This is a genomic window from Pseudomonas sp. 05N432, from assembly GCF_056396945.1.
The window spans coordinates 1-112,268 of record NZ_JBFTMM010000005.1 but is presented as its reverse complement, the minus strand read 5'-3'; the positions used below and the strand labels follow the sequence as shown (position 1 = coordinate 112,268).

104 protein-coding genes and 1 pseudogene (1 of these 105 running past the window's edge) are annotated in these 112,268 nt (G+C 60.3%); 51 read left to right on the top strand and 54 right to left on the bottom strand.

Annotated elements, in window-relative coordinates; genetic code table 11:
* The 9 genes from AC1DHT_RS07340 to exaC form a co-directional block, all read right to left on the bottom strand.
* Nucleotides 1-406 carry the 5' portion of an XRE family transcriptional regulator gene (locus AC1DHT_RS07340; RefSeq protein WP_427541791.1) on the bottom strand. Its footprint begins 344 nt before the window's first position, so 406 of the gene's 750 nt are visible here — the first part of the coding sequence; the start codon lies at nt 404-406; its stop codon lies beyond the left edge, outside the window.
* A gap of 230 nt (nt 407-636) precedes the next feature.
* Complete coding sequence (gene ppa / locus AC1DHT_RS07335) at nt 637-1,164, bottom strand: inorganic diphosphatase (RefSeq protein ID WP_007933577.1); 528 nt, start codon at nt 1,162-1,164, stop codon at nt 637-639.
* A 111-nt stretch (nt 1,165-1,275) separates the two neighbouring features.
* Nucleotides 1,276-2,088, bottom strand: a complete 813-nt coding sequence (locus AC1DHT_RS07330; protein WP_427541794.1) for a M90 family metallopeptidase — start codon at nt 2,086-2,088, stop codon at nt 1,276-1,278.
* A 6-nt stretch (nt 2,089-2,094) separates the two neighbouring features.
* A complete protein-coding gene (locus tag AC1DHT_RS07325; RefSeq protein WP_427528589.1) occupies nt 2,095-2,751 on the bottom strand; it encodes a DedA family protein in 657 nt (218 codons plus the stop codon).
* A 284-nt stretch (nt 2,752-3,035) separates the two neighbouring features.
* On the bottom strand, nt 3,036-3,497 hold the full coding sequence (locus AC1DHT_RS07320; protein ID WP_427541797.1) for a GNAT family N-acetyltransferase: 462 nt from the start codon (nt 3,495-3,497) through the stop codon (nt 3,036-3,038).
* 129 nt (nt 3,498-3,626) lie between these two features.
* A complete protein-coding gene (eutC, locus tag AC1DHT_RS07315; protein WP_477761321.1) occupies nt 3,627-4,451 on the bottom strand; it encodes an ethanolamine ammonia-lyase subunit EutC in 825 nt (274 codons plus the stop codon).
* Nucleotides 4,452-4,462: 11 nt separating this feature from the next.
* Nucleotides 4,463-5,857, bottom strand: a complete 1,395-nt coding sequence (locus AC1DHT_RS07310; protein ID WP_054594224.1) for an ethanolamine ammonia-lyase subunit EutB — start codon at nt 5,855-5,857, stop codon at nt 4,463-4,465.
* 199 nt (nt 5,858-6,056) lie between these two features.
* A complete protein-coding gene (eat, locus tag AC1DHT_RS07305) occupies nt 6,057-7,427 on the bottom strand; it encodes an ethanolamine permease (RefSeq protein WP_427541800.1) in 1,371 nt (456 codons plus the stop codon).
* A gap of 295 nt (nt 7,428-7,722) precedes the next feature.
* A complete protein-coding gene (gene exaC, locus AC1DHT_RS07300; protein ID WP_071552073.1) occupies nt 7,723-9,243 on the bottom strand; it encodes an acetaldehyde dehydrogenase ExaC in 1,521 nt (506 codons plus the stop codon).
* A 320-nt stretch (nt 9,244-9,563) separates the two neighbouring features.
* Between exaC and AC1DHT_RS07295 the strand changes: the two genes are divergently transcribed.
* The 4 genes from AC1DHT_RS07295 (at nt 9,564) to AC1DHT_RS07280 (ending at nt 14,040) form a co-directional block, all read left to right on the top strand.
* Nucleotides 9,564-11,480 (top strand): sigma-54-dependent Fis family transcriptional regulator, encoded by a 1,917-nt coding sequence (locus AC1DHT_RS07295; RefSeq protein WP_427541804.1) that lies wholly within the window; start codon nt 9,564-9,566, stop codon nt 11,478-11,480.
* A gap of 304 nt (nt 11,481-11,784) precedes the next feature.
* The gene (mpl, locus tag AC1DHT_RS07290) at nt 11,785-13,134 is read left to right on the top strand and encodes a UDP-N-acetylmuramate:L-alanyl-gamma-D-glutamyl-meso-diaminopimelate ligase (RefSeq protein WP_427541807.1); all 1,350 of its coding nucleotides are present in this window, start codon (nt 11,785-11,787) and stop codon (nt 13,132-13,134) included.
* Nucleotides 13,131-13,763 (top strand): flavin prenyltransferase UbiX, encoded by a 633-nt coding sequence (ubiX, locus tag AC1DHT_RS07285; protein ID WP_019693823.1) that lies wholly within the window; start codon nt 13,131-13,133, stop codon nt 13,761-13,763. The genes mpl and ubiX overlap by 4 nt, the downstream gene beginning before the upstream one ends.
* Nucleotides 13,756-14,040 carry a YceK/YidQ family lipoprotein gene (locus AC1DHT_RS07280; protein WP_103317535.1) on the top strand — a complete coding sequence of 95 codons (285 nt, stop codon included), beginning with the start codon at nt 13,756-13,758 and terminating at the stop codon, nt 14,038-14,040. Before ubiX ends, AC1DHT_RS07280 begins: the two co-directional genes overlap by 8 nt.
* Nucleotides 14,041-14,158: 118 nt before the next feature.
* Here AC1DHT_RS07280 and AC1DHT_RS07275 read toward each other — a convergent pair whose 3' ends face one another.
* The 3 genes from AC1DHT_RS07275 to AC1DHT_RS07265 form a co-directional block, all read right to left on the bottom strand.
* On the bottom strand, nt 14,159-14,800 hold the full coding sequence (locus AC1DHT_RS07275; RefSeq protein WP_054594218.1) for an oxidoreductase: 642 nt from the start codon (nt 14,798-14,800) through the stop codon (nt 14,159-14,161).
* 28 nt (nt 14,801-14,828) lie between these two features.
* Nucleotides 14,829-16,547 (bottom strand): C13 family peptidase, encoded by a 1,719-nt coding sequence (locus AC1DHT_RS07270; RefSeq protein WP_427541810.1) that lies wholly within the window; start codon nt 16,545-16,547, stop codon nt 14,829-14,831.
* A gap of 103 nt (nt 16,548-16,650) precedes the next feature.
* Nucleotides 16,651-17,106, bottom strand: coding sequence for a MaoC family dehydratase (locus AC1DHT_RS07265; RefSeq protein ID WP_427541813.1), 456 nt, complete (start codon nt 17,104-17,106; stop codon nt 16,651-16,653).
* A gap of 194 nt (nt 17,107-17,300) precedes the next feature.
* Here AC1DHT_RS07265 and AC1DHT_RS07260 point away from each other — a divergent pair, with 194 nt between their 5' ends.
* The 3 genes from AC1DHT_RS07260 to AC1DHT_RS07250 are packed head-to-tail and all read left to right on the top strand — an operon-like array spanning nt 17,301 to nt 18,980.
* Entirely contained in the window at nt 17,301-17,663 is a 363-nt protein-coding gene (locus AC1DHT_RS07260) for a CidA/LrgA family protein (RefSeq protein ID WP_103317533.1), read from the top strand.
* Entirely contained in the window at nt 17,663-18,379 is a 717-nt protein-coding gene (locus tag AC1DHT_RS07255; protein ID WP_054594215.1) for an LrgB family protein, read from the top strand. The genes AC1DHT_RS07260 and AC1DHT_RS07255 overlap by 1 nt, the downstream gene beginning before the upstream one ends.
* Before the next feature lie 10 nt (nt 18,380-18,389).
* A complete protein-coding gene (locus tag AC1DHT_RS07250; RefSeq protein ID WP_123584512.1) occupies nt 18,390-18,980 on the top strand; it encodes an LON peptidase substrate-binding domain-containing protein in 591 nt (196 codons plus the stop codon).
* 6 nt (nt 18,981-18,986) lie between these two features.
* Here the strand turns inward: AC1DHT_RS07250 and AC1DHT_RS07245 are convergent, their stop codons facing one another.
* On the bottom strand, nt 18,987-20,303 hold the full coding sequence (locus tag AC1DHT_RS07245; RefSeq protein ID WP_427541817.1) for a bifunctional DedA family/phosphatase PAP2 family protein: 1,317 nt from the start codon (nt 20,301-20,303) through the stop codon (nt 18,987-18,989).
* Between the two features lie 153 nt (nt 20,304-20,456).
* Nucleotides 20,457-21,143 carry a DNA-3-methyladenine glycosylase gene (locus AC1DHT_RS07240; RefSeq protein WP_427541820.1) on the bottom strand — a complete coding sequence of 229 codons (687 nt, stop codon included), beginning with the start codon at nt 21,141-21,143 and terminating at the stop codon, nt 20,457-20,459.
* Between the two features lie 162 nt (nt 21,144-21,305).
* Between AC1DHT_RS07240 and AC1DHT_RS07235 the strand changes: the two genes are divergently transcribed.
* The 13 genes from AC1DHT_RS07235 to AC1DHT_RS07175 all read left to right on the top strand — a co-directional run bounded on the left by AC1DHT_RS07235 (nt 21,306) and on the right by AC1DHT_RS07175 (nt 33,900).
* Nucleotides 21,306-22,577 carry a glutamate-5-semialdehyde dehydrogenase gene (locus AC1DHT_RS07235; protein ID WP_427541823.1) on the top strand — a complete coding sequence of 424 codons (1,272 nt, stop codon included), beginning with the start codon at nt 21,306-21,308 and terminating at the stop codon, nt 22,575-22,577.
* On the top strand, nt 22,546-23,268 hold the full coding sequence (nadD, locus tag AC1DHT_RS07230; protein ID WP_429539713.1) for a nicotinate-nucleotide adenylyltransferase: 723 nt from the start codon (nt 22,546-22,548) through the stop codon (nt 23,266-23,268). The genes AC1DHT_RS07235 and nadD overlap by 32 nt, the downstream gene beginning before the upstream one ends.
* Before the next feature lie 71 nt (nt 23,269-23,339).
* Nucleotides 23,340-23,834: a ribosome silencing factor gene (rsfS, locus tag AC1DHT_RS07225; protein WP_427528615.1), complete on the top strand. Its 495-nt coding sequence runs from the start codon at nt 23,340-23,342 to the stop codon at nt 23,832-23,834.
* A 9-nt stretch (nt 23,835-23,843) separates the two neighbouring features.
* Nucleotides 23,844-24,311, top strand: coding sequence for a 23S rRNA (pseudouridine(1915)-N(3))-methyltransferase RlmH (rlmH, locus tag AC1DHT_RS07220; protein ID WP_003185785.1), 468 nt, complete (start codon nt 23,844-23,846; stop codon nt 24,309-24,311).
* A 12-nt stretch (nt 24,312-24,323) separates the two neighbouring features.
* Nucleotides 24,324-26,219, top strand: coding sequence for a penicillin-binding protein 2 (gene mrdA / locus AC1DHT_RS07215; RefSeq protein WP_427542402.1), 1,896 nt, complete (start codon nt 24,324-24,326; stop codon nt 26,217-26,219).
* Between the two features lie 31 nt (nt 26,220-26,250).
* Nucleotides 26,251-27,354, top strand: coding sequence for a rod shape-determining protein RodA (gene rodA, locus AC1DHT_RS07210; RefSeq protein WP_427542405.1), 1,104 nt, complete (start codon nt 26,251-26,253; stop codon nt 27,352-27,354).
* Nucleotides 27,355-27,371: 17 nt separating this feature from the next.
* On the top strand, nt 27,372-28,382 hold the full coding sequence (mltB, locus tag AC1DHT_RS07205; RefSeq protein ID WP_427528619.1) for a lytic murein transglycosylase B: 1,011 nt from the start codon (nt 27,372-27,374) through the stop codon (nt 28,380-28,382).
* Nucleotides 28,382-29,392 (top strand): septal ring lytic transglycosylase RlpA family protein, encoded by a 1,011-nt coding sequence (locus tag AC1DHT_RS07200; RefSeq protein ID WP_427542399.1) that lies wholly within the window; start codon nt 28,382-28,384, stop codon nt 29,390-29,392. The genes mltB and AC1DHT_RS07200 overlap by 1 nt, the downstream gene beginning before the upstream one ends.
* A gap of 196 nt (nt 29,393-29,588) precedes the next feature.
* Nucleotides 29,589-30,746 carry a D-alanyl-D-alanine carboxypeptidase family protein gene (locus AC1DHT_RS07195; protein ID WP_019693806.1) on the top strand — a complete coding sequence of 386 codons (1,158 nt, stop codon included), beginning with the start codon at nt 29,589-29,591 and terminating at the stop codon, nt 30,744-30,746.
* 80 nt (nt 30,747-30,826) lie between these two features.
* Nucleotides 30,827-31,102, top strand: a complete 276-nt coding sequence (locus tag AC1DHT_RS07190) for a DUF493 domain-containing protein (protein ID WP_017340995.1) — start codon at nt 30,827-30,829, stop codon at nt 31,100-31,102.
* Complete coding sequence (gene lipB, locus AC1DHT_RS07185; protein ID WP_427542395.1) at nt 31,102-31,749, top strand: lipoyl(octanoyl) transferase LipB; 648 nt, start codon at nt 31,102-31,104, stop codon at nt 31,747-31,749. The genes AC1DHT_RS07190 and lipB overlap by 1 nt, the downstream gene beginning before the upstream one ends.
* A 31-nt stretch (nt 31,750-31,780) precedes the next feature.
* Nucleotides 31,781-32,779, top strand: coding sequence for a lipoyl synthase (gene lipA, locus AC1DHT_RS07180; protein WP_162491279.1), 999 nt, complete (start codon nt 31,781-31,783; stop codon nt 32,777-32,779).
* A 170-nt stretch (nt 32,780-32,949) separates the two neighbouring features.
* On the top strand, nt 32,950-33,900 hold the full coding sequence (locus AC1DHT_RS07175) for a S66 peptidase family protein (RefSeq protein WP_427542392.1): 951 nt from the start codon (nt 32,950-32,952) through the stop codon (nt 33,898-33,900).
* A 129-nt stretch (nt 33,901-34,029) separates the two neighbouring features.
* Here the strand turns inward: AC1DHT_RS07175 and AC1DHT_RS07170 are convergent, their stop codons facing one another.
* The 5 genes from AC1DHT_RS07170 to leuS all read right to left on the bottom strand — a co-directional run bounded on the left by AC1DHT_RS07170 (nt 34,030) and on the right by leuS (nt 40,142).
* On the bottom strand, nt 34,030-35,352 hold the full coding sequence (locus AC1DHT_RS07170) for a lytic murein transglycosylase (protein WP_427542389.1): 1,323 nt from the start codon (nt 35,350-35,352) through the stop codon (nt 34,030-34,032).
* Nucleotides 35,353-35,424: 72 nt separating this feature from the next.
* Nucleotides 35,425-35,580 carry an alternative ribosome rescue factor ArfA gene (gene arfA / locus AC1DHT_RS07165; protein WP_019693801.1) on the bottom strand — a complete coding sequence of 52 codons (156 nt, stop codon included), beginning with the start codon at nt 35,578-35,580 and terminating at the stop codon, nt 35,425-35,427.
* Between the two features lie 183 nt (nt 35,581-35,763).
* Nucleotides 35,764-36,801: a DNA polymerase III subunit delta gene (holA, locus tag AC1DHT_RS07160; RefSeq protein ID WP_427542386.1), complete on the bottom strand. Its 1,038-nt coding sequence runs from the start codon at nt 36,799-36,801 to the stop codon at nt 35,764-35,766.
* A gap of 39 nt (nt 36,802-36,840) precedes the next feature.
* Nucleotides 36,841-37,446, bottom strand: coding sequence for an LPS-assembly lipoprotein LptE (locus AC1DHT_RS07155; protein WP_427542383.1), 606 nt, complete (start codon nt 37,444-37,446; stop codon nt 36,841-36,843).
* Between the two features lie 89 nt (nt 37,447-37,535).
* Nucleotides 37,536-40,142, bottom strand: coding sequence for a leucine--tRNA ligase (gene leuS / locus AC1DHT_RS07150; protein ID WP_427542380.1), 2,607 nt, complete (start codon nt 40,140-40,142; stop codon nt 37,536-37,538).
* A gap of 259 nt (nt 40,143-40,401) precedes the next feature.
* Between leuS and AC1DHT_RS07145 the strand changes: the two genes are divergently transcribed.
* Together AC1DHT_RS07145 and AC1DHT_RS07140 are read left to right on the top strand one after the other, a co-directional pair.
* Complete coding sequence (locus tag AC1DHT_RS07145; protein WP_427542377.1) at nt 40,402-40,725, top strand: hypothetical protein; 324 nt, start codon at nt 40,402-40,404, stop codon at nt 40,723-40,725.
* 136 nt (nt 40,726-40,861) lie between these two features.
* A complete protein-coding gene (locus AC1DHT_RS07140; protein ID WP_427542374.1) occupies nt 40,862-41,623 on the top strand; it encodes a YdcF family protein in 762 nt (253 codons plus the stop codon).
* A gap of 53 nt (nt 41,624-41,676) precedes the next feature.
* Here AC1DHT_RS07140 and lnt read toward each other — a convergent pair whose 3' ends face one another.
* The 5 genes from lnt to miaB form a co-directional block, all read right to left on the bottom strand.
* Nucleotides 41,677-43,200: an apolipoprotein N-acyltransferase gene (gene lnt / locus AC1DHT_RS07135; protein WP_427542371.1), complete on the bottom strand. Its 1,524-nt coding sequence runs from the start codon at nt 43,198-43,200 to the stop codon at nt 41,677-41,679.
* An 8-nt stretch (nt 43,201-43,208) separates the two neighbouring features.
* On the bottom strand, nt 43,209-44,048 hold the full coding sequence (locus AC1DHT_RS07130; RefSeq protein WP_019691823.1) for an HlyC/CorC family transporter: 840 nt from the start codon (nt 44,046-44,048) through the stop codon (nt 43,209-43,211).
* Between the two features lie 5 nt (nt 44,049-44,053).
* Nucleotides 44,054-44,548, bottom strand: coding sequence for an rRNA maturation RNase YbeY (gene ybeY, locus AC1DHT_RS07125; RefSeq protein WP_427542368.1), 495 nt, complete (start codon nt 44,546-44,548; stop codon nt 44,054-44,056).
* Nucleotides 44,541-45,560 (bottom strand): PhoH family protein, encoded by a 1,020-nt coding sequence (locus AC1DHT_RS07120; protein ID WP_427542365.1) that lies wholly within the window; start codon nt 45,558-45,560, stop codon nt 44,541-44,543. Before AC1DHT_RS07120 ends, ybeY begins: the two co-directional genes overlap by 8 nt.
* Before the next feature lie 142 nt (nt 45,561-45,702).
* Entirely contained in the window at nt 45,703-47,031 is a 1,329-nt protein-coding gene (gene miaB, locus AC1DHT_RS07115; protein WP_178098716.1) for a tRNA (N6-isopentenyl adenosine(37)-C2)-methylthiotransferase MiaB, read from the bottom strand.
* A 135-nt stretch (nt 47,032-47,166) separates the two neighbouring features.
* Here miaB and AC1DHT_RS07110 point away from each other — a divergent pair, with 135 nt between their 5' ends.
* Complete coding sequence (locus AC1DHT_RS07110; protein ID WP_008052403.1) at nt 47,167-47,496, top strand: DUF1820 family protein; 330 nt, start codon at nt 47,167-47,169, stop codon at nt 47,494-47,496.
* A gap of 122 nt (nt 47,497-47,618) precedes the next feature.
* Here AC1DHT_RS07110 and AC1DHT_RS07105 read toward each other — a convergent pair whose 3' ends face one another.
* From AC1DHT_RS07105 to AC1DHT_RS07090, 4 genes are all read right to left on the bottom strand, one after another.
* Nucleotides 47,619-48,173, bottom strand: coding sequence for a tetratricopeptide repeat protein (locus tag AC1DHT_RS07105; protein ID WP_427528646.1), 555 nt, complete (start codon nt 48,171-48,173; stop codon nt 47,619-47,621).
* Between the two features lie 224 nt (nt 48,174-48,397).
* Nucleotides 48,398-49,681 carry a glutamate-1-semialdehyde 2,1-aminomutase gene (gene hemL, locus AC1DHT_RS07100; protein ID WP_427528648.1) on the bottom strand — a complete coding sequence of 428 codons (1,284 nt, stop codon included), beginning with the start codon at nt 49,679-49,681 and terminating at the stop codon, nt 48,398-48,400.
* Nucleotides 49,682-49,713: 32 nt separating this feature from the next.
* A complete protein-coding gene (gene thiE / locus AC1DHT_RS07095; protein WP_427528650.1) occupies nt 49,714-50,337 on the bottom strand; it encodes a thiamine phosphate synthase in 624 nt (207 codons plus the stop codon).
* Nucleotides 50,338-50,355: 18 nt separating this feature from the next.
* Nucleotides 50,356-51,153, bottom strand: a complete 798-nt coding sequence (locus AC1DHT_RS07090) for a hydroxymethylpyrimidine/phosphomethylpyrimidine kinase (protein WP_019691830.1) — start codon at nt 51,151-51,153, stop codon at nt 50,356-50,358.
* A gap of 334 nt (nt 51,154-51,487) precedes the next feature.
* Between AC1DHT_RS07090 and AC1DHT_RS07085 the strand changes: the two genes are divergently transcribed.
* From AC1DHT_RS07085 to AC1DHT_RS07070, 4 genes are all read left to right on the top strand, one after another.
* Nucleotides 51,488-53,875: a 7TM diverse intracellular signaling domain-containing protein gene (locus AC1DHT_RS07085; protein ID WP_427542361.1), complete on the top strand. Its 2,388-nt coding sequence runs from the start codon at nt 51,488-51,490 to the stop codon at nt 53,873-53,875.
* A gap of 74 nt (nt 53,876-53,949) precedes the next feature.
* Nucleotides 53,950-55,599 carry an acyl-CoA dehydrogenase family protein gene (locus tag AC1DHT_RS07080; RefSeq protein WP_427542358.1) on the top strand — a complete coding sequence of 550 codons (1,650 nt, stop codon included), beginning with the start codon at nt 53,950-53,952 and terminating at the stop codon, nt 55,597-55,599.
* 191 nt (nt 55,600-55,790) lie between these two features.
* Complete coding sequence (gene amn / locus AC1DHT_RS07075) at nt 55,791-57,290, top strand: AMP nucleosidase (protein ID WP_427542355.1); 1,500 nt, start codon at nt 55,791-55,793, stop codon at nt 57,288-57,290.
* Nucleotides 57,291-57,361: 71 nt separating this feature from the next.
* Nucleotides 57,362-58,003: a pseudouridine synthase gene (locus AC1DHT_RS07070; RefSeq protein WP_427542352.1), complete on the top strand. Its 642-nt coding sequence runs from the start codon at nt 57,362-57,364 to the stop codon at nt 58,001-58,003.
* Here AC1DHT_RS07070 and AC1DHT_RS07065 read toward each other — a convergent pair.
* Both AC1DHT_RS07065 and AC1DHT_RS07060 read right to left on the bottom strand, forming a co-directional pair.
* Nucleotides 57,998-58,207 (bottom strand): DUF2788 domain-containing protein, encoded by a 210-nt coding sequence (locus AC1DHT_RS07065; RefSeq protein WP_003228500.1) that lies wholly within the window; start codon nt 58,205-58,207, stop codon nt 57,998-58,000. The genes AC1DHT_RS07070 and AC1DHT_RS07065 overlap by 6 nt on opposite strands.
* Nucleotides 58,208-58,423: 216 nt before the next feature.
* A complete protein-coding gene (locus AC1DHT_RS07060; protein WP_427542349.1) occupies nt 58,424-58,903 on the bottom strand; it encodes an Lrp/AsnC family transcriptional regulator in 480 nt (159 codons plus the stop codon).
* Between the two features lie 435 nt (nt 58,904-59,338).
* On the opposite strand from AC1DHT_RS07060, the gene AC1DHT_RS07055 reads away from it, so the two are divergent.
* On the top strand, nt 59,339-60,487 hold the full coding sequence (locus AC1DHT_RS07055; protein ID WP_427542346.1) for a DUF6515 family protein: 1,149 nt from the start codon (nt 59,339-59,341) through the stop codon (nt 60,485-60,487).
* On the opposite strand, the gene AC1DHT_RS07050 is transcribed toward AC1DHT_RS07055, so the two are convergent.
* Together AC1DHT_RS07050 and AC1DHT_RS07045 are read right to left on the bottom strand one after the other, a co-directional pair.
* Nucleotides 60,472-61,377, bottom strand: a complete 906-nt coding sequence (locus tag AC1DHT_RS07050; protein ID WP_427542343.1) for a cation diffusion facilitator family transporter — start codon at nt 61,375-61,377, stop codon at nt 60,472-60,474. The two genes, AC1DHT_RS07055 and AC1DHT_RS07050, sit on opposite strands and share 16 nt — an antisense overlap.
* A gap of 28 nt (nt 61,378-61,405) precedes the next feature.
* Nucleotides 61,406-61,825: a polyribonucleotide nucleotidyltransferase gene (locus AC1DHT_RS07045; protein ID WP_427542340.1), complete on the bottom strand. Its 420-nt coding sequence runs from the start codon at nt 61,823-61,825 to the stop codon at nt 61,406-61,408.
* A gap of 109 nt (nt 61,826-61,934) precedes the next feature.
* On the opposite strand from AC1DHT_RS07045, the gene hrpB reads away from it, so the two are divergent.
* Nucleotides 61,935-64,469 carry an ATP-dependent helicase HrpB gene (gene hrpB, locus AC1DHT_RS07040; RefSeq protein ID WP_477761314.1) on the top strand — a complete coding sequence of 845 codons (2,535 nt, stop codon included), beginning with the start codon at nt 61,935-61,937 and terminating at the stop codon, nt 64,467-64,469.
* A 147-nt stretch (nt 64,470-64,616) separates the two neighbouring features.
* Here hrpB and AC1DHT_RS07035 read toward each other — a convergent pair whose 3' ends face one another.
* A complete protein-coding gene (locus AC1DHT_RS07035) occupies nt 64,617-65,696 on the bottom strand; it encodes an endonuclease/exonuclease/phosphatase family protein (RefSeq protein ID WP_427542334.1) in 1,080 nt (359 codons plus the stop codon).
* A gap of 73 nt (nt 65,697-65,769) precedes the next feature.
* A complete protein-coding gene (locus AC1DHT_RS07030) occupies nt 65,770-66,444 on the bottom strand; it encodes a YciC family protein (protein WP_427542331.1) in 675 nt (224 codons plus the stop codon).
* Between the two features lie 177 nt (nt 66,445-66,621).
* Between AC1DHT_RS07030 and AC1DHT_RS07025 the strand changes: the two genes are divergently transcribed.
* From AC1DHT_RS07025 to AC1DHT_RS07005, 5 genes are all read left to right on the top strand, one after another.
* A complete protein-coding gene (locus AC1DHT_RS07025) occupies nt 66,622-67,383 on the top strand; it encodes a DUF2076 domain-containing protein (RefSeq protein ID WP_477761313.1) in 762 nt (253 codons plus the stop codon).
* Between the two features lie 138 nt (nt 67,384-67,521).
* Nucleotides 67,522-68,001 carry a LabA-like NYN domain-containing protein gene (locus AC1DHT_RS07020; protein ID WP_019691557.1) on the top strand — a complete coding sequence of 160 codons (480 nt, stop codon included), beginning with the start codon at nt 67,522-67,524 and terminating at the stop codon, nt 67,999-68,001.
* Between the two features lie 22 nt (nt 68,002-68,023).
* On the top strand, nt 68,024-68,635 hold the full coding sequence (locus AC1DHT_RS07015) for a 3'-5' exonuclease (protein WP_427542325.1): 612 nt from the start codon (nt 68,024-68,026) through the stop codon (nt 68,633-68,635).
* A 281-nt stretch (nt 68,636-68,916) separates the two neighbouring features.
* On the top strand, nt 68,917-69,843 hold the full coding sequence (yedA, locus tag AC1DHT_RS07010) for a drug/metabolite exporter YedA (RefSeq protein WP_427542322.1): 927 nt from the start codon (nt 68,917-68,919) through the stop codon (nt 69,841-69,843).
* 52 nt (nt 69,844-69,895) lie between these two features.
* Nucleotides 69,896-71,230 (top strand): RNA helicase RhlE1, encoded by a 1,335-nt coding sequence (locus tag AC1DHT_RS07005; RefSeq protein WP_427542319.1) that lies wholly within the window; start codon nt 69,896-69,898, stop codon nt 71,228-71,230.
* Nucleotides 71,231-71,351: 121 nt separating this feature from the next.
* On the opposite strand, the gene AC1DHT_RS07000 is transcribed toward AC1DHT_RS07005, so the two are convergent.
* On the bottom strand, nt 71,352-72,593 hold the full coding sequence (locus tag AC1DHT_RS07000; RefSeq protein WP_427542316.1) for a TIGR03862 family flavoprotein: 1,242 nt from the start codon (nt 72,591-72,593) through the stop codon (nt 71,352-71,354).
* A gap of 364 nt (nt 72,594-72,957) precedes the next feature.
* Nucleotides 72,958-73,878 carry a histone deacetylase family protein gene (locus tag AC1DHT_RS06995; protein ID WP_427542313.1) on the bottom strand — a complete coding sequence of 307 codons (921 nt, stop codon included), beginning with the start codon at nt 73,876-73,878 and terminating at the stop codon, nt 72,958-72,960.
* Between the two features lie 77 nt (nt 73,879-73,955).
* Here AC1DHT_RS06995 and AC1DHT_RS06990 point away from each other — a divergent pair, with 77 nt between their 5' ends.
* The 3 genes from AC1DHT_RS06990 to AC1DHT_RS06980 all read left to right on the top strand — a co-directional run bounded on the left by AC1DHT_RS06990 (nt 73,956) and on the right by AC1DHT_RS06980 (nt 76,091).
* A complete protein-coding gene (locus AC1DHT_RS06990; RefSeq protein ID WP_427542310.1) occupies nt 73,956-74,525 on the top strand; it encodes a GNAT family N-acetyltransferase in 570 nt (189 codons plus the stop codon).
* 106 nt (nt 74,526-74,631) lie between these two features.
* A complete protein-coding gene (tesB, locus tag AC1DHT_RS06985; RefSeq protein WP_054594173.1) occupies nt 74,632-75,501 on the top strand; it encodes an acyl-CoA thioesterase II in 870 nt (289 codons plus the stop codon).
* A complete protein-coding gene (locus AC1DHT_RS06980; RefSeq protein ID WP_427542307.1) occupies nt 75,498-76,091 on the top strand; it encodes an HAD family hydrolase in 594 nt (197 codons plus the stop codon). The genes tesB and AC1DHT_RS06980 overlap by 4 nt, the downstream gene beginning before the upstream one ends.
* 122 nt (nt 76,092-76,213) lie before the next feature.
* Here the strand turns inward: AC1DHT_RS06980 and AC1DHT_RS06975 are convergent, their stop codons facing one another.
* The 3 genes from AC1DHT_RS06975 to AC1DHT_RS06965 all read right to left on the bottom strand — a co-directional run bounded on the left by AC1DHT_RS06975 (nt 76,214) and on the right by AC1DHT_RS06965 (nt 80,019).
* The gene (locus tag AC1DHT_RS06975) at nt 76,214-77,179 is read right to left on the bottom strand and encodes an alpha/beta hydrolase (RefSeq protein ID WP_427542304.1); all 966 of its coding nucleotides are present in this window, start codon (nt 77,177-77,179) and stop codon (nt 76,214-76,216) included.
* Nucleotides 77,180-78,088, bottom strand: coding sequence for a KPN_02809 family neutral zinc metallopeptidase (gene ypfJ, locus AC1DHT_RS06970; protein WP_427542301.1), 909 nt, complete (start codon nt 78,086-78,088; stop codon nt 77,180-77,182). It abuts the gene before it with no gap.
* 152 nt (nt 78,089-78,240) lie between these two features.
* Complete coding sequence (locus tag AC1DHT_RS06965) at nt 78,241-80,019, bottom strand: FAD-dependent oxidoreductase (protein WP_427542298.1); 1,779 nt, start codon at nt 80,017-80,019, stop codon at nt 78,241-78,243.
* Nucleotides 80,020-80,209: 190 nt separating this feature from the next.
* On the opposite strand from AC1DHT_RS06965, the gene AC1DHT_RS06960 reads away from it, so the two are divergent.
* The 4 genes and pseudogenes from AC1DHT_RS06960 (at nt 80,210) to AC1DHT_RS06945 (ending at nt 83,335) form a co-directional block, all read left to right on the top strand.
* The gene (locus tag AC1DHT_RS06960; protein ID WP_427542295.1) at nt 80,210-80,986 is read left to right on the top strand and encodes an IclR family transcriptional regulator; all 777 of its coding nucleotides are present in this window, start codon (nt 80,210-80,212) and stop codon (nt 80,984-80,986) included.
* Nucleotides 80,987-81,244: 258 nt separating this feature from the next.
* A pseudogene (locus AC1DHT_RS06955) lies at nt 81,245-81,529 on the top strand (gfo/Idh/MocA family oxidoreductase); the annotation flags it as partial.
* Nucleotides 81,526-82,341 carry a sugar phosphate isomerase/epimerase family protein gene (locus tag AC1DHT_RS06950; protein ID WP_427542292.1) on the top strand — a complete coding sequence of 272 codons (816 nt, stop codon included), beginning with the start codon at nt 81,526-81,528 and terminating at the stop codon, nt 82,339-82,341. The pseudogene AC1DHT_RS06955 and the gene AC1DHT_RS06950, both read left to right, overlap by 4 nt.
* Before the next feature lie 112 nt (nt 82,342-82,453).
* A complete protein-coding gene (locus tag AC1DHT_RS06945; protein ID WP_054594166.1) occupies nt 82,454-83,335 on the top strand; it encodes a DMT family transporter in 882 nt (293 codons plus the stop codon).
* Nucleotides 83,336-83,341: 6 nt separating this feature from the next.
* Here AC1DHT_RS06945 and AC1DHT_RS06940 read toward each other — a convergent pair whose 3' ends face one another.
* Both AC1DHT_RS06940 and AC1DHT_RS06935 read right to left on the bottom strand, forming a co-directional pair.
* Nucleotides 83,342-84,964 (bottom strand): methyl-accepting chemotaxis protein, encoded by a 1,623-nt coding sequence (locus AC1DHT_RS06940; protein WP_427542288.1) that lies wholly within the window; start codon nt 84,962-84,964, stop codon nt 83,342-83,344.
* A gap of 96 nt (nt 84,965-85,060) precedes the next feature.
* Nucleotides 85,061-86,413 carry an MFS transporter gene (locus AC1DHT_RS06935; protein ID WP_427542285.1) on the bottom strand — a complete coding sequence of 451 codons (1,353 nt, stop codon included), beginning with the start codon at nt 86,411-86,413 and terminating at the stop codon, nt 85,061-85,063.
* A 600-nt stretch (nt 86,414-87,013) separates the two neighbouring features.
* Between AC1DHT_RS06935 and quiC the strand changes: the two genes are divergently transcribed.
* Entirely contained in the window at nt 87,014-88,915 is a 1,902-nt protein-coding gene (quiC, locus tag AC1DHT_RS06930; RefSeq protein WP_427542282.1) for a 3-dehydroshikimate dehydratase QuiC, read from the top strand.
* 102 nt (nt 88,916-89,017) lie between these two features.
* Nucleotides 89,018-89,695, top strand: a complete 678-nt coding sequence (locus tag AC1DHT_RS06925) for a TetR/AcrR family transcriptional regulator (protein ID WP_427542279.1) — start codon at nt 89,018-89,020, stop codon at nt 89,693-89,695.
* A 69-nt stretch (nt 89,696-89,764) separates the two neighbouring features.
* Here AC1DHT_RS06925 and AC1DHT_RS06920 read toward each other — a convergent pair whose 3' ends face one another.
* On the bottom strand, nt 89,765-90,619 hold the full coding sequence (locus AC1DHT_RS06920) for a shikimate dehydrogenase (protein WP_427542276.1): 855 nt from the start codon (nt 90,617-90,619) through the stop codon (nt 89,765-89,767).
* 5 nt (nt 90,620-90,624) lie between these two features.
* Nucleotides 90,625-91,065, bottom strand: coding sequence for a type II 3-dehydroquinate dehydratase (gene aroQ, locus AC1DHT_RS06915; RefSeq protein WP_427528707.1), 441 nt, complete (start codon nt 91,063-91,065; stop codon nt 90,625-90,627).
* A 344-nt stretch (nt 91,066-91,409) separates the two neighbouring features.
* Between aroQ and AC1DHT_RS06910 the strand changes: the two genes are divergently transcribed.
* Nucleotides 91,410-92,645, top strand: a complete 1,236-nt coding sequence (locus AC1DHT_RS06910; RefSeq protein WP_427542273.1) for an MFS transporter — start codon at nt 91,410-91,412, stop codon at nt 92,643-92,645.
* Here the strand turns inward: AC1DHT_RS06910 and cueR are convergent.
* The 3 genes from cueR to AC1DHT_RS06895 all read right to left on the bottom strand — a co-directional run bounded on the left by cueR (nt 92,599) and on the right by AC1DHT_RS06895 (nt 96,045).
* A complete protein-coding gene (gene cueR, locus AC1DHT_RS06905) occupies nt 92,599-93,012 on the bottom strand; it encodes a Cu(I)-responsive transcriptional regulator (RefSeq protein ID WP_427542270.1) in 414 nt (137 codons plus the stop codon). The two genes, AC1DHT_RS06910 and cueR, sit on opposite strands and share 47 nt — an antisense overlap.
* Nucleotides 93,009-95,405 carry a heavy metal translocating P-type ATPase gene (locus tag AC1DHT_RS06900; protein WP_442114731.1) on the bottom strand — a complete coding sequence of 799 codons (2,397 nt, stop codon included), beginning with the start codon at nt 95,403-95,405 and terminating at the stop codon, nt 93,009-93,011. Before AC1DHT_RS06900 ends, cueR begins: the two co-directional genes overlap by 4 nt.
* Nucleotides 95,406-95,667: 262 nt before the next feature.
* Complete coding sequence (locus tag AC1DHT_RS06895; RefSeq protein ID WP_054594155.1) at nt 95,668-96,045, bottom strand: hypothetical protein; 378 nt, start codon at nt 96,043-96,045, stop codon at nt 95,668-95,670.
* Between the two features lie 146 nt (nt 96,046-96,191).
* Between AC1DHT_RS06895 and AC1DHT_RS06890 the strand changes: the two genes are divergently transcribed.
* Entirely contained in the window at nt 96,192-96,389 is a 198-nt protein-coding gene (locus tag AC1DHT_RS06890; RefSeq protein ID WP_427542264.1) for a heavy-metal-associated domain-containing protein, read from the top strand.
* Between the two features lie 94 nt (nt 96,390-96,483).
* Complete coding sequence (locus AC1DHT_RS06885) at nt 96,484-97,677, top strand: multidrug effflux MFS transporter (protein WP_427542261.1); 1,194 nt, start codon at nt 96,484-96,486, stop codon at nt 97,675-97,677.
* Between the two features lies 1 nt (nt 97,678).
* On the opposite strand, the gene AC1DHT_RS06880 is transcribed toward AC1DHT_RS06885, so the two are convergent.
* Both AC1DHT_RS06880 and AC1DHT_RS06875 read right to left on the bottom strand, forming a co-directional pair.
* Complete coding sequence (locus AC1DHT_RS06880; RefSeq protein ID WP_177474787.1) at nt 97,679-97,849, bottom strand: hypothetical protein; 171 nt, start codon at nt 97,847-97,849, stop codon at nt 97,679-97,681.
* A gap of 148 nt (nt 97,850-97,997) precedes the next feature.
* Nucleotides 97,998-99,011, bottom strand: a complete 1,014-nt coding sequence (locus tag AC1DHT_RS06875) for a zinc-binding alcohol dehydrogenase family protein (protein ID WP_427542258.1) — start codon at nt 99,009-99,011, stop codon at nt 97,998-98,000.
* 115 nt (nt 99,012-99,126) lie between these two features.
* Here AC1DHT_RS06875 and AC1DHT_RS06870 point away from each other — a divergent pair, with 115 nt between their 5' ends.
* From AC1DHT_RS06870 to AC1DHT_RS06860, 3 genes are all read left to right on the top strand, one after another.
* The gene (locus AC1DHT_RS06870) at nt 99,127-100,056 is read left to right on the top strand and encodes a LysR family transcriptional regulator (protein ID WP_427542255.1); all 930 of its coding nucleotides are present in this window, start codon (nt 99,127-99,129) and stop codon (nt 100,054-100,056) included.
* A gap of 317 nt (nt 100,057-100,373) precedes the next feature.
* The gene (locus AC1DHT_RS06865) at nt 100,374-101,108 is read left to right on the top strand and encodes an ArsR/SmtB family transcription factor (protein WP_427542252.1); all 735 of its coding nucleotides are present in this window, start codon (nt 100,374-100,376) and stop codon (nt 101,106-101,108) included.
* A gap of 134 nt (nt 101,109-101,242) precedes the next feature.
* Nucleotides 101,243-102,625, top strand: coding sequence for an MFS transporter (locus AC1DHT_RS06860; RefSeq protein WP_427542249.1), 1,383 nt, complete (start codon nt 101,243-101,245; stop codon nt 102,623-102,625).
* A gap of 120 nt (nt 102,626-102,745) precedes the next feature.
* Here AC1DHT_RS06860 and AC1DHT_RS06855 read toward each other — a convergent pair whose 3' ends face one another.
* The 6 genes from AC1DHT_RS06855 to AC1DHT_RS06830 all read right to left on the bottom strand — a co-directional run bounded on the left by AC1DHT_RS06855 (nt 102,746) and on the right by AC1DHT_RS06830 (nt 108,982).
* On the bottom strand, nt 102,746-103,699 hold the full coding sequence (locus tag AC1DHT_RS06855) for an adenosine deaminase (RefSeq protein WP_427542246.1): 954 nt from the start codon (nt 103,697-103,699) through the stop codon (nt 102,746-102,748).
* A gap of 154 nt (nt 103,700-103,853) precedes the next feature.
* On the bottom strand, nt 103,854-105,212 hold the full coding sequence (locus tag AC1DHT_RS06850) for an 8-oxoguanine deaminase (RefSeq protein ID WP_427542243.1): 1,359 nt from the start codon (nt 105,210-105,212) through the stop codon (nt 103,854-103,856).
* Between the two features lie 254 nt (nt 105,213-105,466).
* Nucleotides 105,467-106,153: an SDR family oxidoreductase gene (locus AC1DHT_RS06845; RefSeq protein ID WP_427528729.1), complete on the bottom strand. Its 687-nt coding sequence runs from the start codon at nt 106,151-106,153 to the stop codon at nt 105,467-105,469.
* 555 nt (nt 106,154-106,708) lie between these two features.
* Nucleotides 106,709-107,290 (bottom strand): IMPACT family protein, encoded by a 582-nt coding sequence (locus AC1DHT_RS06840; protein WP_427542240.1) that lies wholly within the window; start codon nt 107,288-107,290, stop codon nt 106,709-106,711.
* Nucleotides 107,291-107,301: 11 nt separating this feature from the next.
* Nucleotides 107,302-107,952, bottom strand: a complete 651-nt coding sequence (locus AC1DHT_RS06835) for a TetR/AcrR family transcriptional regulator (RefSeq protein WP_427542237.1) — start codon at nt 107,950-107,952, stop codon at nt 107,302-107,304.
* Between the two features lie 109 nt (nt 107,953-108,061).
* Nucleotides 108,062-108,982, bottom strand: a complete 921-nt coding sequence (locus AC1DHT_RS06830; protein WP_427542234.1) for a LysR family transcriptional regulator — start codon at nt 108,980-108,982, stop codon at nt 108,062-108,064.
* 124 nt (nt 108,983-109,106) lie between these two features.
* Between AC1DHT_RS06830 and aptA the strand changes: the two genes are divergently transcribed.
* Complete coding sequence (aptA, locus tag AC1DHT_RS06825) at nt 109,107-110,456, top strand: omega-aminotransferase AptA (protein ID WP_145022535.1); 1,350 nt, start codon at nt 109,107-109,109, stop codon at nt 110,454-110,456.
* 75 nt (nt 110,457-110,531) lie between these two features.
* Complete coding sequence (locus AC1DHT_RS06820; RefSeq protein ID WP_427542230.1) at nt 110,532-112,025, top strand: CoA-acylating methylmalonate-semialdehyde dehydrogenase; 1,494 nt, start codon at nt 110,532-110,534, stop codon at nt 112,023-112,025.
* The last annotated feature ends 243 nt before the right edge of the window (nt 112,026-112,268 follow it).

The following is a 112,268-nucleotide window of genomic DNA, read 5'->3' as shown; positions in this document are numbered from 1 at the left end:
GGTAGTGTCGTGGCAGGCGGATGAATTCGCCGGGTATTTCGGCGACCTGGGTGTCGCTGGCACCGGGGGCTGTGGGGACTTCGTTATACAGCGGGATTTCTACATCGAGCGAATCGACGTTCACGGAGTACACGCCGCGGGTTTCTTGCGCGTCGTAAACGTTGCCGGTCTGATCCGTCAGTTGTCCCGGACCGGGATTTCTTGGGCCCTCGCCGTTGAGCAGCCACAGGCTGTTCACACTTAACAGACGGGCGATTTGTTCCATCCGCGGGTAGGGAACGCCGCGGGTGTACCAGTTATTCACGTGCTGGGGCTCGACGTTGCAGAAGGCCGCGAATTCCGTAGGGGTGATGTTCACCTCTTTCAGGAGCGCTTTGAAGCGTGGGCCGCATTTGTGCTTTTTCATGAATACGGAGTTTACGGGCCGGGGTGGCCGGATTAAATAAACAACCGGATCAATTTGCGCGGGAATATTCAGCTGAAGTGCAGGATATTGTTAGTTCATATTAAACATGTCTAAACGTTAGACTTTGTTTCATTAAACACCCTGTTTAACTTGATGTTTTAACGCGCATAAAAAAACCCCGGATAACCGGGGTTTCTTCAAGAGGTCAGTGGCGTTCAGCCAATGCCGTCTCAGCCTTTATAGGCAGCAACCGACTTGGTGATCGCGGCGCGAGCGGCATCGGCGCCGTCCCAGCCTTCGATCTTCACCCATTTGCCTTTTTCGAGATCTTTGTAGTTCGCAAAGAAGTGCTCGATCTGCTGAATCAGCAGCGCTGGCAGGTCGGTGTATTCCTTCACGTCAACGTACAGTTGGGACAGCTTGTCGTGTGGAACAGCGATAACTTTGGCATCGCCGCCGCCGTCGTCGGTCATGTTCAGGATGCCGACTGGACGCGCACGGATTACCGAACCTGGAGCAACCGGGTAAGGGGTCACGACCAGCACGTCGAGGGGATCACCGTCGTCTGCCAGGGTGTTCGGGATGTAACCGTAGTTGGCCGGGTAGAACATTGGGGTGGCCATGAAACGGTCAACGAACAGGCAATCGCTGTCTTTGTCGATTTCGTATTTGATCGGCGCGTGGTTGGCCGGAATCTCGATCGCGACGTAGATGTCGTTCGGCAGGTCTTTGCCAGCCGGAATCTTGCTGTAGCTCATTGGGCGGTGCCCCCGTAAGTGGCCAAATGACTTGGCCGGATTGACCAAAAAGTGGCGGCGATTATAGGCATATTCCGCCGCCTGTGCCATGTGCCAGAGGTCGTATAGACCCTAGTCGTGTGCCTGATAGCCCGGATGGGTGGCTTGCAGTTGCTCAAGCCTCGCCAGCGGGTCCTGGCGGTAAAACAGCTGCAGTTGCTGATAGACCTGTGGATACGTTGCGTGCAGCAGATCCGGGGCGCTGAAGAAGTATTCGCTGGTGACGGCGAAGAACTCGGCCGGATTTTCCGCCGCGTAAGGGTCGATCGGAGTGTCGAGGTGCGGATGGCGATCCAGTTGGCGATTGAGGTCGTCGTAGGCCTGTTGCATGACCTTCGCCCAGTCGCTGACGCGCATGTCGCTGTGCAGCGGCGGCAAGCCGTTGGCATTGCCGTTGAGCATGTCGAGTTTGTGCGCCAGTTCGTGGATCACCAGGTTGTAGCCTTCCCAGCCCCCGCTGGCCATCACGCCCGGCCAGGCCAGAATGATCGGCCCCTGTTGCCAGGCTTCGCCGCTGTGCTCGCCGTTCCATTCATGCTCGACGCCGCTGGCGTCGCGATGTCGTTGCGGGCTGAGGAAATCGTCGGGGTAGAGCACGATTTCGTGAAAACCCTGATACCAGTTCAAGTCGCCCAGGTGCAGCAGCGGCAATTGCGCCTGCGCGGCAAGCAGCAGGCGCTGCTCCTGGTGCAGTTCGACGCCGGGCAGGCAGGTCAGGTGTTTTTCTTGCAGAAAGAGCACGGCGGCTTCGCGCAGCCACCGGTCTTCGGCCTCGCTGAGACCGTAGAGGAAACTCAGGTGTTGGCGCACCCGCTGCCAGGTTTCATCGGCAACGGGGTGCTTGGCCAGCGTACGCCGGCGGCGCCAGGCGTTAAGGAACCACATGGACGCTCAGCGCGACGCGGCTTTGGAGCTCGCGTTGGCCAGGCGGTTACGGATCACGCCAATGATCATCGGCACCAGCGACAGCAGGATGATGCCCACTACCAGCAACGACAGGTTCTTCTTGATGAACGGCACGTTACCGAAGAAATAACCCAGGGTCACCAGGCCGCCGACCCAGAGGACGGTGCCGAATACGCTGAAGGCGAAGAAGCGCGGGTAAGGCATCTTGCCTACGCCGGCGACGAACGGTGCGAAGGTCCGGATGATCGGCAGGAAGCGCGCCAGGGTCACGGTCTTGCCGCCATGCTTGTCGTAGAAATCATGGGTTTGTTGCAGGTAATCGCGACGGAAGATCTTCGAATTCGGATTGCTGAACAACTTTTCGCCGGCCGTTCGCCCGACAAGGTAGTTGGTGCTATCACCGAGAATCGCCGCCAGCATCAACAAGCCGCCCAGTAGCACCGGGTCCATGCCGCCACCGGCCGCTACCGCGCCAGCGATGAACAACAACGAATCGCCCGGCAGGAAAGGCATCACCACCAGGCCGGTTTCGCAGAAAATCACCATGAACAGGATGGCGTAGATCCATGGCCCGTAGTTGGTCACCAGCAAGTCGAGGTAGACATCGAGATGCAGGATTAGGTCGATCGGGTTGAAATCCATGGTTGGCACCTGTGGTAACGACCCGACTCAGCAGGCCTGTGCGAATATTTTGGAAAATTGGGCTACAGGGCTGTGGAGTTTTTCTTACAGCCCGTAAGGTTCGTGATTATACGGACTGAAAGGTGAAAAGCGTGTCGAGTTTGTAGCGAGGGATTTCCAAGTCGGATCGGTGGTTCGGTACTGAACTCTGTGGGAGCGAGCCTGCTCGCGATAGCATCGCCTCGGTATGACTGACACACCGAGGCGTCTGAATCGCGAGCAGGCTCGCTCCCACAGAGTCTGGATCAGAGCTCTTCGCTGATCGGCAAAATGTAGTTCTTGAACTCGGTGTCTTCGCGAAACCCGATGGATTCGTAGGTTTTCTGCGCAATTTTGTTGTCGCTGCTGGTCGATACGCGCATGCGTACAGCCTGGGTTTCCTTGGCCATTTTCTTTGCGGTACGCATCAGGTTGTCGGCAACCAGTTGGCGGCGGGCGTCTTCGGCGACGTAGATGTCGTTGAGGATCCACACGCGCTTGAGCGACAGCGACGAGAAGCTTGGGTACAGCTGGCAAAAACCCAGCAGTTTATTGTCGTCATCATCGGGCAGGGCCAGATAGATCACCGACTCTTTGCGCCGCAGGCGCTTTTCCAGGAAGGCCCGGGACGAGTCTGGATAAGGCAGCGAGCCATAAAACTCGCGGTATTTGACGAACAGCGGCGTCAGAAGGTCCAGGTGCTCGAGGGTTGCTTGAGTAATCCGCATGCTAGGCCTCAACTTTCAAGTAGATAGGGCGGCAGTTTCCAGTGGATACGACGGCAATTGGTTCACTGCTCGGGCAGCCGTTCGTCGACTCTGCCTGAAAGCGGATCAAAAACGCAATTCGAATACGGGTCAGGCATTCGGCAGGCTCAGTAGGAAATTTCCTTTCATATCAGCGTCATTTTTCGACCCAATAGTCTGGACCTGGGMTTCGTCTTTCAGGTTAACCCCCGACAACTGCCGTCGACAGGCTTCGCGCATCAAGTACAGCAAACGGTGTGCCGCCATGCCATAGCTCAAACCTTCAAGGCGGACGTTGGAAATACAGTTGCGATAGGCGTCCGTCAGGCCGACCTTTGGATTATAGGTGAAATACAAGCCGAGACTGTCTGGCGAGCTGAGTCCAGGGCGTTCGCCGATCAGGATCACGACCATTTTTGCGCCCAGCAATTCGCCGATTTCGTCAGCCACGGCGACGCGACCCTGTTCCACCAGAATCACCGGCGACAATGACCAGCCTTCGGCGTGAGTCTGTTCTTCCATGCGTGTCAGAAACGGCAAGGTGTGCCGATGCACCGCCAGCGCCGAAAGGCCGTCGGCCACGACTATCGCCAGATCAACGCCGCCCGGGTTGGCCAGCGCGTGTTCGCGCAGCTTTTGCGCGGACCCATCACTCAACTTGCGCCCCAGGTCTGGCCGTTGCAGATAACTGTGGCGATCACTGGCGGCGCTGTGCAGCAGCAGGCTGTCGCGTCCACGCTCGGCCAGTTGCTGGCTGAGCCCGGCATGGTCGAAGGGCAGGTGCACGGCATCGCGGGCCTCGGCGTGGGCGTACTGGAAATCCAGTTGCGCGCTGGTCGGCATGCTGGTGCCGGTACGACCCAGGGCGATGCGTGCCGGAGTCAGGCGGCGCAGTCCCAGCCAGGGGTTTTGCGGATCGACGGTTGGTTTATCCATCAGCAGATTACTCATCCCAGTTGCGCCATGGCCTGGCGGAAAGCCGGCGGCAGGTTATTGCCAAAGTGCACCTTGCCGTCACCTTGGGTGAAGATGCCCATATGTGCCAGCCACCGCTCAAACTCAGGTGCCGGTTTCAGGCCCAGGGTCTGGCGCGCGTAGAGCGCGTCGTGGAACGAGGTGGTCTGGTAGTTGAGCATGATGTCGTCGGAGCCGGGGATGCCCATGATGAAGTTGATCCCGGCCACGCCGAGTAGCGTCAGCAGGGTGTCCATGTCGTCCTGATCGGCTTCGGCGTGGTTGGTGTAGCAGATGTCGCAGCCCATCGGCACACCGAGCAACTTGCCGCAGAAGTGGTCTTCGAGGCCGGCACGGATGATCTGTTTGCCGTTGTAGAGGTATTCCGGGCCAATGAAGCCGACCACAGTGTTTACCAGAAACGGCTTGAAGTGCCGGGCCACGGCGTAGGCGCGGGTTTCGCAGGTTTGCTGGTCGATGCCGTGATGGGCGTTGGCCGAGAGCGCGCTGCCCTGGCCGGTTTCGAAGTACATCAGGTTTTGCCCCAGGGTACCGCGATTGAGGCTCAAGCCTGCTTCATAACCTTCCTGCAGCACGCTCAGGCTGATGCCGAAACTGGCGTTGGCCGCTTCGGTGCCGGCGATCGACTGGAACACCAGGTCCAGCGGCACGCCACGGTTGATCGCCTCGATGGAGGTGGTGACGTGGGTCAGCACGCAGGCTTGGGTCGGAATTTCGTAGCGCTGGATGACCGCGTCGAGCATTTCCAGCATGGCGCAGATCGAGGCGATGCTGTCGGTGGCCGGGTTGATGCCGATCATTGCGTCGCCGTTGCCGTAGAGCAGGCCGTCGAGAATGCTCGCGGCAATCCCGGCGGGTTCGTCGGTAGGGTGGTTGGGTTGCAGGCGGGTCGACAGGCGCCCGCGCAGGCCCATGGTGCCGCGAAACCGAGTCACCACGCGGATTTTCTGCGCCACCAGCACCAGGTCCTGCACGCGCATGATCTTCGACACGGCAGCGGCCATTTCCGGGGTCAGGCCGGGGGCCAGCGCCCGCAGGCTCTGCTCGTCGGCTGCATCGCTGAGCAGCCAGTCGCGAAAACCGCCAACGGTCAGGTGGCTGACGGTCTCAAAGGCGCGGGCATCGTGGGTGTCGATGATCAGTCGGGTGACTTCATCGGATTCGTAAGGAATCAGCACTTCTTGCAGGAAATGCTTGAGCGGGATGTCAGCCAAGGTCATTTGCGCGGCGACCCGTTCGCCATCGTTCAGGGCGGCGACGCCGGCCAGAAAGTCTCCGGAACGTGCCGGGCTGGCCTTGGCCATGACTTCCTTGAGGCCGTCGAAACGGTAGGTCCGGGCGCCGACGGTATGGGCAAATGCAGCCATGAGCGGTGTCCTCTTGATTCTGTAAGTGACTCAAATACACCGCTAACCCCTTGTGGGAGCGAGCTTGCTCGCGATTCAGGCACCTCGGTGTGTCAGTCATACCTAGGCGATGCTATCGCGAGCAGGCTCGCTCCCACACTGGATCTCAGTGCACTTCAATAATGCAGGCGCCGGGTTATTCGCCCGACGCCGGTGCAACTCAGATACCCGTGAGCATCGCGTCCGCCGGGGCGTCGAGGCGCTGTTTGGCGGTCAATTGGAAGTAGATGAAGCCGGCGACCATGAAACCGAGGAAAATCATCCCGATCAAGGTATTGAACCAGGCCATCGCCACCAGGCAGACCACCGCCAGGAACAGCGCGATGCCCGGCACGATCGGATAGCCCGGCGCGCGGAAGGTACGTTCCAGCAACGGCTCGGTTTTACGCAGTTTGAACAGGCTGAGCATGCTGATGATGTACATCACGATGGCGCCGAACACCGACATGGTGATCATCGCGGCGGTCAGGGTCATGCCTTGCAGGTTGACCAGCCCATCGCTGTAGATCGCCGCGATGCCGATCACGCCACCCGCCAGAATTGCCCGATGCGGGGTCTGGAAGCGCGAGAGCTTGGCCAGGCCGCGAGGCAGGTAGCCGGCGCGAGCGAGGGCGAAGAACTGGCGCGAGTAGCCGAGGATGATCCCGTGGAAGCTCGCCACCAGACCGAACAGGCCGATCCACACCAGCATGTGCATCCAGCTGGAGTTGTTGCCAACCACGGCTTTCATGGCCTGAGGCAGCGGGTCGTTGATGTTCGCCAGTTGGCGCCAGTCGCCCACACCGCCGGCCATCACCATCACGCCGATCGCCAGGGACACCAGGGTCAGGATGCCGCTGACGTAGGCCCGTGGAATGGTGCGTTTCGGGTCCTTGGCTTCTTCGGCAGCCATGGCCGCACCTTCGATGGCGAGGAAGAACCAGATGGCGAAGGGAATCGCCGCAAAGATGCCGGGGATCGAAGCGACCGTGAACTCATTGGAGCCGGACCAGCCGTTGAGCACGAAGTTGCTGAAGCTGAAGCCCGGTGCAACCACGCCCATGAACACCAGCAGTTCGGCTACCGCCAGAACGGTCACCACCAGCTCGAAGGTCGCGGCGATGCTGACGCCGAGGATGTTCAGGCCCATGAACACGAAGTAGGCGCCGACTGCGGCGATTTTCGGGTCCAGATCCGGGTATTGCACGTTCAGGTAGGCGCCGATGGCCATCGCAATGGCCGGTGGCGCAAAGACGAATTCGATCAGCGTGGCGATCCCGGCGATCAAGCCGCCTTTTTCACCAAAGGCCCGTCGGCTGTAGGCAAAGGGCCCGCCAGCGTGGGGAATCGCGGTGGTGAGTTCGGTGAAACTGAAGATGAAACAGGTGTACATCGTCGCCACCATCAATGCGGTGACGAGGAACCCCAGGGTGCCTGCGGTGCCCCAGCCGTAACTCCAGCCGAAGTATTCGCCGGAAATCACCAGGCCGACGGCAATGCCCCATAGATGCAAGGTGCCGAGTGTGGGTTTGAGTGTTGTTGAAGAAGTCATAACTCCTCTCTGTTTTTCAGTGTTCGATCTGTTGGACTTTCGGGTGTGGCGGTTTGGGTGGATCGACGCTGTTCACGCAGCGGTTAATCTGTCGAGCGGGCAAGCAAAGGCCGTGCCAGGGCGGCAAGCGATGTTCGGTGTGTCAGTTAGGACGCCATCGCGAGCAAGTCCGCTCCCACAGTGGACTTGCGTCAGCCCACGCAGGTGGGTTCACCACAAAACCCCTGTGGGAGCGAGCTTGCTCGCGATAACCACTCGAAGGGCGACGCCGAAACATCAGCGTCGCCCTCGGCTCTTAGAAGAAGCCCAACGGATTGATGTCGTAGCTCACCAGCAGGTTTTTGGTTTGCTGGTAGTGGTCGAGCATCATTTTGTGGGTTTCACGGCCGACACCGGACTTCTTGTAACCGCCGAACGCGGCGTGAGCCGGGTACAGGTGGTAGCAGTTGGTCCAGACGCGACCGGCCTTGATCGCCCGGCCCATGCGGTAGGCGCGGTTGATGTCGCGGGTCCAGAGTCCGGCGCCAAGACCGAACTCGGTGTCGTTGGCAATCGCCAGGGCTTCGGCTTCGTCCTTGAAGGTGGTGATGCTCACCACCGGGCCAAAGATTTCTTCCTGGAACACACGCATTTTGTTGGTGCCCTTGAGCAGGGTCGGCTGGATGTAATACCCGGTCGCCAGGTTGCCCTCGAGTTTTTCCACCTTGCCGCCGGTCAGCAACTCGGCACCTTCGCCTTTGGCGATTTCCAGGTACGAGAGGATCTTGTCGAATTGCTGCTCGGACGCCTGGGCGCCGACCATGGTGTCGGTGTCCAGCGGGTCGCCACGTTTGATTTGCAGGACCTTCTTCATCACCACTTTCATGAAGTCGTCGTAGATCGACTCTTGCACCAGTGCGCGGGACGGGCAGGTGCAGACTTCGCCCTGGTTGAAGAACGCCAGCACCAGGCCTTCGGCAGCTTTCTCGATGAAGGTCGGTTCGGCTTGCATGATGTCGGCGAAGAAGATGTTCGGCGACTTGCCGCCCAGTTCCACGGTGGACGGAATGATGTTTTCGGCAGCGCATTTCATGATGTGCGAGCCGACCGGGGTCGAGCCGGTAAAGGCAATTTTGGCAATGCGTTTGCTGGTGGCCAGGGCTTCACCGGCTTCTTTGCCGAAACCTTGCACGACGTTCAGCACGCCGGGCGGCAGCAGGTCGCCGATCAGTTCCAGCAGCACGGTAATGCCCAGCGGGGTTTGCTCGGCGGGCTTGAGCACCACGCAGTTACCGGCAGCCAGCGCCGGGGCGAGTTTCCAGGCGGCCATCAGGATCGGGAAGTTCCACGGGATGATCTGCCCGACCACGCCCAGCGGTTCGTGAATGTGATAAGCCACGGTGTTGCCGTCGATTTCCGCGGCGCTGCCTTCCTGGGCTCGCAGGCAACCGGCGAAGTAGCGGAAGTGGTCAGCGGCCAGCGGGATGTCGGCGTTGAGGGTTTCACGCACGGCTTTGCCGTTGTCCCAGCTTTCGGTGATTGCCAGGACTTCGAGGTTTTGCTCGATGCGGTCGGCGATTTTCAGCAGCACCAGCGAGCGCGCCTGAGCAGACGTGCTGCCCCAGGCGTCGGCGGCTGCGTGGGCAGCGTCCAGGGCTTTTTCGATGTCTTCGGCCGTGGAGCGGGGGAATTCGGCAATCGGTTGGCCGTTGACCGGGGAGGTATTGGTGAAGTACTGACCTTTGACAGGCGCGACGAATTCGCCGCCGATGTAGTTGCCGTATTGACTCTTGAACGAAACGATAGCGCCTTCAGTACCTGGGTGAGCGTAACGCATGGTGAGTATCTCCTTGGCTTTTGTGCTTATTAAGGGAGTACGCGCAGTAAGCGCTTGAGAAGCGTAGAGCAAAGGTCGGGCCAGTGCTTTGCAGGTCAGGTAAATCAAGGGCTTACGGTTTTTTTGAGGCAGTGGTGGTACAGGACGTGTGACAGATGCGGTACGGCGCCTGTGACAGTTTGTACCGCTTGTGGCACAGCCTGTGACCGGGCGGTCTTGCCAGCATTGCAAAGCAATCGAGGCAGGAGGATGCTGGGCGCCACAAGGTGGTGACAGTCCTTCATTGGGCTCAGCACAGTGTTCGGAGAGAATAATAAAAAATGCACAGCAACCATTTGAGTCGCCATGCTCAGCAAGTCTTGACCGTGACCCAAGGCAAATCCCATTTGCACGGTCCGGGTAGCGATCCGTCCATTGCCCGTTCCTGGCTGCGTTGTCTTGAGGACTATCACCTCGACCCGGCCCTGAGCATGGCGCCGACGGTGCTTGAGCACGGTCGAGTGCTGGAGAGTCGCGAGCGCTTGCAGCAAGTGCTGCAGATTGCCGGTGGCGAAATGACCAGCCTGCATCAGCAACTTTCCGGTGCCGGCCACGCCGTGCTGTTGACCGACGCCCGCGGGGTGATCCTCAACTGTGTCACCGCGCCTGCCGAACGGAAGATTTTCGAGCGCGCCGGTCTTTGGCTCGGTGCCGACTGGAGCGAAGCCTGCGAAGGCACCAATGGCATCGGCACCTGCCTGGTGGAGCGGCAGTCGCTGACCATTCACCAGGATGAACATTTTCGGGGACGTCATACAGGGCTGACCTGTTCGGCGAGCCCGGTGTTCGACCCGCATGGCGAACTGCTGGCGGTGCTCGACGTTTCGTCGGCACGCCACGATGTCTCGCGTCAAAGCCAGTTCCACACCATGGCGCTGGTCAACCTCTCGGCGAAGATGATCGAGAGCTGCTATTTCCTGCGTTACTTCGACAATCAATGGCTGCTGCGCTTTCACTTGCAGGCCGAGTCGGTCGGGCTGTTCAGCGAAGGGCTGCTGGCATTCGACGGCGAAGGGCGGATCAGCGCGATCAATCAGAGCGCGTTGAACCTGCTGGGGCATATTCGTGGCGGGTTGCTGGGTCAACCGGTCGAGGCGTTTTTCGATTGCTCGCTGGACGAACTGCTGGGGCGCGCGAGCGTCAACGCCACCGCCAGTTGGCCATTGCGCACTCGCGATGGGCGGGTGTTGTTTGCGCTGTTGCGCGGCCAGCCGCGTAGCGTGCCGACCCCGATGCTGCAACCGCCGTTCATTGCCGAACGCCCGGTTCTTACGGGTATTTGTTTGGGAGACGAAGGGCTGCAGGCTGATTTTCGTAAAGCCTTGCGGGTCTTCGAGCGTGATGTGCCGCTGTTGATCAACGGTGAAACCGGCTCAGGTAAAGAAGCCTTCGCCAAGGCCGTGCACCAGGCCAGTCAGCGCGCCGACAAGGCCTTCGTCGCGCTCAACTGTGCGGCGATCCCGGAAAGCCTGATCGAGAGCGAACTGTTCGGCTATCGCGGCGGCAGTTTTACTGGCGCCCGCAAAGAAGGCATGCGCGGCAAGTTGCAGCAGGCCGATGGCGGCACACTGTTCCTCGACGAAATCGGTGACATGCCGCTGGCGCTGCAAACCCGGCTATTAAGGGTGCTGGAAGACCGGCAGGTGGTGCCGATCGGTGGCGAGCCGCTGCCGGTCAACGTGCGGATCATCAGCGCCACTCACCGGAATTTGCTCGAACGGGTGCAGGACAGCAGTTTCCGCGAAGATTTGTATTACCGCCTCAATGGCCTGGAAGTCGCCTTGCCGGCGTTGCGTGAACGCAGCGACAAGTCGCAGTTGCTGGACTTTTTGCTGGCTGAAGAGTCGGGCGGGGAGGCGGTGCTGATCGACGCTGCGGCGCGCCAGGCGCTGCTCGACTTCGCCTGGCCAGGTAACGTGCGGCAATTGCGCAATGTGCTGCGGACCCTGGCGGCATTGTGCGATGACGGGCGAATCGGGGTTGAGGATTTGCCGGTGATGATTCGCCAGGCCCGACCGGTTCCAGTGTTGGCGCAGGTGGAAGAGGTGTCTGAATATCCGCTGGACGATGCCGAACGCCTGGCGTTGCTCAATGCCCTGGAGCAGCAGCGTTGGCACATGACCCATACCGCTGAACAACTGGGAGTCAGCCGCAACACCCTCTATAGAAAGCTGCGCAAGCACGGGATTGCGCGGTAGCCAGTTAGATCCACCCCTCACCCCAGCCCTCTCCCCAAAGGGGAGAGGGGGAAAGGGGGCAGATCTATGTCGTTTTCAAACCTGAGTTCGACTCGGGATTTCAGGTCGCAGTATTCCAACCAATCACCTCGGTCAGTCCCCTCGCCCATTTGGGGCGGTCCGACGTTTCGGGAGGGTTAGGGTGAGGGGTGGATATTGAGCCAAATAGAAATGCCCAAGACCAACAATCCTCTGTCTCATCACCTAAAGAGTGCGATTTTCGGCCCTCTACGCTAACCTGCCTCGATGTTTTACGAGGTTGACTATGCACATTCATATTCTGGGTATTTGCGGCACTTTCATGGGTTCGATGGCGGTCCTGGCCAAAGAGCTGGGCCATCATGTGACGGGCTCCGATGCCAACGTCTACCCGCCGATGAGCACTCAGTTGCAGGCGCAGGGCATCGAGCTGACGCAAGGCTATGATCCTGCCCAACTCGATCCGGCCCCGGATCTGGTGGTGATCGGCAATGCGATGTCGCGCGGCAACCCGGCGGTCGAATACGTATTGAACAAAGGCCTGCCATACGTCTCCGGTCCGCAATGGCTGGCCGACCACGTGCTGCAAGGTCGCTGGGTGCTGGCGGTTGCCGGTACCCACGGTAAAACCACTACCAGCAGCATGCTTGCCTGGGTACTGGAACACGCCGGCATGAGCCCGGGTTTTTTGATTGGTGGCGTGCCGCAGAACTTCTCGGTATCGGCGCGTCTGGGTGACACACCGTTCTTCGTGATCGAAGCCGATGAATACGACAGCGCCTTCTTCGACAAGCGTTCGAAATTCGTTCACTACCGTCCGCGTACCGCGATCCTCAATAACCTTGAGTTCGATCACGCCGACATCTTCCCTGATCTGCCGGCCATCGAGCGACAGTTCCACCATTTGGTGCGGACCATCCCGAGTGAAGGCCTGGTGATCCACCCGACCACCGAACCTGCGTTGCAGCGCGTGATCGAAATGGGTTGCTGGACCCCGGTGCAAACCACTGGCGCAGGCGGGCAGTGGCAGGTCAAGTTGCTCAGCGAAGACGGCTCGAAGTTTGAAGTGATGTTCGAAGGCGTCGCCCAAGGCGTGGTCGAGTGGGACATGACCGGCCAGCACAACGTTGCCAACGCCTTGGCCACTCTGGCGGCCGCGCGGCATGTTGGCGTGGTTCCGAGTATGGGCATCGCCGCGTTGAGCGCGTTCAAGAGCGTCAAGCGCCGCATGGAAAAAGTCGCTGAAGTTCATGGTGTCACCATCTACGACGACTTCGCTCACCACCCGACCGCCATCGCAACCACCCTCGACGGTCTGCGCAAACGCATCGGCGACGCACCGTTGATCGCGATCATCGAACCGCGTTCCAACTCGATGAAGCTCGGCGCGCACCGTGACGGTTTGCCGGAAAGCGTGGTCGATGCCGATCAGGTGATCTGGTATGCACCGGCCAACCTCGGCTGGGACTTGCCCGCCGTTGCTGCGCTGTGCACCGTGCCGTCGATGGTTTGCGACTCGCTGGAGGGCATTATCGAGCAGGTGAAAAGCCAGGCCAAACCGGGCACTCACGTGGTGATCATGAGCAACGGCGGCTTCGGCGGCCTGCATGGTAAATTGGCCGAGGCGCTTAAATGAGTAACGGTCCGGATCGCATCACGCTGGCCATGACCGGCGCTTCCGGCGCCCAGTACGGTTTGCGCCTGCTCGATTGTCTGGTGCGCGAAGACCGCGAGGTGCACTTCCTGATCTCCAAGGCGGCGCAACTGGTGATGGCGACCGAGACCGACGTCACACTGCCGCCGAAACCGCAGATGATGCAGGCCTTCCTCACCGAATACACCGGCGCTGCTGCCGGGCAGATTCGGGTGTATGGCAAGGAAGACTGGATGTCGCCCGTGGCTTCGGGCTCCGGCTCGCCGGCCGCGATGGTGGTGGTGCCGTGCTCGACCGGGACCTTGTCGGCGATTGCCACAGGCGCCTGCAACAACCTGATCGAGCGCGCCGCCGACGTGACCTTGAAAGAGCGTCGGCAGTTGATTCTGGTGCCACGCGAGGCGCCATACTCAAGCATTCACCTGGAAAACATGCTCAAGCTGTCGAACATGGGGGTGACCATTCTGCCGGCCTCGCCGGGCTTCTATCACCAGCCGCAGACCATTGATGATCTGGTGGACTTTGTCGTGGCGCGGATTCTCAATTTGTTGAACATCCCCCAAGACATGCTGCCGCGTTGGGGCGAACACCATTTGAGCAGCGATGAATAAGCTATTGAGTCTGCTGCTCGCCCTGCAATTGGGCGGTTGTGCCACCGCGCGGACATTGGACGCGGCCAAGCCTGGCGCGCCAGTGGTGTACTCGGGGATGCGTCTTGACCTGTATGCGCTGGACGGTGGTTGCTGCGCCAAGGATCATTTTGGTGCCGAAGCACCGAGCTACCCCGGCCTCGACCTGCCGGCCAGCGCGCTGCTCGACACGCTGCTGTTGCCGCTGTCGGTGTTGACGGTGTTAGGGGTTGGGTTTCAAGCGACGGGCGGGTTGTAACAGAGCGCTGCCGCGCTCTATCGCGAGCAGGCTCGCTCCCACACTGGATCTGTGAGCGACATAAAATCAATGTGGGAGCGAGCCTGCTCGCGATGACGGACGATTCGTCACTGCCGATCTATTTGCCTAACTTGCGCAACTCATCCGACTCGACAATCCGCAAGCCATCCTGTTCTTCCAGCGCCAGGCGCCACATGGCGCGGGCCAGTTGGCAGGCTTCGATGCCGTGGTATTTGCCGGGAATCAGTTTGGACAGCGGGCCTGCCAGTTGTTCGGCGAGTCGCGGTTCAAGGCGATCACCCAGTAGCAGGGAAGGCCGGCAGATGGTCAGTTGCGGCCAGTTCTGTGCGCGCAATGCGTATTCCATCTCGCCCTTGACCCGGTTGTAGAAAACCGAGGATCTGCGATCGGCCCCCAGGGCGCTGATCACGATCAAGTGCCGTGCGCCCATTTCCCGTGCACGTTTGGCGAACGCTACCACCAGGTCCAGATCGACTGCGCGAAAGGCTTGTTCGGAGCCGGCCTGTTTGATCGTCGTGCCCAGGCAGCAGTAGGCAATGTCGACGCGGCCACTGAGTTGGGGGAGAAGCACTGCCGGATCGCCAACCGGATTTTCCAGATGAGGATGTTCAGCCAGTGGTCGGCGTGACGGTGCCAGTACGCGGCTGATGGTCGGTTCGTTCAGCAGCCGATCGAGTAAGTGTTCACCGACCAGGCCGGTGGCTCCAGCGAGCAATACATGCTGAGGCGTCAAGTACATAATGTTTCCCCCTTGATACTGTTTCAGCTTAGTTGCTCTTTGCTTCCTTGCTGGTTAAAGCGGCACTTTGCAGTGCCTTGCGTGCTTGCTGCTTGCGCAGTGATTGCCAATGCGCCAACACCCCTTTAGGCGCCCAGATCTGTGGTTCCGATGCCTCGAAGCTATCTGCCAGTTCGCGCTCGGCGACTGTGGCCTTGGCCAGTTTGAACGCCTGCTCCAGATCGTCGGTCTGGTTCAGTGCCTGAACGAACAACGCGTCGCCGAAGTACGTGAAGTCAGCTTCCTCCGAGCAGCCAAACGACACTCGATCGGCGCGCGAGGCGGTCATGATCAGTGTGCGTTCATCTTTGAGTGCCGGGATGAAACCGCCGGAGTAGCAGGCCGAAATCACGATGATCTTGTCGCGGTTTTTCAGCGGTGCGAGGACGGCGGCCAATTCGTCAGCCGGCAAATCGGCCAGCTCCATACGCGGTTGGTCGAGCACCAGTTCGTGTTCGTGGGTGCCGTGGCTGGTCAGGTAGATGAATATCAGATCTTCCGGCCCGCTGCGTTCGGCCAGGGTCAGGGCGGCGCGGCGCAGGTTCTCGCGGGTGGCCATCGGCCGGTCACCGAGGTGGTCGCGATGGTTGACCAGGCGGATCTGGCCATAGGCGCCGAAGCGGCTGGCGAGCATGTTGCTGACGTAATCGGACTCGCGCAGAAACACGCTCTGCTTGCCGTCGCCACCCACGGTCAGGGTGTACAGCTCGATCGCCGGGGTCGAGGCGGGCACATTGGCCAGCGCGTCTTCGAGCAGACGCCCTTGCGCCAGCAACCCCAGTTCGAGGGTGTCTGGCAGCAACTTGCCATTGGCATCGCGTACACGCTGGCCATTGATCCAGTCGCCGCTTTGCACGGTGCCATCCGTCAGCACCAGCGTGCCGTGCCCTTGATAGCTGTCGTTATCGAACTCGCCGATGTAGAAGCTGCCGTCCGCCAGGTTCAAACGGCCTTGACCGGTGAAACGCCAATCACTGAATTGGCCGATATAGTGGCTGTTGTCGGCGCCAATCAATTCGCCTTTTCCGTTCAGCGCGCCTTCCTTGAACTCGCCGACCCACACGTCACCGTCGGCATTCTCGTAGCGGCCTTTGCCGTTCAACTGATTTTGTTTGAAACCACCGACGTAGCTGTCGCCCTCGGCACTGCTGAAGGTGCCATTGCCTTCCAGTTGGCCGTCGACGAAATGACCGGTGAACTGGTTGCCGCTGGCATCGCCACGCTGGCCTTCACCGTTGGGTTTGCCGTTGGCGAACTGGCCCTGATACTGGCTGCCGTCTTCAAGTTCGAGACGGCCGAGGCCGGAATACTGATCGGCCTTGAACTCGCCACGGTAAGTCATGCCATCTTCTTTGAGAGTGCCTTCACCGTCGCGCCGCCCGAGTTTGAAGCCGCCGGTGTAGCTGCTGCCGTTGGTGGTCAGCGTGCCCTGGCCATGAAACAGTCCCTGCTGGAATTCCCCGCGATAAACCTCGCCGTTGCTGCCGTGCCATTCGCCCTGACCGTGCCACTGGCCCTTGTCGAACTGACCGGCGTACCAGCTGCCGTTCGGATAGTCGATCCGGCCCTGGCCTTGCAGCAACCCATTGACCAGATCACCCCGATAGCGGCCGCCATCGGGCAGGCGTGCGTCGGGCGGCAACAGCGATTCGCCGTCACCACACGCGGTGAGCAACAGGGTCAGGGCAAGGGGTGCAAGTGAGCGCATAGCGGGATCCGGGCAATTAGGCGAGGGAGTATGCCGCAGCTATGTGTCTGATATATAGAGACGCGGTGCGAAACAGCAGGAACTGCTTCGCATCCGGCAGGGGTTAAACGAACGCCAGCGACAACGGTTCAGCGATGTACGCCGGTTTTTCCTGGCCTTCGATTTCCAGCGTGGCGGTGGCCTTGAGCAGCCATTGGCCGGGTTTCTTTTCGGTGACGTCGCTCAGTTCGACCTTGAGCCGGACCCTGGAGTCGACCTTCACCGGTTGAATGAAACGCACACTGTCCAGGCCGTAATTGACGACCATCTTCAAGCCTTGCGGCAGGATCAGGATGTCTTCCATCAGTTTCGGGATCAGCGACAGCGACAGGAAACCGTGTGCGATCGTGCTGCCAAACGGGGTTTGTGCGGCTTTTACCGGGTCAACGTGGATGAACTGATAATCGCCTGTAGCTTCAGCGAACAGGTTGATGCGGTCCTGATCGATCGTGAGCCATTCGGAACGTCCGAGTTCCTTGCCGACATAGTCTTTGAGCTCTGCAACGGGAACATAGGGCATTGAGACTCTCCTTGGGTTCATCGGTTTTATAGTTTTTTCAGGTGGGGGGTTGGCCCCGGAACAACCACTTTAGATCATCATGGTGTTTAGGTCCGGTCAAGCTTCCATACCTTTGGCGAATACCCATGCATAGCGAGTGCCATGCTTATAATGTCCGGCCCGCTTGTGGGGACGAGTTTTGCTGGAGATGACGGATGTTGCTACGTGGCCTGACCTGGCTGGTGCTGTTTCAATTGCTCGGCACGGCCCTCAACCATTTGTTATTACCGGTGCTGCCAGGGCCGATTATCGGCCTGCTGTTGCTGCTGGGGTTCCTGGTCATCCGTGGCGAAGTGGCTGAGCCCCTGAGCCTGGCCGCTGGCAGCCTGCTGCGTTATTTGCCGTTGTTGCTGGTGCCGCCAGCGGTGGGCGTGATGGTGTATGCCGCCGATATCGCGGCGGACTTCTGGGCCATCGTTGGTGCACTGGTGTTGTCGTTGCTGCTGTCCATGGCGTTCGCCGGGGTCTTGATGCAACGGCTGATCAAGCGCCACGCTGTTCGTTCGGAGGAGTCGTGATGATCTTCGACTGGCAGGGTGCGCTGGCGGCAGTCATTCATCACCCGTTGTTCGGTATCGGCGTAACGTTGGGCGCCTATCAACTGGTGTTGGCGGCGTTCGAGAAAACCCGCTGGATCTTTCTGCAGCCCGTGCTGGTATCGATGCTGCTGGTGATCGGCGTGTTGCTCGCGTGTGGGCTGACGTATGCCGAATACCGCAAAAGCACCGAGATCCTCAGCATTCTGCTGGGGCCGGCGACCGTTGCACTGGCGGTGCCGCTCTACCTGAACCTGCGGCGGATTCGACAGCTGTTCTGGCCGATATTTACTACGCTGGTGATAGGTGGTGTGGTTGCCACCGGCATGGGCGTGCTGCTGGGTTGGTGGTTTGGTGCCGAGCACATGATCCTGATGACCATGGCGCCCAAATCGGTCACCTCGCCGATTGCCATGCTGGTGGCCGAGCAGATTGGCGGAGTGGCGGCGCTGGCGGCGGTGTTCGTGTTGATCACCGGGGTGATTGGCGCCATTTTCGGCCCGAGCCTGTTGAACCGGCTCGGTGTGCACAGCCCTGAAGCCCGCGGTATGGCCCTGGGTATGACCGCCCACGCGGTCGGGACTGCGGTGGCGATGCAGGAAAGTGAAGAGTGCGGCGCCTTCGCGGCGCTGGCGATGAGTCTGATGGGCGTGGCCACGGCGGTGTTCCTGCCGTTGGCGGTGTCGATGGTGGTGTAAGGAAATGTCTATGAGCTTGCCGCTTTTTCCGCTGAACACGGTGCTGTTTCCTGGCTGCATCCTCGACTTGCAGATTTTTGAAGCGCGCTACCTGGACATGATCAGCCGCTGCATGAAACAGGGCGGCGGCTTTGGTGTGGTGTGCATCCTCGACGGCGAAGAAGTCGGCATCGCCCCGGAGGGCTACGCGCTGGTGGGGTGCGAAGCGCTGATTACCGATTTCAAGCAGCAGGATAATGGTCTGCTGGGTATCCGGGTGCAGGGTGGGCGGCGTTTCCACGTGCTGCGCACCGAGACTCAGCGCGATCAGTTGACCGTCGCTGACGTCGAGTGGCTGGAAGATGAACCGGAGCAACCGCTACAGGACGAAGACGCCGACCTTGTCGCACTGCTCAAGGCCTTGGCCGAACACCCGATGGTCGAAGCATTGAACATGGGCACCGACGCGGCCGGGCAACAGTCATTGGCCAATCAATTGGCGTACCTGCTGCCATTTTCTGAAGTGGACAAGATCGAACTGCTGCAACTCGACAACCCGCAGCAGCGCCTGGATGCGATTCAGGCGCTGCTGGATGAGTTGCAGGGGGAATTGTTTGCCTGATACTTGTCAGTAGGCATACCGCTGCAATGTATGAGGCAAATGCCACAGCGCGAAGAACCCGAACAATGCCAGCATTACCGGCAACACTGACCACCAGACCTTGGCCGGCATAGGGCTCAAGGGTGTCTGGCGCTGGGTCACGGCCAGGCTGGCGGCGCACACGCAAGCCGCCAGCATCGCGCCGGCGGTTATATCGGTTGGCCAGTGTGCGCCGAGATAAACCCGCGACAGGGCGATAGCCGCTGCCGGCAAGCAACCGAGCAGCAACCAGGTCAGGCGCATGCGCGTTGGCTGGCCTCGGCCGGCCAGTACCGCCAGCGTCAGGAACAACGCAAACGAACCCGACGCGTGACCACTGGGCATGCTGTAGCTGGTCAGTGGGTCGGTCAGTACTTCCGGGCGCATCCGGGCGAACAGGTTCTTGGTTCCGGTGTTCAGCAGCGCGGTGATCAGCAGCGTGCAGCCGGCGAAGATCATGTGTCGCCATTGCCGCGTGACCAGCAGCAGGATCGTCAGCGCCGCGCTGATCACCAGCATGTTTTTGAATTCACCGACCAGGGTGAACATCACCGCGACTTCATCCAGCGCCGGGCTGCGGTGTTCTTGAATCAGCGTCATCAGGCCTTGGTCGAAGGCGCTCAGGTGCGGATAGCCTATGAACAGCCCGCCGAGTATCACCAGGCTGAGGCCGGCGATCAGCGCAGTAGCCTGGCGATGACCGCGCAAGCTGCTGTTGATGCTCAGGCCCATCAATACCGCGATGCTACCGACGACCAGCCCGGCTTGAGGCCAGAAACCTTCCGGCAGCGGCAGGCGTATCGCCGCGCCCGTGGCCCAGCCCGGCAGCAGGTAGGCCACCGACCAGCCGGCACCCGCCAGCAAGCTGACCGCAAAGAAGCGCGCGAAGGGCATGTCGAACATCCCGGCAACCATTGGCAGCATCGGGCGCAAGGGGCCGATAAAGCGTCCGACCAATAGGCTCACGATGCCATAGCGCTGGAAATAGTTTTCGGCGCCGTTGATCCATTCCGGATGGTGACGCAATCCCGGCAAACGCCGAATGTTCTGGTGAAAGTGCCTGCCCAGGAAATACGACAGCAGATCGCCGAACAGGCCGCCGAGAAAACCCAGCAGCAGCGTTTCGCCCAGCGACAGCGCGCCGCTGCCGGCCAGCACCGTGATGGCAAACAGCAACACGATGCCGGGCACAATCAGCCCGACAATTGCCAGGCACTCAACGCAGGCCACTATGAATACCGCCACCGCCAGCCATTGCGGATTTGCCGTCAACCAGACGGTCAGGCTATCGAGCCATGGGCCCATACATACAACTCCATCAAATCATTAGATGAACTGTGGGAGCGAGCCTGCTCGCGATGGCGGATTAACATTCAACATTGATGTTGGCCGTTACACCGCTATCGCGAGCAAGCTCGCTCCCACAGTCGGGTTTTTTGCTGCTAGTCGCAGCACCATTCAGGGAAGCAGGAAATAGTCGCGGTTTTCGACCTGGCCGCGTCGCAGGGGGTTCCGGGTGCAGTAGGGGGCATAAGCGCCGTCGACGAAGCGGTACATCAGGTGTTCGTCGCGGCCATGAGGAATCCCCAGGCGTGTGGTCTGGATGACATGCGGGGGAGGTGCGCCGACGTCTTCGACAAACAGCACTTCATGATCGAAGCGCTTGGCATCCCAGATCGGTACTTTCAGGCCCAGTGCCTTGCACAGCAAGGTCTGGCCGGCGCAGAGCTTTTGCGAGGGGCGCGGTCGGCCCTTGGCGTCGGGGTTGTTCAGCAGCATCTGCGCCAGGCTCGCCGGGCCGGAGATTTCATCGACCCACGGGTAAGCCGATTTGATCAGCACCGCATTGCCCGGCCCGTGAGCGCTGAAGTTCAGCGAATCGCCACCACGGGCGTAGTACATATAGATGTGGCCGCCATCCAGAAACAAAGCCTTACGCTTTTCTGTGTAGCCAAGCGAGGCGTGGCTGCCCTTTTCTTCGCAGTAATAGGCTTCGGTCTCGATAATCCGCGCCGAAAGCCACAGGTCACCGACCCGATGGCGGATCACTTTACCCAGCAATTCACAGGCAAGCAGCTGAGCATCGCGGTTGAAAAAGCTGTCGGGCAGGGCTTTTGGCAGTTTCTCTGTGGTCAAAATAGGCATGGCGACCGAAGTGATCAGGTAAATATGACGGAATGATAACAACTGCGGACTTAATCGAGGCTGAACACTGCCCATTTCGACCATCCGCCCGTCACTGCTGTTAGTAGGAGCGCGCGACAGCTATAATCTGCCGCTTTCCTCTTTGCCAAGACCACAGAGACCATGACTGAGTCCGTTCTTGACTACATGACCCGTTTGGGTCGCGCTGCCCGCGACGCTTCCCGCGTGATCGGCCGTGCCAGTACCGCGCAGAAAAACCGCGCTCTGCTGGCTGCCGCCGACGCTTTGGATAACGCTCGCGCCGAGTTGACCGCCGCCAATGAGCTGGATCTGGCCGCAGGCCGGGCCAATGGGCTTGAGCCGGCCATGCTCGAACGTCTGGCCCTGACCCCCGCACGCATCGACGGCATGATCGTCGGCTTGCGTCAGGTGGCGGCGCTGCCCGATCCGGTTGGCGCGATCCGCGACATGAGTTACCGGCCGTCGGGTATTCAGGTCGGCAAGATGCGCGTGCCCCTGGGTGTGGTCGGGATCATCTATGAGTCGCGGCCAAACGTGACCATCGATGCCGCGAGCCTGTGCCTGAAGTCGGGTAACGCAACCATCCTGCGCGGTGGTTCCGAGGCCATTCATTCCAATCGTGCGATTGCCGCCTGCATTCAGCGCGGTCTGGCGGAAGCCGGCTTGCCGGCGGCCGTGGTGCAAGTGGTCGAAACCACCGACCGTGCTGCCGTCGGTGCGTTGATCACCATGCCCGAGTACGTCGACGTGATCGTACCGCGCGGCGGCAAGGGCCTGATCGAACGGGTCAGTCGCGACGCTCGCGTGCCGGTGATCAAGCACCTGGACGGTATCTGCCATGTGTATGTCAGTGCCCACGCCGATTTGCCGAAAGCCCAGCGCATTGCGTTCAACGCCAAGACTTACCGTTACGGCATCTGCGGCGCGATGGAAACCCTGTTGGTCGATCAAGCGGTCGCCAAGCAATTCCTGCCAGCGATGGCTGAACAGTTCCGCGAAAAAGGCGTCGAACTGCGCGGTTGCGAACGCACCCGGGCGATCATCGACGTCGTGGCTGCGACTGAAGAAGACTGGAGCACCGAATACCTGGCGCCGATCCTGTCGATCCTGGTGGTCGATGGCCTGGACCAGGCGATCGAGCACATCAACCATTACGGCTCGCACCACACCGACTCGATCGTCAGCGAACACCAGGGCGAAGCCCGGCGTTTCGTGGCTGAAGTCGATTCGGCCTCGGTGATGATCAACACCCCGACGTGCTTTGCCGATGGCTTCGAATACGGATTGGGTGCCGAGATTGGCATTTCTACTGATAAGCTGCACGCCCGCGGCCCGGTGGGCCTCGAAGGTCTGACCTGCGAGAAGTACATCGTGGTCGGTGATGGCCAGTTGCGCGGCCAGGAGCCGGTCTGACTTGGGCGATCTTGGCCAGAGCGCCGCTGTGACCACCAGCGAAACCGGCCCCCGGCGCATTGGCGTCCTGGGCGGGACCTTCGATCCGGTGCACATCGGCCATTTGCGCAGCGCACTGGAAGTCGCTGAAGCGCTGGCCCTCGATGAGTTGCGCCTGACGCCCAGCGCCAGGCCGCCGCATCGGGATACGCCGCAGGTTTCGGCGCAGGACCGTCTGGCGATGGTCGAGCGCGCGGTGGCCGGTATGGCACCGTTGGTGGTGGATGACCGCGAACTCAAGCGCGACAAGCCGTCCTACACCATCGACACCCTGGAACTGATGCGCGCAGAACTCGCCGCTGATGACCAGTTGTTTCTACTTTTGGGCTGGGACGCATTTTGCGGCCTGCCCACTTGGCACCGCTGGGAAGAGTTGCTCCAGCATTGCCACATCCTGGTGCTGCAACGCCCGGATGCCGACAGCGAACCGCCGGATGCCTTGCGCAACCTGCTGGCAGCGCGCTCGGTGAGCGACCCGCTGGCCCTCAAAGGGTCGAGCGGACAGATTGCATTCGTCTGGCAGACGCCGCTCGCGGTATCCGCCACCCAGATCCGTCAACTGCTGGCCAGCGGTAAGTCGGTACGTTTCCTGGTGCCCGACGCGGTCCTGGCCTATATCGATGCGCACGGACTTTACCGTGCGTCGAACTGAAAAAGGCGCGCTTCAAGGCACGTGAACGCGTGTATCGAAGCGCCCGAACATACGAGCAAAACGAGTTTTATATGACTGACAAAGACGTAAACAAAGTAAAGCGCAAGGGCACATTCAAGAGCGCCCCGCTGCCAGTAGAAGCTCATACCGGTGTCGTACTTGCCGGTGAAGAGCTGGTCAAGGTTGCCGTCGCGGCCCTGGAAGACGTCAAGGCCCAGGACATTCAGGTGATCGACGTTCGTGACAAGCAGAGCATCACTGACTTCATGATCATCGCCACCGGTACTTCCAACCGTCAGATCGGCGCGATGCTGGATAAGGTCCGCGAGGCGGTCAAGGCCCAGGGCGTCAAGCCGCTGGGTGAAGAAGGCAAGGGCGACAGCGACTGGGTGCTGCTGGATATGGACGACGTCATCGTGCACATGATGACCGCCTCGGCTCGCCAGTTCTATGACCTGGAGCGCCTGTGGGCCGGTGCCGAGCAAAGCCGTTCGGCCAGCGCCGCGCATCACAGCCCGGAAAACCCTCATGAGCATTTCACCAAGCTCAACAAAGACCAGCAATAAGGGTTCGCTGTGCGACTGCGTCTGATCGCCGTCGGTTCACGCATGCCCAAGTGGGTGGAAGAAGGCTGGCATGAATATGCCAAGCGTCTTCCTTCCGAGCTGGCGCTGGAACTGGTGGAAATACCGCTCAACACCCGTGGCAAGAACGCTGACGTGGCGCGCTTCATTCGCCAGGAAGGCGAAGCCATGCTGGCCAAGGTCGGCCCGAACGAGCGCATCGTCACCCTCGAAGTTCACGGCAAGCCCTGGAGCACCGAGCAACTGGCGGTCGAACTGGACCGCTGGCGGCTGGACTCGCGTACGGTGAACTTCATGGTCGGCGGCCCCGAAGGGCTGGCGCCGGAAGTCTGCGCGCGGGCTGATCAGCGCTGGTCGCTGTCGCCCCTGACCTTGCCGCACCCACTGGTGCGGATTCTGATCGGTGAACAGTTGTATCGCGCCTGGACAGTGCTGTCCGGGCACCCTTACCACAAGTAGTTCAGCGCCCCCATGCCTCAGCCGATCCGCATCAAGGACCACGAGAAAGACGCCCGTCTGGTGCGCGGCCGGGTCGTGTTCGGGGCAATTGCGGTGGTCACGCTGATCGGCGTGCTGATTGCGCGGCTGTATTTCCTGCAAGTGATTCAGTACGAGTACCACTCGACGCTGTCGGAAAACAACCGCGTCCACGTTCAGCCGATTCCGCCGACTCGCGGGTTGATCTATGACCGTAATGGCGTGGTGGTGGCCGATAACCGGCCCAGCTTCAGCCTGAGCATGACCCGCGAACGTTCGGGTGACTGGAAGCAAGTGCTCGATGTCATCGTTGAGGTGCTGCAACTGACGCCTGAAGATCGGGCGGTCTTCGAAAAGCGCATGAAGCAGGGGCGCCGACCGTTCGAGCCGGTGCCGATCCTGTTCGAGCTGACAGAAGAGCAGATCGCCCGGATCGCGGTGAATCAGTTCCGCCTGCCGGGCGTCGAAGTGGTTGCGCAGTTGGTACGTCACTATCCGCAGGGTCCGCATTTTGCGCACTCGGTCGGGTATATGGGGCGGATCAACGAGAAAGAACTCAAGTCTCTGGATCCGGTGGCTTACAGCGGCACCCATCAAATTGGCAAAACCGGCATCGAGCGCTTCTACGAGCCGGAATTGCACGGTCAGGTCGGTTACGAAGAGGTCGAGACCAACGCCCGTGGCCGCGTACTGCGGGTGCTCAAGCGTACCGATCCGATCCCCGGCAAGGACATCGTCCTGAGCCTGGACATCAAGTTGCAGGAAGCCGCGGAAGCCGCATTGGGTGGGCGCCGTGGTGCCGTGGTGGCGCTGGACCCGAACACCGGCGAAGTGCTGGCAATGGTCAGCCAGCCGAGTTTTGACCCGAACCTGTTCGTGACCGGCATCAGCTTCAAGGCCTACGCCGAGTTGCGTGACTCGGTCGACCGGCCACTGTTCAACCGCGTGCTGCGCGGCCTGTACCCGCCGGGTTCGACCATCAAGCCGGCCGTGGCGATTGCCGGGCTGGACTCTGGCGTCGTGACGGCCTCGACCCGGGTATTCGACCCGGGTTACTACATGCTGCCCAATTACGATCACAAATACCGTAACTGGAACCGCACCGGCGACGGCTATGTGGATCTGGACACGGCGATCATGCGCTCCAACGACACCTACTTCTACGACCTGGCGCACAAGCTGGGGATCGATCGGTTGGCGGCCTATCTGGGCAAGTTCGGTATCGGCCAGAAGGTCTCGCTGGACATGTTCGAAGAGTCGCCGGGGCTGATGCCGTCCCGCGAATGGAAGCGCGCGACCCGACGCCAGGCGTGGTTCCCGGGTGAAACGCTGATTCTGGGGATCGGCCAGGGCTACATGCAGTCCACCCCGTTGCAGTTGGCCCAGGCCACGGCGCTGGTCGCCAACAAGGGCAAGTGGAACCGTCCGCACCTGGCGAAAACCATCGAAGGCCAGAAGCCGCAGGACCCGAACCCGATGCCGGACATCGTTCTGCGTGACTCGTCGGACTGGACCAAGGTCAACCATGGCATGCAGCAAGTGATGCACGGTGCCCGCGGCACCGCGCGTAAAGCGGCGATCGGCTCGCAATACCGGATTGCCGGCAAGTCGGGTACCGCCCAGGTGGTCGCGATCAAGCAGGGCGAGAAGTACGACCGCTCCAAGGTTCAGGAACGCCACCGCGACCACGCCCTGTTCGTCGGCTTTGCGCCGGCCGACAACCCGAAAATCACCGTGGCGGTGATGGTCGAGAACGGTGAGTCCGGTTCCGGTGTCGCGGCGCCAGTGGTGCGGCAAGTCATGGACGCCTGGCTCCTGGGCCCGGATGGCCGACTCAAACCCGAGTACGACAGCCCTATCAGCGCGGAGGCTACGGCCCGTGAAGAGTAATTTTGATCGCATCCTCTCCAGTGAGGATGTGATGCGTCGCCGCGCGACGCTGTTGCAACGCCTGCACATCGATGGCCCCTTGCTGATCCTGCTGCTGATCCTCGCGGCCGGCAGCCTGTTCGTGCTGTATTCGGCGAGTGGCAAGAGCTGGGACTTGCTGGCCAAACAAGCGACATCGTTCGGGATCGGCCTGGTGTCGATGATCGTCATCGCCCAGTTCGAACCGCGTTTCATGGCGCGTTGGGTGCCGCTGGGCTATGTGCTCGGGGTGATCTTGCTGGTGGTGGTGGACGTGATGGGCCACAACGCCATGGGCGCGACGCGCTGGATCAACATTCCCGGGGTGATCCGCTTCCAGCCCTCGGAATTCATGAAGATCCTGATGCCGGCAACCATTGCCTGGTACCTGTCCAAGCGCACGTTGCCACCGCAGCTCAAGCATGTCGGGGTCAGCCTGTTCCTGATCGGCTTGCCATTCATACTGATCGTGCGTCAGCCGGACCTTGGCACGTCGCTGCTGATCCTCGCGGGCGGGGCTTTCGTGCTGTTTATGGGTGGCTTGCGCTGGCGCTGGATCCTCAGCGTGGTCGCGGCGACCGTGCCGGTGGCCGTCGGCATGTGGTTCTTCATCATGCATGACTACCAGAAGCAGCGGATCCTGACCTTTCTCGACCCGGAGAGCGATCCGCTCGGCACTGGCTGGAACATCATTCAGTCCAAGGCCGCCATCGGCTCCGGCGGCGTGTTTGGCAAAGGCTGGCTGCTGGGCACCCAGTCGCACCTGGACTTTCTGCCAGAAAGCCACACCGACTTCATCATCGCAGTGATGGGCGAAGAGTTCGGTCTGGTGGGCATTTGCGCCTTGCTGCTGATTTACCTGCTGTTGATTGGCCGTGGGCTGGTGATTACCGCCCAGGCGCAGACATTGTTCGGCAAATTGCTGGCCGGCAGCCTGACCATGACGTTTTTTGTTTACGTTTTCGTCAACATCGGTATGGTCAGTGGCCTGTTGCCGGTGGTGGGGGTGCCTTTGCCGTTCATTAGCTACGGCGGAACTTCGCTGGTGACGCTGCTGTCAGCGTTTGGGGTTTTGATGTCGGTCCATACCCATCGTAAGTGGATCGCACAGGTTTGAATAAGGTGAAGATTTCAATGCAAGTAATGCGTGGCTGGGCGACTCGATACGCTCCGTGGGTCGGCCTGGTAAGCATCCTTGGTGCAGCGCAGGAAGCGCTGGCCGGCGATTATGAAGGCTCGCCCCAAGTGGCCGAATTCGTCGGTGAAATGACCCGCGACTATGGTTTTGCCGGTGAACAGCTGATGGGCGTGTTCCGCGAGGCCGAGCGCAAGCAATCGATTCTCGACGCAATCTCCCGGCCGGCCGAGCGGGTCAAGCAATGGAAGGAATATCGCCCGATGTTCCTGACCGACGCGCGGATCGCCCGGGGCGTGGATTTCTGGCGTCAGCACGAAGCGGCGCTGGCTCGCGCGGAGCAGGAATACGGCGTGCCGGCGCAAGTTATTGTTTCGATCATAGGTGTTGAAACCTTTTTCGGCCGAAATACCGGTAATTATCGGGTGATCGACGCGTTGTCGACCCTCAGTTTCGACTACCCTCCACGTGCAGAATTCTTTCGCAAGGAATTGCGCGAGTTCCTCCTGCTAGCGCGAGAAGAGCAGGTCGACCCGCTGACGCTTAAAGGTTCGTATGCTGGCGCCATGGGCTTGCCGCAGTTCATGCCGAGCAGCTTTCGCGCTTATGCGGTGGACTTCGACGGTGATGGTCACATTAATATCTGGACCGACCCGGACGACGCCATCGGCAGCGTAGCCAGCTATTTCAAGCGTCACGGCTGGGAAGCGGGCGAACCGGTGGTCAGCCGGGCCGATGTGCGTGGCGATCAGGTCGACGACGGCTTGACCACCGGCATCGAACCGACGAAAACCGTCGGGGAGTTGCGGGCGTTGGGCTGGTCGAGTCATGATGCGCTGCGCGATGATATGCCGGTCACGGCTTTCAGGCTGGAAGGTGACAATGGCCCTGAATACTGGATGGGCCTGAAGAATTTTTACGCGATTACGCGTTATAACCGCAGCGTGATGTACGCCATGGCTGTACATCAGTTGTCTGAAATGCTGGTCCAAGCACGGGGCGTCAAGTAATGCTGGCATCGCCAATCCGCAAACCCCTGAAGCTGGTGACTTTCGCCGCGTTGTCGTTGCTCGTGGTCAGTTGTTCGACCAGTCGTGCGCCGCAACAGAAATACTCGACCGCGGTACGCGCGACACCAGGCCTGGATATCAACCGTGCCCACAAAGACGGTGCGCCGTGGTGGGATGTGGACATTTCGCGCATTCCCGATGCCACGCCGACCCTGCACACCGGCCCGTACAAGGCCAACCCGTATACCGTATTGGGCAAGACCTACTTTCCGCTGGCCGAATCCAAGCGTTATGTCGCTTCGGGCACGGCGTCCTGGTACGGCACCAAGTTTCACGGGCAGAACACTGCCAACGGCGAAGTGTATGACCTGTACGGCATGAGCGCCGCGCACAAGACCCTGCCGTTGCCCAGCTACGTTCGGGTGACCAACCTGGACAACAACAAGAGCGTGATCCTGCGGGTCAACGACCGTGGGCCGTTCTATTCGGATCGCATCATCGACTTGTCCTACGCTGCGGCGAAGAAACTCGGGTATGCCGAGATTGGCACTGCGCGGGTCAAGGTTGAAGGCATCGACCCGCAAGAGTGGTGGGCGGCAAAAGGCCGACCCGCGCCGTTGATGCTCAATGAGCCGCAAGTCGCGCAAAATAGCGCACCAGTGATTACCGCGTCGGCTGGCACCGTCGAGCAATGGACGCCACCGCCGCAGCAACATGCCGCGGCCGTTGTGCCGGTGCAGATCGATGCAAAAAAAAACGCTTCTGTACCAGCCTCTGGCCAGTATCTGCAGGTGGGCGCGTTCGCCAACCCGGACGCTGCAGAACTCCTGAGATCGAAGCTGAGCGGGATGGTGAGCGCTCCGGTGTTCATCAGCTCGATCGTGCGCAACCAACAGACACTGCATCGGGTTCGCCTGGGGCCAATCGGCTCGCAGGGTGAAATCACGCAAGTGCAAAACAGCGTGCGCCTGGCCAATCTCGGTTCGCCGAGCCTGGTGACGGCTGAATAAGCAATTCCTGATTCAAGGTTCGCTTGCGGTTTGGGGGGTGAACCTGAGTTGTTGGCTCGTTGAACAATAAAAGCCCGGCAAGGGTTAGAGAGTGAACAACTGAACACGCGACAATTGTCAGGTTCCGATACTGAACCTGGGTTGTCTGATTAGTTTTGCCCATAGGGCAGTTTCCATTAGCGATTTCGAGAGACGGATGAACATCACCACCTTTGCCAAACGCCTGTGCCTGCTAGTCCCGCTGCTCCTCTCGCCCGCCGCTTTTGCGGTCGAGATGATGCCGTCGCCACCACAACTGGCGGCTAAATCCTATGTGCTCATGGATGCCAGCAGCGGTAACGTGCTGGTCGAGAACAACGGTGACCAGCGTCTGCCGCCAGCCAGCCTGACCAAGCTGATGACAGCGTACATTGCGACCCTGGAAATCCGTCGCGGCCAGATCGGCGAAAACGATCCGGTCACCGTCAGCGAAAACGCCTGGCGCACCGGCGGTTCGCGGATGTTCATCAAGGTCGGCTCGCAGGTCACGGTCAGCGATCTGCTGCACGGTATCATCATCCAGTCGGGCAACGACGCCAGCGTCGCGCTCTCCGAGCACATCGCCGGCAGCGAAGACGCGTTCGCCGACCTCATGAACAAGACCGTTGCCGATCTGGGCATGAGCAACAGTCACTTCATGAACCCGACCGGTCTGCCAAATCCTGAGCACTATTCCACCGCTCACGACATGGCCATCCTGGCACGTGCGATCATCCACGAAGACCCGGCTCACTACGCGATCTATTCGCAGAAAGAGTTCTTCTGGAACGGCATCAAGCAACCCAACCGCAACCTGCTGTTGTGGCGTGACAAGACCGTTGACGGTCTGAAAACCGGTCACACCGAAGAGGCTGGCTACTGCATGGTGTCCTCGGCGGTACGTGACGGCATGCGCCTGATCGCCGTGGTGTTCGGCACCAACAGCGAAAGCGCTCGCGCCGCTGAAACCCAGAAGCTGCTGACCTACGGTTTCCGTTTCTTCGAAACCCAGACCTTCTATCAGAAAGGCGCCGAGCTGGCTCAGGCTCCAGTCTGGAAGGGCACCACCAACCAGGTCAAAGCCGGCCTGGCTGAAGACCTGACCATGACCCTGCCAAAAGGCCAGCTGAAGAAGCTCGCTGCCAGCATGACCATGAACCCGCAACTGGTCGCGCCGATCGCCAAGGGCGACGTGATTGGTAAAGTCGAAGTGAAACTGGACGACAAGGTCGTGCACAGCGCTGATCTGATCGCGCTGGACGCAGTCGACCAAGGTGGTATCTTCCGCCGCATGTGGGATAGCATCCGTCTATTCTTCTACGGCTTGTTCAACTGAATTAGTGTGGACCTGCATGGCCCCGTTCCAATCCGGAGCGGGGCCATGTCCGTTGCCACGGCTTACGAGGCCGTTACGCCATGACAGACACCGAAGTAAATGCGCCAAAGATCGAATTCCCCTGCGCGGATTACCCGATCAAGGTAATCGGCGATACCGGTGTGGGCTTCAAGGACAAGATCATCGCGATCCTTGAGAAGCACGCTACCGTTGACCACAAGACCCTGGCCGAGCGCCAGAGTACCAATGGCAAGTACACGACCATCCAGTTGCACATCATCGCTACCGGTCAAGAACAGCTGTATGACATCAACAGCGAGTTGCGGGCTACCGGTTTCGTGCACATGGTGTTGTGATGTCCGAACCGCTGGGCTTTCGCGAGCTCGGCCAGCTGGCTTACGAGCCGGTCTGGCATGCCATGCAACGGTTTACCAACGAGCGTGGCAGTGACTGCGCCGATGAGATCTGGCTGGTCGAGCACCCGCCGGTTTTCACCCAGGGCCAGGCCGGCAAGGCTGAGCATCTGCTGCTTCCCGGCGATATTCCGGTGGTGCAGGTCGACCGTGGCGGTCAAGTGACTTACCACGGCCCGGGTCAGTTGGTGGCGTATTTGCTGCTGGATGTGCGCAAGCTGGGTTTCGGCGTGCGTGACCTGGTCAGCCGGATGGAACAGTGCCTGATCGAGCTGTTGGCCAGCTACGGCGTCACTGCCGTGGCCAAGGCCGATGCACCGGGCGTCTACGTCAACGGTGCAAAAATTGCTTCTCTGGGTCTGCGGATCCGCCACGGTTGCTCCTTTCATGGCCTGGCCCTGAACGTGGATATGGACCTGGAGCCGTTTCGCCGGATTAACCCCTGTGGATACGCCGGGCTGGCCATGACCCAGCTGCGCGATCACACCGGGCCCATTGAATTTGCCGAGGTAAGTGCCCGGCTGCGTGCGCAGCTCGTCAAACACCTCGACTATGCTGAGCAGACGACCCTAACGGGCGGAATCGACTGATATGACTACTGCGCAAGACGCTGTGCAAACCATGATCCCGACGCTGGATGTTACCGAGCGCCCGGCCCCGCGAGCCAAAGTGGAAGCTGGCGTAAAGCTGCGCGGCGCCGAAAAGGTTGCGCGCATTCCGGTGAAGATCATTCCGACCACTGAATTGCCGAAAAAGCCTGACTGGATTCGCGTACGCATCCCGGTTTCCCCGGAAGTCGACCGTATCAAGGCCCTGCTGCGCAAACACAAGTTGCACAGCGTCTGCGAAGAAGCTTCCTGCCCGAACCTCGGCGAGTGCTTCTCTGGTGGCACCGCAACCTTCATGATCATGGGCGACATCTGCACCCGTCGCTGCCCGTTCTGTGACGTTGGCCACGGTCGTCCGAAGCCGCTGGACGTCAACGAGCCGGAAAGCCTGGCCATCGCCATCGCCGACCTGAAACTGAAGTACGTGGTGATCACCTCGGTAGACCGCGATGACCTGCGTGACGGCGGTGCCCAGCACTTCGCCGACTGCATCCGCGAAATCCGCAAGCTGTCGCCGAACGTGCAGCTCGAGACCCTCGTTCCGGACTACCGTGGCCGGATGGATGTTGCGCTGGCCATCACCGCCGCCGAGCCGCCGGATGTGTTCAACCACAACCTGGAAACCGTGCCGCGCCTGTACAAGGCCGCGCGTCCGGGGTCGGACTATCAGTGGTCGCTGACCTTGCTGCAAAAATTCAAGCAGATGATGCCGCACATTCCGACCAAGTCCGGCCTGATGCTGGGTCTGGGCGAAACCGACGAAGAAGTCATCGAAGTCATGAAGCGCATGCGCGAACATGACATCGACATGCTGACCCTGGGCCAGTACCTGCAACCGTCCCGCAGTCACTTGCCGGTGCAGCGTTTCGTGCACCCGGACACCTTCGCCTGGTTCGCCGAGGAAGGTTACAAGATGGGCTTCAAGAACGTCGCCTCCGGCCCGCTGGTACGTTCCTCGTATCACGCCGACGAGCAGGCGAAACTGGTCAAGGCCGAATTGATGTCGTCCTGATCCACGATGCCCGCAAGGCCTGTGCCTTGCGGGCATTTTTATTCAAGGGTTGACTCGGTACCACGTCACACTCAGTTTTTTCCTGCACCCTGTGGGACGACTGAACCTCTTCTGTTTGTCCCCGTTCCTGACTACTGTGTGCTGAAGCATTCACACAGGGAGAATCACGGATGACCACTCGCTCGACCCACGTTATTTCTGAGCATGCTCCAGTCCCGGCGTTACCCGCTGAAGGGCTGATCGGCGTGATTGCGCCGGCGGGTCCGGCAGCTCTGGATACTGAAAGGGCCCTTCAATGGATGCGTACACGCGGGTATTCGCTGCGGATTTTTCCGGGCGTCCTGGAAAGTGACGGCTACCTGGCTGGCAGTGACGACGTTCGCCTGAAGGATCTGCATGAGGCGTTTGCCGACACCGCCATTGATGCGATTCTCTGCCTGCGCGGCGGCTATGGTAGCCCGCGTCTGCTGGACCGGATCGATTTCGAGTTGCTGCGGCGCAATGCCAAGCCGTTTGTCGGCTATAGCGACATTACAGCGCTGCACCTGGCCATCAGCCGTTATGCGGGGTTCGTGACCTTTCACGGGCCGATGCTCAACGCCGATCTGCTAGGGAACAAGCAACAACCTACCGAGTCTTCGCTGTTCAGCTTGCTTAGAGGCCAGGTGAGCGCGGGGAGCCAATTGGCGCACCCGGTGGCCTACCCGTTGAGCACGATTGAGCCAGGCATCGCTCGTGGGCGTTTGCTGGGCGGTAATCTGTCGATGATTGCCGCGACCCTGGGCACGCCTTTTGAGATCGATGCTGACGGAATCATTCTGTTCATCGAGGACGTCAACGAGCCGTTGTATCGCATCGACCGGCTGCTGACCCATCTGCGCCTGTCCGGCAAGCTGAGCACGCTGCGCGGAGTGCTGGTGGGGGATGTGGCAGGCGTGGACAGCGATGCCTTGGCGCAGCTGCTCAAGCAAACCTTCGAGCCATTGCGGATTCCGGTGCTTGCCGGTTGGCGCAGCGGCCATTGCGACCCGAACCTGACGCTGCCCATGGGCGCGTTGGTGAGGCTGGATGCGGGGAGCAAGGCGTTGTGGCTGGAGCAGGATGTGGTGATCAGGCGTTAGATTGCTGTCGCCAGATATTCAGTCATCGCGAGCAGGCTCGCTCCCACAGGTGATCGGGTTTCCTCATGGAAATACGGTCGAATGTGGGAGCGAGCCTGCTCGCGAAAGCGGCATCGGCCATACAGTTGACTAACGATTACGCAAACCCTCCAGCAACTTGTGCGTCGGGTAACCATCTGCCGGCCAGCCAAACGACTGCTGGGCGCTGCGGATGGCTTTGCGAGTGTTGGCACCGATGATGCCGTCGGCGTTCCCCGCATCGTAGTTACTGGCACTCAGCAAGCTCTGTAGTTCGATGCGCTCGGAACGACTCAGGGGCAGGTCATCCTTCGGCCATTCGCCGTTGATCAGGCCCGCCCCGTTGAAGCGTTCAGACAACAGGTTCACCGCTAATGCGTAGGACGACGAGTTGTTGTACTTGAGGACTGCGCGGAAATTGTCGAGGATCAGGAACGCCGGGCCGCGATAACCGGCTGGCAGCAGCAGGGCGGCTGACAGTTGTTCGGAACCGGGTGGGACGACGCTGCCGTTGGGTAGTTTGATGCCCATTTGCATCCACTCGGAGACGCTTTTGCGAATCGCACCGTCAGCCAGCGAATAGTCGAAACCGCTCGTCAGCTGCACTTCGAAACCCCAAGGCTGGCCTTTCTGCCAGCCGGAGCTTTGCAGGTAGTGGGCAGTGGAGGCCAGCGCATCGGTCGGGCTACCCCAGATATCGCGGTGACCGGTGCCGTCAAAATCGACCGCGTGGGTGAGGTAGGTGGTCGGGATGAACTGGGTCTGGCCCATGGCGCCAGCCCAGGAGCCGAGCATCTTCTCGGGCGTGATATCACCCTGCTGCAGAATCTGTAGAGCGGCCAGCAATTGGGCGTGAGCAAAGCCTGGGCGCCGGCCTTCATAGGCCAGGGTCGCCAGCGAGCGGATCACTGATTTGTCGCCCTGGAAGCTGCCGAAGTTACTTTCCATGCCCCAGACCGCCACGAGTGCCTGGCGGTCGACACCATAACGCTGCTCGATAGTGTTCAAGGTCTCGGCGTACTGGCTGAGTAAGGCCTGGCCTTTGCGCACGCGCGCGGCGGAGAGCGCGCCATCGAGGTATTCCCACACCGGGCGGGTGAACTCTGGTTGGCTGCGGTCGGCGCGGATCACGCTCATGTCCGGCGTGACACCGGCAAAGGCGCGGTCGAACACATCCGGGCGGATACCGGCGGCGAGGGCATCCTGGCGAAAGCCGGCTTCCCACTCCTCGAAGGTCTGGGTCGGCTGGATGTCGAGATTGTCGCCAGTCGGCACTACCGGAGGAATGATGGCCGGTGTGGTCGCAACAGGGGCGGTTTGAAGCGGTTGCGCGTCGGCAGCGGTGGGTTTTTCCGCGCAGGCGACAAGCAAAACGAGGCTGGAGGCAGCAATCAGTTGGCGCAGGTGCCAACGACGGGAAAGACAAAGGGGCATGCACAGGTCCAGATAATACAAATCAGGTGCAGACCTTATCATGCCGAGAGGGAGCGAGGTGATGTTGAAACTTCATGCCGCCAGAAAGTAAGAAGCCTCCCAGCTTTTAGACTGGAAGGCTTCGCGGCGGTAGCTGCCTTTGCCCTTGCCGGGTTGTTCCTGACGGCTGCGGAACAATGGCTGGGCGACAATGGATTTGGCCTTGTTGGGCCGCTTGTGTTTGCTCATGGGCGGATCTCTCGTTGAGTGGTTTATGCGGGGCAAATCATCGGCCGAAGTCGGGGTTCTGTCTAGTCCCTGCGATGTGTAGGACCTTTCAGCCGTCATCGCGAGCAAGCTCGCTCCCACAAAGTTGACGCTATTGTTGTGGGAGCGAGCCTGCTCGCGATGGCCGTTATGCGGTCGAAAGACTTACTCGGCTGGCAATGCCAAGCGCTGGCCGGCCATCAACAACGACAAGCGGCTCAGGCTCATCCACGGCGAACCGGCAGCCTGGCCTTTGATTTGTGCGTCGATCCGCTGGGCATCCAGCAGCAGTTGCGCCCAGCGCTGCGCCGAATGGCGTTGCAGGGCTTTGCTCATCAGGGGTTTGCGCTTGTCCCAGACGGGCGGTCGGGCCTGGCTGAAGGCCTTGTCCAGCGGCACACCCTGGCTGTATTGCAGCGACAGGTTGGCCAATAGCCGAAGCTCCCGGGCCAGCGCCCAAAGAATCACCGGTGGTTCGACACCTTCGCCGCGCAAGCCTTCAAGCATCCGTAACGCATGCGCCGCTTCGCCATTAAGAATGGCATCGGTCAACCCGAAAACATCGAAGCGCGCGCTGTCGGCGACTGCGGCTTGCACCGTTTCGACCGTGATCTGGCCACCTTCGGCCATCAGCTTGAGCTTTTCGATTTCCTGGGCCGCCGCCAGCAGGTTGCCTTCCACCCTTGCTGCGATCAGTTCGACAGCGTCCTGGCTGGCGGCAAGCCCGGCCTGGGACAGGCGTTGACGAATCCACTGCGGCAACTGGTTGGTATCCACCGGCCAGATCTGTACGAACTGGGTCTGCGGACCTTCGACCAGCGCCTTGCCCCACTTGGTTTTTTGCGCGCTGCCGTCGAGCTTTGGCAGGCTGATGAGCAGCAAGGTGTCTTCGGCCGGACGCGAACAGTACTCCATCAGTGCCGCTGCACCCTTGTCGCCCGGTTTGCCGGACGGCAAGCGCAACTCCAGCAGACGCTTTTCGGCGAATAGCGACATGCTGGCGCCCGCTTGCAGCAGCGTACCCCAGTCGAAACTGGCGTCTGCGCTGAATACCTGGCGTTCGTCAAAACCTTGCTGGCGGGCAGCAGAGCGGATGGCGTCGGCGGCTTCCTGACACAGCAGTGGGTCATCACCACTGATGATGTAAACGGGCGCAAGGGTGCCTTGCAGGTGTTTTCCGAGCTGGGCGGGGGCTAGTTTCATAAGGCGGAGCGAACGGGGCGCCGGAGCGCCCCGTACGACTTACTCGGCAGGCACTTGCATAGGTGACTGACGCGGAGTGTTCGCTTCAGCTTTACGGGCTGCTTCCAGCGCGTCGGCTTCAGCTTTGGCACGGGCATCGGCAGTCTGTTGCAACTGATCGAGCTGAGCCGGGGTGAGCTGTTGCAGGCGCAGCATCATGCGTTGCACCAGGTCGCGACGCATTTCCTTGCGCACTTCGGCGGCTTCCTGGTCGGAGCCAGTGATGTTGTTGCCATCGTGCATGAAGACCTTCTGCACTTGCAGTTTGTCGTCGAGCAGGGACAGCTTGTTGTGGCCCACGATTTGATAGTTCAGCACGTTGGTCAGCTCATACTCGGCCGAATGGCCGCCGCCGGAGTAGCTGAGGTTGCGCTGGCTTTCCTGTTCGTCAGTCAATACCAGCTTGTAAGGTGCGCCGGCGTAGACTTTGACGCCGCTGCTTTCAAGCACCTGGCGCATCAGCGTCACGGTTTCGCCATAGGCGTTGCGCGCGCTCAGGTCGAGCTCCTTGATCGCCAGTTCGGTAGTGCCGGTGCCACGCAGCTGGAAACCGCAGGCACTCAACAGTACAGCGAGGCCCATCACCAGCAAGTTGCGTTTGATCATCTTGTTGCTCCCCTTGAAACCATGTGGGCCGAGCGTGCGACCCGAAAGGTTCTGTTCGGCGCCAGGTATGGACCTTGCGCCTGATCCAATTAGCTAGCGACGATATTGACCAGTTTTCCGGGCACTACGATCACTTTACGAATAGTCAGCCCGTCGACAAAGCGCAGCACGTTTTCATTGGCCCGTGCGGCGGCTTCGACTTCTTCGCGGCTGGCACTGGCCGGCATTTCGATCTGGCCGCGCAGCTTGCCGTTGACCTGAATCACCAGTTGCAGGCTGTCTTGAACCAGAGCGCTGTCGTCCAGAACCGGCCAGCCGGCATCGATCACCGGATCGGCGTGACCCAGTCGATGCCACAGCTCGTGGCTGATGTGCGGGGTGATCGGGGCCAGCAGCAGGGTCACGGTTTCCAGGCCTTCGTGAATCAGCGCGCGGTCCTGTTCGGTGCCTTGCGCAGCTTTTTCCAGCACGTTCATCAGCGTCATCACCTGGGCGATGGCAGTGTTGAATTTGTGGTTCTGGCCCACGTCGTGGCTGGCCTGTTTGATCGCCTGGTGGATCGAACGGCGAATGGCTTTCTGCTCGTCGTTCAAGGTGGCGATGTCCAGTTTGCCTGGAAGGCCCTGGGTGACGTGCGCTTGAGCGAGACGCCAGACGCGCTTGAGGAAGCGGTGCGAACCTTCTACTCCGGAGTCGGACCATTCCGCGCTCATGTCGGGTGGCGAGGCAAACATCATGAACAGGCGGCAAGTGTCTGCGCCGAACTGATCGATCATCGACTGCGGATCGACGCCGTTGTTCTTCGACTTGGCCATCTTCTCGGTCCCGCCGATTTCCACCGGCAAGCCGTCAGCTTTCAATTTGGCGCTGATAACCTTGGCTTTGCTGTCACGCTCGAGCTCGACGTCCGCGGGGTTGAACCAGGTATAAGCGCCGTTGGCTTCGCGACGATAGTAAGTCTCGGCGATCACCATGCCCTGGGTCAGCAGGTTCTTGAACGGTTCGTTGGAGCTCACCAGGCCTTCGTCACGCATCAGCTTGTGGAAGAAGCGCGCGTAGAGCAGGTGCAGGATCGCGTGTTCGATACCGCCGATGTATTGATCCACCGGCAGCCAGTGGTCGGCCGCGGATTTTTCAACCAGGCCACCTTCATAGTGCGGCGAGGCGTAGCGGGCGTAGTACCACGAGGACTCGACGAAGGTGTCCATGGTGTCGGTTTCACGCTTGGCCGGTGCGCCGCATTTCGGGCACGTGCATTCGTAGAACTCGGGCATGCGCGCCAATGGTGAACCGGCGCCATCGGGTACGACGTCTTCCGGCAGCACGACAGGCAGTTGATCTTCCGGCACCGGCACGTCACCGCAGGTATCGCAGTGGATGATCGGGATCGGGCAGCCCCAGTAACGCTGACGGCTGATGCCCCAGTCGCGCAGGCGGAACTGGGTGCGCGAGGCACCGAGGTTTTTCTTGATCAGGGCTACTTCGATGGCGTCGAACGCGCCCGCGAAGTCCAGGCCGTCGAACTCGCCGGAATTGATCAGCGTGCCGTGTTCGCCGTAGGCGTCTTGCCACGGTGTCGGGTTGCTATCGCCGGAACTGGTACGCACGACTGATTTAACCGGCAGGTTGTACTTGTGGGCAAATTCGAAATCGCGCTCGTCGTGGGCCGGAACCGCCATTACCGCGCCGTCGCCGTAGTGCATCAGCACATAGTTGGCGACCCATACCGGCAATTTTTCGCCGGTCAGCGGGTGCTCGACGAACAGGCCGGTCGGCAGGCCTTTTTTCTCCTGGGTGGCAACATCGGCTTCGGCCACGCTGCCGCCTTTGCATTCTGCGATGAACGCTTGCAGCTCAGGGTTGTTCTGCGCAGCCAGGGTCGCCAGGTGATGTTCGGCAGCCACGGCAACGTAGGTCGCGCCCATCAGGGTGTCCGGACGGGTAGTGAAGACTTTCAGTGCGCCCGTTTCGCCGATCGAGTCGACGTTGTACGGGAACTGCACTTCCATGCCACGGGATTTGCCAATCCAGTTGCGCTGCATGGTTTTGACTTGCTCAGGCCAGCCCGGCAGGTCGTCGAGACCCTCCAGCAGTTCATCCGCATAAGCGGTGATCTTGAAGTAGTACATCGGGATTTCGCGTTTTTCGATCAGCGCGCCGGAGCGCCAGCCGCGACCGTCGATCACCTGTTCGTTGGCCAGAACGGTCTGGTCGACCGGGTCCCAGTTCACGGTGCCGTTTTTACGGTAGATCACGCCTTTTTCGAACAGGCGAGTGAACAGCCATTGTTCCCAACGGTAGTAATCCGGCTTGCAGGTGGTCACTTCGCGCGACCAGTCCACCGCCAGGCCCAGGCTGCGCAGCTGGGTTTTCATGTAGGCGATGTTTTCGTAGGTCCATTTGGCGGGCGCTACGTTGTTCTTCATTGCGGCGTTTTCCGCCGGCATGCCGAAAGCGTCCCAACCCATGGGTTGCAGGACATTTTTGCCTTGCATGCGCTGATAGCGGGAGATCACGTCGCCGATGGTGTAGTTGCGCACGTGCCCCATGTGTAGCTTGCCGCTGGGGTAAGGGAACATCGACAGGCAGTAGAACGTCTCCTTGCCTGGCTGTTCACTGACTTCAAAGGACTTTTGCTCGTCCCAGAACGACTGGGCAGCATTTTCGATTTCGCGGGGCTGATAGTGTTCGTGCATGGCTACTTTTGAACTGAATAGGGGTGGCCTAATCCTCTTCAATGCAACGCTGGACGCTGATGACGCCAAAAGTGGCGTTTTCGATGCCCAGCCGAGCTGGAAGTGGAGTTACAGGAAGCGCCGTAGCATACATGACCGCGCTCTACCGAGGGAAACCCTGATTACACACGTAGGGCCGTTGGTCGCGGCACCTGAACGGTTTGCCAAGCGAAGCTAAGCTCTAGATGGGGAGTGAGTCTTATCTTCAATGAGGTGAGGGATGGTTGAGTCACAACGAAAAGTAACTAAGCCGGAGTTGTACGAAAAGCTGATAGAGCGCCTGGGGCTGGCCCTGGATGCCGCAAGGACAGCTGGCCGGTTACGCGATGAGCGTCCGGTGGAGCTGGAACTTCGCGGGTTGAGCCGCGCAGAGTTCGAACTGATCATGGCTTATCTTGATCGTAGTGAGCGTGAGGGGCAAGGATGCTTGTCATCAGAAGCAGTGAAGTCTAAGGACGTCCCCCGTTCGGCGAAAATTATCTGGTTGCAAGACAAGCTCTCTCGCAGAGACGCGGTAAAGGTCCGGTCCCTGCTGGTCAAGTAAGTGATCAGGCAAATGTGTGTTGCCCCAAGCGGGCGCATGAAGTCGCCCATGATGGCTTTTTGATGAAAAGGCCTTCCATCTTAGTTGTCGCATTGCTTCAACCCACTTAGGCTTCGGGCATCTCTGGAGATGCCCGATGCCCTTTCGTTATTTCGTTAAACAACTGCTTCTGCCGCCCGGTATCTTTTTGCTGCTGCTGGCGCTTGCCTGGTGGTTGCGCCGCTCAAGACCACGCCTTGCAGGGTTGTGTTTTGTCGTGGGGGCCGGTGGGTTCTGGTTGATGAGCTTGCCGGTCGTAGTGCAGTGGAGCGCCAAGGCCCTTGAGCGTGAAGCACCGCTGGCCCGCAGCGAATGGACGACTCTGGCCGAGCGCGCGGATGTGATTGTGGTGCTGGGGGCGGGGCGCGAGCGCGGTGATCTTGCCTGGGGTTCCGATCAGCCGACCGGTGTGGCGCTGGAGCGCGAGCGTTATGCGGCGCGGCTGGCCAAGGCGTCGGGTTTGCCGGTATTGACCAGCGGTGGTTTGCATTACGGCACGCCGCCAACCGAAGCGAAGTTGATGGCCGATTCGTTACAGGATGATTTTGGGGTCACGGTTCGTTGGCAGGAAGGGCGCAGCCGCACCACCTGGGAAAACGCTCAATTCACTGCCGAACTGCTGGAGCCTTTGGGGTTGAAGCGGGTCGTGGTGGTGACGCAAGCCTGGCATATGCCGCGCAGCGTCTGGAGTTTCGAACAGGCGGGATTTACCGTGGTGCCGGCTCCGGTGGGCTTTTTGGGCACCGATAATGGCGAACCGCTGGGTGGCTGGATGCCGACRTTCAAATCGATCTGGCGATCCGGTCAGTTGTTGAATGAGGCCGTGGGGCAGATCGGGTATTCGATCTTTTACCGCTGATTTGATCGTTCCCACCTCTGTGGCGAGGGAGCAAGCTCCCTCGCCACAAGCACTTAAACCGTCTTGGCGATCCGGCTGGCCAGCAGTGCCCAGCCAAACAGCAGTGCACAAAGGATGAGCAGTGGCCATGAGCGCCATTGCAGGTAAGGCGTCAGGTTGTGCATCGGCACTACGTCACCGTAGAGAATGCCGCGTTCGAATTGCGGGATTTGTACGGTGATTTTGCCGAAGGGGTCGATCAATCCGGTGACACCGTTGTTGGTTGCGCGAATCATCCAGCGGCCAGCCTCAAGCGCCCGCATCTGCGCCATCTGCAGGTGTTGCAGCGGGCCGATGGAGGTGCCGAACCAGGTGTCGTTACTGATGGTCAGTAGCAAATCGCTGCGCGCCGAAAGGCTGGCGGCAAATTCCGGGTAGACCACTTCGTAGCAGATGAACGGTGCAATCTGATAACCCTTGGCTTGCAACAATGGCTGATCAGCCGGGCCGCGGGCGAAATCCGACATCGGCAGATCGAAGAACGCAATCAGGCCACGCAACAGCTCTTGCAGCGGTACGTATTCGCCAAACGGCACCAGTTTCTGCTTGAGGTAAGTGCCATCGCCTTGGCCAACCACGGTGATGCCATTGTAGAAGCGTTTCTCGTGGTGCACTTCCTCGCGGATCGGCACGCCGGTAATCAGTGCCGAATTACGTTCGGCGGCGAAGCTGCCCATCATGTTCAGGTAGCCCTCGGCAGACTCCTTGAGCACCGGGACCGCAGTTTCCGGCCAGATCAGCAGGTCGACACGTTTGGAACTGAAACTCATGTCGCGGTACAGCGCCAGTTGCGCGTTGAGCTGCGCCGGGTCCCACTTCATGCTTTGTTCGATGTTGCCCTGAATCGCCGCGACGCTCAGCGGATTGCCCGAAGGGCTGGTCCAGGCGTGGCCTTTGAGCGACAGGCCGATGACCCAAGGCGCAGCCAGCAACAGCAGGCCGGCGACGATAAAGCCTTTGTGTCCGGCCTTGATCAGGCGTGGCAGGTTGTACACAAGCGCGGCGGTCAGGGCCAGGCTGAAGGAAATCAGCCACATGCCACCCAATGGCGCCAACCCGGCAAGCGGGCCGTCGAGTTGGCTGTAACCGGAATAGAGCCATGGAAAACCGGTGAGGAACCAGCCACGAAACGCTTCCTGACCCACCCACAGCGCGGCAAATGCCAAGGCGTCGGCCAATGGCGCTTCGTTGCGGCGCAACCAGCGCGCCCAGAGCCAGGCGGGCAGGGCGAAGAACCAGGCAATCGCGGCGGTGAAAGCCAGCATCAGCAACCCGGCCAGCAGCATCGAAGCGCCGCCAAAGTTGTGAATGCTGTAGTAGATCCAGCTGGTGCCCGCGCCAAACAGGCCAAAACCGAAGCACCAACCGCGACCCAGTGCCTGACGAGGTGTCAGTTCACGAAGGCCGGCATAGAAAAAACCGACCGCCAGCAACGCCAGCGGCCAGATATCGAACGGCGCCAAGGCCAGGGTGGTGAGTGCACCGGCCGCCACGGCCAGCAGGTTACCGGGCCAGCCGGGGCGGGTGATCCAACGCATGTCAGTCCTTAACGGGCTATAGGGGTCAAGCGCAGCAAGTGAATGCGACGGCTGTCGGCGTTCAGGATGCGGAAGCGATAGGCGCCGATTTCAGTGATTTCGTTGCGTTTTGGCAAGTGCCCGAACGCGCTCATCACCAGGCCGCCAACGGTGTCGAATTCGTCGTCGGAGAATTCGCTGTCGAAGAACTCGTTGAAGTTCTCGATCGGCGTCAGGGCCTTGATCAGGAAGTCGCCGCTTGGCAGTGGCTTGATGTAGCTGTCTTCTTCAACGTCGTGCTCGTCTTCGATGTCGCCGACGATTTGCTCGAGCACGTCTTCGATGGTCACCAGGCCCGCCACACCGCCGTATTCGTCGATAACGATGGCCATGTGGTTATGGTTGGCGCGGAACTCGCGCAGCAACACGTTCAGGCGCTTGGACTCGGGCACGAAAGTGGCCGGACGCAGCAAATCCTTGATGTTGAAGCTGTCGCCGTTCTCCTTGAGGATCAGTGGCAGCAGATCCTTGGCCAGCAACACGCCCATCACGTCGTCGTGGCTCTCACCGATTACCGGGTAACGCGAGTGCGCAGACTCAACCACGGCCGGGAGGAATTCACGGGGTGTCTGGGTCGCCTTGATGCTGACCATCTGCGAGCGCGGGACCATGATGTCGCGTACTTGCAGGTCAGCGACCTGGATGGCGCCTTCGACGATGGCCAGCGCTTCGCTGTCCAGCAACTTGTTCTGATGGGCATCACGCAGAAGCTCCAGCAGCTCCTGACGGTTTTTCGGCTCGTGGGCAAAAGCCTGGGTGAGTTTACCCAGCCAGGACTTTTGCCCGTTGCTCGATCGATCTTCGCTCATAGCGATTACTCTGAATCCTTTGTCGTAACGATAGGGGATGTTTCGGTTTCGTCGTCCGCATACGGGTCAGGATGACCCAACTCTGCAAGCAACGTTCGTTCCAGTGCTTCCATTTCTTCGGCTTCGTCGTCATCTATATGGTCGTAACCAAGCAGATGCAAGCAGCCGTGAATGACCAGATGCGCCCAATGGGCCTTCAATTCCTTGCCTTGCTCGGCGGCCTCGCGCTCAACCACGGCCACGCAGATCACCAGATCGCCCAGCAACGGGATGTCCAGCAATTCATCGGGCACATCGGCAGGGAACGACAACACATTGGTTGCGTAATCCTTTTGACGCCAGGTGTAGTTCAGCTCGCGAGCTTCTTCCTCGTCGACCAGGCGAATGGTCAACTCGGAGTCAGCGGTGCGCTGACGCAGGGCCAGTTCGCACCATTGGCGGAACTCGGCTTCGCTTGGAGCAGACGCTTCGGTCGCCAGTTGCAGATCAAGCTCAAGCATCGTGGCGATTGCCCTTTTCGGCGGAAAGCGTTGCAGGTTCGTCAATCAGGCGATTTTCGAAGCGCTCATAGGCTTCGACAATGCGCTGCACTAACGGGTGGCGCACGACGTCTTTGGGTTTGAAGTGGGTAAAACTGATGCCCGGTACTTCCTTGAGCACGTCGATCACATGAATCAGCCCGGACTTGGTGCCTTTTGGCAGGTCGATCTGGGTGATGTCACCGGTGATGACTGCGGTCGAGCCAAAACCGATCCGTGTCAGGAACATCTTCATCTGTTCGACGGTGGTGTTCTGGCTTTCGTCGAGGATGATGAAGCTGTTGTTCAGCGTACGGCCACGCATGTAAGCCAGTGGCGCAACTTCGATCACCTGGCGCTCGATCAGCTTGGCGACGTGTTCAAAACCGAGCATTTCGTACAGTGCGTCATACAGCGGGCGCAGGTACGGGTCGATTTTTTGTGCCAGGTCGCCGGGCAGGAAGCCGAGTTTCTCGCCGGCCTCGACCGCTGGACGTACCAGCAGGATGCGGCGGATCTGCTCGCGCTCCAGCGCATCGACTGCGCAGGCAACGGCCAGATAGGTCTTGCCGGTACCGGCCGGGCCGATGCCGAAGTTGATGTCATTGCCCAGGATTTCCTTCACGTAGCGCAGCTGATTCAAGCCGCGAGGGCGAATCATGCCTTTTTTGGTACGCAGGGCGACGGAAGGCTCGGCGGGCGAATGGTTGTCCATTTCTTCCACGGCCGATTCCTGCAGGAACAGGTGAACCATGTCTGGCGACAGCTCGCTACTCTTGGTTTCACGGTAGAGGCGGCGCAGAAGGTTTTCCGCGGAGATGGCGTGCTTGGGCTCGCCGATCAATTCGAACTGATTGCCGCGATTGCGGATCACGATCGCCAGGCGCTGTTCGATCAAGCGCAAATGCTCGTCGAATTGCCCGCACAGATTGGCGAAGCGATGAGCCTCAAAGGGCTCGAGGATGAAACGATGTGGTTCTATGGGTGCGTTCAAGGTTGTTTTTAGCCGCCCTGGGGCAATGGAGATGAATCAAGGATAACGCCAGAGGCCTGGGTGCGAAAGCTCTTAAACAGACCAACATCAAACACCAACCCTGTGGGAGCGAGCCGGCTCGCTCCCACAGTGGAGTGTGGTGTTAGCGGATCAACGAACCACGCAGCGAGTGCGGCTGTGCGGCGTCGATGTGCACGTCTGCGAACTGGCCGATCAAGGTCGGATTGTCGCAGCGAAAGTTTACGATTCGATTATTCTCGGTCCGGCCTTGCAGTTCGCCCGGGTCTTTTTTCGAATAATCGGTCACCAGGATCCGTTGGGTCGAACCGACCATTTGTCGGCTGATCTCGAAACCTTGCTGGTTGAGGCGATGTTGCAGGGCGTTCAAACGCTCCTTTTTCAGCTCTTCCGGGGTTTCGTCGGCCAAGTCGGCAGCCGGGGTGCCCGGGCGCTGGCTGTAGACGAACGAGTAGGAGAAGTCGAAACCGACGTCTTCGATCAGCTTCATGGTCTGTTCGAAGTCTTTTTCGGTCTCGCCGGGGAAGCCGACGATAAAGTCCGAACTGATGCAGATACCCGGTACGGCGGCCCGCAGCTTGCGCAGCTTCGACTTGTATTCGAGCGCCGTGTGGTTGCGCTTCATGGCTGCAAGAATCCGGTCCGAACCCGACTGCACCGGCAAATGCAGGTGTTTGACCAGTTCCGGTACTTCGGCGTGGGCCTGGATCAGGCTGTCGGAGAACTCCAGCGGGTGCGACGTGGTATAGCGAATACGGTCGATGCCATCGACAGCCGCCACCACACGGATCAGCTCGGCCAGATCGGCCAGGCGCCCGTCGTGGGTCAGGCCACGGTAGCCGTTGACGTTCTGCCCCAGCAAGGTGACTTCACGCACGCCGTTCTCGGCCAGGTGAATGATTTCGGCGATCACGTCGTCGAACGGTCGGCTGACTTCTTCACCGCGGGTATAGGGCACTACGCAGAACGTGCAGTACTTGCTGCAACCTTCCATCACCGACACATAGGCGCTTGGGCCATCGATGCGCGGTTCCGGCAGGTGGTCGAATTTTTCGATTTCCGGGAACGAGACGTCGACTTGCGGCAATTTGGTCAGGCGCGCGGCGTCGATCATTTCCGGCAGGCGGTGCAGGGTCTGCGGGCCGAAGACCACGTCGACATAGGGCGCGCGGTCACGGATTGCCGCGCCTTCCTGGCTGGCCACGCAACCGCCGACGGCGATGACCATTTCCGGGTTGGCGAGCTTCAGTTCGCGCCAGCGGCCAAGCTGGGAATACACCCGGTCCTGGGCACGCTCGCGAATCGAGCAGGTGTTGAGCAGGATGACGTCTGCGTCTTCGGCGCGCGCCGTCACTTCCAGGGCCTGATGTTCGCCCAGCAGATCGACCATGCGCGAGCTGTCGTACTCGTTCATCTGGCAACCGTGGGTTTCGATATAAAGCTTCTTGGCCATGGACGGGTTCATCACGTGATTCAAAGAACCGCGCATTATAGGGAACAAGTCCCCAGGTTCCTACCGTCGTGCGTCCAGCGGCTATGCTATAGTTCGCGCCCTCATTTTTATCCCTCGATGTGTTGCTCGCCCACCATGACCAAACGTGAAGCTCCAATCTACAAGGTGATTTTCCTCAACCAGGGCCAGGTGTTCGAAATGTACGCCAAGCAGATCTATCAAAGTGATCTGTGGGGCTTTCTGGAAGTGGAAGAGTTCGTCTTTGGCGAGCGCACGCAAGTGGTCGTCGATCCGAGCGAAGAGAAGCTCAAGGCTCAGTTCGAGGGCGTGGTGCGCAGTTTTGTGCCGATGCATTCGATTGTGCGCATCGACGAAGTCGAGCGCATGGGCACCCCGAAAATCAGCGAAGCCCGTGGCGCGGTCGGCAATGTCATGCCGTTTCCGATGCCGATGCCTGAGAAGTAAGCCTCAGAATCGAGTCGCCCCCATCGCGAGCAGGCTCGCTCTCACAGTGGATTGTGTTGATGCACAAATCAAATGTGGGAGCGAGCCTGCTCGCGATGGGGCCAGTCAGGTCAGTGCAGGATTCAGGGCAGCGGCGAGAACGGCGTACGTCCGTCTGCGCTTTGCAGTTCCATCAGGTATTTACGGAAAATTTGCCCCAGCACCTGGGTGGCGACTTCCAGTTCATTGCGTTGCATGTGCTCGGCGACTTCGTCGGCGGTGTCCAGCGCATCTTCTGCGCCGTTGACCGCGGCCATTTTCAGCACGATATACGCCTGAACGTTATTGGCCGGCACGCCTTCGCCATGGAAGAACATGATGCCGAGTTTGAATTGCGCCTGAGCGTGGCCTTGCAGCGAAGCTTTTTCGAAGTAGCTCAGGGCTTGATTGAGGTCGCGCGGCACGCGTTTGCCTTCGTAGTAGAACTCGCCCAATTCGTATTGCGCTTCCGCATCCCCGGCGTCTGACGCTTTCTGGCAGGCGGCGAGCGCCTCCTTCAGGTCTTCAGGCTGGGTATTGAGGGTGCAACGACCCATCGCTGGGATCAACAACGAGTTGCCGCCTGCTTGTGCATGCGCGAGCAGGGGCTGAAGGAGCAACAGGCAGCCCAGTGCAAGGGCGCGGCCGGTGCGGTTCATGGGAATCGACTTACCTCTGAAGGGCGCGCGGACCCGTCGAGGGATCCAATAAGCGCGCATTATGAAATAAGCAGGACCCACCTTACAAAGTCTTTACTCGTTTTTCTGCCGCGCGGGGAATATATCTGCCGCTTTTGGGGGAATTATCAGTGTTGCGTAAGAAAATAAGGTAGGCATGTGGGATAAAGCTGACGCCGACAATCGTCGACGTCAGCGTCTATCGCTTACTTCAATGCCGCGAATGCACGTTCAGCGGCGTCCAGCGTCAGTTTCAGCTCGGCTTCGCCATGAGCGATCGAGGTGAAACCGGCTTCGAAGGCGCTTGGTGCCAGGTACACGCCACCTTCGAGCATCAGGTGGAAGAAGCGTTTGAACAGGTTGGCATCGCTGGCCATCACGTCATCGAAGGTCACGATGTCGTCGGCGCCGCTGAAGTACAGGCCAAACATGCCGCCGGCCTGGGTGGTCACGAACGGGATGCCAGCGGCGTCGGCGCGCTGTTGCAGGCCATCGAGCAGGCGACTGGTGTACTCGCTGAGTTCGGCGTGGAAGCCCGGGCGGCTGATCAGGCGCAGGGTGGTCAGGCCGGCGGCCATGGCCAACGGGTTACCCGACAGGGTGCCTGCCTGGTAAACCGGACCCAGCGGTGCGATGTGCGACATGATTTCGCGTTTGCCGCCAAAGCAGCCGACGGGCATGCCGCCACCGATGATCTTGCCGAAGGTGCTCAGGTCCGGGGTCACGCCGTAGTGTGCCTGGGCACCACCGAGGGCAACGCGGAAACCGGTCATCACTTCGTCGAAAATCAGTACCACGCCGTGTTTGTCACACAGGGTGCGCAGGCCTTCGAGGAAACCTGGCGCTGGCGGCACGCAGTTCATGTTGCCCGCCACGGGCTCGACGATGATGCACGCCACTTCCTGGCCAACTTCGGCGAGCATTTTTTCAACGGCGTCGATGTCGTTGAATGGCAGCGTCAGTGTGTGCTTGGCGAAGGCCGCAGGAACCCCGGCAGAGCTTGGCACGCCTTGGGTCAGCAGGCCGGAACCGGCTTTCACCAGCAGGCTGTCGGAGTGACCGTGGTAGCAGCCTTCGAACTTGATGATGCTGTCGCGGCCGGTGAAACCACGGGCCAGGCGAATGGCGCTCATGGTCGCCTCGGTGCCGGAGCTGACCATGCGCACCATTTCCATCGACGGCACGATCGAGCAGACCAGGTCGGCCATCTCGGTTTCCATCGCGGTCGGGGCGCCGTAGGACAAACCGTGCTCAAGCTGCTTGCGCACGGCGTCCAGCACATCCGGGTGGCTGTGGCCGAGAATCATCGGGCCCCAGGAGCCGACGTAATCGACATAACGCTTGTCGTCTTCGTCCGTCACGTAGGCGCCTTCGGCGTGCTTGAAGAACAGCGGCGTGCCGCCGACGCTCTTGAAGGCACGAACAGGCGAGTTCACGCCGCCGGGAATGTGTTTCTGGGCGTTGGCAAACAGGGTTTCGGAACGAGACATGATAGGGCTCTCAAAAGTCGGTAATTGAATACTTAAGCTTTGAACAAGTCGTTGAAGGCGCGAGCACGGCGCGTCACTTCTTGAGTGTCTTCGGCACCAAACAGCCCGTGAACCACGGCCAACAGATCAACCCCGTGGGCCACCAGCGGGGCGGCGTTGTCGAGGGTGATGCCGCCGATCGCGCAGATCGGCAGGTGCAGTTTGCTGCGGGCCTGATCGAGCAGTTCGAGACTGCATGCCGGCGCGCCGGGCTTGGTGTTGGAATTGAAGAAACGGCCGAAGGCGACGTAACTGGCGCCTTCCTTTGCCGCTTGTTCGGCGAGTTCGAGTTGCGCGTGGCAGGTCGAACCGATGATCGCCTGGCGGCCCAGCAGCGAGCGGGCCGGGGTCAGCGGCCCGTCGGTCTGTCCCAGGTGTACGCCGACGCCCAGGCGCGCGGCCAGTTCGGCATCGTCATTGATGATCAGCTGGGTCTTGTAGCGTCCGCACAGGTCATGCAGGGCCTCGGCTTCACGCAGTCGGCGGGCCTCGTCGGTGCTTTTGTCGCGGTACTGCAGCAGCGTGACGCCGCCGTCCAGCGCAGCCTCCACGTAAGGCAGGAACTTGCCGGCCAGCAGTTGGCTGTCGGTAATGGCGTACAGGCCACGTAGTTTCATCGTGCAGGCCTCATGGCGTTACGAGCAAAAATCCAGCGGCAGACGGCGTGGCACGAACTGGCCTTTGCCCAGCTGTTCGGCGTCTCGCAGGGTGCGCCACGTGTAGTTGAGCGCCGACTGTACCGCGCTGGCGAGGTGTTCGCCTTGGGCCAGACGTCCGGCCAGAGCGCTGGCCAGGGTGCAGCCCGAACCATGATAGCTGCCGGGCAGGCGCTGGCAGGTGTAGGTGTGGCGGCTGCCATCGCGGCTGTACAGGCGATTATGCACTTCGTGTTCGTCGCCATGACCGCCGGTGATCAGCAGGTGCTTGACGTAAGGCAGGAGTTTTTCTGCGCATTCATCGGCCGTGCCTTCGGGCAATTCGGCAAGGATGCGTGCTTCCGGGAGGTTAGGGGTGGCGATGATCGCCAGTGGCAGCAGGCGCTCGCGCATGGCATAGCCGACCTCGTCCTTGCCCAGTCGCCCACCACCGCCGGCGCGCAGCACCGGGTCACAGACCACCGGCAAATGCGGATGCGCCTGAAGCAGTTCGACCACGGTGTCGACCATTTCCAGTGAGCCGAGCATGCCCAGCTTGACCGCCGCGACCGTCGAGTCGTTGAGCACGGCATTGGCTTGTGCCAGCACCCACTCACGGTCGAGAACGCGGAAATCGCTGACGTTGACCGTGTCTTGCACAGTCAGCGCGGTAACTGCCGGGGCGGCATGACAACCCTGAGCGAGCAGGGCTTCGATATCTGCCTGCAAGCCGGCGCCACCACTTGGGTCGTGGCCGGAGAGACAGAGGACAACGGGGCGAGAGCTGTAGATATTCATGGTGCGCGAGCTTACCACCAAACATCTTTTTTCGGTGTGCCGACCGATAACCCATGACTCGGTCTTTGTAGCAGCTGCCGAAGGCTGCGTTCGGCAGCTGCTACGAGGAGTGGGGTATTGTCATAATCTGACCGATTCGATAATCCGGGTTCTGTTAGATGCTCTGAAAGTCCCGCTCTAGAGCCTTTAGACTAAATTTTCCAATGGTGTTCAATGGCCATCAACGGCTATGCTAGAGTGGATCCAAACCAATAACAGGTAATGCCGGTTTTACGTCTACTCAAAGGGAATGGGGGGCTTCCTGACACAACCGGACTGGCCACGCTGGGGCTTTATGCGCTATTTGCTGATGTTGCTGTTGAGCTTGCCGATGTTGGCGGTCGCAGCCGATTTTGATGAGCTCACCCAAAGCCTCCCCTTGGGACGAGTCATGCAGGTGTACGAAGATGTCGCCGGCACTGCATCCATCGCCGATGTACGCGCGCAAGCGGCAGCCGGCAACTTCAAGACCCACGACAAAGACACGTTGAACGCCGGTTACTCGCATTCGGTGTTCTGGTTGAAAGTCGATCTGCACTACCGCCCGAAAGCCCCCGACGCTCAACGCCGATGGTTGCTGGAGCTGGCTTATCCGCCGATGGACCATATCGACCTCTATCTGCCGGACAGCACCGGTGAATATCGATTGGTCAGTCGTACCGGCGATACCTTGCCGTTCGCCAGTCGCCAGGTTCGGCAAAACAACTACCTGTTCAAACTGGACTTTGTTCCCGATCAGCGCGAAACGCTGTACCTGCGCCTGCAAAGCGAGGGGTCGATCCAGGCGCCACTGACCCTTTGGTCGAGCACCGCCTATCTGGAAGACCAGCCCTTGCGCCTGTATTTGCTCGGCCTGATTTACGGCGTGCTGCTCGGGATGCTGGTCTACAACCTGTTCATCTACCTGAGCGTGCGTGACACCAGTTACCTTTATTACATCTTTTATATCGGCTCATTCGGCCTCTACCAGCTGTCGGTCAACGGTGCAGCAGTCGAGTATTTCTGGCCGAACAACCCATGGTGGGCCAACGCTGCGACACCGTTCTTCATTGGTTGCGCCGCACTGTTCGGCAGTCAGTTCGCCCGCGGCTTCCTGCAAACGGCCAGTTGCAGTCGCTGGCTCGATCGCTTGCTGTTGGTGTTGATTGCGTGCAGCGCAGTGGTGGTCGGGCTGTCGTTGATGACCAGCTACGCCTTGGCCCTGCGCCTGGCGACGGCGTTGGCGTTGATCTTCACCGTGGTGATTTTCTTCGCCGGGATTTTCGCCTGGTGGCGCGGCTTGCGGGTGGCGCGCTACTTCATCATTGCCTGGTCGGCGTTTCTGCTCGGTGGTGTCGTCAATACATTAATGGTGCTCGGCTATCTGCCCAACGTATTCCTGACCATGTACGCCAGTCAGATCGGCTCGGCGATTGAAGTTGCGCTGCTGTCGCTGGCCCTGGCCGACCGGATCAATGCCATGCGCGAGCAGCAGGCGCAGACGCTGTTTGACGCCGGGCAGAAGCTTGAAGTGTTGAACCAGCAACTGGCCCGCAGTAACCAGCTCAAGGATGAATTTCTCGCGACGCTGACCCACGAACTGCGCACGCCGATGAACGGCGTGATCGGTTCGCTGGAATTGATGCAGACCGTCGACCTCGAACCGGAGCTTGAGCAGTATCAACAAACGGCTGCCGGATCGGCGCGGGACATGATGCGCATGGTCAACGGCATTCTGACCCTGACTGAATTGCAGGCTGGCCGACTCAAGGTGTACCCCGAAGCGTTCAGCTTGCGCGCGATGGTCGAGACCTTGCAGCAGCAGTTCGCTGCCAATGCCGCGAGCAAGGCCTTGGACTTCAAGGTCGATCTGAGTCCCGGGCTTCCTGACCGTCTGCACGGTGACAGCGCCAAGCTGGCGCAAGGTCTGGAGTGCTTGCTGGATAACGCGATCAAGTTCACCCGGGTGGGTGGACTGGCCTTGCGGGTCAGTGGCAAGTTTGCCGAGGAGGGGCGTCTGGCGCTGTCTTTCGCCGTGATCGACACCGGCATCGGCTTCACCGATCTGGGTGAAGCCACGCTGTATCAGCGGTTCTTCCAGCTCGACGGCTCGATGACGCGCGAATACGGTGGGTTGGGTGTCGGCCTGGCGATTTGTCGGCAATTGGTCGAGCTGCTTGGCGGGCGTTTGACCCATCGCTCCGAGCCCGGACGCGGTAGTCGCTTTCAGCTTGATGTCGAGTTCGACGTGGTGAATGTAGTGCAACCGGTTGTCGCTCAATCGCGTCAGGTCCACGGTAGCGTCCGTTTACGCGCACCGCAGGACTGCACGGTGTTGCTGGTCGACGACAACAATATCAATCAGTTGGTGGTGCGCGGCATGTTGCTCAAGCTCGGCTATCGGGTCCGCAGCGCCGACAGCGCAGAGGCTGCGCTGGAGTTTCTGCGTCGCGAACCGTTTGACGCGGTGCTGATCGACTGTCCGTTGCCGCTGCTCGACGGACTGTCGATCGACAGACTGATCCGCGCATTGCCCGGTTATGCCGAGTTGCCGGTGTTGGCGGCGGTGGTCTCGGCACAGGGCCTGGATCTTGAGCAGGGATTGACCGATTACCTCGGCAAACCGGTGAAATTCGAGGAGTTGCAGGCGACGCTCTATCGTCGGGTGCTTTGTCCTAAACAAGGTGAAAGCGCCGACATTTAGGCGGATATGCCACTTTGTTCGGTGGGGAGGCGGTGCTTAACTGAAGGTCTCAGCTGACCCAAGGAGGCCCCGCCATGAACCTGCATCAGTTCGCCGAAACCCACGAAGTCACCAACCAGCCGCCATCGCTGGACGGGGCCAATCTCTATCGCATCGACCTGCCATTGCAAGAGTGGGCGCGGCGTTTCGGGGCGGCTTGGGCTGACGCGCGCATCGATGCGTACGGCGCTTTGGCCGGCGGTCCGTTGATGGAAGCGGGGTTCCTGGCCAACCAGAACAAGCCGGTCTTCAGCAGCCATGATCGCTACGGCCACCGCATCGATCTGGTGGAGTTTCACCCGGCCTACCATGAACTCATGCGCACGGCGGTCGAGCACGGCTTGACCTCCTTGCCCTGGACCGATCCGCAGTCCGGTGCCCATGTTGCCCGCGCGGCCATGAGCTACCTGCACAGCCAGGCCGAAGCCGGCAGTGGCTGTCCGCTGACCATGACCTTCGCCAGTGTCCCTGCATTGCGCCTGCAACCGGACATCGCCAAACAGTGGCTGCCGAAAATTCTCGCCACCGCCTATGACCCGCGCAATGTCGGCATGGCCCACAAGGCCGGCGTCACCATCGGCATGGCAATGACCGAGAAGCAGGGCGGCACCGACGTTCGGGCCAACACCACCAAGGCTTATCCGGTCGGCGTTGCGGGGCCGGGCCAGGCCTATGAGCTGGTGGGGCACAAATGGTTCTGCTCGGCACCGATGTGCGATGCCTTCCTGACCCTGGCGCAAACCGACAAGGGCCTGACCTGTTTCCTGTTGCCACGCCATCGCCCGGATGACACGCGCAACCAGTTCTACATCCAGCGACTGAAAAACAAACTCGGTAATTGCTCCAATGCCTCCAGCGAAGTCGAGTTTCGTGGGGCACTGGCGTGGATGATCGGCGAAGAAGGCCGCGGCGTGCCGACCATCATCGAGATGGTGGCCATGACCCGCTTCGATTGCATGGTCGGCTCCAGCGCCCTGATGCGCCAAGCATTGACCCAGGCCAGCCATCACTGTGCCCACCGGACGGTTGGCGGCAAATTGCTCAGTGAACAACCGTTGATGCAAAACGTGCTCGCCGACCTGGCGCTGGAAAGCGAAGCCGCGCTGGCGTTGAGCCTGCGTATGGGCCGGGCGCTGGATCACCTTGATGACACTCAGGAAGCCAAGTTCGCCCGGCTGGTAACGGCAGTGGGCAAATACTGGATCTGCAAACGTGCGCCGGCCATGATCAACGAAGCCGCCGAATGCATGGGCGGTGCGGGTTACGTCGAAGACAGCATTCTGCCGCGCCTGTACCGTGAGGCGCCGGTGAACTCGACGTGGGAAGGTTCCGGCAACGTTCAATGCCTTGACGTGTTGCGAGCGCTGTCGAAAGAGCCGGGCGTGCTCGATGCGCTGTTCAGCGAACTGGGCGACGGTCATGGCGACAAGCGTCTGGCCGCACACATCAGCCAGTTGCAGGCGGCGTTCAAGGACACCGATGACATTCAGTATCGCGCCCGACAACTGACCGAAGACATCGCGCTGGGCCTGCAAGCCAGGTTGTTGCTCGAAGCGGGCAACGCCGCCGTCAGTGATGCCTTCATCACCAGCCGGTTGGGAACGGCCGGCCGGGTTTACGGCACCTTGCCGCGTGGTCTGGATGTGGAAGCGATTGTGGCGCGTTCCACCCCGCAGGGCTTCTGATCATCATCAACCCCTGTGGGAGCGAGCCTGCTCGCGATAGCGGTGTAACAGCCAACATCAAAGTTGAATGTTAATCCGCTATCGTCGGAGCGCCGCCCGGAGCAGGCTCGCTCCCACAGGGTATTTCAGTGCATCAGCAATGGTGTATAGCCAACACACAATGGTTTCCGTGAAGCGATGTTGCAGGCAAGATGAAGGTCTGCAAGTCAGAACACAGGAAGCTGATCGTGACCGAAGCCTTTATTGTCGTTCAAACCGCCGAACAAGCCGTCGATCGGCTTGCCGCTCTGCACGAGCGGGCCACCACGGCGTTGAGTCAGGCGCTCAAGCGTTATCTCAAGGACCGCATCGAACCCGACGCTGAACAGCGTGCGATGTTTCGTTATCCGGAATTACGCCTGACCTACCTTTGCCAAGGCGAAGTCCCACAGACCACGCGGGCTTACGCCAAGGTCCAGTTACCGGGGACCTACAGCGTCACCGTTACCCATCCGGCGGCTTTCCGTAAGTATTTGCTGGAGCAACTGGTGCCGCTGATGCACGACTTCACCGTGACGGTGGAAGTTGGCGTCAGTGAGCAGAACATCCCGTATCCGTACGTGGTCGAGCAGGGCGATGAGCTGGCTGGCTCCGGCGTCACTGCGGCGGTATTGGCCCGAGTGTTCCCGAGTACCGATTTGTCGGCCGCCACCGATGGTATTGCCGATGGTTTGTACGACTGGGAAAACACCGACCCGCTACCGCTGGCGTTGTTCGATGCAGCGCGGGTGGATTTCTCCCTGCGCCGTCTGGTGCACTACACCGGCAGTGACTGGCGCCATGTGCAGCCGTGGATTTTGCTGACCAACTACCATCGTTATGTCGACCAGTTCATCACCCATGGCCTGGAGCAACTGCGCACCGATCCACGTTTTGTGCGCATGGTTTTGCCGGGCAACGTGATCATCGAAAAGAGCATGGATCACGGCGAAGCATCTGCCATTGCCGCCGGCGTGGTCTGGCACCGTTATCAGATGCCGGCCTATCACCTGCAAGCCTCTGACGGCCACGGTGTCACGCTGGTGAACATTGGCGTGGGCCCGTCCAACGCCAAGAACATCACCGACCACTTGGCCGTGTTGCGCCCGCATTGCTGGCTGATGATCGGTCACTGCGGCGGCCTGCGGCAGTCGCAGACCATCGGTGATTACGTGCTGGCCCACGCTTATATGCGTCGCGACGGGATCCTCGACCGGGTGGTGCCACCGAACATTCCGATTCCGGCCCTGGCCGAAGTGCAGCTGGCCTTGCAGCAAGCGGCAGCCAACGTTACCGGCGAAAAGGGCGATGACCTGAAAAAGCGCCTGCGCACCGGCACCGTATTGACCTACGACGACCGTAACTGGGAATTACGCTGGGCTCAGGAGCGTCCGTTGATCAACCTGTCTCGCGCGGTTGCCGTGGACATGGAAAGCGGCACCATCGCTGCGCAAGGCTATCGTCTGCGCGTGCCGTACGGCACCTTGTTGTGTGTGTCGGACAAGCCGCTGCACAGCGAAATCAAGTTGCCGGGTTCGGCCAACGCCTTCTATGAGCGTGCGGTCAGTCAGCACTTGAAGATCGGTATCGCGGCGGTGGATCTGTTGCGCACCGAACTCAACTCGTTGCATTCGCGCAAACTGCGCAGCTTCGACGAACCGCCGTTCCGCTGATTGTTGTCATGGTCATTTAGCGGTCGGGGCACTAGCATTGGCAGCCCTGACCGTTAGATGTTGTTTTTGCCATGCCGCGTCCTCCTCGTCCCGCTTCCCGCCGCCCCGGCGTGAAACCTGCGCAATCCTCTTCAGCCCCGCGACGTGTTGCCAAAGCGCCACCGGCCGAGCCGAAGCTGATTCTGTTCAACAAACCCTTCGATGTGCTGACGCAGTTCAGCGACGGTGAAGGGCGGGCGACGCTCAAGGACTATATCGAGATTCCCGGGATCTACCCGGCAGGACGGCTGGACCGTGACAGCGAAGGTTTGCTGCTGCTGACCAACGATGGCCAGCTTCAGGCGCGCATCGCTGATCCGAAACACAAGTTGGCCAAGACCTATTGGGTGCAAGTGGAAGGCGAGCCAAGCGCCGAGCAATTGCAACGCTTGCGCGAGGGCGTCGAGTTGAATGACGGCATGACCTTGCCGGCGCAGGCGCGGCAGTTGGAAGAACCTGCACTATGGCCGCGTAACCCGCCTGTGCGCTTTCGCAAAAGCGTGCCGACCAGTTGGCTGGAATTGGTGATTCGTGAAGGGCGCAACCGTCAGGTGCGGCGCATGACTGCTGCAGTTGGCTTGCCGACTCTGCGTCTGGTGCGGGTGCGAATCGGCGACTGGACGATCGAAGGTCTCGATCAGGGGCAGTGGAAAGAAGTGCCGGCGCGCTTATAAGGCGCCGGATTCGATCAGGCCGATCACCACACTCTTGATGATGAACGCCGCCACGCCCAAGCCCAGCACGAAGAACAGGATGAACGAGCCGAAGCGTCCGGCCTTGGATTTTTTCGCCAGATCCCAGACGATGAAACCCATGAAAATGATCAGGATGCTGACCAGGCCGGTCATCATCCACTCTTCAAATACTGCAGGATCCATCGATTATCTCCAGCGCGGGCGGGGCAAAAAGGCTGGGGAAGTATACGCCAATGGATATTGGCGGCGCATTGACGTGCGTCGGTCTGCCGCAGTTGTTCATCGCCTGTGCTGGCCCCATCGCGAGCAGGCTCGCTCCCACATTGGATCTTCAGTGAACACATTATTTGTGAGCGTCCGAGATCTATTGTGGGAGCGAGCCTGCTCGCGATGGCGTACTTAGTTGCGCAAATGGGTCAACGGCAACTCGGTGCTGTTGAGCACCTGGTTCAGCACAAAACTTGAGCGCACGCTGGTCACGCCTTCGATGCGGGTCAGGTGGCCGAGCAGCAGTTTCTGGTAGTGGTCCATGTCCGGCACCACCACCTTGAGTTGATAGTCGGCGTCCATCCCGGTCACCAGGCTGCATTCGAGCACTTGCGGCAAGGTGCGGATGGCGGCTTCGAAGTTCTCGAAGCGCTCGGGCGTGTGCCGGTCCATGCCGATCAACACGTAGGCGGTCAGGCTCAGACCGAGCTTCTTGCGGTCGAGCAGGGCGACCTGGCGGGTGATGTAGCCGTCGTCTTCAAGCTGCTTGACCCGTCGCGAACAAGGCGATGGCGACAGGCCGATGCGTTCGGCGAGCTCCTGATTGGAGATGCGCGCGTCGCGCTGCAATTCCGCCAAAATGCTCAAGTCGTATCGGTCGAGTTTGCTCATGAATCAGGCCTTTATCATAACTATTGCGGTGGATTATCTATCCAAGGTTAAAAATTGCGCAAGTCATGTTTATTTGAGCAATCTTCGCAATCCGCTGCCGCCGCCCCAAGCCTATTCTTATCACCAGAATCACTGCCCGGACAAACAGTCCACAGCGACCCGCCGAATCAGGCCAGTCGCGGCCACCACTCCCACAGGAGCTGAGTTGGCCCCCGGGCTACACACTGTCCAGAAGACGGAGTGAGGTGAGCCGACGTCAAAAGCGTCGAGCACGGACGAAGTTCTCAAAGGGAGGCCGACGGGTCTCCCTTTTTTATTGCCCGCGAAACGCCTTTGATGGCCTGCAAAATAAGTCTCGTGACTGATAACCTGTTGCTGAACCGGCCTGTGCTTTACCAGTCTTACGTATAGGTCACCACCGTAGTGAGGAATAGCATGAAGTCGCGCATCTGGCGTATGGCAGGTGTTGGTGTGTTGTGTGCAAGTGTCAGCGCGCCATTGCTGGCAGAAGGTCAGGGTGGGGAGGAACTCCTTCGTAGACAGCAACAGCAACAGCAGCAACAACAACACAATAATGGTGGTGGTCAGCACGAGCATGGCGGTGAAGGTCATCAGGGAGGTAATCAACCGCGTCCCGAAAACAATCCGCCTCGCGTGGAAAGCATCCAGCAGCACCCGCAAAACAATCAACCTCGCGTCGAGTACAACCCGCCACGTCCCCAAATCAATCAGTCACGTCCGCAGACTGAAATCATTCGCGGCAACAACAGCCGCCAGTTCGAACGCAACGATCAGAATCAGGGAGGCGACTGGCAGAACCGTCAGCGACACGAGCCCAATGGCCAGGTTCAAGTTCGCCCAGCGCCTGTGCCAGCGAACAACCTGCCGATCCAGGGCCGCCCGGACACTGTTCGTCAGACCCAGGAACCACAGCGCGGCTACTATCAGGACGTTCCACGGCGCAACGATTACAACCAGCGTTGGCAGGCCGGTGGTCGCGATGAGCATCGGGATGAGCGTCGCTGGCCGGGACGTCCCGAAGGACATGGCAATGGCTGGGGTGATGGTCCGCGGTATCGGCCAGGTCAGATAATCGACCGCTTCCCGGACCGTCACGACCGTGTGCCGTACCGTGGGCAGGATTATTTCTACTCCGGTGGCTATTGGTATCGCCCGAACGGGCCGCGTTATGTGGTGGTTCAACCGCCTCGCGGGATCCGTGTGCGGTATCTGCCCGATTACGCTCAGGAGGTGTGGATCGGTGGCGCGCTGATGTTTCTGGCAGCAGGCGCGTACTACGCCTACGAGGAGAGCACTCAAGAGTACGTTGTGGTTGAGCCGCCGGTAGGCAACCCGGAACCACAACCCGTCAGCAGTGGTTATGACGTGGTGGCATACCCGATCAATGGGCAGTCGCCCGAGCAGGTCACTCAGGACGGTTACGATTGCTATCGTTGGGCGGTTCAGCAGAGTGGCTTCGATCCACGGACCGTGACCTATCAGCCGGCGCCACAGGTGGTACAGACTTACCGCCAGGCCGAGGGCAATTGCCTTGTCTCACGCGGATATCAGGTCACTTTCTGATTCCGGGTGGCCGTCGCCACTTCCTGCGGGTCGGCGTGCACCAGCACTTCGGCTCGCGGGTAAACGGCGTGAATGGCGTCCGCTGCTTGATCGCTGATGCCGTGTGCGACTGACAGCGTCAGTTCCCCCGGCAACTCCAGATGCAATTGCACGAACCAGTGACTGCCGGAGATCCGCGTGCGCAAGTCGTGTGCGCCGAGTACTCCGGGAACGCTGCACGCCAGTTCGAGCATGTGCTGGCTGACGTCCGGTGGCAGTTCTTCATCCATGAGCACCGCAAAGCTTTCCCGGGCGATTTGTATTGCGCTCCACAGAATGTAGACGGCGATCCCCAGGCCGAACCAGGCATCGACTTGATGCCAGCCAAAACCGGCCAGCACCAACGCGACCAGGATGCTGCCGTTGAGCATCATATCGGAACGGTAATGCAGTGAGTCGGCGCGCACCGCGCTGGAGCCGGTTTCGCGGATCACCCGGTGTTGCAGCATCAGCAGCGCCAGGGTCAGGACCAGGGAAAAGATGATCACGCCGATACTGATCCACGGCGCGCCCACCGGTTCCGGGTGTTTCAGGCGCTCGAATGCCTGATACGCGATCAATACCGCGCTGCCCCCGATGAACAGTGCTTGTGCCATGCCCGACAAGGATTCCGCCTTGCCGTGCCCGTAGCGGTGATCTTCATCGGCCGGGCGCAACGCGTAATGCACCGCCAACAGATTGAGCAACGACGTCACGCCGTCGAGTGCCGAGTCCGTCAGCCCGGCGAGCATGCTCACCGATCCGCTGAGCCACCAGGCAATGGCCTTGGCGACAATAAGTGTGCTCGCCACCGCCACGGAGGCGCGGGTGGCGAGGCGTAACAGGCGAGCGTGTTCCGGGCTGCTGGTCATAGGTGGAGCGTTTCCTCGGTGTTGTGCATCAAGCAGCGGGTTGCAGGCCGAGCAAAGCCAGTTGCTGAACGCTGCCCTTGTGCTGAATCAGGCGCGGATCATCCAGCGGGAAGCTGCGGCCCAGTTCGCTTTCGAGAATGGCCTGCAACTTGTGGTTATCGACCTTGCCATCGGCATCGATGGCCTGGCGGAGTTTCTCCGGCGCCACTTGTGCTGTTTTGCCGGGTTCGAAGTAAATCGCGCCGGTGGTGAAGTCTATGGCGAATGCGATCAGGCCGGGGATGATATAGAACAGCAGGCCCACGGCATCGAGTGCGGCAATCGCCGGGTCGATCTTGCCGTCGATCTGGCCACGGCGATCCGGGTAGAAAATCGAACCGCAAGCGGTCACTTGAGTCAGCAGGGTCGCAACCAGTACACCGCCAATCAGGCGAAATGGAGTACGCATGGTAAATCTCCTGAGCAAACATGAAACGAAACGTCATCGGTATGAATTAGGACCGTGATTAACCTCAAGCAGTTCGCCGTTATACTCGCGCCTCTGCTTTGGAGCCAGCATGATTTCTTTGCCAATTGATGAAGTTTTACCCGCGCTGCGTGACGCCTTGGCGACACGCCACGAAGCCGTGCTCGAAGCACCGCCCGGCGCCGGTAAAACCACCCGCGTGCCGTTGGCGTTGTTGAATGAGCCGTGGCTGGCCGGGCAAACCATACTCATGCTTGAACCGCGTCGGCTGGCCGCGCGGGCGGCGGCCGAACGGCTGGCCAGCGAGCTCGGCGAAAAAGTCGGCGAAACCGTCGGATACCGGATTCGCCTGGACAGCAAGGTTGGGCCGAACACGCGCATCGAAGTCGTCACCGAAGGCATCCTCACTCGCCGCTTGCAGGAGGACCCGGCGCTGGACGGTGTGGGTCTGCTGATCTTCGACGAATACCACGAGCGTAGCCTCGATGCCGACCTCGCGCTGGCCCTGAGCCTGAATGGCCGCGAGTTGTTTCGGGATGAGCAGCCGCTGAAGATCCTGTTGATGTCGGCAACCCTCGAAGGCGAGCGCCTCGCCGGGCTGCTGAATGACGCCCCGATCCTGCGCAGTGAGGGTCGCATGTACCCGGTGACGATGCGTTGGGGGCGACCCTTTCAGCCGGGTGAATTCATCGAGCCGCGAGTGGTGCAGACCATTCTCGACGCGCTGAACGATGAAGCGGGCAGCCTGTTGGTGTTCCTTCCCGGGCAAGCGGAAATCCGTCGTGTGCACCAGCAGCTGGCGGATGCCTTGGGCGAGCGCTCCGAGGTGTTGCTCTGCCCGTTGCATGGCGAGCTTGATCTGGCGGCGCAACGTGCGGCCATCGATCCGGCGCCACCTGGCCAGCGCAAAGTAGTGCTGGCCACCAACATCGCCGAAACCAGTCTGACCATCAACGGCGTGCGAGTGGTCATTGACGCCGGGCTGGCACGAGTGCCGCGTTTCGACCCTGGCAGCGGCATGACCCGCCTCGACACCCAGCGCATCTCCCGCGCCAGCGCCACCCAGCGTGCCGGCCGCGCAGGACGGTTGGAGCCGGGTGTGTGTTATCGGCTCTGGTCGCAGGATCAACACGACCAACTGGCGGCCTACGCCAGCCCGGAAATTCTCTCGGCCGACCTTGCCGGGCTGGCCTTGCAGCTCGGGCGTTGGGGCGTGACGCCTGGGCAACTGGTCTGGCTCGATGTGCCGCCAGCGGCGGCTTATGCACAGGCGCAGGACTTGCTCGAGCGCTTGGGCGCGTTGCAGGGTTCGTCTACTGAAGACTGGAAGCTCACTCGCCACGGTCAAGCCATGGCCGAACTGCCGGCCCATCCGCGTATCGCGCACCTGTTACTGCGTGGGCAGGCGTTGGGGCTGGCGAACATGGCTTGCGACGTCGCGGCATTGCTCGGTGAGCGGGATATTTTGCGCGGTGCCGGTGCGGATCTGCACAGTCGTCTGGTGCTGTTATCCGGCGAAGAACGGGCGGCGCGTGGCGCTCAGGGTGGTGTGCAGCGGGCGCGGCAATTGGCCCGGCAATATCGTGGTTATCTGCGCGGCAAAGCCGAGTCGCCGGTCAGCGATCCGGAGCATCCGCGCTGGCTCGGCGCGTTGTTGGCGCTGGCCTATCCGGACCGCGTCGCCCAGCAGCGCCGCGCCGGTGGTGCGGAGTATCGTCTGGCTAACGGTCGTGCGGCTTTGTTCGCCGAGGCTGACAGCCTGATGAAACAACCCTGGCTGGTGATCGCCGATMTGGGCAGTCGTCAGGGGCAACGTGAAGAGCGGATTTATCTGGCAGCGGATTTTGATCCGGCGCTGTTCGATTCGGTGCTGGCGGAGCAGGTGCGCTGCGTCGATCAGCTCGACTGGGACGAGCGCGAAGGCGTGCTGCGGGCGGAGCGTCAGCGCAAGGTGGGCGAGTTGGTGCTCAGTCGCGAACCGTTGACCGGCCTTGATGAAACCGCGCGCAGCCAGGCGTTGGTCAATCTGGTGCGTCGCAAAGGCCTGGAGCTGTTGCMGTGGACTCCGGAGTTGCGTCAGTGGCAGGCACGAGTGGCATTGTTGCGTCAGCTGGACTTGAGCAAGCAGGGCGAGAGTGAGTGGCCGGACGTCAGTGATGCGGCGTTGCTGGCCAGTCTGGAACACTGGTTGATGCCGTACCTGGGACGGGTTTCGCGGCTCAGCCATTTCGCCAGCCTGGATGTGTCGAGCTTTGTGCATAACCTGCTGCCGTGGCCATTGCCACAGCGCCTCGATGAGCAGGCGCCGCATCATCTGAGCGTGCCCTCCGGTTCATCGATTCGTCTGGATTACAGCGAACATCCCCCGATTCTCGCGGTGCGTTTGCAGGAGCTGTTCGGCCTGGCCGAAACCCCGCGCATTGCCGGTGGCCGGCAGGTGGTCAAGCTGCATTTGCTGTCACCGGCGCGCCGACCGGTGCAGGTCACCCAGGACCTGGCGAACTTCTGGCGTAGCACCTATGCCGAGGTGAAGAAGGACCTCAAGGGACGCTACCCGAAGCATTACTGGCCGGATGACCCGCTGGTGGCCGAGGCCACTGCGCGGGCCAAGCCGCGTAAGCCTTAAGGTCCAATCACATACTCTCAAAATGTTGGAGAACCCCTTGTGGGAGCGAGCCTGCTCGCGATAGCGGCATACCGTTCAACATCACTGTTGACTGACCCACCGCTATCGCGAGCAGGCTCGCTCCCACACTCGATCTTCGTGAGCGGGCTACGGAGCGGGCGGGAGTAGAAACCGTGCAATCACCGGCAGGTGATCGGAGATGCGCAGCGTATCGTCCTGCCGCACTTGCGCTTCGACACGTTTGATCCTCGGGCTGTAGAACAGGTAGTCGACGGTGCGGTCCGGGCCGTTGAGGCCGGGGTCGTTAGGGTAATGGGTCAGCCACTGGTCCCGATCGACACCGCTGGCCTCGTTGTTGGCCGGGATCATCGGGTACTTGTCCCACAACACATGCAGGGCGCTGTCGACGGAGTAGGGCGTGCGCTGCTCGGGCGTGAGGCGTTGATATTGGCCCAGCGGCAACAGGTTGAAGTCGCCACCGATCAGCCACGGCGTGCCGCGACCTTCATACGTGTCGAGTACCTTGGCAACCGCCGTCACCTTCGCCTGCTGGGTCTCATCAGGCTTCACTGCCCGATCGAGGTGAGTGTTGAGCACCGCCATTTGCCCGCCATCGCGCAGTGGCAGGTAACTCGCCAACAGGGCGTTTTTCGGCTGGAACTGACGGCTGATGAAATTGATCGGCGCTTCAGGCAACTGCAGGCGTTCGGCGTGTTCGATCTGGTAGCGGCTCAAGGTCGCCAATTGCCGGCCAACGCTACCGAAAATGTGTGGATCGGGAATGAAGTCGGCCTTCCAGTCGAAGGCATACGTGCTGCAAGGGTAGAGGTCGGCCAGGCGCTCCTGGAGCAATTTGAGCTGGTTCTGATAGCCGCTGGCCTTGGCGTCATCATCCAGTTCCTGCAACAGGACCAGGTCCGGCTGCTCATCGCGGATTACCCGTGCCACTTCATCTAGGCTGAAGGCCATGTCTTCCGGGGTCGGGCTTTCATCAGGGCCTTGAGCCAGGTCATTCCAGAACACATAGCGTTTACCCGCCAGGAACTGGACGTTCCAGGTCATCACCTTCAACGCCTGTCCCGGCACCAGCACAGGCGCGCTGGTGCTGCAACTGACGGGGAGCGTTTCCTTGGCGTCGGGGCGCCAGGTCAGGCTGTAGAGAAAGGAAAACAGCAGGCTGACGAGAATCAGCAGGCCCAGCAGGGTGTAGCGCAGTAGACGGGTCATGGCTCGGCTTATGGCGTTACAAAGTTGGGTCCGAGCATAACCGAGGCGCGCCCGGACCCCAAGGGTAGCGCTGTCAGGCGCTGCCTTCGGTTTTGTCAGGCGCCTCGCTGATCAGCATGAACAGGCGAAACAGCACCACGCTGGTGAACAGTTGCAGAAAGCTGTGGACGCTTTCGATGATCAGCGACAGTGCCGGGTTCTGCGGCTCCGGGTAGATGGCCAGGCTCGCGCCTTTGAGCATCCACAGCGGGCCCATCACGCAGAGAATGCACAGCAGGATGCGCAGGAAATTGCCGCGGGCCAGGCGCATGCTTTCCCGGATGGCCTCCAGTGGCTGCATGTTGCGCAGCACCAGCAGGTATTCGGCAAAGGCGAGCATCACCATCAACCAGATGCCTGGCAGGAAATACAGCGACAACCCCACCAGAATCAGCAAGGTGTTGACCGCCGTCAGCAACGCAAAACGCGGCCACAGGCTGAGCGACGCCGACAACAGGGCCAGGGTGCGCGGTGATTCACCACGGCTGCGGGCATCGAGAAACAGGATCAGCGCAGCGGTGTACAGCGGATACACCAGCAACCCGACAATCACGCTATAGCCGGGAAAGGCGTCTGGCCCCTGGGAGTGGTCGACCAGTTGCTGAAGCAAGGCTTCAAGCACGACCAACGGCAGACACAGCGGCACGATACGGCCCAGGTTGCGCTGGAAGAAATACAGGGAGTCGCGGAGTACGTCTAACGGATTCATCGGTCGCTTTCGCTGGTTACAAAGTATGTCGACACTGTAACCGATGCGACCGGCAGTCGAGCAAACGTAAACGTTCGGTAAAGGCTATTGAAACAATCAGTAACAGCCCCATAACTAGGGGGCACCTTATCCATAAGGGAAAAGGGCCATGATTTTCCGGCAATCTATGAGGTCGCCATGAACAGCGAAGAACAAACCCTGATCGATGGACTGTTTTCACGGCTGCAACAGGCCGAAACGGATTCATCCCCGCGCGATGCCCTGGCCGAAGCGCGGATCAAGGAACATTTGGGTCGCCAGCCTGCAGCGGGCTATTTCATGACTCAGGCGATTCTGGTGCAAGAGGCGGCGATCAAGAGCCTCGACGAGCAAAACAAACAGCTCACCCAGCAAATTCAGCAACTGCAAGCTGAGTTGCAACAAGCCAGGGCCCAGGCCGCGGCACCCGCCCCGAGCAACAGCGGCGGTGGTTTCCTGTCGAGCATCTTCGGCGGCTCCCGTGACCCACAGCCTGCACCGGCCCAGAGCGCTCCAGCGTCGAGCGGCGGCTGGCGTGAACCGGCGCGACCTTCTGCGCCACCGCCACAAAACTATGGTGCCCCACAGCAAAACTTTGGTGCACCACAACAGAACTACGCGGCACCCCAGCAACAGGCGCCGGCAGCCGGCAGCAGCTTCCTCGGCGGGGCCTTGAAAACCGCAGCTGGCGTGGCCGGTGGTGTGATGCTGGCGCAGGGCATCAGCAGCCTGTTCCACAGCAACCAGCAGCAGCCGCAGGAAATCGTTGAAGTCATCAAGRAAGAGCCGGCTCAAGTGAATGACAGCGAGCGCCTGGCCAACAACGACTCCTGGAGCAATAACGATCAGGGTGGGTTTGCAGACGTCGACGACAGCGACGACAGCTCATTCTTCGGTGGTGATGACGATTCCTTCGTCTGATACGCCGTTCGTCCGGGGCCTTGTTGCGTCCCGGACTGATTATTCGCGGAAAATTCCTTCTGGCTGGCATACTGGGCGACTTTTCGGACCTTGGGTCTGATCAATCGCCTGCGCTTGTGCGCGCCATGAGGATTTGCGGTGAAGAAGATCGCGGTGTTCGCCGATGTCCAAAACCTCTATTACACCGTGCGCCAGGCCTACGGTTGTCATTTCAACTACGCCGCCCTCTGGGCTGACGTCAGTCAGCGCGGGCAGATCGTCGAGGCCTATGCCTACGCCATCGATCGCGGCGACAGCAAGCAGCAGCAATTCCAGCAGATCCTGCGCAACCTCGGCTTCATTGTGAAGCTCAAGCCCTACATCCAGCGCAGCGACGGCTCGGCCAAGGGCGACTGGGACGTGGGCATCACCCTCGACATCATGGACGCCGCCGATCACGTCGACGAAGTGGTGCTGGCCTCCGGTGACGGTGATTTCGACATGTTGCTGGAGCGGATCATCGCCAAGCACGGTGTCGAAGCGGTGGCCTATGGCGTGCCGGGGCTCACCGCCAACTCGCTGATTCGCGCGGCCAGCCGTTACGTGCCGATCGAAGGCGCGTTGCTGCTTAAAAACTGATTATTGAACCCAAGGAACAGGTTTGGAACGCATAGCCGTCATCGACTTTGAAACCACCGGAATCTCCCCGAGCAGCAGCTGCCGGGCCACGGAAATTGCCGTGGTGATTCTTGAACAGGGGCGCATTGTCGACCGTTACCAAAGCCTGATGAACGCCGGCGTGCGCATCCCGGCCTTCATCGAGCAATTGACCGGTATCAGCAACGCCATGCTGCGTACTGCACCCTCGGCCGAGCAGGTGATGAATGAGGTCAACGAGTTCGTCGGTATCACGCCTCTGCTGGCCCACAACGCCGCCTTCGACCAGAAGTTCTGGGACTTTGAGCTGGGGCGGATCAAACGCACACGCTTGCAGAATTTTGCCTGTTCGCTGTTACTCGCCCGGCGCCTGATGCCGGCCGCACCGAACCACAAGCTCGGCACCCTCACCACCTTCGCGCAATTGCCCCACACCGGTCAGGCTCACCGGGCAATGGCCGATGCCGAAATGGCTGCCAACCTCACCGCGCATCTGGCGCAGGAGCTGCGGCACAAGCACGGCTTGCGCGAGCTGTCCCATGATCTGCTGTGCAGCTTGCAGAAAGTGCCGGCGGCGAAGATCAACGAACACCTCAAGCGCCATCGGGGGTTCTGACAACACCGCAGGTTCATTGTGGGAGCGGGCTTGCTCGCGAAGACGGCGGCACATCCAGAACAGATGTGGCCGTCAGACCGCTTTCGTCGGAACGCCGCCCGGAGCAAGCCCGTTCCCACATTAGTTTTCTACTTGCCATTCCCCTCCAGTAACCCCAACGGAACGCATTTCTCAAGGGTGCTTTGAAAAGTGTACTGGCCTTATAAACAGGTTTTGTAACTTAAGTTCCGTCTGTCGGCTTTCTAAAATAACGCTCTCCTTGTCCTGCCTTCGAGTGTCCCATGCCAGGCCTACGCCGTTTCCCGTTACCGCTGATCGGTGCCTTTTTTGCGTTGTACGTGATCTGGGGATCGACCTACCTGGTGATACGCATCGGCGTGCAGTACTGGCCGCCGCTGATGCTGGGCGGCATTCGTTTTATTGTTGGCGGGACGCTGATGTATGCCTTTCTGCGCTGGCGTGGTGTGCCTGCACCGACCTGGCCGCAGTGGAAGGCGGCGGGGCTGATCGGGATTTTGTTGCTCAGCTTTGGCAATGGCGCGGTCAGCATGGCCGAGCACACGGGCGTGGCCTCTGGCGTTGCGGCCTTGGCAGTGGCGACGGTGCCGTTGTTTACCTTGCTCTGCGGATATTTCTGGGGCGCGCGTAACACCCGTCTGGAATGGGCGGGGATTGTGCTCGGGCTGATCGGTATCGCCATGCTCAATCTGGGCTCCAATCTGCAATCGAGCCCTTTGGGGGCTGTGCTGCTGATTGGTGCGGCGGCAGCCTGGGCGTTTGGTTCGGTGTGGAGCAAACATTTGCCAATGCCTCAGGGCGCGATGTCCAGTGCGGCGCAAATGCTGGTCGGCGGCGTGGTGTTGTTGATCGGCAGCGCACTGACTGGCGAACAGCTGCAAAGCCTGCCGCCGCTCGAGGGTTGGGTCGCGATGTTGTACCTGGTGGTGTTCGGCTCGATCGTCGCCTTCAACGCCTATATGTACCTGCTGAAAAACGTCCGCCCGGCGGCGGCCACCAGTTATGCCTACGTCAACCCGGCAGTGGCGGTGTTGCTGGGGATCGTTTTTGCCGGAGAAAGCATCGGTATCGAAGAGGCTGTGGCGATGGCCGTGATCATCAGTGCCGTGGTGCTGATCAGTCTGCCGCAGTGGCGACGTGCTCCTGAGCGGCCTGCTGTCCTGGTGCCGACAGAATCCCGTGTGAATTAGGGTAAACTGCGCGCCATTGCACACTCGCGCTGATTTTTCCTACGGTATTCCCATGACTTTCGCCACTCTTGGCCTGATCGAACCCTTGCTGCGCGCCCTTGAGACGCTCGGCTACCAGACCCCGACCCCGGTGCAGACACAGGCCATTCCGGCGGTGCTGGCAGGTCGCGACCTGATGGCTGCGGCCCAGACCGGTACCGGCAAGACCGCCGGTTTCGCCGTGCCGCTGTTACAATTGCTGGCCATGGAAGGGCCGAAAGTCACCAGTAACTCGGTACGTGCACTGATCCTGGTGCCAACCCGCGAACTGGCCGAGCAGGTTCATGAAAGCGTGCGCCAGTATGCTGAGAACCTGCCGCTGAGCACCTACGCGGTGTACGGCGGTGTCAGCATCAACCCGCAAATGATGAAGCTGCGCAAAGGCGTCGACCTGCTGGTCGCCACGCCTGGTCGCCTGCTGGACCTGTTCCGCCAGAACGCGCTGAAGTTCAACCAGTTGCAAACCCTGGTGCTGGACGAAGCCGACCGCATGCTGGATCTGGGTTTCTCCGAAGAACTGGCGAACATTTACAAGGCGCTGCCTAAAAAGCGGCAGACGCTGCTGTTCTCCGCGACCTTCTCCGATGCAATTCGCGAGTTGGCCGGGAAAATGCTCAATGATCCGCTGAGCATCGAAGTCAGCCCGCGCAACGTTGCCGCCAATACGGTCAAGCAATGGGTGGTCACGGTCGACAAGAAGCGCAAGGCCGAGCTGTTCATTCACTTGCTGCGCAAGAATCGCTGGAAGCAGGTGCTGGTGTTTGCCAAGACCCGTAACGGCGTAGACGCGTTGGTGGAAAAACTCCAGGGCCTGAGCGTGAATGCCGACGGTATTCACGGCGACAAACCACAAGCCACCCGCCAGCGCGCACTGGACCGTTTCAAGGCCAGTGAAGTGCAGATTCTGGTCGCTACTGACGTCGCGGCCCGTGGTCTGGATATCGAAGACTTGCCGCTGGTGGTGAACTTCGACCTGCCGATCGTTGCCGAGGACTACATCCACCGTATCGGTCGCACCGGCCGTGCAGGCGCGACCGGTGAGGCGATTTCGCTGGTGTGTGCCGATGAAGTGAATCAGCTGTCGGCCATCGAGATGCTGACGCGAAAGACCTTGCCCCGTCATATGGAGCAGGACTTCGAACCGGAACACCGCGTGCCGGACACCGATGCCAGCGGCCAGGTGGTCAAGAAACCGAAAAAACCGAAGAAACCAAAAGTCTCCGGCGGCGGTAAACGCAACCTCGGCAAGTGGGTGGAAAGCGGTGATGCTTCGGCGCCGGAGCCTTCGATCAAGCCTGTGCGCAAAGTGCCGGTGTTCAATACTGGGCCGCGCAAGCGTAAGCCTTGATTAGACGCTGCGCCTGTTAAACCGTTTTCGTCGGAGCGCCGCCCGGAGCAGGCTCGCTCCCACATTGGAAATGCATTCCCCTGTGGGAGCGAGCCTGCTCGCGAAGGACGCGACCCGGTTTTCAAGCCTTGCGCTGCAACCACTCCACCATCCCCAACCCCGCCGCTCGCCCACTGGCGAAACATGCGGTCAGCAGATAGCCACCCGTTGGCGCTTCCCAATCGAGCATTTCCCCCGCGCAGAACACGCCAGGCAGTTGCTTGAGCATCAGGTTTTCATTCATTGCCTCGAACGTCACGCCACCGGCGCTGCTGATGGCTTCGTCCAATGGGCGGGTGTTGACCAGCGTCAGGGGCAAGGCCTTGATCGCGTTGGCCAGCAAAAGCGGGTCAGCGAAGCATTCGGCCGGCGTCAGTTCGCGTAGTAGTGCAGCCTTGACGCCGTCGAGGCCGAGTTGGCTGTGCAGGTGTTTGGCCATGGAGCGTGATCCACGGGGTTTGCTCAACGCTGTCTGAATTTTATCCACAGGCCTACCGGGCAGCAGGTCGAGGTGAAGGGTTGCCGAGCCGGTTTGATTGATGGTCTCGCGGATCGGCGCCGACAACGCGTAAATCAAACTGCCTTCGATGCCGGTGGCAGTGATTACGCATTCGCCGAGTCGCGGCACATCGTCGTTGAGGCCAATGGCGATATTTTTCAGCGGGGCCCCGGCGAATTTGCTGACCATCAGCTCGCTCCAGGCCTTTACCTCGAAACCGCAATTGCTCGGTTGCAGCGGCGCCAAGGCGACTCCGCGTTGTTCCAGCGGTAGCATCCAGGCGCCATCCGAACCCAAGCGGGACCAACTGCCGCCACCCAGCGCCAGTAACAGCGCATCGGCGCTGATCGCCTTCTCGCCCTCGGGGCTATCGATACGCAGGCTGCCATCGGCGTTCCAGCCCAGCCAGCGGTGGCGGGTGTGGATAACGACGCCGGCATCACGCAGGCGTTTGAGCCAGGCGCGCAGTAGCGGGGCGGCCTTCATGTCGGTCGGAAACACTCGGCCAGAGCTGCCGATAAATGTTTCGATACCCAAACCATGAATCCACTGGCACAAGGCGTCAGCGCCGAATTCGCGCAGTAACGGGGCGATGTGCGGGGCGCGCTCGGCATAGCGTGCCAGAAATGCCGGGTAGGCTTCGGAATGGGTAATGTTCATGCCGCCGACGCCGGCCAGCAGGAATTTGCGACCTACCGAGGGCATGCCGTCGTACAGATCGACCTTGACCCCTGCCTGGCTCAGCACTTCCGCGGCCATCAGGCCGGCAGGGCCGCCGCCGATGATGGCGACGTGGTGAGGGCGTTTGGCGGAGGGCTGGGTCATGGCGTGAGCTGCGGTTCGGCGGAATAGGGCGGGCATTCTATCAGCACAACTTTGAAATACGGTGCAGGACTGCGTCCGTAGCAGCTGCCGAGCCCGCGAGGCTGCGTTCGAGGACGAAGTCCTCGCAAATCCTGAGTATGCGGTTTACCTGAAAGAACGCGTTGTCTGATTCAACGACTGCTTCGCCCGAGCGCGGACCGAGCCGAACGCAGCCTCGCGGGCTCGGCAGCTGCTACAGGACGGTGTTTTACTGGTCAAAAAACACTCAGTCCTTTGCAGGCTGTATGCAGCATGGGCTGTAGGGCCTTTCACTCAGGTTATCCACAGGCCGTTCCACAGGCATTGTGGGTAAAGCATCCACATCTCAGTGACAACCTGATGACTGCCAGACCCGTTGTGCGCTGTGATGGAGGATGCCATGGCGTCGCGCCAGGGCCTGGCGGTCCTTGTTGTAGCCGCCGCCGATCACCCCGACCACCGGAATATCGCGCCCCAGGCAATGGCGCAGTACGCTTTCGTCACGGGCGGCGACGCCTTCATCGGTCAGTTTCAGGTAGCCCAGCGCGTCATCTTTATGCACATCGACACCGGCGTCATACAGCACCAGGTCGGGTTGATAGAGCGGCAGCAGGTAATTCAACGCGTCATCGACGACTTTCAGGTAATCCTCGTCGCCCATGCCCATGGGCAGCGGAATGTCCCAGTCGCTTTTGGCCTTGCGTGCGGGAAAGTTCTTTTCGCAGTGCAGGGAAACCGTCACCGCGTCCGGGGTATGTTCCAGTATGCGTGCAGTCCCATCGCCTTGGTGCACGTCGCAGTCGAAGATCAGCACCCGACCGACGCGACCGCTTTCCAGCAGGTAATGGCTGATCACCGCCAGGTCATTGAAGATGCAGAAACCTGCCGGGTGATCGTAATGGGCGTGATGCGTACCGCCGGCCAGATGGCAGGCCATGCCGTGTTTCAGCGCCTGCTCGGCGGCCAGCAATGAGCCGCCGACCGCGCGCACGGTGCGTCGGGCCAGTGCTTCGTTCCACGGCAGGCCGAGCCGCCGCTGGTCTTCGCGGGACAACTCGCCGCCCATGTAGCGTTCGATATATGCAGGGTCATGGGCGAGGGCGAGAATCTCGGTCGGGCAGATTTCCGGGCGTAGTAACTGGTGATCCTGGGTCAAACCACTGTCCACCAGGTGATCGCGCAGCAGTCGGAACTTGTCCATGGGAAAGCGATGTTCCGCCGGGAATTCGGGGCTGTAGTCTTCGTGGTAAATCAGCGGCAGCGACATGGCGATTTCATGGAGTGAATGAGTGAAGGATCCTACCAGCGATGTAGACTTGTTTGCAGGGGAACGGAGGGGGAACGATGGAGCCGATACTGCAACTCGAGAGCGCGCGGCTGCTGATGCGCCAATGGCGCGATGAGGATTTGCCGGCGTTTGCGGCGATGTGCGCCGACCCACAGGTCATGCGCTACTTTCCGGCGCCTTTGAGCCGTCTGGAAAGTGCGGCATTGATCGGGCGAATCCGTGGTCATTTCGCTGAACATGGTTTCGGTTTGTGGGCGCTGGAGCGCAAGGACACCGGTGCGTTTATCGGTTTTACCGGATTGGCGGTAGTCGGGTTCGAGGCTGCTTTCACCCCGGCGACCGAAATCGGCTGGCGTCTGGCCCGTGAGCATTGGGGGCTGGGTTACGCCAGTGAAGCGGCCTGGACGGCTCTGCGCTGCGGCTTTGACCGTTTGGCGCTGGACGAAGTCGTGGCGTTTACCACCGAGGCTAACCTGCCTTCGCAGAAAGTCATGCAAGCCATTGGCATGCATCACGACCCCGCAGCGGATTTCGAGCACCCCAAACTTGCGCCCGATCATCCGCTGCGCCGCCATGTGCTGTACCGCATTACCCGCGAGCAATGGTTGGAAACCTTGCATGGATAAGATAGCCGGGATGTTTACAATGGGCTCATGGTTGGCCCTGGCCACTATCTGAATCGACCGCCGCAGCCAAGACTGCGCGGCATTGCTCTGTGTGAGGAGAGTCTGAATGAGCCATGTGTTGGATGATCTGGTCGACTTGCTGACCCTGGAACCGATCGAAGAAAACCTGTTTCGCGGTCGCAGCCAGGACCTCGGTTTTCGTCAGCTGTTCGGCGGCCAGGTGTTGGGCCAGTCCCTTTCCGCGGCCAGCCAGACGGTCGAAGACGCGCGCCATGTGCATTCGATGCACGGTTATTTCCTGCGTCCGGGCGATGCGGGGATGCCGGTGGTCTATCAGGTGGATCGGGTGCGCGATGGCGGCAGCTTCAGCACTCGCCGCGTGACGGCGATCCAGAAGGGCAACCCGATCTTCACCTGCAGCGCATCGTTTCAATACGACGAAGAAGGCTTCGAACACCAGACCGCGATGCCGCAAGTGGTCGGCCCGGAAAACCTGCCGTCGGAGCTGGAAATCACCCAGCAACGCGCGCATCTGATTCCCGAGCACATGCGCGAAAAGCTGCTGTGCCCAAAGCCGATCGAAGTCCGTCCGGTGACGGAGAAAGACCCGTACAACCCGCAACCGGCCGACCCGATCAAGTACGTCTGGTTTCGCGCCGACGGTGCGTTGGCCGACTCGCCGGCGCTGCATAAATACCTGCTGGCCTATGCCTCTGATTTCGGTTTGCTGACCACCTCGATGTTGCCGCACGGCAAGTCGGTCTGGCAGAAAGACATGCAAGTCGCCAGCCTCGATCACGCCTTGTGGTTCCATGCCGACCTGCGCGCCGATGACTGGTTGCTGTACGCCATGGACAGCCCTTGGGCCGGCAATTCTCGCGGCTTCTCACGCGGCAGTGTGTTCAACCGCGCCGGCAAGCTGGTGGCATCGGTGACGCAGGAAGGGCTGATTCGTCATCGCAAGGATTGGGCATGAGTCTCTCCGAGGTGCGGCATTGGGTGTTCGACATGGACGGCACGCTGACTGTGGCCGTGCACGATTTTGTGGCGATTCGCCAGGCGCTGGCGATTCCCGCTGAACACGACATCCTCACCCATCTCGCGGCGCTGCCGGCTGATGAAGCCGCGGCGAAACACGCCTGGCTGCTGGAGCATGAGCGTGACTTGGCGCTGGGTTCCAAACCGGCACCCGGTGCGGTGGAACTGGTGCGTGAGCTGGCCGGGCGCGGTTATCGCCTCGGCATTCTCACGCGTAACGCACGCGAGCTGGCCCATGTCACGCTTGAGGCGATCGGCCTGTCTGACTGCTTTGCGGTGGAGGATGTGCTGGGTCGTGATGAAGCACCGCCCAAACCGCATCCGGGTGGCCTGCTGAAGCTGGCCAAGGCTTGGGACGTAGCGCCGAGCGAGTTGGTGATGGTCGGCGATTATCGCTTTGACCTGGATTGCGGGCGCGCGGCGGGGGCACGGACGGTGCTGGTAAATATGCCGGAGAATCCATGGCCGGAATTGGCCGACTGGCATGCGCAGGATTGTGTGGCGTTGCGGCAGATGTTGTCGCCTTGAGGGGATTGTTGTCTGGTTAACCGCTATCGCGAGCAGGCTCGCTCCCACATTTGATCTTCACGCGATCCCCTGTGGGAGCGAGCTTGCTCGCGATAGGGCCCTATCAGGCGACCTGCTTCCAGCTACTGAAACAACGCCTTCTGCCCCTCGGGCGAGGTGAACATCTTGTCCCCGTTATGCCCGACGCCGGGCACTTCGATCAGCCGCTGATTCAACCCTTCGGGATGGCGCTGCTGCAGGTAGTTAAAGTAGCGATGCCCACGAACCAGCCGAGACGCGCCCTGCGTCTCGGCAGCGCAGCTTCTGTCGAGTGCCGGATGATGCGGGTTGGTGTCTCGCTGACCGAGCAAATAGGTGATGTTGTGCTGTACGTAGCCTTGCTCCAGTTGCTGCGGCGTTTGCCCGTTGGCGTAGTCCGGCAGTTTCAGCAGCCCGTACTTCCAGTCGTTGAAACCGGGGCAACGCGTGGCATTGAACGGCACCGGTCGTTGGTCATCGAAATACGCATACGACGACGGGTTGGCGATCACGTAGCGCACGCTGACGCCCGCAGATTGCAGTGCCGGCTGATCGTGGCCGAGCAGTGCATACCGTTGCACCACTTGTGCGCCACCGGAATGGCCGGCGATGACGACTTCTTTCAGGGTTGGAAACTGCTGGCGATCGCTCAGGCGCTCCAGAATCTTGTCGAGCACCGCATAAGAACTCAGCGGATTCGCTCCGATGGACAGCTCGCCGGCCATCCAGTCATCACCGCGCCAATGCAGCAGGCTGTCGGGCAGTTGATGGCGTACGATGTCGCTTTCATTAAGAAACTGCGGCGCAATCACCAGGGTGGTTGAGCTTTGTCCGGCCTGCTCGGCGGCTCTTTCCGCGCTCTGGCGGTAGGTTTCGGCGTTGCGCAAGCGCCCGTGAATCACGATCAGTACACGCTGGATCTGCGGCGACGACTGGCTCACGCCAACCGGCAGCTCGGCGTCGCCCATGTTCAGGCGACCGGGGCTGATGACCTTGACCGCATGCTCGGCAGCCAGCAGGTTGGCGCTGCCGAATAACAGCGTGAATACCAGCAGCCAGCGCGTGCTCATTTAAAGGCTCTTCGTCGCGAAGGTGTCGCATTGACTGACCCGGCCCTGGGCGAAGCCGGTCTTGAACCAGCGAACCCGTTGCGCCGAGGTGCCATGGGTAAACGAATCCGGGACCACGCGGCCCTGCCCCTGTTGCTGCAAACGGTCGTCGCCGATGGCATTGGCGGCGTTCAGGGCTTCTTCGACGTCACCCGGCTCCAGCCAGTTCAGGCGTTTTTGCGCGTTGTTGGCCCAGACACCGGCCAGGCAGTCGGCCTGCAATTCCTGACGCACCAGCAGACCGCCGTCACCTTCCATGCGCGCACCTTTTTGACGTGCGGCCTGGATCTTGGCGGATACGCCGAGCAAGGTTTGCACGTGATGGCCGACTTCGTGAGCAATCACGTAAGCCTGGGCGAAATCGCCGGCGGCACCGAAGCGTTGAGACATTTCCTTGAAGAAACTCATGTCCAGATACACCCGTTGATCTGCCGGGCAGTAGAACGGACCGGTCGCCGAGGAGGCGCCACCGCAGCCGGAATTCACTCGGCCACTGAACAGCAGCAGCTTGGGCGCCGTGTATTGGCGACCGGCTTGCTGGAAGATCTGGCCCCAGGTGTCTTCGGTGTCGCCGAGGATTCGCGCGACAAACTCGGCCTGTTGATCATTGGCTGGCGGCGCCTTGCGGGTTTGCACGGTTTGCGTGGTAGCCGGGGCTGACTGTTGGTTCATCTGTCCGGCCAACTGCCCGAGAATCTGCATCGGGTCTTGCCCCGTGATCCAGCCGATGCCGACGATCAGCACGATGGCCGTCAGGCTCAGTCCCTTGCCACCGCCAAAGCGCATCCCGCCGCCGTCACCACCACCGCCAGCATCCTCACCGCGTGCATCGACCACGTTGTCGCTGCGGCGGCCTTTTTTCCATAGCATGTGGGAATCCTCTGTTTACGCGTGGTGATGAGTGTCGCTGGTGGCTGGGATGGGCGCCAGGTTGATGGTCAGACTATGCCGAATAAAAGGCAGTATGGCATTCACTTGCAAAAACGATGGCGGCAGACGAGCTTCGGCGAACGTCTCAGGCATCACGCGGGCTGTTTGGTTCCCTCGCCGGTAGTCGTTGAGCGCGGCAGCGTGCTCTCCCGTTCGTACGCGGTTACGCCAGCGATATGTCGCGCGGCAATGTAGCCGAAGGTCAACGCCGGACCAAGATTGATCCCGCCGGCGGGGTAGTAGCCGCCCATGATGCTGGCCATATCGGTGCCCGCGGCGTAGAGCCCGTGGATGGCTTGCCCATCGCCGTCGAGTACTTGCGCGTGTTGATTGACCTTCAGCCCGGCGAATGTGCCGAAACAGCCTGGCTGAACCTTGACGGCGTAGAACGGACCTTTGTCGATTGGCGCGACGCAGGGGTTGGGTTGCTGGAGTGGATCGCCTTGCTTGCGGTTGTAAGGTGTGGAGCCACGACCGAACTGCGGGTCTTCACCTTTTCGCGCATGGTGGTTGTAGTGCGCCACGGTGGTTTCCAGCGCGCTGGCGTCGATGCCACAGGCCAGGGCCAGTTCTTCAATCGTGTTGCCGGTTTTCAAGTAGCCGCTGCGAATGAACGGTGTGACGGGTAACGGGAAGGGGCGGGAAATTCCCAGGCCGTAACGACGTTGAAAGTGATGGCTGCAAATCAGCCAGGAGGCGACGTCTTCATCGGCCGGGGCGGCGGCGACCATTGCCGTGACGTAATCGTAGTAGCCGTTGGCTTCGTTGACGAAGCGCTGGCCGTTGCGCAGCACGCCGATGATTCCCGGTTTGCCTCGCTCGATGATGTGCGGGAAGTGACCGAGGCTGCCGTCCTTGTAGGGCACCTGGGAAACCGGTGCCCAGGCCACCGGTGATTCGAGGTCGGTCTTTATCTGACCACCGACGCTTTCGCCCAGCCGCAGGCCGTCGCCCGAGGCACCGAGCGGCGGCAGCGCCAGATGCTCAACGCCAGTGGGCGTGCGTGGGAACAGGGTTTTGCGCCGTTCGATGTCGTTGGGAAAACCACCGGCCGCCAGCACCACGGCTTGGCGTGCGCGGATCTGGATAGCGCCTTTGGCGCTGTGGATAACCGCGCCGCTGACCCGGTTGCCGTCACGCAGCAGCTCGGTGACAGGCGCTGACTCCCAGAGCAGAACGCCGAGGTCTTCAGCCGATTTTGCCAAACGCGCCACCAGTGCCACGCCATTGACCAGTTGCATCGCGCGACCGTGTAGCGCGAGGTCGAGCAGGTGTCGGCTGAAACGCCGGGTCACGTGCCAGAACGCGGACAAAGAACGGGTCAGATTGAGAAACGCTGACAGGTCGGCGCCGGCCATGATCGGCATGCCCATGAACGAGGTTTCACGCATCGTTGTTCGCAGCCGCTTGAGCAACGTGCCGACCTTGCGTGCGTCGTAAGGCGCGGCGATCACCGAGCGTCCGCCGGTTCCGGCGCCCGGTGTGTCGCCGTGAATATCGGCGATGCCGTTGCCATCGGCAAATTGCAGCGAGGTGTGCTCCTCAAAGAACGCGACCATGCGCGGGCCGGCTTCGAGGAAAGCGTCGATCATCTCCGGTTGGTAGCGTTCGCCAAGTTCGTGTTTGAGGTAGGTGCGCGGCAGGTCGACGTCTTCAATGATACCGGCGCGCCGGGCCAGCGGATTGCACGGCACCCACGCCCAGCCACCGGACCAGGCCGTGGCGCCGCCGAACACCGGATCTTTTTCCACGACGATCACCTTGAGCCCGTGCCAGGCGGCGGTGACGGCGGCGGACAAACCCGCCGCACCGGAGCCGACAATCAGCACATCGCAGTCGACTGCAGGGGGATAAGTGGCTTTGGCAGGCATGCTGGCTGACTCCGGCGATCTTGTTATTTTGGAATTTAATTCCAAAAAATATACGGAGCCGGTTTGAAAACGACAAGACCGTCCCGGCGCAAAGCGCTATTTTCGGGCGGTTATCGAACACTGCAGTTCCACATTTCGCATTCACTCGGTTGTCTTCTAGAATCGGCCAAATTTCGTCTGGAATCCCACCATGGCCGGCAGTCAAATCGAACGTGTCTTCAGTGTTCTGGAAAGTCTTACCAGTGATCCGCGGGGCTTGCCGATGCAGGTGCTGGCCGAGCAACTGGGGATCCCTAAAAGTGCGACGCACCGCTTGCTCGCCGAGCTGATCCGTCTGGGTTACGTGCGGCAGAATCCGGACAACTTGCGTTATCACCTGTCGACCAAACTGGTTGCCATGGGCTTTCGTTACCTGTCGAGCAGCGGCGCGGATATCGTCCAGCCGGTGCTTGATCGGTTGGCCCAGGAAACCGGCGAGCTGGTGCGATTGGGCGTGATCGAGGGCGAGCGTCAGACCTGGATCGCCAAGTCTCAGGGCGCGCGTTCCGGTTTGCGTTATGACCCGGACATGGGCCGCGATGCGCCGTTGTTCTACACAGCGTCAGGGCACGCGTGGCTGGCGAGCCTCAGTGATGCCGAGGCCTTGTCACTGGTGGAACGGCAAGCGGCGGCTATGCCGCTGGAGCTGGGACCGAATGCACCACGCTCCAACATCGAACTGCTCGAGCGCCTGCGCCTGGCCCGCGAACACGGCTATGCCTGGGTTCAGGAGAGCTCGGCGGTCGGCACCTCGGCAATCGCCGCGGTGGTGCGCCATCCGGTGGATGGGCGGGTGGTCGGCGTGCTCAGTGTCGCCGGGCCGAGTGCGCGGTTGCCCGAGTCTCGACTGCATGAACTGGCGCCGTTGTTGCTGCAATTTGCCCGGGAGCTGTCGGCGGCGAGTCAGGCCTCGGAGCTGTTCAACTGATCGCCATATTCCCCCGGCGGAGCAAAGCTGTGCGCTGTTCGAACACTATTGGTGTTTCCTTGTGTGAGAAATTGGAATCGAGTTCTAAATTATTGGAATTCAATGTCCTGACAATAATCACAAGAGGATTGCACTGTGAGTTCGCCACTTCGCATTGCGCTGATCGGCGCCGGCAATATGGGCCAGCAGCATTACCAGCATCTCAAGACCCTGACTGAGGCAACCTTGTGCGCAGTGGCCGATCCTGGTCCGCAAGCTGCCGGGACCGCTGGCGCGCTGAGTATTCCGCAACTCAAGCGCTGGCATTACTTGGACGCGGACGCCGGTTGGCATCAACCGTTGCAGGCCGTTCAGGAAGGTTTCAACGCTGATGAAGCGCTGCGCCTGCAATTGCAGCATTTCGTGAAGGTGGCCCGAGGTGAGGCGAAGCCGCTGGTAAGTGTCGCTGACGCGGCCCGAACGCTGGCGCTGATCGAAGCCATCCGCGAGGCCGCTGCCAGCGGTCGTGCCTGTGTTCCGGCACGGATCGAGGAACGAACATGAGCGAGCGTATTCTCTCCCTGGCCAGCCTGACCGTTCTTGAATTGTCGCCGCCGGAGATCGTCGAGGTGGCGGCGCGTGCCGGGTATAGCCATGTCGGGCTGCGATTGGTCCCGGCCACCCCCGAGGAGCATCATTTCCCGCTGATGGCGGATGCACAGTTGTGGCAACAGACACGGGCGCGGCTGCGTGATACCGGCATTCAAGTGCTGGATATCGAAATTCTGCGACTGAAAGCCGAAACCCGGGTGGCGGATTTCGAGGCGGTCCTGGCGGCCGGCGCAGAGCTCGGTGCCAGTGAATTACTGGTAGCCGGTAATGATCCTGACGAGCAGCGGCTCACCGAGAATTTTGCCGCACTCTGCGATCTGGCGGCAGGTTACGGTTTGCACACTCATCTGGAGTTCATGCCCTGGACCGATGCGCGCAATCTTGAGCAGGCCGTGCGTATTGTTGAAAACGCTGATCACCAATACGGTGGCGTGTTGGTGGATGCGTTCCATTTCGACCGCTCGGCTTCGCGTCTGGAAGATCTGGCCAGGGTCGCCCCGTCACGCCTGCGTTATGCACAGCTGTGCGATGTGGCGGGACCGAGGCCAGCAGACATGCAGGAGATTTTGCGTCAGGCACGCAACGAGCGGCGTTTCCCTGGCGAAGGGGATTGCGACCTGCTTGGGTTATTGAGGTGTTTGCCGGTTAATCTGCCATTGAGCCTGGAGGTGCCGGCCGTGCAGTTACAACGGCAGGGCGTGAGTGCCTTGCAGCGGGCGCAGATGGCGTTGGACAAGACGCGTGCGTTGTTGGCGCTTGTTTGACCGGTGCTGCGCACCTTCGCGGGCAAGCCTTGCTCCTGCAGGTTTTCGCTGACCTGTAGGAGCAAGGCTTGCCCGCGATGCTTTTCAGGTCCTTCAACTTTCGGGATTTCCCATGACTGTATCGAGCACTCCGCTTTCCGGTATCAATCAACCCTTCAAAGGCATCCTGCTGATCGTTGTTGCGACCTTCCTGTTTTCCACTCACGACGCTTTGTCCAAATACCTGTCGGGTTTCTATCCGGTGATCATGGTGGTGTGGGCGCGGTATCTGGTTCACACGTTGCTGATGGCCGGGATTTTTCTGCCGCAATCCGGCTTGCGCGTCCTGCGCACCAAGCGCCCGTTGCTGCAATTGCTGCGGGCACTGTGCTTGCTCGGGACCAGCCTGTTGTTCACTACGGGCTTGTTGTTCATTCCTTTGGCGGAAGCCACGGCGGTCAACTTTCTTGCACCGGTGCTGGTGACTGCGTTGTCGGTGCCATTGCTCGGTGAGCGGGTGACGCGCGGGCAATGGCTGGCGGTGATTTGCGGGTTTATCGGCGTGTTGATCATCGTCCATCCGGGCGGTGATTTGTTCACTCCGGCGGTGTTGCTGCCGTTCTGCTCGGCGTTGTTTTTCTGCTTCTATCAACTATTGACGCGCAAGCTCAGCGAGATCGACAGCCCGACCACCAGCAACTTCTTTGCCGGTTTGTGCAACACCCTGGTCATGAGCGCACTGGTGCCGATGTTCTGGCAAGTGCCGAGCTTGACTCATGGCCTGCTGATGCTGGCGCTGGGTAGCTGCGGGATGACTGCGCATCTGTTGCTGACTCAGGCATTCCGGCATGCCGCACCGGCACTGCTGGCGCCTTTTGGTTACTGTCAGATCGTGTTTGCCGGACTGCTCGGCTGGCTGCTGTTTTCCCACACGCCGAGCCTGACCACGGTCATTGGTATCGCGATCATTTGCCTCAGCGGTTTGGCGGCGGCCTGGCAACAGCGCAGAAGCTGATTGCGCTCAAAACCTGAAACGCACGACCAGGTTCTGCAAGCCGGCCGCCAGTTGCGACAACTCCCGACTGGTGGCGCTGGTCTGGGTCGACGCATCGGCGCTTGCCAGCGACAGGTCGCGGATGTTCAGCAGGTTGCGATCGACCTCCCGGGCCACTTGTGCCTGTTCTTCCGAGGCGCTGGCGATCACCAGGTTGCGCTCGTGGATCTGCTCCATGGCGCAGGTGATTTGCGTCAGGGCCAGGCCGGCCTGTTCGGCGATCGACAAGGTCTGGGCCACGCGCTGGCTGTTGCCGTGCATCGACAGCACCACACTGTCGGTGTCGCCCTGAACCCGGGCGATCATCTGCTCGATTTCCCGGGTCGACTGCTGGGTGCGGTGGGCCAGGGCTCGCACTTCATCGGCGACCACGGCAAAACCGCGCCCGGCTTCCCCGGCTCTTGCGGCCTCGATGGCGGCGTTGAGGGCCAGCAGGTTGGTCTGTTCGGCAATGGCGCGGATGACGTCCAGTACTTTGCCGATTTCCCGAGATTGTTCGGCCAGGGTCTGAACCTGTTGCAGCGCGGTGCCGACTTCGGCACTCATGGCCTGGATCGAATCGAGGGTCTCGATCACTCGCGCCTGGCCCTGAGTGGCCTCTATCGTCGACTGGCGCGTGGTGTCTGAGGTCGAGACCGCGTTGCGCGCGACTTCTTCGACGGCGACAGTCATTTCATTGACTGCCGTGGCGGCCTGCTCGATTTCGTTGTGTTGCTGTTGCAAACGATTGGAGTCCTGCCCGGTGTTCTGGCTCATCTGTTGCGCCGCACCGTTCAGTTGGTTCGACGTATCACTGATCAGTTGCAGGGTGTCGCGCAGGCTGTTTTGCATGCTTGCCAGGGCCCTGAGCAGACGGGCGGTTTCATCGGGCCCCTGGCTCAGGATCGGTGCACTCAGGTCACCGTCGGCAACCTGCTCGGCCACACGCACAGCCTGACGGATGGGCATGACGATGCTGCGGATCAGCAGCCAGGCCAGGCATGAGGTCAGCAGGGCAACAGCGATCAGTGCGCCGATCACGGTCATTTTTACCTGGGCGTAAAGCCCGTCGGCATGGCTGGCCGATTGACTGACTTCGCTGGCGGTGAGGTTCATCAGCTCGGTGAATTGATCGCCGGTCTGGGTCGAGTAATCCTGGATTTTTCCGTTGAGCAGCGCGCTCATGTCCTCGCTGCGGTTTTGCCGGGACAGTTCTTCGTATTGATCCAGCGCCTGTCGGTAGCTCTTTACAGTGCTGACAAAGGTTTCGTACTGCACGCGGTTGTAGTCGTCGACCAGGGGCGCGAACCTGTTCAGCGTTTGCTCAAGCCAGCCTTCCACCTGGTGCAGGCGGGCGATAGTGCCATCGAGTACTTTCGGCTCGCGGTTGAGCGCCATGCGCAGGCTGAGCACGCGAATGCTCAGAATGTAGTCGCGGATTTCCCCCAGGTAGCGTGTGCTGGGCAGGGAGACGTTTTCGGTGTGCTGGCCAGTGGCGCGCACTTCGGCCACCTGCTTGAGGGCAAACAGTCCTTGCAACAACACCAGCAGGGCGATTAGGCCGAAGCTGATCAGCGCGCGTTTGGCGATGCTCAGGTTACCCAGAGACATGGTGTGATCTCCATGGACGGAAGAAAGAGGGACGAAATCGGCAACCGTGCAAACAAAAAAAGCAGGCCTGAAACCAGGCCTGCGAAAGAGGTAGCGTCAGTTGTCGATTTTCGGAATCTTGCGCGGTGCCATGAAGTACAGCCAGATCAGCGCAATGAAGTACATCGCTGGAATCATGGTGAACAGCACGGTGTAGTTGTTATTGGTGATGGTCAGGATGTGCCCGACCAGTTGGGTCATGAACATCCCGCCAATGGCGGCGCACATGCCGCCGAAACCGAACACCGTGCTCATCATGTGCTTGGGCGTGTAGTCCATCACCAGGCTCCAGATGTTCGCGGTCCAGGCCTGGTGCGCGCCGATGGCCAGCGAAATGGCAAACACCGCGACCCACAGGTTGCTGGAGCCGGCAGCCATGATCACGCCGATGATGCAGCAGGCGAACAGCAGCATCGACATCAACCGGGCCTTGATCGGGTTGACCCCACGGCCGATCAGGAACGAGGACAGAATGCCACCGCCGACACTGCCGAAGTCGGCCGTCATATAGATGATGATCAGCGGAATACCCATTTGGGTCACGTTGATACCCAGGTTGTATTGCTGATTGAGGAACGGCGGCAGCCAGTACAGGTAGAACCAGAACACCGGCGCGGTCATCGAGTAGGCGAGGGCAAAGGCCCAGGTGCCACGCATCCGCAGGATCCGCGAGAACGGTACGCGTGCCTGTTCCGGTTCGGCTTCGTTCTGGATGTAGTCCAGTTCCGATTGCTTCACCGACGGGTGATCTTCCGGGTTGAAGTACTTCAAGCCCCAGAACACCAGCCAGATCCCGCCCAGTGCCGACATGCACAGGAACGCGGCTTGCCAGCCCCAGACGTGGAGGATCAGCGGCAGTAGCATCGGCGTGAACATCGCGCCGACGTTGGTCCCGGCATTGAAGATGCCAGTGGCCACGGCGCGCTCACCGGCAGGGAACCACAGCCGGGTGGTCTTCACGCAGGCCGGGTAGTTGGCAGCTTCGGTCAGCCCGAGAATAAAGCGGCAGACCATAAAGCCCAGGGCCGAAGTCGCCAGGCCATGGGCACCGGTCGCCAGGCTCCAGAGCAGCACTGCGCAGAAGAACACGCGCTTTACGCCGATCCGGTCGATCAGTCGGCCTTGCAGCACGAAGCCGACGGCGTAACCGACCTGGAACCAGAAGTTGATGTTGGCGTAGTCCATCGCCGTCCAGCTCATTTCCTTGGCCAGGATCGGTTGCATGACGCCCAGTGCGGCGCGGTCGATGTAGTTCAGGGTGGTGGCGAAAAACACCAGCGCCAGCATGCCCCAACGGGTTTTGCCGACCGCCATGGCGCCGCGGATTTTGTCGCCGATGCCGCCGGACGCGACACCCAGGCTCGAGGCCGTGCGGGCGCTTTCTGTGTGAGAGCTCTGAGAAGGAATCATCTGTGCCATCCGTTCAATGACTGACAAGCAAGGCTCGTCGGGACTTCATGGGCGCGTGATCAATCGTCGGGGTGCGCGCATGCGCAGGGTGAAAACGATGATTGATCGGCTGAGTGTTTGTGTTGGCTCAGTGTTGGCTGAGGCAACCAAAGCGCGTGTTCAGCATGCGGACCGGGTTCGGTCGCGGGCGCCAGAAAGCTTCGAAGGCGGTTGGCGGTCAGGCGCCAGGCACGGGGAATGAAGGAGAGAGCAACGGAGCGAGGCGTTGAATGCAAGCATGAGCGTGTACCCGATTTTTGAATTTTTTATGGTGTGTTCTGGGTCGTTGGTCACTTCGACCGGTGGTTGATGACCGGACTCGATGTGCTGCCGATGGTGCGCAGTGAGCGAAAAATCGTCAATTCGCCAACCGCCATTGTGTTCGATAATCGCACAGTAAACTAACCGGTTGGTACACTTTGCGTTGCTCGTAACATCCATGCAGCCAATAATTTGCCCCAAGTTAAACGCAAGCCCTTGTAGCAGCAGGCTGCGCCAGCTGCTACGAAAAGCCGTGTCGTGCCTCTAACAAGATCAACCCATCCCACCGGGAGTCGAAACATGCAGCGTTCCATTGCCACCGTTTCCTTGAGCGGTACCCTGCCGGAAAAACTCGAAGCCATTGCCGCAGCGGGTTTCGATGGGGTGGAAATTTTCGAGAATGACCTGCTGTACTACGATGGTAGCCCGCGTGAAATTAAACAGATGTGCGCTGACCTCGGCATCGCCATCACCCTGTTTCAACCGTTTCGTGATTTCGAAGGCTGCCGCCGCGACCGCCTGCCGCGCAACCTTGAGCGCGCCGAGCGCAAGTTCGACCTGATGCAGGAACTGGGTACCGACCTGGTGCTGGTGTGCAGCAACGCCTCGGCCGACAGCGTTGGCGATGAGCAGATTCTGGTCGATGATCTGCGACTGCTGGCCGAGCGCGCCGGGGCTCGTGGCTTGCGGATCGGTTATGAGGCGCTGGCCTGGGGTCGGCACGTGAACACGTATCAACAGGTCTGGAACATCGTCCGCCAGGCGGATCATCCGAATCTGGGCGTGTTGCTGGACAGTTTTCATACCTTGTCGCTCAAGGGGGATCCAAGGGCTATCGCGGATATTCCCGGCGAGAAGATTTTTTTTGTGCAAATGGCCGACGCACCGATCCTGGCGATGGACGTGCTGGAGTGGAGCCGACATTTTCGTTGCTTCCCCGGACAAGGCGAATTCGACTTGCCGGGTTTTCTCGCGCCGATTATCCAGAGCGGTTACACCGGGCCGCTGTCACTGGAAGTTTTCAATGACGGATTCCGCGCCGCGCCACCACGGGCCAATGCCGCCGATGGCCTGCGCTCCTTGCTGTATCTGGAAGAGAAGACCCGAGCGCGTTTGCAGCAACAAGCGACGCCCACACCGAACCTCGACATTTTGTTTGCCACACCGCCGGCCAGTGAGTACGACGGCATCGAGTTTCTCGAGTTCGCGGTGGACGAAAGTCTTGGCGCCAAACTCTCGCATTGGCTGGAGCGACTGGGTTTCGTCAAGGCCGGTGAACACCGCTCCAAGAACGTTACGCTGCTGCGCCAGGGCGATATCAATCTGATCCTCAACTCTGAACCCTATTCGTTTGCCCACAGCTTTTTTGAAGCGCACGGGCCGTCATTGTGTGCGACCGCAGTGCGGGTCAAGGACAGCGCCAGTGCGCTGGCCCGAGCGGTGGCGTACAAAGGGCAACCCTACCGCGGTCTGGTCGGCCCCAATGAACTGGAGCTGGCGGCGGTCCGCGCGCCGGATGGCAGCCTGATTTATCTGGTGGATGAAAACGCGGATGTCTACGGCACCGACTTCAGGCTGCATCCGACGGCAGCCACCGGTGGTGGACTGAAATGGATCGACCACATGGCGATGGCGCTGCCGGCGGACAGCCTCGACAGTTGGGTGCTGTTCTACAAGAGCCTGCTGGATTTCGAAGCTGACGATGAAGTGGTGTTGCCTGACCCTTACGGCCTGGTGAAAAGCCGCGCGCTGCGTAGCCGATGCAGTTCGATCCGTTTACCGCTGAATATTTCCGAGAACCGCAACACCGCGATCTCTCACGCCTTGTCCAGTTATCGCGGCTCCGGTGTGCACCACATTGCATTCGACTGCGACGATATTTTCGCTGAAGTCAGTCGTGCTAAAGCAGCCGGTGTACCGCTGCTGGACATCCCGCTCAACTATTACGATGACCTCGCGGCACGCTTTGATTTCGATGACGAGTTCCTCAGTGAGCTCGCCTATTACAACGTACTGTATGACCGCGATGCCCAGGGCGGTGAGCTGTTTCATGTGTACACCGAACCGTTTGAAGGGCGCTTCTTCTTTGAAATCATCCAGCGCAAAAACGGTTATGCCGGATATGGTGCGGCCAACGTCGCGGTGCGCCTGGCGGCAATGGCGAAATCACGCAGCGGAGGTTTGCGTCACGCCAAGTTGTAGGGAAATGGTAAACGCAGGGGGTAAACGGCCGTGGCGAAGCTTCCTTCACTGCAGCGTGCGGCCCATAATCGCCAGCTGTGCAGTGAAGGCCATGAGCCCGGAATGAGAATGACCACAGAACTCACCGTCGCGCCCGACGAACCCTTGATCGAGCCGCGCAAGAGTCGCAAGAACAACCCGGAAAAGACCCGCGAGAACATTCTTCAAGAAGCCATTGTCGAGTTCGTTCAACAGGGTCTGTCCGGTGCTCGTGTCGATGCGATCGCCGAGCGTATCCACACCTCGAAACGGATGATCTATTACTACTTCGGTAGCAAGGAACAGCTCTACGTCGAGGTGCTGGAGAAGCTTTACGGCGACATCCGCAGCACTGAAAGTCGCTTGCACCTGGCTGAGCTGGAACCGCGTGAGGCGATTCGGCGGCTGGTGGAATTCACCTTCGATCACCATGACCGCAACGTCGATTTTGTGCGCATCGTCAGCATCGAGAACATTCACAACGCCGAGTACGTGAAGCAGTCCGAAGCGATCAAGGCGATGAACAATACGATCCTCGATTCGCTAGGCGTGATTCTGCGTCGTGGTGCCGAGGAGGGGGTGTTCCGCAGTGGGCTGGATCCGCTGGACGTGCACTTGTTGATCAGTTCGTTCTGCTTTTACCGGGTGTCGAATCGTCATACCTTTGGTGAGATTTTTCAGATCGACTTACCGGATGACGCGATCAAGCAACGTCATCGCGAGATGATCTGCGAGTCAGTGCTGCGTTATTTGCAGGCCTGAAGCTCACCGTCTGCAGAGTGCAGATCGTTCCCACGCTGCGTGGGAACGATCAACTTGCCTGTGATGTGTTCAGCCATTCATGCTTTGAAAATGCGCGAGCATCCGCTGTGCATCCGGCGCCACGCCACTGAACAACTCGAAGGCCTTTACCGCCTGAAACACGGCCATGTTGCCGCCATCCAGCGTACGGCAACCCAAGGCACGGGCATTGCGTAGCAGTTCAGTTTCCAGTGGAAAGTAAACGATCTCCGCGACCCACAATTCAGCCCGTAGCAACTCCACCGGCACTGGCATGCCGGGCAGTTTGGCCATGCCCATCGGCGTGGTATTCACCAGTCCATCGGCCTGCACCAGCGCACTTGGCAGATCGCTGCCGGCACAGGCCCGGTCGCTGCCGAAATGCTGATTGAGGTTATTCGCAAGGCTTTGCGCGCGACTGACGTCCACATCGAAAATACTCAGGTGCTGCACACCTTCGCTTAGCAGCGCATGGGCCACCGCAGCCCCCGCACCACCAGCGCCCATTTGGACGACGCGCTCGCGGGCAGCATCCTTCAAGCCACGGCGAAAACCTTCGGCGAAACCGAGGCAGTCGGTGTTGTGGCCAATGCGTTTTCCGTCCTTGAGCACCACGGTGTTGACGGCGCCAATGCCTCGGGCTTCCGGTGAGAGTTCGTCGAGCAGCGGGATGATCGCCTGCTTGCACGGAAAGGTGATGTTCAGACCGGTAAAGTTCATCCGTTCCGCCGACATCAGCAGGTCGGGGAGGGCGCCGCTGTCGAGTTTCAGCTGATCGAGGTCAATCAACCGATAAAGGTAGCGCAGGCCTTGGGCATCACCTTCGCGCTCATGCAGCGCGGGGGTTCGAGACGCCTGGATACCGGCGCCGATGAGTCCTGCGAGTACCGTGTTGTTCTGCGACATGTGGCTTATCCCTTCAAGCGTTGACTGAAATGCTCCAGCGCCAGGCGATAGCCGTGGCTGCCGAATCCGCAGAGAACTGCGGTGGCGATGGCCGATACGAACGAGTGGTGACGGAATGGCTCGCGAGCATGTACGTTCGACAGGTGCACCTCGATTACCGGTAACTCGCTGGCGACCAGCGCGTCACGGATCGCTACCGAAGTGTGTGTCCAGGCCGCCGGGTTGATCACGATTCCGGCGCAACGACCGCGTGCCGAATGAATCCAGTCGAGCAATTCGCCCTCGTGGTTGGTCTGGCGAAACTCCACCGCCAGGCCGAACTCTTCGGCAGCGCGACCGCACAAGGCCGAGATGTCGGCCAGGGTTTCGTGGCCATATGTCGCCGGCTCACGGCTGCCGAGCAGGTTCAGGTTCGGGCCGTTGAGCACCAGAACGATAGGGGACATCAGGGCGTTCTCCATTGTTATTGTGGGCGTGGGTCGAGGGTGACCCGCCTGTGGAGATAAATTGTACCAGCTGGTTAATTTGGTCAATTGAAGCAGAGCGGCAAGTCTCGCAAGACGGCAATAAGTGTTCGATGATCGGACAGTCGCGTGTGCGCTTGCCCAAAAATAAAATTCAACACTGAACCACTGTGGGAGCGAGCCTGCTCGCGATAGCGGTGTGTCAGGTAACCTCAATGTTGGATGTGCCGGCCTCATCGCGAGCAGGCTCGCTCCCACATGAGTATCCGCAGGTTGTGAAATCGCGTTAACTGGGCACCCAAGGCAACGCTCGGTCAAGGATGATTGTGAACACCGACTCTAAGCCCCACCAGTCCACCCGCAACGCCCAACTGATCATCGCTGCGCGACTGGTCTCGGACTTCGGTGCGTTTCTCAATATGGTGGCGCTGGCCACTTACGTTTATATGCTTGGCAACAGCGCCATGAGCGTCGGGATCTTTCTCGCCAGCCGCGTGGCCGGTGGGGTTTTTGCCAGTTTGACCGGCACGACGTTTTATCGTCGTTGGGGCGGACGCTTACCGTTGATAGCCTTCGACCTGCTGCGTGCCGGGCTGTTAGGTCTGTTGCTGGTATTGCCGGTGTCGCAGCAAGTGCTGTTATTACCGGTGATCGCTTTCGGTCTGGGGTTCGGCAACTCGATGTTTGCCATCGGCCTCAACAGTCAATTGCCGCACATGATCGCCGGGGAGCAACTGCTCAAGACCAATGCCTGGATCACTTCGGCTTCGTCCGCAGCGATGGTTGGCGGGAGTCTGGTGTCCGGGCTGTTGGTGGCTGGTTTCGGCTTCGAAACGGTGTTTGCACTGAACGTCGTCACTTATCTGTTGGCGGCACTATTCATTGTGCCGTTACGGTTTTTCCGACCGGCACTCAAAGCCGAGCCAACCCACAAACGTGACGAATGGAGCGCGCTACGCCAAGGCTTGCGCAGCTCGCCGGTCATCGCTGCGATGCTCGCGTTGGCGATGGCTGACACCCTCGGCAGTGCCGCGCACAATGTGGGTTTCCCGATTATTTCCAAACTGCTGACACCCGAGTCCGCCAGCACTACGCTGGGCCTGATGCTGGCAGTATGGGCGTGTGGCAAGTTGATCGGAGCACGGGTGGCCAGCCGCTTGCCAGGCTCGGAAAACTCAAACCTGGAGCGACGGTTCTTTTTCGGCGTGTTGTTGATGTCCAGCGGCTTCATCCTGATGTTCCAGCAACAGAGCCTCTACGGCTTGCTGCTGTTTGCGTTGCCAGCGGGCCTGGGGGATGGCTTTTCCGAGGTCGGGCTGATGTCGCGCTTGCAGCGTGAACCGGACAGCCTGCGCCTGCCGATTTTCAGCGTTCTGACCTTGCTGCAAATGACCGGGTTCGGCGTCGGCATGTTGATCGCCGCGCCGTTTTACAACGTGTGGGCACCCGGCGCGGTGGTGCTGCTGTTTCACGGGATCCCCCTCAGCACCTTGCTGGTGCTGAAGGTATTGGCGATCAGGAGCGAGCGGGCTCGGCGCAGCAGCCCGACGCCAGTTCCTTGAGTATCGGGCAGTCCGGGCGGTGGTCGCCCTGACAATGTTCCACCAGATCCTGCAGGGTGTCGCGCAACTGGCCGAGTTCGCGGATTTTCTGGTTCAGCTCGTCGATGTGCTGGCGGGCCAGTGCCTTGACGTCGGCGCTGGCCCGTTGGCGATCCTGCCAGAGGGTCAGCAGTTTGCCGACCTCTTCCAGGGAAAATCCGAGATCGCGTGAACGCTTGATGAACGCCAGGCTGTGCAGGTCGTCGTCGCCGTAGATGCGGTAGCCGCTGTCGGTGCGATGCGCTGCCTTGAGCAGGCCGATCGATTCGTAATAGCGAATCATCTTGGCGCTCAGGCCGCTGTGTCGGGCTGCTTGGCCGATGTTCATTCAACGTCCTCCAGGTCTTTCGGTTTCCAGGTCTTGAGCAGTAAAGCATTGCTCACCACGCTGACGCTGGACAAGGCCATTGCCGCACCGGCGATCACCGGGTTGAGCAAGCCGAAGGCTGCCAGCGGAATGCCGATCAGGTTGTAGACGAAGGCCCAGAACAGGTTCTGACGGATCTTTGCATAGGTCTTGCGGCTGATTTCCAGTGCTGCCGGCACCAGGCGAGGATCGCCGCGCATCAAGGTGATCCCGGCCGCGTGCATCGCCACGTCAGTGCCGCCGCCCATGGCGATGCCGATATCTGCCGCCGCCAACGCTGGAGCGTCGTTGATGCCGTCGCCGACCATCGCCACGACGCCGGTCTTTTTCAGCTCAGAGACGGTCGAGGCTTTTTCGGCCGGCAGTACTTCGGCGTGAACGTTGCTGATGCCCAGCGCTTCGGCGACCACTCGGGCGCTGCCACGGTTGTCGCCGGTCAGCAGGTGACTGCCGATGTGTTGCTCATTGAGTGCTTCGATGGCGTGCAGCGCGCCAGGCTTGAGGGTGTCGCCAAAGGCGAACAGGCCGAGCACCTCGGGCTCGGGGCTTTGCTCGATCAGCCATGACAAGGTTCGACCCTCGGCTTCCCAGGCGCTGGCGGAGTCGCTCAAGAGACCGGCGCTCAAGCCGCTTTCTTCTAGTAGACGGCGATTACCCAGCGCCAATCGGCGACCGTCCAGCGTGCCGGCAATGCCGCGACCGGTCAGTGATTGGCTGGTGCTGACATCGGCCACCGGCAAGTCACGCTCGGCGCAGGCGTCCAGCACGGCTTTGGCCAGCGGGTGTTCGCTGCCGCGTTGCAGGGCGCCGGCCTGTTGCAGCAGGCTCGCTTCGTTGCCGTCGATGGCACTCAAGTGAGCGATGCGCGGCGTGCCGGACGTCAGTGTGCCGGTCTTGTCGAACACCACCACGCTGACTTCATGGGCGCGCTCCAGTGCTTCGGCGTCCTTGATCAGAATGCCGTGGCGCGCCGCCACACCGGTGCCGGCCATGATCGCGGTCGGTGTTGCCAGGCCGAGGGCGCAAGGGCAGGCGATCACCAACACCGCAACCGCGTTGATCACCGCGGTTTCCAGCGGTGCGCCGTACAGCCACCAGCCGATCAAGGTTGCCAGCGCTAAAAACATCACGACGGGTACAAACACCTGGCTGACTTTATCCACCAGCTTTTGAATCGGTGCCTTGCCGGCCTGGGCGTCTTCGACCAGACGGATGATTCGCGCCAACACGGTTTCTGCGCCAAGCGCTTGAGTCCGAACCAGCAGCCGGCCTTCGCCGTTGATTGCGCCGCCAGTGACTTTGTCGCCGGGGTGTTTGGGCACGGGCAGGCTTTCACCGCTGATCAGCGCTTCGTCGGCATGGCTCTGGCCTTCGATCACTTCACCGTCCACCGGGAAACGTTCACCGGGTTTGACCAGCACCAGGTCACCAAGGCGCAACGCGCTGATGGCGACGTCCTGTTCGCGGCCGTCGATCACCTGAATCGCTCGCTCCGGCCGCAAGGCTTCAAGAGCGCGAATGGCGCTGGCGGTCTGGCGTTTGGCGCGGCTCTCAAGGTATTTGCCGAGCAACACCAGCGCAATCACCACCGCCGAAGCTTCGAAATAAAGATGCGGCATTCTGCCGGCGCTGACCGTGGCCCACAGGTAAATGCTCAAGCCATAACCGGCGCTGGTGCCCAGGGCCACCAGCAGGTCCATATTGCCGGCGCCCGCGCGAACGGCCTTCCATGCGGCGACATAAAAGCGTGCACCGAAGATGAATTGCACTGGCGTCGCCAATGCAAACTGCGCCCAGGCCGGGAGCATCCAGTGCAGGCCGAACGGCTGCACCAGCATTGGCAGCACCAGCGGCAAGGCCAGCACGATTGCCAGCAGCAAACTCCAGCGCTCACGGCGCAGCCGCTGCACTTGATCGTTATCGGTGGCTTGCTCGGCTTGCCAGACGCTGGCGGTGTAACCGGCCTTGCTGACCGCATCGATCAATATCTGCGGATTGATCTGAGTGAGCAGCTCGAGGTGTGCGCGTTCGTTGGCCAGGTTGACGCTGACGCTGTTCACCCCGGCGATTTTATTCAAGGCACGTTCGACCCGACCGACACACGAGGCGCAGGTCATACCGCCGATGCTCAATTCGAGGCTGTGTGCGGGCACGCTGTATCCGGCTTGCTGCACGGCTTCCATGAGAGCAGGCAAACTGTCGCGGGGGGCCTGGACGCGCGCTTGCTCGGTGGCCAGGTTGACGCTGACGGCACTGGCACCGACAACTTTGCTCAACGCACGCTCGACACGTCCGGCACAGCTGGCGCAGGTCATGCCGGATATCGGCAGATCGAAGGTGGTGGAATCGGACATCGGTCTTACTCCCTGTAGAGATGACCCACAGGATCAACCTTGCCATGCGGGCAAGGTCAAGCGCCAATCTTGATGGTGTCCTTCAAGAAACCAACGCGGTCCCTGTAGCAGCTGGCGAAGCCTGCGTTCGATCGCGTAGCGGTCGTGAAATCAGACACTGCGGTGTGTCAGGTTGATCGCGGACACAGGATTTGCGACTGCTGCGCCCGAGCGCGGACCGAGCCGAACGCAGGCTTCGCCAGCTGCTACAGGTGGAATGTGCTCAATACCCCAATGCGGCGGGCTTGAGGTACATCCCTTGCTGATTCATGGCAATGCGGAATTTCAACAGGTCACCCGCCCGTAGTGTGATGTTCTGCGAACCCGGGGCCAGCATCCCGGCACTGCAACCTGGCGCCTGGCCGGGCAGCAGTTTGAGCCGTAAGGAGTAGTTGCCCGGCGGCAAATTGAACGAAGTGCTTTGTTCCTGGAACAACCGCGCCGACAACTGATCCTGGATGTACACGCCAATCTCGCACGAGGTCGCGACTTCCAGGCGCTCGCGAGAAATGATCAACACACCATAGTCTTCGGCGCTGGCCGAGGGCGCGGCGGCGAAAAGACTGAGCATGCCGAATAGGCTGAAAGCTGACCAGCGCATGGCTGCATCTCCTGCTTTTGAGTCATTGATGGCGAAGCTTGGCCGAGCGCGGCGACGATTGCCAGCCCGGCAGATCACTGCAGAACTTGACCTTGCCACCGTGGCAAGCTCAAGACTGGTTTCAACCTCATCAAAGGAGCTATCTCATGCAAGTATTCAACGTTCAAGGAATGTCGTGCGGTCACTGTGTTCGGGCCATTACCGAGGCACTGAAAGCCAAGGATCCGGCGGCCAGTGTCCGGGTCGACCTCGCGGCGAAGGAGGTCGGTGTCGAGAGCGCGTTGTCGGCAGAGCAGGTGATCAACCTGATCAGCGAAGAAGGTTACGCGGTCAAGCTGGCGTGAACCTTTTTAATAGTTAGCGACCTATCGGAATGTTCAAGGCGTCCAGGCGCAGTTAGACTGTCGTGCTGCCGACTGACGTAAAACTGGACGCCTGATGAACCTCCGTACCATTCTGATTCTTGGCGCCCTAAGCGCTTTCGGGCCGCTGGCCATCGATTTCTATCTGCCGGCCTTCCCGGCCATGGCAGCAGCTTTCGGCACCGATGAAAAACACGTCCAGTTGACCCTGGCAGCTTATTTCCTGGGCCTGTCGATCGGTCAATTGGCTTACGGCCCGGTGGCCGATCGCTTCGGCAGGCGCATGCCATTGCTGGTGGGCGTCGGTCTGTTCACTCTGGCATCGCTGGTGTGCGCGTTTGCGCCGAGCCTTGAGTGGCTGATCGCGGCCCGTTTCGTTCAGGCGTTGGGCGGCTGCGCCGGGATGGTGATTTCCCGCGCGGTAGTCAGCGACAAGTGCGACGCGGTGGGTTCGGCGAAAGTCTTTTCCCAACTGATGCTGGTGATGGGCCTGGCACCGATTCTTGCGCCAATGCTCGGCGGTCTGCTGGTCAACCTGTATGGCTGGCAGTCGATCTTTATCGCCTTGACGGTGTTCAGCGCATTGTCAGCCCTGGCGGTTGCGCTAGGTCTGCCGGAAAGTTTGCCGGCGAACCAGCCGCGTCAACCGTTGTCGGGTGCTTTGCGTCAGTACGGTCGTCTGCTCACTGACAGGATCTTTCTCGGACATGCCTTGACCGGCGGCATTGCGATTGCCGGGATGTTTGCCTACATCGCCGGTTCGCCTTTCGTCTTCATCAAGCTTTACGGTGTTCCGGCCGAGCACTTCGGCTGGTTGTTCGGCACCAACGCCGCGGGCTTCATTCTGGTGGCGCAGGTCAATGCCCGGTTGCTCTCCAAACGTGGCCCGGCCTTTTTGCTGGCGCGCACCGTATGGATTTATCTGGCGGCAGGCCTGAGCTTGCTGGCGGTGAGTTCACTGCATACCGAGCATTTGTGGCCGTTGCTGATCCCGTTGTTCATCTGCATCGCAAGCCTGGGTTGCATCCTTCCCAATGCATCGGCGTGTGCCATGAGCGGGCAGGGCGCGCGCGCAGGCAGCGCTTCGGCGATGCTCGGTTGCTTGCAGTTCAGTGTTGCTGCAGGTGCGGCGGCGTTGGTCGGGGTGCTGCACGACGGCACCGCGATGCCGATGGCGATGGTCATCAGCCTGTGCGGAATGTTGGTGGTGAGCGTCGCGATGCTCACCCGTCGGCTGCAAGTTGCCCGGGCAGCGCAAGCCGCGACTTGAGTCAGCCGGTTGCTCGTTGCTGACGTTGGGGGAGTTGATGAGGGGCGTGCAAGCGAGCCTCGAGGGTCGAGGTAAAAGCGCGAGCTTCAGCTTCACTGCGGAAGTTCACCGCGTGGTTGTCCAGGCGAACCTGCCACTGGGATTTTGCCAATTCTTTTATCAGGATCTTCATTGCTGACTTCCTCACCTAAAAGACTGCATTGCGGGAAGCTCGATTGTAGACCTGAATCAAATCGGATTTGTGACGCGGATCAAATCCTCGGACTGACGGTGTGCGTCGTTTCTGAAACAGCAAGCCGAACACACCGTCATCTAAAACCCTAGAAGCCTTCGAGGACGATCTTGCCCCTGGATGTGCCGCTTTCCAGCAGTGCATGGGCGCGTCGCAGGTTGGCCGCATTGATCGTGCCGAAGTGTTCGCCGACTGTGGTTTTCAATGTGCCTGCGTCGATCAGCTCGGCCACCCGGTTCAGCAGCTTGTGCTGTTCGAGCATGTCGGCGGTTTCGAACAGCGAGCGGGTGTACATGAATTCCCAGTGCAACGACAGGCTCTTGCGTTTGAGCTTGGTCACGTCGAGTGCCTTCGGATCATCGATCAGCGCAAGCTTGCCTTGAGGCGCGAGGGCTTCGACCAGTTGTTCGAAGTGCTGGTCGGTTTCGGTCAGGCTGGCAACGTGTGTCACCTGAGGGTGGCCGGCGCGCTTGAGCTCTTCGCTCAGCGGTTGGCTGTGATCGATCACCAGGTCTGCGCCCAGTTCGCGTACCCAGCTTTGGGTCTGCGGGCGTGAGGCAGTGCCGATGACGTTCAGTGCGGTGAGCTGGCTGGCCAGTTGAGTCAGGATCGAGCCCACGCCACCCGCAGCACCGACGATCAGCAGGCTTTGGCCTTGAGCGGTTTTGCCTTCGCGCACTTGCAGGCGTTCGAACAACAGCTCCCACGCGGTGATCGCGGTCAGCGGTAGCGCGGCGGCTTCGGCGAAGCTCAGGGACTTGGGCATATGGCCGACAATGCGCTCGTCCACCACATGCAGTTCGCTATTGCCACCTGCGCGCGCGATGGAGCCGGCGTAGTAAACCTTGTCGCCGGCCTTGAACAGTCTGACGTCGCTGCCGACCGCCTTGACCACGCCGGCCACATCCCACCCAAGCACTTTTGCGACACCCTCATCGGGCGCGACATTCTGGCGAACCTTGGTGTCCACCGGATTGACCGAGATGGCTTTGACTTCAACCAGCAAATCCCGTGGGCCTGCAACCGGCTCGGGCAGTTCGATGTCCTGCAGCGATTCTGGATCGTTGATGGGCAGCGAACGGTAGTAGGCAATGGCTTTCATGGCGCAATTCTCATGGGGCATTCGATGGCAGGGATGATTGGTTATTTCTCTTGAAGATAAAACCGGCTAAAAGAACAGTCTCTTTCAATATTTTTTTGATAATGCAGGTGGGTTGATGCTGCGTTTCGATGACTTGCAGTTGTTCGTCCGGGCTGCGGACCTGGGCAGTCTGTCTGCGGCGGCGCGGGTCATGGACCTGTCTGCGGCAGTGGCCAGCGCCGCGCTGAAGCGGATCGAACAGCAATTGGGCGCGCGGTTGTTGGCGCGTTCGACTCGCAGTCTGCGTCTGACCGCAGAGGGCGAGGGCTTTTTGGAGTACGCCCGCGCGGCGCTGAGCAATCTGGATGAAGGACGTCGTTTGCTGGCCAGCGGACAGGATCAGGTCAGCGGCGTATTGCAGCTGTCGGCACCTTCGGACTTCGGTCGCAATTTGCTGCTGCCGTGGCTGGACGAATTCCAGCGCGAGCATCCAAAACTGACGGTACGCCTGCTGTTGGGGGACCGGATTGCCGACCTGTTTCGCCAACCGGTGGACATCGCCCTGCGCTACGGGGAACCGGAAGACTCAAGCCTGGTGGCGCTGCCGATCGCTCCGGACAACCGTCGCGTGCTGTGTGCTGCACCGCACTATCTCGCACGGCATGGCGAACCGCGCCAGCTGGAGCAACTGGCCCAGCACAATTGCCTGTTGTACATGCTGGGTAGCCGGGTTCACGACCACTGGAGTTTTCATGATGGAAAGCGGGAAATGAGCCTGACCGTCAGCGGTGATCGCTTCAGTGATGATGCGGACGTAGTGCGTCTGTGGGCGGTGGCCGGTGCCGGAATTGCCTACAAGTCCTGGCTGGATGTCGCCGGCGATGTGTTGGCCGGGCGCTTGAAAGTGCTGATGCCGGCGTTGCTCTGCGAACGCGCACCGCTGAATTTGCTGTGCGCGCATCGCGCTCAATTAAGTAAGCCGGTGAACCTGCTGAGTGAAATGCTCAAGTCACGATGTGCCCAATTGTCGGCCCAATTGCCAGCAATGATCGGTGCGGGCGAGTAGTCGCAGGCAAATAGGGAAAATTCTGGCAGGAACTATCACCTCCAAAAGCTTCCGGCCGGCAGGAACCGAAGATCATCGCGCATATACTAGCGCCTGCCTGGTGTCGCACCGTTGTCGGCGACGTTGCGATGTCTCGCTCAAAGCGGTTGGACGCTGTGCTGATCGTTGTGGAGCCCGGTCGGGGTTTTCGAAGAGGTTCGTCGCATCCGTTGCTTATACCGCCCGGCTTTTGGCGGTTTTCGCGCCTTGGCCGGCAGCACATTACTGGTCAAGATGTCCCAGAGCAGTAGACAAATGATTCAACAGGGAGTGAATACATGGAACATGCACCTTGCATCAGCCAGATAGCCACGTTGCTGGCAGACCCGAAGCGTAGCGCAATGATGTGGGCCTTGATGGACGGTACTGCACGGCAATCCGAGGAGTTGGCATTGCTGGCAGGCTTGTCGCCGTCATCGGCCAATGCGCACCTGGGGCGTTTGTCCAGCGGTGGACTGTTGAAAGTCGAGGAGCGTGGGCGCAAGCGGTTTTTCCGGCTTGCCGCTCCCGAAATCGGTGCGGCGGTTGAAGCGCTGGCCAGCGCCACACTGGCCAGTTTGCCAGGCAAGGTTCCAGAGTTGCTCAAGTGCACCAGCCCATCGACGAAAGTGCGTACGGCGCCTTCGTCATTGCTTCGGGCCAGGCTCTGTGAAGACCATCTGGGGGGAAGCCTGGCAGCCGATCTGTATCAGCGAATGCTCGATGCCGGCTGGATCGAACAGTTGGACAAGCGTGTCATCGTGACCCACAAAGGTGCCAATCAGCTGGCAACCCACGGCGTGTTCATTCAGGCCCTGGCCCACAGCACTTCCCGAGTAGTCTGCGCCTGCCCTGACTGGAGCGAGCGCCGACCGCATCTGGGCGGCACACTGGGGGCAGCGGTATTGCAGCTGTTCATGCAGTCCGGTTGGTTGAATCTGCCCAGCGACACACGTGTTCTGCAGATCACTGCGGCCGGTCAGCGTGAAATCGATCAGTTCGCCAAAGAGGCCGAGTTGGAAATGGCGCTCTAGCAACCGTTGAAATCGACGTCTGTGGCCAGAGGTTTCAGACGTCGCTCAGAGCTGTGGCCAGGTCGTATCCAGCAATAGTGACCCCAGGCGATCCCGCACACTCGATTCGGGGATTATCGAATGGGGGATACGGCATGGAAACGCAAGGCTATAGCGCGGCAGAACGTCTGGAACGACTGCCCATCAGTGGTTATCACCGGATCATTTTCATCATCATTGCCCTGGCATTTTTCTTCGACTCCATGGACCTGGCAATGATGACGTTCCTCTTGGGCTCGATCAAAGCCGAGTTTGCTCTGAGCACGGCGCAGGCCGGGTTGCTGGCCAGTTCGAGCTTCTTCGGCATGGTGCTTGGCGCGTCTTTGTCCGGGATGCTTGCCGACCGCTTCGGGAGAAAGCCGGTGTTTCAGTGGAGCATCGTGTTGTGGGGCATCGCCAGTTATCTCTGTTCTACGGCGCAAAGCGTCGAGACGCTGACGCTGTTTAGAGTGCTTCTGGGGATCGGCATGGGCATGGAGTTTCCGATTGCCCAATCGATGTTGTCCGAGTTGATCCCGGCCAAACGACGCGGGCGCTACATCGCGTTGATGGATGGCTTCTGGCCGCTGGGTTTTGTCGCGGCGGGCGTGCTGTCTTACTTCCTGTTACCGCTGGTTGGCTGGCGCGACATCTTCCTGGTGCTGGCGGTGCCAGCGGTGTTTGTCCTGGCGATCCGCTTCTTCATTCCCGAGTCACCACGCTGGCTGGAACAGGCCGGGCATCACGCGGTAGCGGACCGGGTTTTGCGGCGCATTGAAGACAAGGTGCGGAGCTCGCTGGGGCGCACCGATCTGCCGGAGCCGATTCGTTTACCCAGAGTCGAGAGTCGTCCGGGGCACTTTCTTTCGGCCTTGAATGAAATCTGGTCACCCTTGTATCGCCAACGCACGATGATGATCTGGAGCGTCTGGTTTTTTGCCTTGCTTGGTTTCTATGGCCTGACTTCATGGCTCAGTGCATTGCTGCAGCAGTCAGGGTTTGCCGTGACTCAGTCGGTGTATTACACCGTATTGATTTCCCTTGGCGGAATTCCCGGTTTTCTCATGGCTGCCTGGCTGGTGGAGCTTTGGGGGCGCAAGCCGGTGTGCATCATCACCTTGCTCGGTGGTGGTGTGATGGCGTTTTTGTATGGGCAGAGCGCGGTGTTTGGCGGCAACGTCAGCCTGTTGATCAGTTCGGGCCTGCTGATGCAGTTCTTCCTGTTCGGCATGTGGGCCGTGCTCTACACCTACACCCCGGAGCTCTATCCCACTTCAGCGCGGGCCACCGGTTCCGGGTTTGCCTCGGCGATTGGCCGGGTCGGCTCGTTGCTCGGGCCATTGGTCACCGGGCTGGTGTTCCCGATAACGGGGCAGGGCGGGGTGTTCGCCCTGGGCGCGATGTGTTTCGCCATTGCTGCGGGCGTGGTCTGGTTGTTCGGAATGGAGACGCAGGGCAAGACGCTGGAGGAGTTGAGCGAGGTCACGCAAGTCGGTTAAACACCGACTCAATGTGGGAGCGAGCCTGCTCGCGATGAGGCCATGACATTCACCATTGAAGGTGACTGTTATACCGCTATCGCGAGCAGGCTCGCTCCCACTTTGGTTTTGCGGTGAAGCTTATGGCTTGATCAGTCTGGCATCCAGGCTGTTCTGCGCCAGGCGCTTGGCCTGATCCTGGGTCATGCCCAAATGGGTATACAGCGCATGGAAGTTTTCGGTGACATAACCGCCGAAGTACGCCGGGTCATCCGAGTTCACCGTAACCTTCACGCCACGCTCAAGCATGTCGAGGATGTTGTGCTGGGACATGTCATCGAACACGCACAGTTTGGTGTTGGACAGCGGGCAAACGGTCAACGGGATTTGCTCGTCGATGATCCGCTGCATCAGGCGCTCGTCTTCGATGGCGCGCACGCCATGGTCGATACGCTGGATTTTCAGCAGGTCAATGGCTTCCCAGATGTACTCCGGCGGGCCTTCTTCACCAGCGTGAGCAACGGTCAGGAAACCTTCATGACGAGCGCGATCGAACACGCGCTGGAACTTGCTCGGCGGGTGGCCCATCTCTGAGCTGTCCAGGCCGACGGCGACAAACGCATCACGGAACGGCAGCGCCTGGTCGAGGGTTTTCTGGGCCTCTTCTTCGCTCAAGTGGCGCAGGAAACTGAGGATCAAACCGCTGGTGATACCCAGTTGCTGTTCACCGTCTTTCAACGCGCTGGCGATGCCGTTAAGCACCACTTCGAACGGCACGCCACGGTCGGTATGGGTTTGCGGATCGAAGAACGGTTCGGTGTGAATCACGTTCTGCGCCTTGCAACGCAACAGGTAGGCCCAGGTCAGGTCGTAGAAATCCTGAGAGGTGCGCAACACATCGGCGCCCTGGTAATACAGGTCCAGGAACTCTTGCAGGTTGTTGAAGGCATAGGCCTTGCGCAGGGTTTCGACGTCGTTCCACGGCAGGGCGATCTTGTTGCGTTCTGCCAGGGCGAACAGCAACTCAGGCTCCAGCGAGCCTTCCAGGTGCAGGTGCAATTCTGCCTTGGGCAGGGCGTTCAGCCAGTCGTACATATTCTTTTCTCATCAGGTACAGATAGTGAGCATTCTACAGATGCCTGTAGAAACAATTAGCAAAACCTGACCGGTCGGTTCATCCAGCCCCCCCATAAGCCTGGGTGACGGCAAGCGTGGGCCAGGGCCAGCCCTTGCCCACGATGGCGTCCGGTCAGATGCCGGCGATCAATTGCCGCGCCGCCTGGCTGTGATCGGCAATCAAGCCTTTCAGGTCCAGCCCTTCGACTTGCCCGTCGATCACTCGCCATTTGCCGCCGATCATCACCCGGTCTGCACGATCCGCGCCACACAACAGCAATGCCGAGATCGGGTCATGGCTGCCAGAGAAGCGCAGCTCATCGAGTTTGAACAACGCGAGATCCGCTTGCTTGCCCACCGCGAGTTCGCCGATGTCGCTGCGACCGAGCAACTTCGCCGACCCCTGAGTGGCCCAGCCCAGCACCAGTTCCGGGGTGATTTTCTCTGCGCCATAACGCAGCCGTTGCAGGTATAGCGCCTGACGGGTTTCGAGGATCATGTTCGAGGCATCGTTGGACGCGGAACCGTCAACGCCAAGGCCCAGCGGTGCGCCGGCAGCCGTCAGTTCCAGGGTTGGGCAGATGCCTGATGCCAGGCGCATGTTCGAACTCGGGCAATGGCAAATGCCCGTACCCGCCGCGCCGAGGCGGGCGATTTCGTCGGGGTTGAAGTGAATGCCGTGCGCCAGCCAGGTGCGTGGGCCGAGCCAGCCGACGCTGTCCAGATAATCCACGGTGCGCAGGCCGAAGCGTTGCAGGCAGAAGTCTTCTTCGTCGAGGGTCTCGGCAAGGTGGGTGTGCAGGCGCACGTCGAGCGTATTCGCCAGTTCGGCGCTGGCCGACATGATTTGCGGCGTGACCGAAAAGGGTGAGCACGGCGCCAGGGCGATCTGGATTTGCGCACCTTCGCCACGTTCGTGGTACTCGGCGATCAGGCGCTGGCTGTCGGCGAGAATCACTTCACCTTGCTGCACGGTTTGCTGGGGCGGCAGGCCTCCATCCTTTTCGCCGAGGCTCATCGAGCCACGGGTCAACATGGCGCGCATACCGAGTTCACGGACGCTTTCGACTTGCACGTCGATGGCGTTTTCCAACCCCTCGGGAAACAGGTAATGGTGGTCGGCGGCAGTGGTGCAACCCGACAACAGCAATTCAGCCAGGGCCACCTTGGTCGCCAGCGCGAGTTTTTCAGGGGTTAGTCGGGCCCAGACCGGGTAGAGGGTTTTCAGCCAGGGGAACAGCGGCTGATTGACCACCGGTGCCCAGGCGCGGGTCAGGGTTTGATAGAAGTGATGGTGGGTGTTGATCAGTCCCGGCAGGATCACATGCTCGCGGGCATCGAATACTTGTCCGCAGGGTGTTGCGGGTTGTTGGCCTTGCTTGAGTACTTCGACGATCAAACCGTCTTGCAGCACCAGGCCACCACGGGCATCGAGGTCGTTGGCCGTGAAGATCGCGAGGGGATTTTTTAACCAGATACGGGTCGCAGGCATTTGCCGGCTCCTCTGAAAATTGGGTTCAGGTTCGCCAGCTCAGTGTTGCCCTGTCTGCTGATCCAGGGTCGCCGCGGGGGGCGAAGTGCAGAGTTTCGAACAAAAGCGCTTTTCGGGCAAGCCTGGTCCGACAGGACGATGAATAACCTGTGGGAGCGAGCCTGCTCGCGAAAGCGGTGTGTCATACACCATTGACGTCGACTGACACGCCGTCATCGCGAGCAGGCTCGCTCCCACAGGGGGATGGGTGGTGTTTACCAGGGAATCGTTTCACCGCGGTAATTCACAAAATGATGCCCACCCTTGCCGGCATAGGCGTTTACCTGATCGACCAGCCCGCGGGTGCTGGTGTCGACATCGATGTCCGCGCCTTCACCGCCCATGTCGGTTTTCACCCAACCCGGATGCAGCGACAGCACGGTCAGTTTCTGTTCGCCCAACTGCGTGACGAAACTGTTGGTCATCGAATTCAGCGCCGCTTTGCTGGCCTTGTACAATGCCAGTTCTGGCGCATCAGGCATCGTCACGCTGCCGAGCACCGAGCTCATGAACGCCAGTACACCGTTGCCTTCGCGGATCTGCCCGACGAAGCGCTGGGCCAGATTGATTGGCGCTACAGCGTTGGTGAAGAACAATTGACCCACCTCGGCCAGTGTCGCGCCGCCTGGTGTCTGCACTTCCGGACCTTTGACGCCGGCGTTGACGAACAACAGGTCGAACACCTGGCCTTTGAGTCGTTGACTAAGGGCGATCACCGCTTGTTGATCGTCCATGTCGAGCTTTTCAATCTGTACCTTGCCCAGTGCCTGCAACGCCTCGGCGTTCTGTGGGTTACGCACCGTGGCGGTGACTTGCCAGCCGTCGGCCAGCAGGGTTTTCACCAGCCCCAGGCCAAGGCCGCGTGAGGCGCCGATGATCAGTGCGGTTTTTACCGTAGACATGAGTGGCTTCCTTGAAAAAAATCATGGGTTCAATGGGCAACGTTGCCCCAGCCGTTGTTGCAGTTCCTGGCGTAACTCACCGATCTCACCAAGCGTAAAGCCCAGACGTTGGACGATCAAATGCAGAAGTTAGATTCGGGGTCAGGCACTACTTCAGGGCGAGCTGCAGGATTGGGTGCAGGTTCGGTTATCTGTTATCTGGTTAAAAAATAATCATGTGGCTGCAGGCTATGCCGGCTATGCGACTGAGCCAGCCATGAACGGGTTATCCACAGGTTGCTCCACAGTATTTGTGCGCAAGCCAGAAACCCGGGCATAAGCACTGTAAGGCTTTCTTCTAATGGTGATATACCGCTCTAACTGTTTGTTTTGCGGTGGAATTGAACCCGTGGATGGCCAATTGAACGAAAAGTGATCAACGCCCGCAAAGCCACGTGGCGGAAGGGTTGCAGCGCTGTGTGCTCAGGTTATCCACAGCCGGGTGCACAGCGGTTGTGGGCAAGTATCGGAAATGTTGGCATGGCGCCAATGCCCCAAAAGATCGCAGCCTGTTTTTCAGCGCTGCAACACAATCCGCCCGCGACTCACATCCGCCAGTTGACGCTGCAAGGTATCAATCTGCGTCTCACCGATGGCCAGTTGCAGTTCCACACCATTGGCGGTGAAGGTTTCTTCCACCACCAACCCGCCCAGCTCGGCCACGCGCAGTTTGACCAGCACCAGTTCGCTGAAGCTGCAGGCACAACGGATCGGCACCCGGCTGATCAGGGCAATCCGCTCGGCGCCTTGCAGGCATTTATTGGCGCTGCCGCCGTAGGCCCGGGCGAGGCCGCCGGTGCCCAGCTGAATGCCGCCGTACCAGCGAATCACCACGACCGCGACCTGATCGCAATCCTGCGCTTCGATCGCCGCGAGTATCGGCCGGCCAGCAGTGCCGCCCGGTTCGCCGTCGTCACTGCTGCGGTACTGATCGGCGAGTTTCCAGGCCCAGCAATTGTGTGAAGCATTCAGGTCGCTGTGCTGCTCGATGAACGCCTGCGCCTCGGCAGCACTGGTGATCGGTGCCGCGAGGGCGATGAAGCGGCTTTTGCGAATTTCTTCGCGGTATTCGCAAAGGCCTGCAAGGGTAAAAGGCATGGCTGAGCGTCTTAAATGGCTGGAGTGAGGCCGCAGCCTTTAAGGATTATGCGGATCAGGTTATCGCCGGCATCTTCCATGTCCTGTTTGGTCAGCTTGGTACGGCCAGTGACGCGGCAGATTTGCGTGGCGAAATCGGCGTAATGCTGGGTGCTACCCCATAACAGGAAGATCAGGTTCACCGGGTCTACGGGGTCCATCTTGCCGGCATCGATCCAGGCCTGAAACACGTCCGCGCGGCCCTTGAACCAGGCGCGGTAATCCTGATTGAAGTACTCGGTCAGGCATTCTCCGCCGCTGATGACTTCCATGGCGAACACCCGCGAGGCTTGTGGCTGGCGGCGGGAGAACTCCATCTTGGCGCGTATGTAGCGGGTCAGCGCTTCGGCGGGGTCATCTTCGGCAGTAAGGGTGTTAAAGGTGCTGTCCCACAACTGGATGATGTTGCTCAACACCCCGATGTACAGTCCGAGCTTGTTGGTGAAGTAGTAATGCAGATTGGCTTTGGGCAGCCCGGCATTTTGCGCGATGGTGTTCATGCTGGTGCCCTTGAAACCGTGACGAGCGAATTCGATTTCGGCGGCTTTGAGGATCGCCTCTTCGTTCTTCTGACGAATGCGGCTGGCAGGCTTACCTGCGTGGGCTGGGACTTCAAAGGTCATGGGCGGTTCCGAGCTGGTCAGTGGGGGCACCGTGCGTTGATAGCGCACCCACCGGAATCCGACAAGCCTTGTCGCTATAAAAGCGTCAACGCTGGGCCTTTCATGCGGATTATCGAGTCGCTGCAAGGCTTTCCAGGAAGCTTTCCAGTACCAAATGCGGGCGCCGCCCCTTGCGTGTCACCGATGCCAGGCTCAGGTCATAAAACCGTGCGCCGGGTTTGAGCGCGCGCAAGCGACCTTGCTGCACCCACAGGTTGGCGTAGTGGTCTGGTAGGTAACCGATGTAGCGCCCGGTCAGAATCAGAAACGCCATGCCCTCGCGGTCCGATGCGCTGGCGGTGCAATTGAGCGCCTGATAATGCGCCTGGATCTCGGCCGGTAAACGGAAGGTCGGGGCGATCGCGTCCTGACTATTCAGGCGTTCATCGTCCAGCTGTTTATCGTCGACGTAAAACAGTGGATGGCCGACCGCGCAGTAAAGCAGCGAACGCTCGCTGTACAGCGGCTGATACTCAAGACCCGACAAGGCGCTGGCCTGCGGTACCACGCCGACATGCAAGCGCCCATCAAGCACGCCTTGTTCGACTTCATTGGGCGCGATCATGCGGATCTGAATCTGCACGTCCGGCCCACGCTCTTTCAACTGCGCCAGTGCGTGGGTGATACGCATGTGGGGCAGGGTGACGAGGTTGTCGGTCAGGCCGATGGTCAATTCACCGCGCAAGTGTTGATGCAGGCCGTTGACCTCGGTGCGAAAACTTTCGAGCGCGCTTAACAGCTGCAACGCCGATTGATAGACCTCGCGGCCCTCTTCGGTCAGCGAGAACCCGGCTCGACCACGCTGACACAGGCGCAGACCCAGTCGTTGTTCAAGATCGCTCATTTGCTGGCTGATGGCCGAGCGTCCAATCCCGAGCACACTTTCTGCCGCGGAGAAGCCGCCGCACTCGACCACGCTGCGAAAGATCCGCAGCAGGCGGATATCAAAGTCACTGACTTGTGCCAGTGGGTCGGGTCGGCGGCTGCTCATAGTTTAGTGATTGCCTGACTGAAGGTTAGAAGAGTTGGATTTCACCGACTTTATCGTCGTGGCAACTTAGCTGCAAGAACGCTGTTAATCCCTACGCCGCTTATTGCCCTGCGAGGTTTTGCTCATGAACGTGCCTGAAAACGCTCCGGTCTCCCTGGCCAGCCAACTCAAGCTCGATGCCCACTGGATGCCGTACACCGCCAACCGCAATTTCCAGCGCGACCCGCGTCTGATCGTTGCCGCTGAAGGCAGCTACTTGATCGACGACAAGGGCCGCAAAGTCTATGACTCGCTGTCGGGTCTGTGGACCTGCGGCGCAGGGCATACCCGCAAGGAAATCCAGGAAGCGGTGGCCAAGCAGTTGGGCACCCTCGATTACTCGCCGGGCTTCCAGTACGGTCACCCGCTATCGTTCCAGCTCGCCGAGAAAATCACCGAGCTGACCCCGGGCAATCTGAATCACGTGTTCTTCACTGACTCCGGTTCCGAGTGCGCCGATACAGCCGTGAAGATGGTCCGCGCTTACTGGCGTCTGAAAGGTCAGTCGACCAAGACCAAAATGATCGGTCGTGCCCGTGGTTACCACGGGGTGAACATCGCCGGCACCAGTCTGGGCGGCGTGAACGGCAACCGTAAGCTGTTTGGTCAGGCGATGATGGACGTCGACCACCTGCCGCACACCCTGCTGGCCAGTAATGCCTATTCCCGTGGCATGCCGAAAGAGGGCGGTATTGCCCTGGCCGAAGAGCTGCTCAAACTGATCGAACTGCACGACGCCTCGAACATCGCGGCAGTGTTCGTCGAGCCTCTGGCCGGTTCTGCAGGTGTACTGGTTCCGCCTCAGGGGTATCTGAAGCGTCTGCGCGAAATCTGTGATCAGCACAACATCCTGCTGGTATTCGACGAAGTCATCACCGGCTTCGGTCGTACCGGTTCGATGTTCGGCGCTGACAGCTTCGGCGTGACTCCGGACCTGATGTGCATTGCCAAGCAGGTTACCAATGGCGCCATCCCGATGGGCGCGGTGATCGCCAGTTCGGAGATCTACCAGACCTTCATGAACCAGGCGACGCCGGAATACGCGGTGGAATTCCCGCACGGTTACACCTATTCGGCGCACCCAGTGGCCTGCGCTGCCGGCCTGGCGGCACTCGACCTGCTGCAAAAGGAAAACCTGGTGCAGAGCGTGGCCGAAGTCGCGCCGCATTTCGAGAATGCGCTGCACGGTCTGAAAGGTTCGAAGAACGTCATCGACATCCGTAACTACGGCCTGGCCGGTGCGATCCAGATCGCTGCGCGCGATGGCGACGCTATCGTGCGTCCATTCGAGGCGGGCATGGCGCTGTGGAAGGCGGGTTTCTATGTGCGCTTCGGCGGCGACACCCTGCAGTTCGGCCCAACCTTCAACAGCAAGCCGCAGGATCTTGATCGTCTGTTCGATGCGGTCGGCGAAGTGCTGAACAAGATCGACTGATTAGCCCTTCCATATAAGAACGAACAACGGACGCGCAGCGATGCGCGTCCGTGGACAATTTTTCAGGAGCCCCGCATGAGCCTCATCCCGCATTTGATCAATGGCGAACTGGTAACCGATAACGCTCGCACTGCTGACGTGTTCAACCCGTCTACCGGTCAGCCAATCCATAAAGTGCCGTTGGCCAGCCGTGAAACCATTCAAAACGCCATCGACTCGGCCAAGGCTGCATTTCCGGCCTGGCGCAACACACCACCGGCCAAACGCGCCCAGGTGATGTTCCGATTCAAGCAATTGCTGGAGCAGAATGAAGCGCGTATCGCTCAACTGATCAGCGAAGAACACGGCAAGACGCTGGAAGACGCCGCGGGTGAATTGAAGCGCGGTATCGAAAACGTCGAGTTCGCCTGTGCGGCACCGGAAATCCTCAAGGGCGAGTACAGCCGTAATGTCGGCCCGAACATCGATGCCTGGTCGGACTTCCAGCCATTGGGCGTAGTGGCCGGTATCACGCCGTTCAACTTCCCGGCGATGGTGCCGCTGTGGATGTATCCGCTGGCGATCGTCTGCGGTAACTGCTTTATCCTCAAACCGTCCGAGCGTGACCCAAGTTCGACGTTGCTGATCGCTCAGCTCTTGCTCGAAGCCGGCCTGCCGAAAGGCGTGTTGAGCGTGGTTCACGGTGACAAGGCTGCGGTCGATGCGTTGATTGAAGCGCCTGAAGTCAAGGCACTGAGCTTCGTCGGTTCGACACCGATTGCCGAATACATCTATGCCGAAGGCACCAAGCGCGGCAAACGCGTCCAGGCATTGGGCGGGGCGAAGAACCACGCAGTATTGATGCCGGATGCGGATCTGGATAACGCAGTCAGCGCACTGATGGGCGCGGCTTACGGTTCTTGTGGCGAGCGCTGCATGGCGATCTCGGTAGCCGTGTGCGTTGGTGATCAAGTCGCGGATGCGCTGGTGGCCAAGCTGGTTCCGCAAATCAAGGCGCTGAAAATCGGTGCCGGCACTTCGTGTGGCCTGGACATGGGGCCACTGGTTTCCGGTCAGGCTCGCGACAAGGTCAGTGGTTATATAGAAGACGGTGTTTCCTCTGGCGCTTCGCTGGTCGTCGATGGTCGTGGTCTGAGCGTTGCCGGTCATGAGGAAGGCTTCTTCCTGGGTGGTTGCCTGTTCGATAACGTCACGCCAGAGATGCGTATCTATAAAGAAGAGATCTTCGGGCCGGTGCTGTGTGTCGTTCGGGTCAATAGCCTGGAAGAGGCTATGCAACTGATCAACGATCACGAGTATGGCAACGGCACCTGCATCTTCACCCGTGATGGTGAGGCGGCGCGGTTGTTCTGCGACGAGATCGAAGTCGGCATGGTTGGGGTCAACGTTCCGCTGCCGGTTCCAGTGGCTTACCACAGCTTTGGCGGCTGGAAGCGTTCACTGTTTGGTGACCTGCATGCGTATGGCCCGGATGGTGTGCGTTTCTATACCCGTCGCAAGGCAATTACTCAGCGCTGGCCACAACGTGCAAGCCATGAAGCCTCGCAGTTCGCATTCCCTAGCTTGTAAGTAGAAGGGCAGAAGGCCGATCCACCTCTATATAGCGGTGGACCGGCCTTCGTGTTTTCGGGGGGTTTTGACTGATATGACAGATTTATGAAAATAGGTGTTGACGGCAGATTCTGGACGTCTATAATTCGCCCCACTTCCGGCGCAGTCGAAACGGAAAACTCCTTGGTAAACAAAGAGTTACGCAGTTTTCGGCAGCGGTTACGCTTCAGTTCATCGAAGTCCGAAGGAGTTGAAAGAGCG

Bases quoted from the DNA above. Each gene is read 5' to 3' on its own strand.
- ubiX (WP_019693823.1), top strand. From the start codon at position 13,131: ATGAGTAACGGTCCGGATCGCATCACGCTGGCCATGACCGGCGCTTCC.
- AC1DHT_RS06880 (WP_177474787.1), bottom strand. From the start codon at position 97,849: ATGAAGATCCTGATAAAAGAATTGGCAAAATCCCAGTGGCAGGTTCGC.
- AC1DHT_RS06900 (WP_442114731.1), bottom strand. From the start codon at position 95,405: ATGTCCGATTCCACCACCTTCGATCTGCCGATATCCGGCATGACCTGC.
- AC1DHT_RS07250 (WP_123584512.1), top strand. From the start codon at position 18,390: ATGAGCTTGCCGCTTTTTCCGCTGAACACGGTGCTGTTTCCTGGCTGC.
- lnt (WP_427542371.1), bottom strand. From the start codon at position 43,200: ATGCGTTGGATCACCCGCCCCGGCTGGCCCGGTAACCTGCTGGCCGTG.
- AC1DHT_RS07045 (WP_427542340.1), bottom strand. From the start codon at position 61,825: ATGCGTACTCCATTTCGCCTGATTGGCGGTGTACTGGTTGCGACCCTG.
- mrdA (WP_427542402.1), top strand. From the start codon at position 24,324: ATGCCTCAGCCGATCCGCATCAAGGACCACGAGAAAGACGCCCGTCTG.
- AC1DHT_RS06870 (WP_427542255.1), top strand. From the start codon at position 99,127: ATGCTGCGTTTCGATGACTTGCAGTTGTTCGTCCGGGCTGCGGACCTG.
- AC1DHT_RS07295 (WP_427541804.1), top strand. From the start codon at position 9,564: ATGCACAGCAACCATTTGAGTCGCCATGCTCAGCAAGTCTTGACCGTG.
- AC1DHT_RS06895 (WP_054594155.1), bottom strand. From the start codon at position 96,045: ATGCGCTGGTCAGCTTTCAGCCTATTCGGCATGCTCAGTCTTTTCGCC.
- AC1DHT_RS07065 (WP_003228500.1), bottom strand. From the start codon at position 58,207: ATGGATCCTGCAGTATTTGAAGAGTGGATGATGACCGGCCTGGTCAGC.
- AC1DHT_RS07030 (WP_427542331.1), bottom strand. From the start codon at position 66,444: ATGAATCCGTTAGACGTACTCCGCGACTCCCTGTATTTCTTCCAGCGC.
- ppa (WP_007933577.1), bottom strand. From the start codon at position 1,164: ATGAGCTACAGCAAGATTCCGGCTGGCAAAGACCTGCCGAACGACATC.
- AC1DHT_RS07175 (WP_427542392.1), top strand. From the start codon at position 32,950: ATGACCACTCGCTCGACCCACGTTATTTCTGAGCATGCTCCAGTCCCG.
- AC1DHT_RS07090 (WP_019691830.1), bottom strand. From the start codon at position 51,153: ATGAATATCTACAGCTCTCGCCCCGTTGTCCTCTGTCTCTCCGGCCAC.
- AC1DHT_RS07240 (WP_427541820.1), bottom strand. From the start codon at position 21,143: ATGCCTATTTTGACCACAGAGAAACTGCCAAAAGCCCTGCCCGACAGC.
- AC1DHT_RS06845 (WP_427528729.1), bottom strand. From the start codon at position 106,153: ATGTCTACGGTAAAAACCGCACTGATCATCGGCGCCTCACGCGGCCTT.
- rsfS (WP_427528615.1), top strand. From the start codon at position 23,340: ATGACTGACAAAGACGTAAACAAAGTAAAGCGCAAGGGCACATTCAAG.
- AC1DHT_RS07060 (WP_427542349.1), bottom strand. From the start codon at position 58,903: ATGAGCAAACTCGACCGATACGACTTGAGCATTTTGGCGGAATTGCAG.
- arfA (WP_019693801.1), bottom strand. From the start codon at position 35,580: ATGAGCAAACACAAGCGGCCCAACAAGGCCAAATCCATTGTCGCCCAG.
- AC1DHT_RS07155 (WP_427542383.1), bottom strand. From the start codon at position 37,446: ATGATCAAACGCAACTTGCTGGTGATGGGCCTCGCTGTACTGTTGAGT.
- AC1DHT_RS07050 (WP_427542343.1), bottom strand. From the start codon at position 61,377: ATGACCAGCAGCCCGGAACACGCTCGCCTGTTACGCCTCGCCACCCGC.
- AC1DHT_RS07070 (WP_427542352.1), top strand. From the start codon at position 57,362: ATGCCGCGTCCTCCTCGTCCCGCTTCCCGCCGCCCCGGCGTGAAACCT.
- AC1DHT_RS07195 (WP_019693806.1), top strand. From the start codon at position 29,589: ATGAACATCACCACCTTTGCCAAACGCCTGTGCCTGCTAGTCCCGCTG.
- cueR (WP_427542270.1), bottom strand. From the start codon at position 93,012: ATGAACATCGGCCAAGCAGCCCGACACAGCGGCCTGAGCGCCAAGATG.
- yedA (WP_427542322.1), top strand. From the start codon at position 68,917: ATGCCAGGCCTACGCCGTTTCCCGTTACCGCTGATCGGTGCCTTTTTT.
- AC1DHT_RS06960 (WP_427542295.1), top strand. From the start codon at position 80,210: ATGGCCGGCAGTCAAATCGAACGTGTCTTCAGTGTTCTGGAAAGTCTT.
- AC1DHT_RS06890 (WP_427542264.1), top strand. From the start codon at position 96,192: ATGCAAGTATTCAACGTTCAAGGAATGTCGTGCGGTCACTGTGTTCGG.
- AC1DHT_RS07235 (WP_427541823.1), top strand. From the start codon at position 21,306: ATGACTGAGTCCGTTCTTGACTACATGACCCGTTTGGGTCGCGCTGCC.
- holA (WP_427542386.1), bottom strand. From the start codon at position 36,801: ATGAAACTAGCCCCCGCCCAGCTCGGAAAACACCTGCAAGGCACCCTT.
- AC1DHT_RS07260 (WP_103317533.1), top strand. From the start codon at position 17,301: ATGTTGCTACGTGGCCTGACCTGGCTGGTGCTGTTTCAATTGCTCGGC.
- AC1DHT_RS06980 (WP_427542307.1), top strand. From the start codon at position 75,498: ATGAGTCTCTCCGAGGTGCGGCATTGGGTGTTCGACATGGACGGCACG.
- AC1DHT_RS06950 (WP_427542292.1), top strand. From the start codon at position 81,526: ATGAGCGAGCGTATTCTCTCCCTGGCCAGCCTGACCGTTCTTGAATTG.
- AC1DHT_RS07190 (WP_017340995.1), top strand. From the start codon at position 30,827: ATGACAGACACCGAAGTAAATGCGCCAAAGATCGAATTCCCCTGCGCG.
- leuS (WP_427542380.1), bottom strand. From the start codon at position 40,142: ATGCACGAACACTATCAGCCCCGCGAAATCGAAAATGCTGCCCAGTCG.
- AC1DHT_RS07080 (WP_427542358.1), top strand. From the start codon at position 53,950: ATGAACCTGCATCAGTTCGCCGAAACCCACGAAGTCACCAACCAGCCG.
- AC1DHT_RS07310 (WP_054594224.1), bottom strand. From the start codon at position 5,857: ATGGCTGCATTTGCCCATACCGTCGGCGCCCGGACCTACCGTTTCGAC.
- AC1DHT_RS06830 (WP_427542234.1), bottom strand. From the start codon at position 108,982: ATGAGCAGCCGCCGACCCGACCCACTGGCACAAGTCAGTGACTTTGAT.
- tesB (WP_054594173.1), top strand. From the start codon at position 74,632: ATGAGCCATGTGTTGGATGATCTGGTCGACTTGCTGACCCTGGAACCG.
- AC1DHT_RS06965 (WP_427542298.1), bottom strand. From the start codon at position 80,019: ATGCCTGCCAAAGCCACTTATCCCCCTGCAGTCGACTGCGATGTGCTG.
- AC1DHT_RS07245 (WP_427541817.1), bottom strand. From the start codon at position 20,303: ATGGGCCCATGGCTCGATAGCCTGACCGTCTGGTTGACGGCAAATCCG.
- AC1DHT_RS07280 (WP_103317535.1), top strand. From the start codon at position 13,756: ATGAATAAGCTATTGAGTCTGCTGCTCGCCCTGCAATTGGGCGGTTGT.
- aptA (WP_145022535.1), top strand. From the start codon at position 109,107: ATGAACGTGCCTGAAAACGCTCCGGTCTCCCTGGCCAGCCAACTCAAG.
- AC1DHT_RS06835 (WP_427542237.1), bottom strand. From the start codon at position 107,952: ATGACCTTTGAAGTCCCAGCCCACGCAGGTAAGCCTGCCAGCCGCATT.
- lipA (WP_162491279.1), top strand. From the start codon at position 31,781: ATGATCCCGACGCTGGATGTTACCGAGCGCCCGGCCCCGCGAGCCAAA.
- ypfJ (WP_427542301.1), bottom strand. From the start codon at position 78,088: ATGCTATGGAAAAAAGGCCGCCGCAGCGACAACGTGGTCGATGCACGC.
- AC1DHT_RS07330 (WP_427541794.1), bottom strand. From the start codon at position 2,088: ATGTGGTTCCTTAACGCCTGGCGCCGCCGGCGTACGCTGGCCAAGCAC.
- AC1DHT_RS07085 (WP_427542361.1), top strand. From the start codon at position 51,488: ATGCGCTATTTGCTGATGTTGCTGTTGAGCTTGCCGATGTTGGCGGTC.
- AC1DHT_RS07255 (WP_054594215.1), top strand. From the start codon at position 17,663: ATGATCTTCGACTGGCAGGGTGCGCTGGCGGCAGTCATTCATCACCCG.
- eat (WP_427541800.1), bottom strand. From the start codon at position 7,427: ATGACTTCTTCAACAACACTCAAACCCACACTCGGCACCTTGCATCTA.
- quiC (WP_427542282.1), top strand. From the start codon at position 87,014: ATGCAGCGTTCCATTGCCACCGTTTCCTTGAGCGGTACCCTGCCGGAA.
- AC1DHT_RS07145 (WP_427542377.1), top strand. From the start codon at position 40,402: ATGGTTGAGTCACAACGAAAAGTAACTAAGCCGGAGTTGTACGAAAAG.
- AC1DHT_RS06820 (WP_427542230.1), top strand. From the start codon at position 110,532: ATGAGCCTCATCCCGCATTTGATCAATGGCGAACTGGTAACCGATAAC.
- mpl (WP_427541807.1), top strand. From the start codon at position 11,785: ATGCACATTCATATTCTGGGTATTTGCGGCACTTTCATGGGTTCGATG.
- AC1DHT_RS07035 (WP_427542334.1), bottom strand. From the start codon at position 65,696: ATGACCCGTCTACTGCGCTACACCCTGCTGGGCCTGCTGATTCTCGTC.
- AC1DHT_RS06855 (WP_427542246.1), bottom strand. From the start codon at position 103,699: ATGTACGACTGGCTGAACGCCCTGCCCAAGGCAGAATTGCACCTGCAC.
- AC1DHT_RS07200 (WP_427542399.1), top strand. From the start codon at position 28,382: ATGCTGGCATCGCCAATCCGCAAACCCCTGAAGCTGGTGACTTTCGCC.
- AC1DHT_RS06875 (WP_427542258.1), bottom strand. From the start codon at position 99,011: ATGAAAGCCATTGCCTACTACCGTTCGCTGCCCATCAACGATCCAGAA.
- miaB (WP_178098716.1), bottom strand. From the start codon at position 47,031: ATGGCCAAGAAGCTTTATATCGAAACCCACGGTTGCCAGATGAACGAG.
- ybeY (WP_427542368.1), bottom strand. From the start codon at position 44,548: ATGCTTGAGCTTGATCTGCAACTGGCGACCGAAGCGTCTGCTCCAAGC.
- AC1DHT_RS06935 (WP_427542285.1), bottom strand. From the start codon at position 86,413: ATGATTCCTTCTCAGAGCTCTCACACAGAAAGCGCCCGCACGGCCTCG.
- thiE (WP_427528650.1), bottom strand. From the start codon at position 50,337: ATGAAACTACGTGGCCTGTACGCCATTACCGACAGCCAACTGCTGGCC.
- AC1DHT_RS07130 (WP_019691823.1), bottom strand. From the start codon at position 44,048: ATGAGCGAAGATCGATCGAGCAACGGGCAAAAGTCCTGGCTGGGTAAA.
- AC1DHT_RS06850 (WP_427542243.1), bottom strand. From the start codon at position 105,212: ATGCCTGCGACCCGTATCTGGTTAAAAAATCCCCTCGCGATCTTCACG.
- AC1DHT_RS07105 (WP_427528646.1), bottom strand. From the start codon at position 48,173: ATGAACCGCACCGGCCGCGCCCTTGCACTGGGCTGCCTGTTGCTCCTT.
- AC1DHT_RS07110 (WP_008052403.1), top strand. From the start codon at position 47,167: ATGACCAAACGTGAAGCTCCAATCTACAAGGTGATTTTCCTCAACCAG.
- hemL (WP_427528648.1), bottom strand. From the start codon at position 49,681: ATGTCTCGTTCCGAAACCCTGTTTGCCAACGCCCAGAAACACATTCCC.
- mltB (WP_427528619.1), top strand. From the start codon at position 27,372: ATGCAAGTAATGCGTGGCTGGGCGACTCGATACGCTCCGTGGGTCGGC.
- AC1DHT_RS06840 (WP_427542240.1), bottom strand. From the start codon at position 107,290: ATGCCTTTTACCCTTGCAGGCCTTTGCGAATACCGCGAAGAAATTCGC.
- AC1DHT_RS06975 (WP_427542304.1), bottom strand. From the start codon at position 77,179: ATGAGCACGCGCTGGCTGCTGGTATTCACGCTGTTATTCGGCAGCGCC.
- AC1DHT_RS06920 (WP_427542276.1), bottom strand. From the start codon at position 90,619: ATGTCGCAGAACAACACGGTACTCGCAGGACTCATCGGCGCCGGTATC.
- lipB (WP_427542395.1), top strand. From the start codon at position 31,102: ATGTCCGAACCGCTGGGCTTTCGCGAGCTCGGCCAGCTGGCTTACGAG.
- AC1DHT_RS07320 (WP_427541797.1), bottom strand. From the start codon at position 3,497: ATGCGGATTACTCAAGCAACCCTCGAGCACCTGGACCTTCTGACGCCG.
- AC1DHT_RS07005 (WP_427542319.1), top strand. From the start codon at position 69,896: ATGACTTTCGCCACTCTTGGCCTGATCGAACCCTTGCTGCGCGCCCTT.
- AC1DHT_RS06945 (WP_054594166.1), top strand. From the start codon at position 82,454: ATGACTGTATCGAGCACTCCGCTTTCCGGTATCAATCAACCCTTCAAA.
- rodA (WP_427542405.1), top strand. From the start codon at position 26,251: ATGCGTCGCCGCGCGACGCTGTTGCAACGCCTGCACATCGATGGCCCC.
- AC1DHT_RS06885 (WP_427542261.1), top strand. From the start codon at position 96,484: ATGAACCTCCGTACCATTCTGATTCTTGGCGCCCTAAGCGCTTTCGGG.
- nadD (WP_429539713.1), top strand. From the start codon at position 22,546: ATGGCCAGTTGCGCGGCCAGGAGCCGGTCTGACTTGGGCGATCTTGGC.
- AC1DHT_RS07270 (WP_427541810.1), bottom strand. From the start codon at position 16,547: ATGCGCTCACTTGCACCCCTTGCCCTGACCCTGTTGCTCACCGCGTGT.
- AC1DHT_RS06990 (WP_427542310.1), top strand. From the start codon at position 73,956: ATGGAGCCGATACTGCAACTCGAGAGCGCGCGGCTGCTGATGCGCCAA.
- exaC (WP_071552073.1), bottom strand. From the start codon at position 9,243: ATGCGTTACGCTCACCCAGGTACTGAAGGCGCTATCGTTTCGTTCAAG.
- AC1DHT_RS07055 (WP_427542346.1), top strand. From the start codon at position 59,339: ATGAAGTCGCGCATCTGGCGTATGGCAGGTGTTGGTGTGTTGTGTGCA.
- AC1DHT_RS07170 (WP_427542389.1), bottom strand. From the start codon at position 35,352: ATGCCCCTTTGTCTTTCCCGTCGTTGGCACCTGCGCCAACTGATTGCT.
- AC1DHT_RS06995 (WP_427542313.1), bottom strand. From the start codon at position 73,878: ATGTCGCTGCCGCTGATTTACCACGAAGACTACAGCCCCGAATTCCCG.
- AC1DHT_RS07265 (WP_427541813.1), bottom strand. From the start codon at position 17,106: ATGCCCTATGTTCCCGTTGCAGAGCTCAAAGACTATGTCGGCAAGGAA.
- AC1DHT_RS06865 (WP_427542252.1), top strand. From the start codon at position 100,374: ATGGAACATGCACCTTGCATCAGCCAGATAGCCACGTTGCTGGCAGAC.
- AC1DHT_RS07325 (WP_427528589.1), bottom strand. From the start codon at position 2,751: ATGGATTTCAACCCGATCGACCTAATCCTGCATCTCGATGTCTACCTC.
- AC1DHT_RS07000 (WP_427542316.1), bottom strand. From the start codon at position 72,593: ATGACCCAGCCCTCCGCCAAACGCCCTCACCACGTCGCCATCATCGGC.
- AC1DHT_RS06860 (WP_427542249.1), top strand. From the start codon at position 101,243: ATGGAAACGCAAGGCTATAGCGCGGCAGAACGTCTGGAACGACTGCCC.
- amn (WP_427542355.1), top strand. From the start codon at position 55,791: ATGAAGGTCTGCAAGTCAGAACACAGGAAGCTGATCGTGACCGAAGCC.
- aroQ (WP_427528707.1), bottom strand. From the start codon at position 91,065: ATGTCCCCTATCGTTCTGGTGCTCAACGGCCCGAACCTGAACCTGCTC.
- AC1DHT_RS06940 (WP_427542288.1), bottom strand. From the start codon at position 84,964: ATGTCTCTGGGTAACCTGAGCATCGCCAAACGCGCGCTGATCAGCTTC.
- AC1DHT_RS06925 (WP_427542279.1), top strand. From the start codon at position 89,018: ATGAGAATGACCACAGAACTCACCGTCGCGCCCGACGAACCCTTGATC.
- AC1DHT_RS07275 (WP_054594218.1), bottom strand. From the start codon at position 14,800: ATGTACTTGACGCCTCAGCATGTATTGCTCGCTGGAGCCACCGGCCTG.